Annotated in this window: 103 protein-coding genes, 2 tRNA genes, 1 other RNA gene and 2 pseudogenes (1 of these 108 only partly in view); 48 read left to right on the forward strand and 60 right to left on the reverse strand. The window is 39.6% G+C overall.

All coding sequences use genetic code 11. The features are described 5' to 3' along the window. Positions 1–28: 28 nt before the first annotated feature. Both H6G28_RS12760 and H6G28_RS12765 read right to left on the reverse strand, forming a co-directional pair. Positions 29–1,705 (reverse strand): NAD(P)H-quinone oxidoreductase subunit 4, encoded by a 1,677-nt coding sequence (locus H6G28_RS12760; RefSeq protein WP_190671322.1) that lies wholly within the window; start codon positions 1,703–1,705, stop codon positions 29–31. A gap of 195 nt (positions 1,706–1,900) precedes the next feature. Beyond that, positions 1,901–2,410, reverse strand: a complete 510-nt coding sequence (locus H6G28_RS12765) for a GNAT family N-acetyltransferase (protein WP_190671146.1) — start codon at positions 2,408–2,410, stop codon at positions 1,901–1,903. A gap of 221 nt (positions 2,411–2,631) precedes the next feature. Between H6G28_RS12765 and H6G28_RS12770 the strand changes: the two genes are divergently transcribed. Further along, on the forward strand, positions 2,632–3,540 hold the full coding sequence (locus H6G28_RS12770; RefSeq protein WP_190671148.1) for an isopenicillin N synthase family dioxygenase: 909 nt from the start codon (positions 2,632–2,634) through the stop codon (positions 3,538–3,540). Beyond that, entirely contained in the window at positions 3,541–4,686 is a 1,146-nt protein-coding gene (locus H6G28_RS12775; RefSeq protein ID WP_190671150.1) for an NAD(P)/FAD-dependent oxidoreductase, read from the forward strand. Between the two features lies 1 nt (position 4,687). Here the strand turns inward: H6G28_RS12775 and H6G28_RS12780 are convergent, their stop codons facing one another. The 3 genes from H6G28_RS12780 to H6G28_RS12790 all read right to left on the reverse strand — a co-directional run bounded on the left by H6G28_RS12780 (position 4,688) and on the right by H6G28_RS12790 (position 8,430). Further along, positions 4,688–5,296, reverse strand: coding sequence for a hypothetical protein (locus tag H6G28_RS12780; protein WP_190671152.1), 609 nt, complete (start codon positions 5,294–5,296; stop codon positions 4,688–4,690). A gap of 48 nt (positions 5,297–5,344) precedes the next feature. Next, positions 5,345–7,681 (reverse strand): tetratricopeptide repeat protein, encoded by a 2,337-nt coding sequence (locus H6G28_RS12785; RefSeq protein ID WP_242054555.1) that lies wholly within the window; start codon positions 7,679–7,681, stop codon positions 5,345–5,347. 368 nt (positions 7,682–8,049) lie between these two features. Further along, positions 8,050–8,430, reverse strand: coding sequence for a hypothetical protein (locus H6G28_RS12790; RefSeq protein ID WP_190591319.1), 381 nt, complete (start codon positions 8,428–8,430; stop codon positions 8,050–8,052). Positions 8,431–8,558: 128 nt separating this feature from the next. On the opposite strand from H6G28_RS12790, the gene H6G28_RS12795 reads away from it, so the two are divergent. From H6G28_RS12795 to H6G28_RS12815, 5 genes are all read left to right on the forward strand, one after another. Further along, positions 8,559–8,762: a hypothetical protein gene (locus H6G28_RS12795; protein ID WP_190671154.1), complete on the forward strand. Its 204-nt coding sequence runs from the start codon at positions 8,559–8,561 to the stop codon at positions 8,760–8,762. Between the two features lie 267 nt (positions 8,763–9,029). Beyond that, complete coding sequence (locus H6G28_RS12800) at positions 9,030–9,473, forward strand: DUF29 domain-containing protein (protein WP_190671156.1); 444 nt, start codon at positions 9,030–9,032, stop codon at positions 9,471–9,473. A 155-nt stretch (positions 9,474–9,628) separates the two neighbouring features. Further along, positions 9,629–9,961, forward strand: a complete 333-nt coding sequence (locus tag H6G28_RS12805) for a DUF433 domain-containing protein (protein ID WP_190671158.1) — start codon at positions 9,629–9,631, stop codon at positions 9,959–9,961. Further along, a complete protein-coding gene (locus tag H6G28_RS12810) occupies positions 9,958–10,281 on the forward strand; it encodes a type II toxin-antitoxin system RelE family toxin (protein ID WP_190595288.1) in 324 nt (107 codons plus the stop codon). Before H6G28_RS12805 ends, H6G28_RS12810 begins: the two co-directional genes overlap by 4 nt. A gap of 235 nt (positions 10,282–10,516) precedes the next feature. Next, positions 10,517–11,053, forward strand: a complete 537-nt coding sequence (locus H6G28_RS12815) for a Shedu immune nuclease family protein (protein WP_199332839.1) — start codon at positions 10,517–10,519, stop codon at positions 11,051–11,053. A 59-nt stretch (positions 11,054–11,112) separates the two neighbouring features. Here the strand turns inward: H6G28_RS12815 and H6G28_RS12820 are convergent, their stop codons facing one another. The 7 genes from H6G28_RS12820 to H6G28_RS12850 form a co-directional block, all read right to left on the reverse strand. Beyond that, a complete protein-coding gene (locus H6G28_RS12820) occupies positions 11,113–11,334 on the reverse strand; it encodes a hypothetical protein (RefSeq protein ID WP_190595286.1) in 222 nt (73 codons plus the stop codon). An 85-nt stretch (positions 11,335–11,419) separates the two neighbouring features. Next, the gene (locus tag H6G28_RS12825; RefSeq protein WP_190595285.1) at positions 11,420–11,704 is read right to left on the reverse strand and encodes a hypothetical protein; all 285 of its coding nucleotides are present in this window, start codon (positions 11,702–11,704) and stop codon (positions 11,420–11,422) included. Further along, a complete protein-coding gene (locus H6G28_RS12830) occupies positions 11,694–11,990 on the reverse strand; it encodes a BrnT family toxin (RefSeq protein WP_190595284.1) in 297 nt (98 codons plus the stop codon). Before H6G28_RS12830 ends, H6G28_RS12825 begins: the two co-directional genes overlap by 11 nt. A 198-nt stretch (positions 11,991–12,188) precedes the next feature. Then, positions 12,189–13,205: an HNH endonuclease family protein gene (locus H6G28_RS37640; protein ID WP_190671160.1), complete on the reverse strand. Its 1,017-nt coding sequence runs from the start codon at positions 13,203–13,205 to the stop codon at positions 12,189–12,191. Positions 13,206–13,268: 63 nt separating this feature from the next. Beyond that, entirely contained in the window at positions 13,269–15,059 is a 1,791-nt protein-coding gene (gene typA, locus H6G28_RS12840) for a translational GTPase TypA (protein WP_190671162.1), read from the reverse strand. Positions 15,060–15,649: 590 nt separating this feature from the next. Further along, positions 15,650–16,801: an acyltransferase family protein gene (locus tag H6G28_RS12845; protein WP_190671164.1), complete on the reverse strand. Its 1,152-nt coding sequence runs from the start codon at positions 16,799–16,801 to the stop codon at positions 15,650–15,652. A gap of 176 nt (positions 16,802–16,977) precedes the next feature. Then, the gene (locus H6G28_RS12850; protein WP_190671166.1) at positions 16,978–17,460 is read right to left on the reverse strand and encodes a hypothetical protein; all 483 of its coding nucleotides are present in this window, start codon (positions 17,458–17,460) and stop codon (positions 16,978–16,980) included. On the opposite strand from H6G28_RS12850, the gene H6G28_RS12855 reads away from it, so the two are divergent. After that, a complete protein-coding gene (locus tag H6G28_RS12855) occupies positions 17,459–17,656 on the forward strand; it encodes a hypothetical protein (RefSeq protein ID WP_190588608.1) in 198 nt (65 codons plus the stop codon). The two genes, H6G28_RS12850 and H6G28_RS12855, sit on opposite strands and share 2 nt — an antisense overlap. A 521-nt stretch (positions 17,657–18,177) precedes the next feature. After that, positions 18,178–18,726, forward strand: a pseudogene (lepB, locus tag H6G28_RS36830) (signal peptidase I); the annotation flags it as partial. Between the two features lie 16 nt (positions 18,727–18,742). Here lepB and H6G28_RS12865 read toward each other — a convergent pair. The 3 genes from H6G28_RS12865 to H6G28_RS12875 all read right to left on the reverse strand — a co-directional run bounded on the left by H6G28_RS12865 (position 18,743) and on the right by H6G28_RS12875 (position 21,339). Next, on the reverse strand, positions 18,743–19,315 hold the full coding sequence (locus tag H6G28_RS12865; RefSeq protein ID WP_190671168.1) for a Uma2 family endonuclease: 573 nt from the start codon (positions 19,313–19,315) through the stop codon (positions 18,743–18,745). 38 nt (positions 19,316–19,353) lie between these two features. Further along, entirely contained in the window at positions 19,354–19,929 is a 576-nt protein-coding gene (locus tag H6G28_RS12870) for a Uma2 family endonuclease (RefSeq protein ID WP_190671170.1), read from the reverse strand. A 393-nt stretch (positions 19,930–20,322) separates the two neighbouring features. After that, complete coding sequence (locus H6G28_RS12875; protein WP_190588612.1) at positions 20,323–21,339, reverse strand: ribose-phosphate pyrophosphokinase; 1,017 nt, start codon at positions 21,337–21,339, stop codon at positions 20,323–20,325. Positions 21,340–22,181: 842 nt separating this feature from the next. On the opposite strand from H6G28_RS12875, the gene H6G28_RS12880 reads away from it, so the two are divergent. The 4 genes from H6G28_RS12880 to H6G28_RS12895 all read left to right on the forward strand — a co-directional run bounded on the left by H6G28_RS12880 (position 22,182) and on the right by H6G28_RS12895 (position 27,463). Next, entirely contained in the window at positions 22,182–23,870 is a 1,689-nt protein-coding gene (locus H6G28_RS12880; RefSeq protein WP_190671172.1) for a serine/threonine-protein kinase, read from the forward strand. A 247-nt stretch (positions 23,871–24,117) separates the two neighbouring features. Beyond that, a complete protein-coding gene (bioD, locus tag H6G28_RS12885; RefSeq protein ID WP_190671328.1) occupies positions 24,118–24,795 on the forward strand; it encodes a dethiobiotin synthase in 678 nt (225 codons plus the stop codon). Between the two features lie 61 nt (positions 24,796–24,856). Next, on the forward strand, positions 24,857–26,143 hold the full coding sequence (locus tag H6G28_RS12890) for a M20 family metallopeptidase (RefSeq protein ID WP_190671174.1): 1,287 nt from the start codon (positions 24,857–24,859) through the stop codon (positions 26,141–26,143). Positions 26,144–26,347: 204 nt separating this feature from the next. Then, entirely contained in the window at positions 26,348–27,463 is a 1,116-nt protein-coding gene (locus tag H6G28_RS12895) for a pentapeptide repeat-containing protein (RefSeq protein WP_190671177.1), read from the forward strand. A gap of 75 nt (positions 27,464–27,538) precedes the next feature. On the opposite strand, the gene H6G28_RS12900 is transcribed toward H6G28_RS12895, so the two are convergent. Then, entirely contained in the window at positions 27,539–28,726 is a 1,188-nt protein-coding gene (locus H6G28_RS12900; RefSeq protein WP_190671179.1) for a patatin-like phospholipase family protein, read from the reverse strand. Positions 28,727–28,904: 178 nt separating this feature from the next. On the opposite strand from H6G28_RS12900, the gene H6G28_RS12905 reads away from it, so the two are divergent. Then, positions 28,905–29,471 (forward strand): sugar O-acetyltransferase, encoded by a 567-nt coding sequence (locus tag H6G28_RS12905; protein ID WP_190593203.1) that lies wholly within the window; start codon positions 28,905–28,907, stop codon positions 29,469–29,471. A 19-nt stretch (positions 29,472–29,490) separates the two neighbouring features. Here H6G28_RS12905 and H6G28_RS12910 read toward each other — a convergent pair whose 3' ends face one another. The 10 genes from H6G28_RS12910 to H6G28_RS12955 form a co-directional block, all read right to left on the reverse strand. After that, complete coding sequence (locus H6G28_RS12910) at positions 29,491–29,871, reverse strand: calcium-binding protein (RefSeq protein ID WP_190671181.1); 381 nt, start codon at positions 29,869–29,871, stop codon at positions 29,491–29,493. Between the two features lie 61 nt (positions 29,872–29,932). Beyond that, positions 29,933–30,571: a Uma2 family endonuclease gene (locus H6G28_RS12915; protein ID WP_190593201.1), complete on the reverse strand. Its 639-nt coding sequence runs from the start codon at positions 30,569–30,571 to the stop codon at positions 29,933–29,935. Positions 30,572–30,855: 284 nt separating this feature from the next. Beyond that, positions 30,856–32,742, reverse strand: coding sequence for an ATP-dependent zinc metalloprotease FtsH2 (gene ftsH2 / locus H6G28_RS12920; RefSeq protein WP_190593200.1), 1,887 nt, complete (start codon positions 32,740–32,742; stop codon positions 30,856–30,858). A gap of 707 nt (positions 32,743–33,449) precedes the next feature. Next, positions 33,450–33,944 (reverse strand): hypothetical protein, encoded by a 495-nt coding sequence (locus H6G28_RS12925; RefSeq protein ID WP_190593199.1) that lies wholly within the window; start codon positions 33,942–33,944, stop codon positions 33,450–33,452. A gap of 386 nt (positions 33,945–34,330) precedes the next feature. Beyond that, positions 34,331–35,767, reverse strand: a complete 1,437-nt coding sequence (gltX, locus tag H6G28_RS12930; RefSeq protein ID WP_190671183.1) for a glutamate--tRNA ligase — start codon at positions 35,765–35,767, stop codon at positions 34,331–34,333. Between the two features lie 268 nt (positions 35,768–36,035). Further along, positions 36,036–36,109, reverse strand: a tRNA-Asp gene (locus H6G28_RS12935). Between the two features lie 150 nt (positions 36,110–36,259). Beyond that, entirely contained in the window at positions 36,260–37,783 is a 1,524-nt protein-coding gene (locus H6G28_RS12940; protein WP_190671185.1) for a serine/threonine protein kinase, read from the reverse strand. Positions 37,784–37,839: 56 nt separating this feature from the next. Further along, positions 37,840–39,435 (reverse strand): serine/threonine protein kinase, encoded by a 1,596-nt coding sequence (locus H6G28_RS12945; RefSeq protein ID WP_190593235.1) that lies wholly within the window; start codon positions 39,433–39,435, stop codon positions 37,840–37,842. A 330-nt stretch (positions 39,436–39,765) separates the two neighbouring features. Further along, entirely contained in the window at positions 39,766–40,947 is a 1,182-nt protein-coding gene (locus H6G28_RS12950; protein ID WP_190671188.1) for an esterase-like activity of phytase family protein, read from the reverse strand. Between the two features lie 115 nt (positions 40,948–41,062). After that, positions 41,063–41,431, reverse strand: coding sequence for a response regulator (locus H6G28_RS12955; protein WP_190671190.1), 369 nt, complete (start codon positions 41,429–41,431; stop codon positions 41,063–41,065). 269 nt (positions 41,432–41,700) lie between these two features. On the opposite strand from H6G28_RS12955, the gene H6G28_RS12960 reads away from it, so the two are divergent. Next, on the forward strand, positions 41,701–42,357 hold the full coding sequence (locus tag H6G28_RS12960) for a response regulator (RefSeq protein ID WP_190671192.1): 657 nt from the start codon (positions 41,701–41,703) through the stop codon (positions 42,355–42,357). Between the two features lie 38 nt (positions 42,358–42,395). Here the strand turns inward: H6G28_RS12960 and H6G28_RS12965 are convergent. The 3 genes and pseudogenes from H6G28_RS12965 to H6G28_RS12975 form a co-directional block, all read right to left on the reverse strand. After that, positions 42,396–42,524, reverse strand: a pseudogene (locus tag H6G28_RS12965) (hypothetical protein); the annotation flags it as partial. A gap of 45 nt (positions 42,525–42,569) precedes the next feature. After that, entirely contained in the window at positions 42,570–43,121 is a 552-nt protein-coding gene (locus tag H6G28_RS12970) for a hypothetical protein (protein WP_190671193.1), read from the reverse strand. Positions 43,122–43,246: 125 nt separating this feature from the next. Beyond that, a complete protein-coding gene (locus H6G28_RS12975; RefSeq protein ID WP_190671195.1) occupies positions 43,247–44,743 on the reverse strand; it encodes a TM0106 family RecB-like putative nuclease in 1,497 nt (498 codons plus the stop codon). A 137-nt stretch (positions 44,744–44,880) separates the two neighbouring features. Here H6G28_RS12975 and H6G28_RS12980 point away from each other — a divergent pair, with 137 nt between their 5' ends. Together H6G28_RS12980 and H6G28_RS12985 are read left to right on the forward strand one after the other, a co-directional pair. Beyond that, positions 44,881–46,068 carry an aminotransferase class V-fold PLP-dependent enzyme gene (locus tag H6G28_RS12980; protein WP_190671197.1) on the forward strand — a complete coding sequence of 396 codons (1,188 nt, stop codon included), beginning with the start codon at positions 44,881–44,883 and terminating at the stop codon, positions 46,066–46,068. 57 nt (positions 46,069–46,125) lie between these two features. Beyond that, positions 46,126–47,202 carry a glycosyltransferase family protein gene (locus H6G28_RS12985; protein WP_190671199.1) on the forward strand — a complete coding sequence of 359 codons (1,077 nt, stop codon included), beginning with the start codon at positions 46,126–46,128 and terminating at the stop codon, positions 47,200–47,202. A gap of 90 nt (positions 47,203–47,292) precedes the next feature. Here H6G28_RS12985 and H6G28_RS12990 read toward each other — a convergent pair whose 3' ends face one another. The 3 genes from H6G28_RS12990 to purS form a co-directional block, all read right to left on the reverse strand. After that, a complete protein-coding gene (locus H6G28_RS12990; protein WP_190671201.1) occupies positions 47,293–49,248 on the reverse strand; it encodes a type I restriction enzyme HsdR N-terminal domain-containing protein in 1,956 nt (651 codons plus the stop codon). A 425-nt stretch (positions 49,249–49,673) separates the two neighbouring features. Beyond that, positions 49,674–50,351 (reverse strand): phosphoribosylformylglycinamidine synthase subunit PurQ, encoded by a 678-nt coding sequence (purQ, locus tag H6G28_RS12995; RefSeq protein ID WP_190671203.1) that lies wholly within the window; start codon positions 50,349–50,351, stop codon positions 49,674–49,676. Between the two features lie 110 nt (positions 50,352–50,461). Continuing rightward, positions 50,462–50,740: a phosphoribosylformylglycinamidine synthase subunit PurS gene (gene purS / locus H6G28_RS13000; RefSeq protein WP_062297125.1), complete on the reverse strand. Its 279-nt coding sequence runs from the start codon at positions 50,738–50,740 to the stop codon at positions 50,462–50,464. A 145-nt stretch (positions 50,741–50,885) separates the two neighbouring features. On the opposite strand from purS, the gene H6G28_RS13005 reads away from it, so the two are divergent. After that, complete coding sequence (locus tag H6G28_RS13005) at positions 50,886–51,272, forward strand: Fur family transcriptional regulator (RefSeq protein WP_190671205.1); 387 nt, start codon at positions 50,886–50,888, stop codon at positions 51,270–51,272. Between the two features lie 84 nt (positions 51,273–51,356). Here the strand turns inward: H6G28_RS13005 and H6G28_RS13010 are convergent, their stop codons facing one another. Both H6G28_RS13010 and H6G28_RS13015 read right to left on the reverse strand, forming a co-directional pair. Beyond that, positions 51,357–52,355: an SPFH domain-containing protein gene (locus H6G28_RS13010; protein WP_190588638.1), complete on the reverse strand. Its 999-nt coding sequence runs from the start codon at positions 52,353–52,355 to the stop codon at positions 51,357–51,359. 59 nt (positions 52,356–52,414) lie between these two features. Then, on the reverse strand, positions 52,415–52,846 hold the full coding sequence (locus H6G28_RS13015) for an NfeD family protein (protein WP_190588637.1): 432 nt from the start codon (positions 52,844–52,846) through the stop codon (positions 52,415–52,417). A gap of 348 nt (positions 52,847–53,194) precedes the next feature. Here H6G28_RS13015 and H6G28_RS13020 point away from each other — a divergent pair, with 348 nt between their 5' ends. Then, positions 53,195–54,238 carry a zinc-dependent alcohol dehydrogenase gene (locus H6G28_RS13020; RefSeq protein WP_190671206.1) on the forward strand — a complete coding sequence of 348 codons (1,044 nt, stop codon included), beginning with the start codon at positions 53,195–53,197 and terminating at the stop codon, positions 54,236–54,238. Positions 54,239–54,338: 100 nt separating this feature from the next. On the opposite strand, the gene trpB is transcribed toward H6G28_RS13020, so the two are convergent. Further along, the gene (gene trpB / locus H6G28_RS13025; RefSeq protein ID WP_190671208.1) at positions 54,339–55,580 is read right to left on the reverse strand and encodes a tryptophan synthase subunit beta; all 1,242 of its coding nucleotides are present in this window, start codon (positions 55,578–55,580) and stop codon (positions 54,339–54,341) included. 366 nt (positions 55,581–55,946) lie between these two features. Here trpB and H6G28_RS13030 point away from each other — a divergent pair, with 366 nt between their 5' ends. Beyond that, positions 55,947–56,291 carry a translation initiation factor gene (locus H6G28_RS13030; RefSeq protein ID WP_062287816.1) on the forward strand — a complete coding sequence of 115 codons (345 nt, stop codon included), beginning with the start codon at positions 55,947–55,949 and terminating at the stop codon, positions 56,289–56,291. A 339-nt stretch (positions 56,292–56,630) separates the two neighbouring features. On the opposite strand, the gene H6G28_RS13035 is transcribed toward H6G28_RS13030, so the two are convergent. After that, the gene (locus tag H6G28_RS13035) at positions 56,631–56,807 is read right to left on the reverse strand and encodes a hypothetical protein (protein WP_190671210.1); all 177 of its coding nucleotides are present in this window, start codon (positions 56,805–56,807) and stop codon (positions 56,631–56,633) included. Between the two features lie 128 nt (positions 56,808–56,935). Between H6G28_RS13035 and H6G28_RS13040 the strand changes: the two genes are divergently transcribed. From H6G28_RS13040 to clpB, 4 genes are all read left to right on the forward strand, one after another. After that, positions 56,936–57,316: a hypothetical protein gene (locus tag H6G28_RS13040; protein ID WP_190588632.1), complete on the forward strand. Its 381-nt coding sequence runs from the start codon at positions 56,936–56,938 to the stop codon at positions 57,314–57,316. A gap of 155 nt (positions 57,317–57,471) precedes the next feature. After that, positions 57,472–57,873, forward strand: a complete 402-nt coding sequence (locus H6G28_RS13045) for an STAS/SEC14 domain-containing protein (protein WP_190671212.1) — start codon at positions 57,472–57,474, stop codon at positions 57,871–57,873. A gap of 225 nt (positions 57,874–58,098) precedes the next feature. Further along, positions 58,099–58,257, forward strand: coding sequence for a YqaE/Pmp3 family membrane protein (locus H6G28_RS13050; RefSeq protein ID WP_190588629.1), 159 nt, complete (start codon positions 58,099–58,101; stop codon positions 58,255–58,257). 255 nt (positions 58,258–58,512) lie between these two features. After that, positions 58,513–61,131: an ATP-dependent chaperone ClpB gene (gene clpB / locus H6G28_RS13055; RefSeq protein ID WP_190588628.1), complete on the forward strand. Its 2,619-nt coding sequence runs from the start codon at positions 58,513–58,515 to the stop codon at positions 61,129–61,131. 339 nt (positions 61,132–61,470) lie between these two features. Here the strand turns inward: clpB and H6G28_RS13060 are convergent, their stop codons facing one another. Together H6G28_RS13060 and tnpA are read right to left on the reverse strand one after the other, a co-directional pair. Beyond that, complete coding sequence (locus H6G28_RS13060; protein ID WP_190671214.1) at positions 61,471–61,893, reverse strand: hypothetical protein; 423 nt, start codon at positions 61,891–61,893, stop codon at positions 61,471–61,473. A gap of 1 nt (position 61,894) precedes the next feature. After that, positions 61,895–62,317: an IS200/IS605 family transposase gene (tnpA, locus tag H6G28_RS13065; protein ID WP_190671217.1), complete on the reverse strand. Its 423-nt coding sequence runs from the start codon at positions 62,315–62,317 to the stop codon at positions 61,895–61,897. 604 nt (positions 62,318–62,921) lie between these two features. Here tnpA and H6G28_RS13070 point away from each other — a divergent pair. The 3 genes from H6G28_RS13070 (at position 62,922) to H6G28_RS13080 (ending at position 63,730) form a co-directional block, all read left to right on the forward strand. Beyond that, a complete protein-coding gene (locus H6G28_RS13070) occupies positions 62,922–63,065 on the forward strand; it encodes a hypothetical protein (RefSeq protein ID WP_190671219.1) in 144 nt (47 codons plus the stop codon). Between the two features lie 204 nt (positions 63,066–63,269). Continuing rightward, a complete protein-coding gene (locus H6G28_RS13075) occupies positions 63,270–63,512 on the forward strand; it encodes a type II toxin-antitoxin system HicB family antitoxin (RefSeq protein ID WP_190588624.1) in 243 nt (80 codons plus the stop codon). Positions 63,513–63,544: 32 nt separating this feature from the next. Next, complete coding sequence (locus tag H6G28_RS13080) at positions 63,545–63,730, forward strand: type II toxin-antitoxin system HicA family toxin (protein WP_199332840.1); 186 nt, start codon at positions 63,545–63,547, stop codon at positions 63,728–63,730. A gap of 131 nt (positions 63,731–63,861) precedes the next feature. On the opposite strand, the gene H6G28_RS13085 is transcribed toward H6G28_RS13080, so the two are convergent. The 6 genes from H6G28_RS13085 to H6G28_RS13110 form a co-directional block, all read right to left on the reverse strand. After that, positions 63,862–67,578 (reverse strand): tetratricopeptide repeat protein, encoded by a 3,717-nt coding sequence (locus tag H6G28_RS13085; RefSeq protein WP_190671221.1) that lies wholly within the window; start codon positions 67,576–67,578, stop codon positions 63,862–63,864. Positions 67,579–67,752: 174 nt separating this feature from the next. After that, positions 67,753–67,965, reverse strand: a complete 213-nt coding sequence (locus H6G28_RS13090) for an acetyltransferase (RefSeq protein WP_190588622.1) — start codon at positions 67,963–67,965, stop codon at positions 67,753–67,755. Between the two features lie 538 nt (positions 67,966–68,503). Then, entirely contained in the window at positions 68,504–68,812 is a 309-nt protein-coding gene (locus H6G28_RS13095; RefSeq protein ID WP_190588621.1) for a DUF3181 family protein, read from the reverse strand. A 120-nt stretch (positions 68,813–68,932) separates the two neighbouring features. Next, positions 68,933–69,190: a hypothetical protein gene (locus H6G28_RS13100; protein WP_190588620.1), complete on the reverse strand. Its 258-nt coding sequence runs from the start codon at positions 69,188–69,190 to the stop codon at positions 68,933–68,935. 91 nt (positions 69,191–69,281) lie between these two features. Then, positions 69,282–69,665, reverse strand: a complete 384-nt coding sequence (locus tag H6G28_RS13105; protein WP_190671223.1) for a response regulator — start codon at positions 69,663–69,665, stop codon at positions 69,282–69,284. After that, positions 69,655–70,860, reverse strand: coding sequence for a GAF domain-containing protein (locus H6G28_RS13110; RefSeq protein ID WP_190671226.1), 1,206 nt, complete (start codon positions 70,858–70,860; stop codon positions 69,655–69,657). Before H6G28_RS13110 ends, H6G28_RS13105 begins: the two co-directional genes overlap by 11 nt. A 416-nt stretch (positions 70,861–71,276) precedes the next feature. Between H6G28_RS13110 and H6G28_RS13115 the strand changes: the two genes are divergently transcribed. Further along, on the forward strand, positions 71,277–71,474 hold the full coding sequence (locus H6G28_RS13115; RefSeq protein WP_190671227.1) for a DUF2795 domain-containing protein: 198 nt from the start codon (positions 71,277–71,279) through the stop codon (positions 71,472–71,474). Positions 71,475–71,725: 251 nt separating this feature from the next. Here the strand turns inward: H6G28_RS13115 and moaC are convergent, their stop codons facing one another. Beyond that, complete coding sequence (gene moaC / locus H6G28_RS13120) at positions 71,726–72,235, reverse strand: cyclic pyranopterin monophosphate synthase MoaC (protein ID WP_190588616.1); 510 nt, start codon at positions 72,233–72,235, stop codon at positions 71,726–71,728. 37 nt (positions 72,236–72,272) lie between these two features. On the opposite strand from moaC, the gene H6G28_RS13125 reads away from it, so the two are divergent. Both H6G28_RS13125 and H6G28_RS13130 read left to right on the forward strand, forming a co-directional pair. Beyond that, positions 72,273–72,346: transfer RNA gene (locus tag H6G28_RS13125), tRNA-Arg, on the forward strand. A 439-nt stretch (positions 72,347–72,785) separates the two neighbouring features. Next, a complete protein-coding gene (locus H6G28_RS13130; RefSeq protein ID WP_190671229.1) occupies positions 72,786–73,535 on the forward strand; it encodes a sucrose-phosphate phosphatase in 750 nt (249 codons plus the stop codon). Positions 73,536–73,786: 251 nt separating this feature from the next. On the opposite strand, the gene H6G28_RS13135 is transcribed toward H6G28_RS13130, so the two are convergent. Further along, a complete protein-coding gene (locus tag H6G28_RS13135; RefSeq protein WP_190671232.1) occupies positions 73,787–75,028 on the reverse strand; it encodes an MFS transporter in 1,242 nt (413 codons plus the stop codon). 175 nt (positions 75,029–75,203) lie between these two features. Here H6G28_RS13135 and H6G28_RS13140 point away from each other — a divergent pair, with 175 nt between their 5' ends. Further along, positions 75,204–75,986: a 2-phosphosulfolactate phosphatase gene (locus H6G28_RS13140; protein WP_242054559.1), complete on the forward strand. Its 783-nt coding sequence runs from the start codon at positions 75,204–75,206 to the stop codon at positions 75,984–75,986. A 316-nt stretch (positions 75,987–76,302) separates the two neighbouring features. Here H6G28_RS13140 and H6G28_RS13145 read toward each other — a convergent pair whose 3' ends face one another. From H6G28_RS13145 to H6G28_RS13155, 3 genes are all read right to left on the reverse strand, one after another. Continuing rightward, complete coding sequence (locus H6G28_RS13145) at positions 76,303–76,833, reverse strand: hypothetical protein (protein WP_190671234.1); 531 nt, start codon at positions 76,831–76,833, stop codon at positions 76,303–76,305. Between the two features lie 210 nt (positions 76,834–77,043). Next, on the reverse strand, positions 77,044–78,150 hold the full coding sequence (locus H6G28_RS13150; RefSeq protein WP_242054560.1) for an aromatic ring-hydroxylating oxygenase subunit alpha: 1,107 nt from the start codon (positions 78,148–78,150) through the stop codon (positions 77,044–77,046). Positions 78,151–78,167: 17 nt separating this feature from the next. Further along, positions 78,168–78,914: a DUF3865 domain-containing protein gene (locus H6G28_RS13155; protein WP_190671236.1), complete on the reverse strand. Its 747-nt coding sequence runs from the start codon at positions 78,912–78,914 to the stop codon at positions 78,168–78,170. A gap of 377 nt (positions 78,915–79,291) precedes the next feature. Here H6G28_RS13155 and H6G28_RS13160 point away from each other — a divergent pair, with 377 nt between their 5' ends. The 8 genes from H6G28_RS13160 (at position 79,292) to H6G28_RS13195 (ending at position 91,613) form a co-directional block, all read left to right on the forward strand. Then, entirely contained in the window at positions 79,292–81,520 is a 2,229-nt protein-coding gene (locus H6G28_RS13160) for a sensor histidine kinase (RefSeq protein ID WP_190671238.1), read from the forward strand. A 347-nt stretch (positions 81,521–81,867) separates the two neighbouring features. Next, a complete protein-coding gene (locus H6G28_RS13165) occupies positions 81,868–85,275 on the forward strand; it encodes a phycobilisome rod-core linker polypeptide (RefSeq protein WP_190593210.1) in 3,408 nt (1,135 codons plus the stop codon). Positions 85,276–85,660: 385 nt separating this feature from the next. Next, positions 85,661–86,146 (forward strand): allophycocyanin subunit alpha, encoded by a 486-nt coding sequence (gene apcA / locus H6G28_RS13170; RefSeq protein WP_190593211.1) that lies wholly within the window; start codon positions 85,661–85,663, stop codon positions 86,144–86,146. 64 nt (positions 86,147–86,210) lie between these two features. Further along, the gene (gene apcB / locus H6G28_RS13175; protein ID WP_190593212.1) at positions 86,211–86,699 is read left to right on the forward strand and encodes an allophycocyanin subunit beta; all 489 of its coding nucleotides are present in this window, start codon (positions 86,211–86,213) and stop codon (positions 86,697–86,699) included. Between the two features lie 240 nt (positions 86,700–86,939). Continuing rightward, the gene (locus tag H6G28_RS13180) at positions 86,940–87,146 is read left to right on the forward strand and encodes a phycobilisome linker polypeptide (protein ID WP_015114200.1); all 207 of its coding nucleotides are present in this window, start codon (positions 86,940–86,942) and stop codon (positions 87,144–87,146) included. 707 nt (positions 87,147–87,853) lie between these two features. Beyond that, positions 87,854–88,816: a malate dehydrogenase gene (gene mdh, locus H6G28_RS13185; protein WP_190671239.1), complete on the forward strand. Its 963-nt coding sequence runs from the start codon at positions 87,854–87,856 to the stop codon at positions 88,814–88,816. Positions 88,817–89,086: 270 nt separating this feature from the next. Further along, positions 89,087–90,286, forward strand: a complete 1,200-nt coding sequence (locus H6G28_RS13190) for a coiled-coil domain-containing protein (protein WP_190671241.1) — start codon at positions 89,087–89,089, stop codon at positions 90,284–90,286. Between the two features lie 34 nt (positions 90,287–90,320). Then, positions 90,321–91,613 carry a hypothetical protein gene (locus H6G28_RS13195; RefSeq protein WP_190671243.1) on the forward strand — a complete coding sequence of 431 codons (1,293 nt, stop codon included), beginning with the start codon at positions 90,321–90,323 and terminating at the stop codon, positions 91,611–91,613. Between the two features lie 22 nt (positions 91,614–91,635). On the opposite strand, the gene H6G28_RS13200 is transcribed toward H6G28_RS13195, so the two are convergent. Further along, positions 91,636–91,953 carry a hypothetical protein gene (locus H6G28_RS13200; protein ID WP_190671245.1) on the reverse strand — a complete coding sequence of 106 codons (318 nt, stop codon included), beginning with the start codon at positions 91,951–91,953 and terminating at the stop codon, positions 91,636–91,638. A gap of 191 nt (positions 91,954–92,144) precedes the next feature. Beyond that, positions 92,145–92,402, reverse strand: coding sequence for a translation initiation factor (locus H6G28_RS13205; RefSeq protein WP_190671246.1), 258 nt, complete (start codon positions 92,400–92,402; stop codon positions 92,145–92,147). A gap of 732 nt (positions 92,403–93,134) precedes the next feature. On the opposite strand from H6G28_RS13205, the gene H6G28_RS13210 reads away from it, so the two are divergent. Further along, positions 93,135–93,791, forward strand: coding sequence for a Nif11-like leader peptide family natural product precursor (locus H6G28_RS13210; RefSeq protein WP_190593220.1), 657 nt, complete (start codon positions 93,135–93,137; stop codon positions 93,789–93,791). Between the two features lie 221 nt (positions 93,792–94,012). On the opposite strand, the gene H6G28_RS13215 is transcribed toward H6G28_RS13210, so the two are convergent. The 3 genes from H6G28_RS13215 to H6G28_RS13225 form a co-directional block, all read right to left on the reverse strand. After that, complete coding sequence (locus H6G28_RS13215) at positions 94,013–95,599, reverse strand: glucose-6-phosphate isomerase (RefSeq protein WP_190593221.1); 1,587 nt, start codon at positions 95,597–95,599, stop codon at positions 94,013–94,015. A 105-nt stretch (positions 95,600–95,704) separates the two neighbouring features. Further along, on the reverse strand, positions 95,705–95,962 hold the full coding sequence (locus H6G28_RS13220; RefSeq protein ID WP_062296559.1) for a hypothetical protein: 258 nt from the start codon (positions 95,960–95,962) through the stop codon (positions 95,705–95,707). 111 nt (positions 95,963–96,073) lie between these two features. Next, complete coding sequence (locus H6G28_RS13225; RefSeq protein WP_190593222.1) at positions 96,074–96,271, reverse strand: hypothetical protein; 198 nt, start codon at positions 96,269–96,271, stop codon at positions 96,074–96,076. Positions 96,272–96,461: 190 nt separating this feature from the next. Here H6G28_RS13225 and H6G28_RS13230 point away from each other — a divergent pair, with 190 nt between their 5' ends. Both H6G28_RS13230 and H6G28_RS13235 read left to right on the forward strand, forming a co-directional pair. Further along, the gene (locus tag H6G28_RS13230; protein WP_190671247.1) at positions 96,462–97,595 is read left to right on the forward strand and encodes a branched-chain amino acid ABC transporter permease; all 1,134 of its coding nucleotides are present in this window, start codon (positions 96,462–96,464) and stop codon (positions 97,593–97,595) included. Continuing rightward, positions 97,585–98,367, forward strand: a complete 783-nt coding sequence (locus tag H6G28_RS13235) for an ABC transporter ATP-binding protein (protein ID WP_190671249.1) — start codon at positions 97,585–97,587, stop codon at positions 98,365–98,367. The genes H6G28_RS13230 and H6G28_RS13235 overlap by 11 nt, the downstream gene beginning before the upstream one ends. A gap of 197 nt (positions 98,368–98,564) precedes the next feature. On the opposite strand, the gene H6G28_RS37360 is transcribed toward H6G28_RS13235, so the two are convergent. Then, complete coding sequence (locus H6G28_RS37360) at positions 98,565–98,690, reverse strand: hypothetical protein (protein ID WP_277880578.1); 126 nt, start codon at positions 98,688–98,690, stop codon at positions 98,565–98,567. A gap of 170 nt (positions 98,691–98,860) precedes the next feature. On the opposite strand from H6G28_RS37360, the gene H6G28_RS13240 reads away from it, so the two are divergent. Beyond that, positions 98,861–105,043, forward strand: a complete 6,183-nt coding sequence (locus H6G28_RS13240; RefSeq protein ID WP_190671251.1) for an AAA family ATPase — start codon at positions 98,861–98,863, stop codon at positions 105,041–105,043. Here the strand turns inward: H6G28_RS13240 and H6G28_RS13245 are convergent. Both H6G28_RS13245 and H6G28_RS13250 read right to left on the reverse strand, forming a co-directional pair. Continuing rightward, the gene (locus H6G28_RS13245) at positions 105,036–106,931 is read right to left on the reverse strand and encodes an MAC/perforin domain-containing protein (RefSeq protein ID WP_190671253.1); all 1,896 of its coding nucleotides are present in this window, start codon (positions 106,929–106,931) and stop codon (positions 105,036–105,038) included. The two genes, H6G28_RS13240 and H6G28_RS13245, sit on opposite strands and share 8 nt — an antisense overlap. Positions 106,932–107,031: 100 nt before the next feature. After that, positions 107,032–107,421, reverse strand: coding sequence for an aegerolysin family protein (locus H6G28_RS13250; protein ID WP_190671254.1), 390 nt, complete (start codon positions 107,419–107,421; stop codon positions 107,032–107,034). Between the two features lie 620 nt (positions 107,422–108,041). On the opposite strand from H6G28_RS13250, the gene H6G28_RS13255 reads away from it, so the two are divergent. After that, entirely contained in the window at positions 108,042–108,989 is a 948-nt protein-coding gene (locus H6G28_RS13255; protein WP_190593228.1) for a DMT family transporter, read from the forward strand. Positions 108,990–109,029: 40 nt separating this feature from the next. Beyond that, positions 109,030–109,707 carry an HAD family hydrolase gene (locus H6G28_RS13260; RefSeq protein WP_190593229.1) on the forward strand — a complete coding sequence of 226 codons (678 nt, stop codon included), beginning with the start codon at positions 109,030–109,032 and terminating at the stop codon, positions 109,705–109,707. Positions 109,708–110,013: 306 nt separating this feature from the next. On the opposite strand, the gene H6G28_RS13265 is transcribed toward H6G28_RS13260, so the two are convergent. Further along, a complete protein-coding gene (locus H6G28_RS13265; protein ID WP_190593230.1) occupies positions 110,014–110,385 on the reverse strand; it encodes a zinc ribbon domain-containing protein in 372 nt (123 codons plus the stop codon). A gap of 124 nt (positions 110,386–110,509) precedes the next feature. Beyond that, positions 110,510–112,021, reverse strand: coding sequence for a threonine ammonia-lyase, biosynthetic (gene ilvA, locus H6G28_RS13270; protein ID WP_190671256.1), 1,512 nt, complete (start codon positions 112,019–112,021; stop codon positions 110,510–110,512). A 146-nt stretch (positions 112,022–112,167) separates the two neighbouring features. Between ilvA and H6G28_RS13275 the strand changes: the two genes are divergently transcribed. Beyond that, positions 112,168–112,995 carry a M90 family metallopeptidase gene (locus H6G28_RS13275; RefSeq protein WP_190671336.1) on the forward strand — a complete coding sequence of 276 codons (828 nt, stop codon included), beginning with the start codon at positions 112,168–112,170 and terminating at the stop codon, positions 112,993–112,995. A gap of 223 nt (positions 112,996–113,218) precedes the next feature. Here H6G28_RS13275 and H6G28_RS13280 read toward each other — a convergent pair whose 3' ends face one another. Continuing rightward, positions 113,219–113,674 (reverse strand): EVE domain-containing protein, encoded by a 456-nt coding sequence (locus H6G28_RS13280; RefSeq protein ID WP_190593232.1) that lies wholly within the window; start codon positions 113,672–113,674, stop codon positions 113,219–113,221. A gap of 218 nt (positions 113,675–113,892) precedes the next feature. Here H6G28_RS13280 and ssrS point away from each other — a divergent pair. Both ssrS and H6G28_RS13290 read left to right on the forward strand, forming a co-directional pair. Then, a non-coding RNA gene (ssrS, locus tag H6G28_RS13285) (6S RNA) lies at positions 113,893–114,076 on the forward strand. Between the two features lie 426 nt (positions 114,077–114,502). Then, a protein-coding gene (locus tag H6G28_RS13290; RefSeq protein ID WP_190671338.1) for a sensor histidine kinase crosses the window boundary here: on the forward strand, positions 114,503–115,343 show its 5' portion. The gene runs 476 nt beyond the window's last position; the window shows 841 of its 1,317 coding nt (coding positions 1–841); its start codon is at positions 114,503–114,505; its stop codon lies beyond the right edge, outside the window.

Consider the following 115,343-nt stretch of genomic DNA (forward strand, 5'->3'; position numbering starts at 1 on the left):
CGGCTAATTAATTTTTTGGCGGAAGAATTTATTTAATGATTCCTAAAACTTCCGGCTGGGTAACTTGGGGTGCAAATAATCCCTTGGCATAGATTTCGGGCTTGGCTTCGGCAAATTGAATATATGATTGACGTACTTGGCTATTCACCGCCACGGTTTTGACATCATACATTTGTGTAGCCAATTTGGGATAAATACCAACACCAATAATCAGCACCAAGAAACAAGCGGCGATAAAGATTTCACGGGGTTGGGCATCTCGGTAAACTGCTTCGCTGGGTAGGAGACAGTCTGTACCGAAGCAAACTGTACCTTCATCTTCTTGATTTTCAAAAGCAGAGTTACCAATATCACAGGTGAGTTCTGAGCCAGTACCGTAAAATACTTGTCGCAACATCGACAGCAGATAAATCGGGGTGAGGATCACGCCGACTGCGGCTAAGAACACCATCACGGTGCAGAATGTAGGACTATAAATGTCACTGGTAGTAATGCCAACAAATACTTGCAGTTCACTCACAAAGCCACTCATACCGGGAAGTGCGAGTGATGCCATTGCACCAGCAGTAAACAGGGCAAATACCTTTGGCATAAGCTGGCCAATACCGCCCATACTTTCCATTGCCATTGTATGGGTGCGATCGTAGGTAACACCAGCTAAGAAGAATAGAACTGCGGCAATTAAACCGTGGGAAAGCATTTGCAGCATTGCACCACTGACACCGACATCGGTGAAGGAGGCAATTCCCAGCAGTACAAAACCCATGTGAGAAATAGACGAATAAGCGAGGCGGCGCTTCATGTTCGTCTGAGCGAAGGAGTTTAATGCACCATAGATAATATTGATGACACCAAGAGTTGCGAGAACTGGTGCAAAGTAAACATGGGCATCGGAGAGCATTTCTAAATTGATGCGAATTAATCCATATCCACCCATTTTCAGCAGTACACCTGCTAATAGCATGGATACAGGAGCAGATGCTTCACCGTGGGCATCAGGCAACCATGTATGCAAGGGAAATACTGCTAATTTGACACCAAAGGCAATTAATAACCCAGCATATAACCACAGTTCTAAAGCTAAGGGATAATTCTTGGCACTAAGTTCGACTATATCGAAGGTTGTATTATCGCCGTAGAGTGCCATTGCTAGGCCTGCTACGAGAATAAAAATAGAAGCGGCGGCGGTGTAAAGTAAGAATTTAGTGGCAGCGTAACGGCGTTTTTGACCACCCCAAATGGAGACTAGTAGGTAAACAGGAACTAATTCTAGTTCCCACATAATAAAGAACAACAATAAGTCTTGGGCGACAAATACGCCGATTTGTGCGCTATATAGCAGCAACATTAAGAAGTAAAACAGGCGTGGCTTGAGGTTAACTTGCCATGCAGCAAACATTGAAAGAGTTGTGACTAGTCCTGCCAGTAGCACAAGTGGCGCGGATATTCCATCGACTGAAACTGCCCAACTGAACCCCAACTGAGGCACCCAGGCATATTTCTCCGCGAGTTGAAACGTTGCACTGCTGGCATCGTAATGCTTCCAAAAAGCGTAGCACATCAAGATAAAATCCGCGATCGCCACACCTAGGGCATACCAGCGCACAAGTTTGCCGTCTTTATCAGGCAGCACGGGAATGAGCATGGAAGCAACGAGTGGGAGCAGAATAATCGCGGTTAGCCAAGGAAATCCATCCGCTATCATGGCAGTAAGCAAAAATACTTATAGTTGAATAACTTCATTATATGCAATTATGTTAAATTTTCTTCATAAATCTTTATCGCAGATTGCTATAGAAGGAATTGATTATGCCAATGTTGCGATACTAGTAAAGTTGTTTAAATATAAGTAATAATGGTGTTTATTTGCCTAAAAACTGAATAATTACACACTTTAGATTCAATAAAGTCTCAATTCCAGAAAAATCCAGTTATCTCGATATTCTGGAGGGACTTCTGTTTTTTCAAAATATGGTGCGATATCTTGAAAACCGAGTGAATGATACAGTGCCTGCGCGGCTTTCGTAAAAGGAGCCGTATCTAAGCGCAGTTTTGAGTAACCTAAATTGGCAGCTTCATAGATAATATTTTCTAATAACTCTCGGCCTATGCCTTGGGCGCGAAACTTTGGCTGGACGTACAGCCTTTTTATTTCTCCAATTTCCTGCTCAATGCGGCGTAAGCCAACACAACCAACAATTTTGCCTTTATATCTTGCTAAAAGTAAGCATCCGGCTGGCGGCATAAATTCATCAAGTTGAGCAAGACATTCTTCTAAGGAGGAATTAACATCAAAACTCATGTTAAATTCCTGGTTCCACATAGAATTTATCCAGCTAAAATATTCCAAGAGCAAATCTTTGATATGGGCTTTGTCTTTGTCAGTTTCGCATTGAGTAATTTTTAGCAAAATAATTTCCTTACTATGTATATTTTAGATCAGTCGTGAAAAAGAAATTATGAAAACGAACCGCAAAGCACGCAAAGTACACAAAGGAAGAGAAGAAAGAAGTTGTTACCGCATGATTTAAGATTTATGTTTCTCATCTCAATGAGGTGCATTTCTCTAGTTCCTAGCCTCTAGCCTCTTGTACTGCACTAAACTGACAAACGCTATATATAATTTCTCCAATGTGCAGAATACCAATTATTGATTTACCAGCTTTGATAAATAGTGATTCACCAGATCAAGATGCTGTGGTGAAACAAATTTATCAAGCTTGCCATGAAGTTGGCTTTATGTATTTGCAAAATCATGGCATTTCAAAAGAATTGATTGCAGAAGTATTTAGCTATAGTCAACATATTTTTAATTTACCGCTAGAAGTTAAACAACAAATAGCTTGGCAAGATGAATTTAGTAATACTGGTTATGTTGGCAGAGAAAGAGAGCGACTCAATCCAAGTCAACCAGGAGACTTAAAAGAAGCTTTTAATTTTAGCAAGGTAGAAGTTGCGTTTTCTATTGATGGTGTGAGTTTAGCAAACAACTCTTGTATTATTGCATTTTATAAAGCTTGTACAGAACTAGCTAACAAAGTATTAACAACATTTGCGTTGGCGTTGGGATTACCAAAAGATTTTTTGACAATTAGACACAATCAGCAAAATCATACTCTGCGACTGCTGCATTATCCGCCAATCCAAGAACTTCCGAAACCTGGACAAGTGCGTGCGGGTGAGCATTCTGATTATGGCAGTATTACTTTGATATTCCAAGATGATGTGGGTGGTTTGGAAGTGCAAACAACAACTGGAGAGTGGATGACTGCGCCGACAATTCCTGATACGGTGATTGTGAATACAGGAGATTTGATGCAGCGTTGGACAAATGATGTGTTTTGTTCAACTAAGCATCGGGTAATGATTCCCAATGATTATAGGGTAAAGCGATCGCGCTATTCAATAGCATTTTTCTGTCATCCTAATGATGATACAGAAATTGTTTGTTTGGAAACTTGCCAAAAGGAACGTGCGCCTATTTATCCTCCCATCCTTGCGGGAGAATATCTTTTGAGTCGTCTACAAGCAACATATTAAATGAAAACCTACGATTGGATTGTGGTTGGTGGCGGAATTACAGGTGCGACGCTTGCTTATGAATTAGTCAAAGTCGGCTTGCGTGTGCTGTTGTTGGAACAACACGCCACACCAGACAATGCAACTCGATATAGTTATGGTGGACTAGCTTATTGGTCAGGAACAACACCACTCACTCGTCAATTATGCCAAGAAGCGAGCGATCGTTACCAAATCTTGCCTCAAGAGTTAGATGCTGATATTGAATTGCGAGAATTAGATTTATTACTGACGATTTCAGCCGATACTCACCCAGAAACCGCCGCCAGCGTCTATGCTAATTGTGCTGTACCGCCAAGTTTACTCAGTGTACAAGACGCTTATGAGTTAGAACCACTAATAAATCGGGAAGTTATTTCCGGCGCTTTAACTGTGAAACACGGACATATTCATCCAGATAAAACCACACAAGCTTACATTCAAGCTTTTTTACGCGCTGGTGGGGAAATGCAAATTAGTCAAGTTCTGCAAATATTGAAAGGTGGTGTCCAAACAAATACCGGAACTTATCACAGTGCAAATGTTGTAATTTGCGCTGGTGGACTCAGCCGCAAATTACTCAAATCAGCAGGTATTTCCATCAAAGTGTATTTTACCCACGCCGAAATGATTGAAATTCCACCCGTAGATTTAAATTTGCAAACTTTAGTAATGCCGGCGAATCTGCAAAGATTTGAATTAGAATCCGTATCTATACAAGTTGATGAATTGTGGAATCAACCTGAAAAAGAATTAGCATCACCAATATTAGATGTAGGTGCAGTTCAATTTCTAGATGGTAGCTTGCGCTTGGGACAAATTAGTCGCGTACTGACAAATCCTCATGCACAAATTAATGCAGAAGAAAGTGAACAATGGCTGAGAAAAAGTATCACGCAAGTCTTACCAGCTTTAGGCAGCTTCTCAGGAACTTGGCATAAGTGTTTAGTAGCGTTTAGTAACAAACGTTTTATAATTGGTGCTGTTCCAGAGATTGATGGTGTGCATATTTTTTCAGGATTTAGCAATCCTCTGGTTTTTGTTCCACCTTTAGCACAACGTTTTGCTAACTTTGTCACTGGGAAGGAAGATGAAATTATTAACCAAATAATTTCAAGTATGAAGTAAGCTAAACTGTAGAATTGCTCAGGCTCATAGATAAAATGCCGAGAATTTTGTCTACTTCCTTGATGAAATAATCTTTCTTGTCTATAAAAACATTACTGTTGCAAAGTTTTAAAAATTTCCAATCAGTTCCTGTTGTCACTACACCATAAATTTCATTAGTAACATTACCCTGTTGTTGATTAAATAAATTAGCAGCAATCATTGTGGCAATACATTGTCCTAAACCTGATTTAATACTTTCGTTTTTAGCTTCAACAATTGTCACTACAGGGCTGGTGATATCATACTGTTCTGGTGATTTACACAAGATAAAATCACAACGTCCTTCTAATCCTTGGGCTGCATCAACATTAAACTCAGAACCAGAGAAGACGCTCACTTGATATTGTAAATAACGCCTCACTTCTATTAAAACTGGCATGATTACCAATTCTGAACGAGCTTTTTCTGTATTGATTGCCGTTACTAAAGGTAAATGTTCTGCCAGAATCATATTTAGGTAATCTGTAGGTGTAACAACTGCTGTATCGGAGAATAAATCCTGATTTTCAACAACTGTTAGTTGAAAGTCTTTTTTGACTTTATTAAAAGTAAACGCACTGTAAGGCATTTTAATACTATATCTCTTGACTCCTAAATTCTTACATAGAATATCAAATTAATCAGCGATTAACTGTTGAAACCGTTCATTTTTAGCGATTTCATCAAAATCGATATCATTGGCCGCATCTTCTTTATATCTGGGATTAATTTCTATTGCTTGTTGGAGACATTCAATTGCTAATTGAGCTTGTTTTTGGAGAGCATAACAAGCTGCTTTATTATAATAAGAAATTGCGTAATCTGGCTTAAGTTCTATGGCTTTATTAAATGCAGCGATCGCATCGTCATCCATACCTAATCTTACCAGCGTGTAACCGCGTTTATCCCAGATTTTGGGCGAGTTGGGTTGTAATTTAATCGCTTGCTCAAATGAAGCTAATGCTTCTTCATATTCTTCCAATTCTATGAGAGATAAACCCCGGTTTAACCAAGCCGTGACATCATCGGGTTTGATTTTTGTGGCTTTATTGAAACAAGCAAAAGCCTGCTTATGCTGACGCAGATTACCAAAAGCCACGCCGCGATCGCACCACGCTTGATGATAATCTGGTTGCAGTTTGATAGCCTGGTCATAAGAAGCGATCGCATCTTGATAACGCTTCAGTCTTGCTAACGTCAGACCATGTTTTAACCAAGCGGTGGCATTCTCCGGCTGGATTTTTATTGCTTGATTGTAACAGGTGATCGCTGCTTCATATTGCTTTTGGGCAAATAAATCGTCACCTTGTTTGATATCAGCCTCTACTGATACTGGAGGTGCTTGAGGTTGGGTCGTTTTTGACTCTGTAATTTCTTGGAGAATTAACTCTTTACGTTGTTGAGCATCTAATTGTAATTCTGACAGTTGAGACACAAATTCAGTTTCTAATTTTTCCAGCTTTTCAAGAAGGAATAACTTTTGTTTTTGAGCATTTACTTGCAGTTCCGAAAATTGTTCCGCAAACTCTAAACCAGATTTTTCCAAATTTTCGATAATTGAATCTTTATGTTTGCTAATATCTAACTGTGCGGCTGTTTGGATTTTTTCTAGATTTTCTAATAAAACCTGCTTTTGTTGCTCATACTCCAATGGTAAGCCAGAGAGTTGAGCAGTTAAACTATTGACTATTTCTCTAATATTATCCAGTGTTTTATCTTTTTGCTGTTCAGCATTTACTCTAATTCCCGCCAACTCTGAGATAAATTCTTGTTGCGTTTTAACTAATTCTGCCAGTAAGTCATCTGTTCGCTGCTGAGTTGCCGAGTTTAAGCTAGATATATAAAAATTAAAGCTATTTTCTAATTCTGCAATATTATTTTTAGTTCTATCTTTTTGTTGTTCAGCATCGACTCTAATTCCTGCCAATTCTGAGATAAATTCTTGTTGGTTTTTGACTAATTCTGCCAGTAAGTCATCTTTTTGCTGCTGAGTTGCCGAGTTTAAGCTAGATATATGCAAATTAAAGCTATTTTCTAATTCTGCAATATTATTTTTAGTTCTATCTTTTTGTTGTTCAGTATCGACTCTAATTCCCGCCAATTCTGAGATAAATTCTTGTTGCGTTTTGAGCAATTCCGCAATTAAATTATCTTTTTGTTGTTGAAAATCTGCGTGTAAATTGGCAAACTGAGATATAAATTCATTTTGGGATTTTTCCAAATATTCCCAAGTTATCTGCTTATGTTTTTCAGTGCCTATTTTGATTTCAGCAATCTGTGAAGCAAAATCAGATTCTAAATTACCAATATTTTCCAAACTGGTATCGCGTTTTTGTTGGGTGGTTAGCTGCAATTGTTGTAATTGCTGACTAAATTCAGCTTCTAAATTATCTAGATGATTTTGTAGATTCTTGATTTCTACTTCTAACCCCGATAAAATATTGTTCTTGGATTGCAATATCTCAGATTGAAAATTAGATAAATTCTCTTTTTCTTGCTGTATATTCTGCTTGAGGGCTTCCGATTCATTTTCTAACTCTCGATTGATTTTTTTGACTTCTTGAATCAAATTTTCCGCTTCTTGCTTAACAATCACTATTTGATTTTGCAAATTTTCGATGCCTTGTAGCTGTCCCATTGCTTTATCAACAATTTCTCTAATGGCTACCCGCCGTAGTAACCAAAATAAAGCAATCACAGCTACAGGAAATAAACTTAATATAACTAACCAAAGATTGAGTAAGATAGTTGTCGAAATGCCATTAGATGGTGCTTGCTTTCGCAGTTGGTTTAATTCTGCGCGTTCTTGATTAGAGAGAACTTGCGCGATAGTTTGTTCTTGGGTGATGGGTGGTGTAGTTTGTCCACTCGCCACACCAGTAGACAGCAGCAAGGGTGAAAATGCGATCGCACTTTTCAAGACTAATGCTAAAACAAATTGATTCTTGCTGTTCAGGGTAACTGAAAGTTTCATAGATTCTAAGACCCTTCATGAAAAATGAAGGGTTAAACATTAGATCAGGTTAATGTCATTTTACATAATTCAGCAAATAGTAAGTTTGTCGTCATCCTCATTAACTTACCTGGGATATGTTTACCGCCTAGCAACTTTTTACCTTGCTTACTAAAGTTAGCGTTGAATTTTTCACGCTAATTAACTCTTTGGTGATGTTTTTCTGTAGAACCCTGCTAACTTTTACACCAGTAAGTATGTACTGCCAATAGTTAAATTCTAACACTCTATATTTGACTCCAGCGAGAACCGCTATGTGGCAAATGCGATCGCAGAAATAACAAATGTGTATGCAAAAGCTATTTCTGCGACTGGCGACGGAATAGATATTACTTGATTTCCAGCAAAGCGATCGCTTGTTCTAGGTAATTTTTGGCATGATAGCGATTGAGTAATTGTTCCTGGTCATATCTCGCCGGATATTCCATACGCCTACCTTCCATTGAAATCCTGATTAATGCTATCTGTTCTAAGGTTGGTTGATTCATTTCATCCAACGCAACGCTGAGATGTTGATAACTCTCGAATGATGGTATTCTCAAACCTCGGTTATCCTTCATCTGACTTATCGCCAATACAGGGAACGCCATCAGTGTCGTGATGTAGCTGACTTTGTATCCTGGGTTCCCTGTTGGACGTAAACCATAGCGGTTACACAAAATTTTCAGTTGAGCCAGCGTCAACAGTTCAAGTTCTGTTCTTGTGAACATAGAATAGTAGTGTTCATTTTGTCAGTGGACATTTAGTGGTTGTCTGAACTTTGGCGAGTGAAACAACCACTAACTAATGATTATTCAATGTGTATATCAATTAGTCCAGCTTTATTAAGTTACATAAAGTGCCTAAAGATAATCGTGGTAATCCAGAAATTAAAAATCATGGTTTTAAAACAGATAGGGACAAACCCTTAACTGAGTACGTACACTTACGTGTCACGAAAGAAATGAAGGAGGCGATACAACAACAAGATGATCCGCCGGAATTTTGTCGTGAAGCAATTCAAGAGAAACTGGATAAACAGAAACAGCAAGGTACAGGATAATGGCGGTACCGTAAAACAAGTTACAAAATTAGCGATCGCCTATTCCACCAGGATGAAAACATCTTTCAGCTACTGTTTACTTTTTAGTATATGCTGACGCTCGAAGTAGTTATGAGCGATCGCTTTCTGTAATAATTTTTTTCTAAAGAGATATCATTCTTAGCTTGTGTGTAAATAACTTAACAATTTATTTCTATTTTAATGGTACCTCTATAAATTTTTGATTCTGTAAGATTAAATTATGAATAGTTAGTAGAAGGTGAAAGTATGACAATTACTACCAACTTAAAACAACTTTATGAAACAGATGATAGTGTATGGCTAGAAGAAACTATTAAATTATTAAAACAAAAACAGTTTGACCAGCTAGATGTAGAAAATTTAATTGAGGAATTAAGTAGTTTGGGCAAAAGAGATTTAGCTAAAGTCAAAAGTCTGTTACGGCAAATAATTATTCACATATTATTACTGCAATATTGGCAAACTGAATATGAGAGAAACCATCGTCACTGGCTTGGAGAAATTAAAACATTTAGATATGACTTAAATAATCATCTAACAACTAATTTAAGTAATAAATTACAGGATGATTTAGAAAATATTTATCAAAGCGCAGTTGATTTTGTCCAAGTTAAAACTAGTTTAACGATTTTTCCCGAAAAATGCCCTTACACCCTTGCACAATTATTGGATGATAATTATTTGCCTTGATGTGTGCCATTTATAGTGAGCGAATACTCCACACCAATTACCGTGCAACACCAACTTGAAACCTACTGTATTACTAATAAGGATGAAAGCGATCGCTCATAGTTATGATTAGATAACGCCGATCACTTTTCAAGAGGTTCATAACTAAGAAAAACATGGTAGCAATAGTTGATATTGGCAGCTTAATTGTAAACAAACCTGGAGTTGCTGGCGATCGCCCTTGCATTGCTGGTACACGCATGACAGTGCAGAACATTATCATGGATTTTCAAGCTGGCTTATCTCCTCAAGATATTGTGACAGAGTATCCATACTTATCCTTGGCGCAAGTTTATGCCGCGCTTGCCTATTATTACGCTAATCAGGAAGCTATGGAACAAGAAATTGCTCAATATCAAGCAGAATGTCAAGTCTTAGAAACACAGTGGATATCAGGTAATAAGACGTATAATATAAATATCATCCATAAAATTACGCCATTTTTATGAGTTCAGGTATTGAATTTAATAATCAACAGTTAAACATAAATAAAGTTTTTTTACTAGATAAAGCACAAATATCACTTGATAGCCTACCAAATCAAGAACAAGAAAAAATTATTCGTGCTATCGATAGCCTGGCGTTATTTCCTGATTATTCATCAATGTCAATTAATAAACTAAACTATATACCTAATTGTTTTATTGGGCGAGCAGGCGCATATAGAATTATTTTTGATTTTAAGCCAGGAAAAGTAACTGTTATTGATATAGTTAATCATGAGCGCCTGGAGATATTATATGGCTCATCAAAAGAGGCTGAAAAATGAAAGGTCTGGATTCTTTTACTTTAGACCTTAAACAGTGTCTATATGAACTTGAAGAACTTGAGAATTTACTTAATATAGCATTCCCAAATCATTAGTGAACCCAAAGATCCCCGACTTCTTGAAGAAGTCGGGGATCTGAGCCTCTCGATTCTCATCAATCAAATAAGATTGCTATAGTAATAGTGTATTAAAAGAGAATCAGGATATACTTCCTTTCTTTAAGCAAAGACTACATTTGTCTGCGTTTATTGGTTCTTACGTTCCTCTGATTGTAAGATTTAACCAAATTAAACATGAGTTCACCTTATATGGTGATTTTCGTGCTGACTTGGTAATCGGCGATTCTGTAAATAATACTTACTGTTTTATTGAATTTGAAGATGCTGCTCAAGATAGTATTTTTATAGATAAAGGCAGAAGCACATCAGATTGGTCGCCTAAATTTGAACATGGATTTAGTCAAATCATTGATTGGTTTTGGAAAATCGATGATTTTAAAAATACCTCTCTAGCACGTTCTATTTTCGGCAGTGAGAATATAGAATTTTATGGCATTCTTGTTATCGGTAGAGATGCTTTTATTTCTCCTATTGATAAAGCTAGATTGACATGGCGTTTAAATAAGGTTTTAGTAGACTCACGGAAGATAATTTGTATCACATTTGATCAATTAGCTAGAGACATTAGAGATAGGCTTTCACTATATCCCTTGATTTATGAAGCAGAATCTCAGGCTGAAAATTTTATTGTAAAAGATGAGAGCGATCGCTAATCGTCATAACTTTGATATTGCTATAATTCACAGCCAAAAAACTTCACTAAAAACAACTTTTATTCAGTTTGCTGTACATCAGTCTTAGATTGCTGACGTTGGGTAATCTGAATTAGTAATCTTAATGCGTTATTCACCGCTTCATCGTTGGGAAAAGCTTCGGTAACATCGGGATCTAAACGCACTAAGTTTGTTTGTGTACGATATCTCTCAACATATTTACCCTTAACGCCTACCTGCATTTGAGCGAAATCGTACTCAGGACGTAATTCATCTTCCATTTCGTTTTCAACTTCCTTAGAGAATGGATAGGCGATCGCTTCCCACTAATAACCTTTCATGTGAGTTGTGGCGATCGCCATCAAACTACCTTTGAGTAACTTCACTAAGGGCTTCATGGATAACTTCATCACTCACACCATGACGTTTCAAGCTGCTAATCAGTGCTGAGACTGTATCATCCTCTAGTCTTTCCAAATCAACTCTTAGCCCTTGCCCAATGTAAGCACGAACTAGTGGCTGATAGCCAGAAAATCCCAGCAATGGTGCTATGCGCTTCAAATCTTCAATGACATCTTCGGGAATGCGAATTGTGATTGTCGTCATTGGACGATTTTTATCTAGTCGCTTTTTAAGTGCTTCAGCTTTCATAATATTCTCGCTCCTTGCGTGTCGCTTTACGAGCAGAAATGATCCGAATTATGTCGTTTTCACGTTCAATGTAGACGACATATAGAAGATTCCAACGTCTGTCTAAGCCAATTACAGCATCCCTTTCCTCATTATTGCGACTTGCATCAACAATCACTAAAAACGGATCGAAAAATGCCTCTGTGGCTTGTTGAAATGTCACGCCATCATGATTGCTGGGATTTATCCAAGCTTTTTCTTCATTCCAGACGAAGGTGACACCATTAAGCACGAAATACACATCCATACCTTAATATGGTAGACAAAGTGTATTTACATTGTCAATACGTTTTGTTTATCTAGCATGAGCCTCATGGAGCGTATTCCTCAAAGTCTGCCAATGGCTCATCAAAATCATCTGACATTTTCACTAAACTGAAGTGAATTTAATATGGATTGAAAAAGGTATAAAAAAGACTGAGAATGTGGTTGATTTAGGAATTGTCTAAACCATCCAAATATTTTTTGCTATGTTTACTAAAACTTGATGCCTGCTAGTAAGCGAAACAAGATTCCATTCTGAATATTCACAAACATCCTTTGTTATATCAAATGAAACTTTTTTATTATTCTTAGCATAAATTTCTTTCTTTTTATCAAATGAACTATTTTGTGCTTCAGAGTTTTTTGTACCACTAATCAATGTTAAATTTCCAAGTTTGTGTAACCATTCACCATGCTCTTTATCTGTAAATCTTTCTCTCCAATACTCATTGAGATTACGTTGAGGTAAAATATGTTCAATTGTAATTCTTCCGTTATATATTTTATATACACTATCATCTTGCACTTCCTGGTCAATTCGTAAAAGAACAGCTTTTATAAAATTTATTCTATTTGGAGATGGCTCATAAATATCATCATCTAGAGATAATAAGAACCCTTCATTATCAGCATTATTTTTTATAATATTAAGTATGTCTGAAAGACTTTGACCTGTGTTAATAGCTACTAAAGCTGAGTAGCAAACCATTTCCCGCTTACTTCTCACCTGCTTTTTAAACCACCCGTGCATATAGCACTTTTCAAAAATATGAACAAACTCTTTAAAATGTTTTTTATTAAAATTTTTATCTTTATCCATGCGATTAATAAATGCCAAAATAGGAGGTAGCCATTCATCTGAAAGACGAGATAATGAAGAAAATATTTTGAATAATGCCATATCCTCAAATTCTAAGTCTCTAATTTTTTGATAGTTCCCTGCTGATTTCAGTAGATCAACAGTAAAATTTATTGCTTTATTTGAATAGCTATTTTTTAGAAGTTCAGTGTATTCATCTACTAAATTTTTAACTGCTCTATCTCTGTCTTTTTTCTGAGACAATTTATTGATCATCAAAAATTTATCAAGGTTTTCAGTACCAATGGTATTTTCAATCTTTTCCCAGTACTCTTCCACTTTTTTATAATTTTCACCAGAGTTATCTGCAAGTTCTTTACTAAGTGCATAACATAACACACTTGAAATAACAAATTAAAAAGCCCGCTTGTGCGGGCTTTATCAATTAATTTATAGCTTTACTTAGCGTTTAGCTAATTTCTTCGACATCTTCCGTAGGCGAATAGATTGGGGTGTAACTTCCACCAACTCATCAGGGCCGATGTACTCCAATGCACGCTCTAAACTCATATCGATTGGTGCTTGCAATTGAACTAGTTCATCGCCACCGGCTGCGCGGTGGTTAGTTAACTGCTTGGTTTTGCAGACATTCAATTCTAAGTCTTGAGGACGGTTGTGTTCACCGACAATCATGCCTCGGTAAACTTTAGTACCGGGAGTAATGAAGAATGAGCCTCTATCTTCAGCGTTCTTCATGGCGTAGAAAGTAGAAACGCCTTCTTCAAAGGAGATGAGAACGCCTTTATTACGGGCTTCAATATCACCACTGAGTTGACGGTAATCTAGGAAGCTGTGGTTCATGATGCCTTCACCACGGGTCATCCGCATGAATTCACCACGGAAACCAATCAAACCACGGGCGGGAATGACAAACTCTAGCTGGGTGCGATCGCCACTTCCGGGCTGCATATCTTGCATTTCGCCTTTGCGTTGTCCCAAACGTTCGATACAGCTACCAACAGCATCAGCAGGAACGTCTAAAACCAAGAGTTCATAAGGTTCGCAAGGTTGACCGTTGATTTCACGGTAAATTACTTGTGGCTGAGATACTTGGAACTCAAAACCTTCCCGGCGCATGGTTTCGATTAAGATACCCAGGTGCAGTTCTCCACGACCGGAAACTAGGAATTTGTCGGGGGAGTCGGTTTCTTCAACGCGTAAAGCCACGTTGGTTTCTAGTTCGCGGAATAGGCGATCGCGTACTTGTCTGGAGGTTACTAATTTACCTTCTTGACCAGCAAAGGGTGAATCGTTTACCCAGAAGGTCATCTGTAAGGTAGGCTCATCCACTTTAATTAGTGGTAAGGCTTGGGGTTCGGTTGGGTCAGTGATTGTTTCACCAATGTAAGCATCAGCGAAACCAGCTACCGCAACAATATAACCTGCGGTTGCTTCTTCCATCTCTACCCGCTTCAGCCCTTCAAACCCCATCAGCTTGGTGATTTTGCCTTTGACAATAGAACCACTTTCTGTAACTAGAGCCGCTTGTTGTCCAGCGCGGATAGTACCGTTGTGAATTCTGCCAATGACAATCCGTCCCAAGTATTCAGAATAATCTAGGGTGGTGACTTGCAATTGCAGGGGCTTGTTGATGTCGCCTACTGGTGGTGGAACGTGTTGGAGAATCGCATTAAACAGAGGCTGCATATCAACCGCCTCTGCTTCCATGCTTTCTTTAGCATAACCAGCCATACCGGAAGCGAACAGATAGGTAAAATCGCACTGGTCTTCGTCTGCACCTAATTCTAAGAACAGATCCAACACCTTATCCACAGCAACGTGTGGGTCAGCTTTAGCGCGGTCAATCTTATTGATAACAACGATGGGGCGCAAGCCTTTTTCCAACGCTTTTTTCAACACAAATCGTGTTTGAGGCATGGGGCCTTCATTGGCATCGACAATTAGAAGACAGCCATCAACCATGCCAAGTACGCGTTCAACTTCACCACCGAAGTCGGCGTGTCCAGGAGTATCTACAATATTGATCAGCGTTTCTTTGTAGCGAACTGCTGTATTTTTAGACAGAATAGTAATTCCGCGCTCACGTTCGAGGGCGTTAGAGTCCATGACGCAATCCGGAACGTCTTCGCCTTCGCGGAAAATGCCGGATTGTTTGAGGAGTGCATCAACCAAGGTGGTTTTGCCGTGGTCTACGTGGGCGATAATGGCGACGTTGCGAATTGGGAGCGTCATAGAGGCTTAGTTTAAACTCTAGAGGGGTTTTTAGATTTACATTTTAAGTGTGCTAGGCTGTTTTAACAGAATTGGGGGTGTTCTGCAAACTCTGTAAAGAACCTTTAACAATTCTAGCGTAATTGACACAATTGCAAGGCATTTTTATAGATACTGCTGAAGAAAAATTCAGCAAGTTTAAAATATAAGTGAAAAGTTTATAAATAATTTACAATTGTTTAAGCATAACCTCTGAGACGAGGTTACTGAGAGCCTTGCAATTGTGTAGTCCAAAAATATGATTTTTGTAGCTATCTATACCAGTAATTAGTGTAATGGGAAATCGATCCCTTGCTGATAATCACAACTAGTTGCAAGTAATTCTTCATAGTCTTGCTGAATCACTGACCAGTCTCCATAACCTTGCTGCACATAGTCAAGATCCAGGAGGCAGTGGTTCGACTTCGCTCACCAACCAGGCAGGAGGAAAAGTCTTACTATTGCTGGCATTCAAGCTTTCAAATTATCCTAATATATCTGACTACTGCTATAAATAGCTCCTCTTAGTTTGTCACAAGAGCTATGATCAAGAATTAAGTGATAGAGTAGTTCTAGCTGCTAATACCCAGAAAATACCTGCTTAAAATTTTAAACCTAAGTACTACTTTGTAACCGATATAAGAGACTATTAAAGCAGTAATTATTCTTAATAAGACATTAGATAAAATTGGAATTTCTCGCATAGTCAATTGGACTGGCTGATGCACATACATAATCATCATTGAACTTGCCCCTAATACACTCATTAAACTGAATAAGTGTTTGTTTTTGCTCAAAATATTTGCTAGATTCTGAGTCAGAATAATACCTGCTAGGGCAACTAATGGACTATAAAATACAATGCCATAATACCCTCCTTTCATAGCAAAAGAGTTTGGTTGAATACCTAATTGATGAAGAGCTATGGCAGTACCAAATATAATTCCTGATAAAAGGACTAGCCATCGCTTGTTTTCTAATCTGTGTTGAGCATACAGGTGTCCTAGCCAGTAAAAAGGTAGAGCCATACAAACAACATTGATATTCCAAAAATATCCTGTATTTGTTAAAAACCAAAAATCAGCCATTGCTAGTCCATAGGAAACAAGCATTATAGATATCATCAGTATGTTGTAATGACCAAATTTTTTATAAATTAGGTTGTAAATCTGCTGAGTGAGAAATAAGCATGTGACAAACCAAAAAACTCCAAACCAATTATCTAGTAAAGCTCCACCATAAATTTGATTATATATATAAGCAACTATAAATGAAAATTGCTCATTCCAAGGTAATATATTACCAGACCTGATAGCTTTTACCACATAACTAAAAACTTGTAATCCACTGTAAAGCAGCAGAAACGAAAAATAAGGTACTAGCAGACTAGAGACTTTATTATGCAGATATGTTTTATAATCATACTTATCTTTATACAAAAAACCACTTATGAAAAAGAATAGTGGCATGTGAAACCAATATAGATATTCGGATAACCCTCCTTCTATCACATGTCCAACCACAACTGAAGCAATACCTATGCCTTTCCAACAGTCAATCCAATTGATTCTTTGATACATTGGTTTAGCAATCATAAATATATTTAAAGTGATTGTTTTTCTGTTTACTTGTGGCTGATTAGGCTGACAAGTATGAATAATACTATTTTGGATTTTAGATTTGGGATTAGGTAAAGGTTGATTGGTAAGCTTTTCACCAATCAACCTTTACCTAATCATTTTTCAATTCGGTATTAAGATTAAAAATAAATTGTAAATTTTATAGCTGATATCCTTTCTCTTCATCAAAATTTTAAATTTCTAGTTCTGTTTTAAGCATTTATACTGTTTCTCTGTGAAGCTAGGTTAACTTTTCTGAAGTGCTGTAAGGTAGCCTACTATTACTGATAATCATAACTAGTTGCAAGTAATTCCTCATAGTCTTGCTGAATCACTGACCAATCTCCATAACCTTGCTCTACATAATCAAGATCCATGTCAATCTGATAAATAGCGCCTCTTAGTTTGTCACAAGAGCTATGATCAAGAATTAAGTGATAGAGCGATCGCAATAATTTACTGTGTTCAGGTATGGCAAAACGACCATTATCAGGCAAAAGTCTGGGATAAATTTGACCCAATTTAGCAATTAATAATTTCAAGGATATGTCTAAATCTGGTTCGCCTGGAATCAAATACAGCAGGTGAATAACATCTAATGGATGTTTATCTGCACTGGTTGATAACTCAATCATCCAATTTTCAGGATGGTCATATTCTGTAATTAGTTTATCTGCCCAGTCAATTATTTCAACAAGGGAACAAAGATTTAACTCAAAAGCCATCCGCAAGTAATCAGCGTAGTGTTTTAAACTCGGTTGCATGTGGAACTATTATGGGCATTTGGTAAATCAGCATAGATGCGATCGCTTCCAGCTTAAAATCAAATTATGGCAGCACAACCGCGATCAGTTTCAGAACTCTGCAATTTGGGATAGAGTCGGCGATCGCTTCTCTGGGACAAAATTACGCAATTTTACTGTTGGTTGTTGTATTATATCTAAATTAGCAGTGGGGTAATTCTCGTGTCTAATAGAGAACCTTGGTTGGCTGTAAATTTCTCACAAATACTTCCAGGTTTAGGACAAATCTATTCTGGCGATCGCAACAGAGGCTACATTATTATAGCTCTGTATTTTTTGTTATTTATTATTAGTTTTTGGCTAATTTTAGGAATTCCCGGCAATATTGTCCTGGGGTTAATTTTATTATTATCTCAGTTTGTTTTAGCTATCTGGAATCTTTTCGATGCTTATCGTTGTGCGAAAAGCAAAAATTCTCCAGAATTTGAACTTATACGTAAAGAAAGTAAAGATCCGTGGTTAGCCACTTTTTTATCTCATCTATTTTTAGGCATTGGTTATTTCTATATCGGCAAATGGTTACTGGGCATATTAGCGATTATTTTAATTCTTCTCTGTGCCGGTGTTTCGTTATTTTTATTGCCAATAGTTTATGCAGTGATTTCCTATTTCACGTATGTATTTTCGCCTGTTCATCGAGAAAATTCCAAGAATATGGCATTAATACTGGCCATATTCATCGCCATATCTGGTTTTTTAGATATTGGTTGGATAATCAGAACATACGGAGTAGAAGCCCGTTGGACTCCTTCAGGTGCGATGGAACCTACTCTACATGGTACTCCAAATCAATGGGAGGCTGATAAAATTCTGGTTGATAAGTTTAGTTATCGTTTTCAAACACCGCAACGTGGCGATATTATTGTCTTTTGGCCTACAGATGAACTACTAAAAGAACAATATCAAGATGCTTTTATTAAGCGGATAGTTGGGCTACCTGGGGAAAAAGTAGAACTTAAGAATGGACAAGTTTATATTAATAATAAAGTCTTAGTAGAAGACAGATATCTTCCGGCTAATCAACGTACTTTAATGGATGTTTGTACAGTAGGGAAACAATATTTAGCAAAGCCAGTTACTATTCCACCTGAATCATATTTAGTACTGGGTGATAACCGTAATTATAGTTACGATAGTCGTTGTTGGGGTGTAGTATCTCGCCATTTAATTATCGGGAAAGCTTATAAAAGATTTTACCCTCTGAATCGAGTGGGGGCTATTAAGTAAATCGGAAGTTTTTTATCTATGAATTAACTTTTAACCAACTAAAAATATCTACTGCTTTTATCTGCCAATCACTTAACATATCAAGAACTAGTAAAATATCCGCATCATATTTCACTTCTGGCAATTTGTTCGGTTGAAATACCATGATTGATTTATCATTAGGGTCAATAAACCAACCTAATTTAGTCCCGTGGTTAATACAGAAAATAATTTTATTAATTACTCTGTTGGGTGATTGATCAGGTGATAAAATTTCAATAGTCCAATCTGGGTAGCTTTCAAATTTATTGGCAATTTCTCCGTTTTCATCGGTTGGGATACGTGACCATTCAAATACAGCAATGTCTGGAACTAAGGAACGTCCCTCAAAAGTGCAGCGTAACTCGGTTAAGGCTAAAGCTTTTTGTTGAGGTTCACCAACCTGATTAATATTAGTTGATAACCGAGTTTGCAGAATACTATGTTTTCCTTGGGGCATTGATTTTTGGTAGATGCGTCCGTCAATATATTCACTCGCTGGTTTAGTTTCTGGTAAGTTGAGAAATTCTTCTAGGGAAAGGTTGGAAGATATTTGAGTTGATAGCGACATCAGCAATTACTCCCTGTCTAATTCCAAACCATGATTAATCACAATAATTTTGCCAAAGCTAGGGTAAATCCTGGGACAACATCTTCACCATTTAAAATTGCTGTTGCTGGGTACTGGGTAATGGAACCATCACGACGATAAACGAAAGCTTGCTGATTTTGTCGGTCAATTAACCAGCCTAACTGCACACCATTGGCAATGTATTCTGCCATCTTCGCTTTGAGTTTTGGCAAGCTGTCATTTTTAGAACGAATTTCGATTACAAAGTCTGGTGCTAGGTTAATAAAGGCATCTTCTTGCTGATCCCAATTTTCTGGTAAGCGTCCTTTCGCAACGAAAGCAGCATCAGGTGATTTCACGGCTGTATTTGCTAATTTAAAACCTGTGCTTGGCCCAAACACTTCGCCTAAATCTTGACTTTCTACCCAAGCCAGCAAATAAGCAACCGCTTTCGCCTCTCTATTTCCCGAAATTCCCCCAGTTGGTGGCATAGTTTCTATTGTTCCATCAGCGTTACGTTCAAACCGCAGTTCTGGGTTTTGCGAACTCATCAGTATTAGTTCTTCATCAGTGACAGTGTACCAAGGCTGCACGGTTACTTTTTCGCTGTTCATTAAAGATGCTATGCCAAGCTGGGTGAACACTTCAATTTTAAGCTTTTCCTCTGTGAACTATTCGCCTGGAGCGGTTTGTAAAATAGGACTTACGCATCAAAACGAAAAATCAAGGGTTTTGGCAAGGGTGTAGGGGTTCAGGGGTATAGGGGACTGGCGTGGGCGGGTTTCCCGACTTGAGCCAAGTGGCGTGTGTACTGATTCAAAATCCTTACACCCCAAACCCTTTCACCCTTACACCCAATCTCCACAGATAATCTTTGTGCGTAAGCCCTGTAAAATGCCATAAAAATAAAAATTGAAGCACGAAGGAGAATTATTTCTCGACTTCATACTTCAAAATTTAATGTTTATTTACGCCAGACTGTAACTTGAATAACAGTCTTTTTTTGGCTAACGGAACATACTACTTACAGAGGTGTCTTCGTGAATCCGCCAGATGGTTTCTCCTAAAAGATTTGCCACGGAAAGCACTACTAATTGCGGAAAGCGTTTGTCTTCTGGAAGGGGTATCGTGTTTGTGACGATGACTTCTTCAAACAAGCCGCTTGATAACCGTTCAATTGCTGGGGGGGAGAAAACTGCATGAGTAGCACAGGCATATACCTGACGCGCTCCTTCTTCACGCAGCAATCTAGCGCCTTCGGCAATGGTGCCGCCTGTGTCGATCATGTCGTCTACCAACACGGCTGTTTTGCCTTTGACATCGCCGATGACGTTCAAGACTTCCGCTACATTATGGGCTTGACGGCGTTTATCAATAATGGCAAGAGGAGCATCATTGAGTTTTTTAGCAAATGCTCTCGCCCGTGCTACACCACCGACATCAGGAGAAACAACTACCAGGTCATGCAGTTGTTTGCTGGTCAGATAATCGAGTATGACTGGCGAACCGTAAACATGATCAAAGGGTATATCGAAGTAACCTTGAATTTGGGCGGCGTGTAAATCCATTGCCAGAACGCGGTCAGCACCTGCTTCGGTAATCAGGTTAGCAACCAGTTTGGCTGTGATTGACTCTCGTCCTGCGGTTTTGCGATCGGCGCGAGCGTAACCATAATATGGAAGAACTGCTGTTACCTGTCTGGCTGAAGCCCGACGACAGGCATCAATCATAATCAGTAATTCCATTAAGTGATCGTTAACTGGTTGACAAGATGGCTGGATTAAATAGACATCACAACCTCGGATTGATTCTTGGATTTGAACATAAAGTTCTCCATCCGCGAATCGTTTGCGAATCATCGGCCCCAAGTCCATCCCCAGGTAACGAGCGACTTCTTGAGACAGTTGTATATTGGCAGAGCCAGAAAATAGCCGCAGGCGATGGTTGTCGGTTAGTCCTGTTGCAGCTGGCTGCACCTTAAAAGCGGCAGAACTGAGCACAGCAGATCCTCGAAGTGCATTCATGGCGAGATTATCATTTAGGTAATTACCAGATTTAACCGGAATAGGCTAAATAAACATCTGTGAGCTTTATTTAAGCTTTCATACAAACTTTAAACATTTCTCAATAGAGCTACCATCAATCCATTTTTCAGTTTTTAGTGGTAAACAAACCATCGAATCCGTAACTGACATATAGTGTGTTAGTTAGCCCCTTAGTTGAGCTGTTCTCAACAACTCAAATTTCCTCTAGATTAGTCTGGCAGAGTAATAATTCTACCAACTGTATTGATTACTGAGACCAACTCTTTTCAGCTTAAGTGAAGTAGAACAGGAACTCAGACAGTAGAAATACCCAAAATTAAATTCTTCTGGGGTAGAAGAATATTTTATGATACCAGCTACAAAATTATAAACTGACAAACTCTATTTTTGGATTATAAATTGGACAAAAATTTTCAAATCTGGAAAATTAGCCGGGAAACTAAAAAAAACATGATTTTGCTTTTGGGGTGTTAGTCCGCAGCAGCATCAACTCCCATTGATGATTTCTCTGTTGCTATTTGGGCAATTTTTTCTGTGGTTTTGCTAATCTGAATGGGATTATTGCTTTTCTTAGGGTAGAATATCGCCGCAGGTATTTGTCGTGTAACTGACGTATGAAAATGAAAAATCCAAGGTGGGAGTGATGGGTTCGCAATTTGATGTGTATGAGGGTAAAAAATTTAGGGGTGGAAGGTGCAAAATCCTCAAACTCTGACACTATCCCTCAAAGCGAAATTTTGAGTCAATTTTATGTATTGTGTCCTCCAGACTCAGCTTTGTGAGGGCGGTCTTATTGGTTATGATTAAATTTGAATTTATTTATGCAACCCCCAATTTCAATTGGTACTGTCTTACAAAACCGTTATCGGATCATTCAAATCCTTGGACAAGGAGGATTTGGTAGAACTTATTTAGCCGAAGATCAGCGACGCTTTAATGAATTGTGTGCGATTAAAGAATTAATTCCGATCGCATCTGGGGCTGGTGCTTGGGAAAAAGCCCAAGAACTTTTTCAACGGGAAGCCACGATTTTATATCAGATTGAACACCCGCAAGTCCCGAAATTCCGGGAAAGATTTGAGCAAGACCACCGTTTATTTTTGGTGGAAGATTATGTGGCGGGGAAAACTTATCGCGCTTTATTAGCTGAGAAACAATCTGTAGGTCAAACTTTCAGCGAAGCAGATGTATTACAGTTGTTGCGATCGCTCTTGCCTGTATTAGACCACATTCATAGTCGTGGTATTATTCACCGTGATATTTCTCCTGAAAATATTATTTTCCGAGATAGCGATCGCTTGCCAGTACTAATTGATTTTGGTGTCGTCAAAGAAATTGCCACGCGCTTGCAAACTCCTGATACTAATATCAATGTTACGAGTGTGGGTAAATTGGGTTACTCGCCCAGCGAACAAATGCAAACCGGACGCGCCTATCCCAGCAGTGATTTATATGCGTTAGCGGTGACAGCGATAGTTTTATTAACTGGTAAAGAACCATCTGAGTTGTTTGATGAAACACAACTTAGTTGGACTTGGCAAAGATTTGTCAGGGTAAGTCCGCAGTTGGCTCAGGTGATTAATCGGATGTTACACCCTTTGCCTAGCGATCGCTATCAAAGTGCGGCTGAGGTAATTCAAGCATTACAATTTGTTGAACAATCAGGTGTAGCTACATCACCACAAGTAACAAATGTGCAAACAATTGCAGTTGGTCGTCGTCCCGATGCAATTCCACCACAGCCATCTAACCGACCAGACCCAGCAATTCCCCCTAGCCGTGCTAACTCGGTGTTAGATAACCCTTTAGCTTTGGGTGCAATTGGGAGTGCGGTAGTTATTTTAGCTGGTGTGGGTTCTTGGGCGCTGGTGAGTTCGATTCGTAGTCAGTCTAATGGACAACCAGAAACAACACCACCTGCACCCCAGACTTTTCCTTCACCTGTGATTTCTGGCGGTACACCATTCGGAACTGCTACACCCACTGATACGGAACCAAGCATTACTAGTAAGCGCCTGAGATTGGACGCATCAAACACCGCGACAGTTGAAAACTCGCTGAAAGCTGGTCAAGTTATGGAATATACCTTTTTTGGGCAAGCTGGGGCGAAGTTAACTACGGTACTAGAACAAGGCACAGGCATTACTTTGACTGTTTTAGCTCCGAATCGCCAAGTGCTTGATAGTAGCGCCCAACAAGTAAACTCTTATACAGGAATATTGCCAAAAAGCGGTAGATATGCTGTCCAGTTAACATTAGAGTCTGGAGTTAGTGAAAGTGATTATAATCTCAGGGTGGCGTTAGAAAATCCACTCCAACCAACACCAACAGCAAAACCAACACCAACCATAACGCCAACGTTTACACCAACACCAACAGCAACACCAACGCTAACACCAACATTTCCGCCAGCGTTTACACCAACACCCACCACTCCCACAGACAGTAACAATAACCCGCCTGTGGATGGTACACCTCAACCAACGCCTGAAGTACAAAATACTCCTTGAGAAAAGCAGGCAGAAGGCAGTGGTTCGGCTCCTTTCGACTGCGCTCAAGGCAAGTCGCTCACCAACCAGAGGCAGGAGGCAGGGGTGAAAAGTAGATATCTTTAACTCATTACTCATTACTCAGCACTCAGCACTCAGCACTCAGCACTTTTAAACTAGAAAGGAAGTTTCTCTGGTTGAGATTCCCTTGCAAAATTTCCTCATTTATAATGCTCTTGACTAGATTAGATATTTTGAAAGCAGATTGTTGAACACACTATTAATTACTGGAACTGACACTGAAGCTGGCAAAACTGTTTTAACGACAGCATTAGCCGCTTATTGGCAAAAATATTATCCGCAGCGTCACTGGGGAATTATGAAGCCAATACAATCGGGAATTGGCGATCGCGAGTGGTATCAAAATCTGTTTAAGCTAGAACAATCGCCAGAAGAAATTACGCCTTTGTATTTTCAAGCGCCTCTAGCACCACCCATCGCCGCCGCGAAAGAAAATCGCCCAGTTGATTTAGCTGTGGTGTGGAAAACATTATCTGAGTTGCGATCGCGCTATGAATTTTTGTTGGTAGAATCTGCTGGTGGGTTGGGTTCACCAGTCACTAACGAGTTGACGGTGGCTGATATTGCTGGCGAATGGCGTTTACCCACAGTCTTAGTCGTCCCTGTTAGATTAGGCGCAATATCTCAAGCAGTGGCGAATGTGGCTTTAGCTAGACAGTCACGGGTGAATCTCATAGGTATTGTACTGAACTGCATTCAACCGCGTACTGATGCAGAGATTACCGACTGGACACCAAAAGAAGTCATCGAATCATTTACGCACATTCCGGTTTTGGGTTGCTTACCTTATTTTGAGAACCCAACAGATTTAGATCAACTTGCCCAAGCGGCATCTAATTTAGATTTAGAAGCACTAAATCTTTAAGGAACTATTAAACTGAGAACATAGCCCAATCTCAGCCCTCTTCTAGCAGTTTGTTGTCAAAATGGTTTCCACATTCCCCAGTTCTTATTCTGTTGATTTATCCCGTGTGCGACTTTCTATTCGCACATTGCAACCACAATTAGTAGAGTGGCGGCGGCGACTACATCAACAACCAGAATTAGGCTTTCAAGAAAAACTGACGGCTGAGTTTGTCGCTAGTAAGTTGCAAGCCTGGGGAATTGAACATCAAACTGGTATTGCAAAAACTGGTATTGTCGCCACTATTAAAGGGACTAAACTCAGCACTCACACTTCGACTACTTCGGCTGCGCTCAGTACAAGTCCGCTCAGTGTAAAGCACTCAGCACTCAGCACTGAGAAAGTACTAGCAATTCGGGCAGATATGGATGCTTTGCCCATTCAAGAATTGAACGAAGTACCGTATAAATCGCAGCATGATGGCATTATGCACGCTTGTGGACATGATGGACATACAGCGATCGCATTAGGTACAGCATACTATCTCCAGCAGCATCGAGAAGACTTTGCAGGGACTGTAAAAATTATCTTCCAGCCAGCCGAAGAAGGGCCGGGAGGTGCAGAACCAATGATTGCGGCTGGGGTGCTGAAAAACCCTGATGTCGATGCCATTATTGGTTTACACCTGTGGAATAATCTACCCTTGGGGACTGTCGGCGTTCGTGCTGGTGCGTTGATGGCGGCGGTGGAATTATTCAACTGCACAATTTTAGGCAAAGGTGGACATGGTGCAATTCCCCATCAAACCGTTGATTCGATTGTCGTTGCAGCGCAGATTGTCAACGCCCTACAAACCATTGTCGCCCGGAATGTTAACCCCATCGATTCCGCAGTGGTGACTGTTGGCGCACTGCACGCAGGTACAGCACATAATGTCATTGCTGATACTGCAAATATGAAAGGCACAGTGCGCTATTTTAACCCCGCATTTGCAGGCTTTTTTAAACAACGCATCGAGCAAATCATAGCTGGAGTTTGTCAGAGTCATGGCGCAAACTATGACTTAGAATATTGGAGTTTGTATCCCCCAGTAATTAACGATGCGGGGATTGCAGAATTAGTGCGATCAATTGCCGAAGAAGTGGTAGAAACGCCTGTAGGAATTGTGCCAGAATGCCAAACAATGGGCGGCGAAGATATGTCTTTCTTCTTACAAGAAGTTCCCGGCTGTTACTTCTTCCTTGGTTCTGCTAACCCAGAAAAAGATTTAGCGTATCCCCATCATCATCCACGATTTGATTTTGATGAAACCGTCTTACCAATGGGTGTGGAAATATTCATCCGTTGCGTGGAGAAGTTTTTTAGTTGAAAATTTTTCTGTTGAAACCATATCCCGCCTAGAACTAAAGTTCCAGGCTAATAGCCAAAGTCCACTCAAGTGGACTAGATTTTTCATCGAGTCCTCTTTAGAGGACTTGCGCTATGAGACTCGGAATTGATTCCGAGGCTTTGTTTTGCATCTTTGTGTGAGCTTTTGATATTATCATCAGCAGCACAAAAATATTGATTATCTATGTCTGAAAACAATACAGACACTCTTAAAAACTGGTTGATAATTCTAGCATTTATATTCATCCTGACTTTAATGGGTGTTGTTTGGTTATTTTTATTTTCTGACTTTGCATTTTTTTATGATAAGGGTTTGGACACCTCTAATAGAATAGATTATGGAGCTAAAGTTCTAAAAACTATTGGAACGATATTCGGTGGATTGGCAATATTAATAAATGCTTACTATGCAGCCAAACGTTGGGAAGCTATGGACAAAAGTGCTATGGCTGCAAATGAAAGTGCCAAAGCTGCTTTAAAAAATGCCGAAGCTGCACAAGATAAACAAATTACAGAACGCTTTGCCAAAGCAATTGAACAGCTTGGAAGCGAAAAGATTGAAGTGCGGTTAGGTGCAATTTATACGTTAGAAAGAATTGCTAAAGATTCCGCAAAAGACCACTGGACAATAATGGAAGTTCTGACGGCTTTTGTAAGAGAGAATGCACCTAGAAAGCTAGAAGAGGAGAATACAGAGAATGCAAAGCAGTTAGTCAATTATTGGATGAATAATCAAAACACTGAAAATACACGACAAATACAAAAAATTCGCACGGATATTCAAGCTGCACTGACTATTATTGGAAAGCTTAACTGTGATAATGAGCAAGAAAATCAATGGCTTGATTTACGTAGTATTAATATCCGAGGAGCATACTTCCCCAAAGAGACTAAACTGCAAAGAGCATACCTTGAAGATGCTAACTTGCAAGAAATACTCCTTGAAGAAGCTTACCTGCAAGAGACAATTTTCATTGGAGCTAATCTGACAGGAGCAAAACTCAGTATGGCTGAACTAGAAAAGGCAAAACTCCATAAAGCTAACCTGCAAGGAGCAGACCTAATTCAAGCCAACTTGCAAGGAGCAGACCTGAATGGCGCTAATCTGCAAAAAGCAAACCTCATTAACGCCAAGCTGCAAGGAGCAGATTTAACAGGAGCAGATTTAAGAGGAGTTCAAAATCTAGAACAACGACAGATTGACTCAGCTTGGGGCGATCACACCACCAAATTACCAGATCATCTCAACTATCCCAAACATTGGCCAGAGAGCGGATTTCAGATCAATGGAATACAGTAGCAGCAGTGGGTAAAATAACTACGAATATCATTAAAAATGAAGAGATTTTATGTGTAACGTCTCTTCATTTTTCTACTAATTACCGTTGAGTTGTAAAAACTTCTGTAAAGCATTGCGTATTGATGGCTGCTGAAGATAGGCATTTGCAGCGTTCACCAAATTCTCCAGATTTTCAGTACTCACATCATCAATATCATCACTCAATGGCTTACCAGTTAGTTCTCGGTCTAGCTTAAATTGCAAGCGTAAAATTTGGTGATCTGGTACTACCTGTTCTGTAATGTACTGGTGAACACCGGATGACGCATCAAATAATATACCGATGATTGGTTGCGCCCATTGTAACAAACCCCAACCCTCGGCTTTTTCAAATGGGATGATGCGTGTGCGATCGCCTGTACCGATGGAAAGAATGGTAATATCTTCTAGTCTGTTGCCTAATCTTAAAGCTTCAGCTACAGCACAGGCTGATGGATTATTAGCCGCAACTCCACCATCAACCGCAGAGTAGATACATTTAATAGAATACTTTGCCGTATTATCTGGTACGGTTTCCCAAGGCGAATCTAACAAAGCTTCTCTTTTACCACCTTTATATTGTGTGATGGTGCGAGTTTGACCTTTGCCTAAACCATCCGTAATGGTAATTTGGGTATTGTTATAAATATTTTCTGTATAGGAAGCAGTACCATCTAGAAAAACACTACTTGGTTTAGCGTCTACCACTGGCCCTTTGATGATTCTATCTAATTTATGGGCAGGAAAATAAGTAGGAGCAGAAGCAGAAGAAACGCATATTTCCCATAAAGGAAAATTATCATAATCCTTATCTGGTCGCCAACTTTTAAATATTATTGGCTCTCTAGAAATGGTGTCATAAGACGTAATTAATAACTTTGGTTCGTTAACATCAAATAATCTTGTATCACCTAAGTTTTCTTTGAGGACTTGAATTAAACCACTATCAGAAAACTTAGGTGCAGATAAACCATATTTCAAGATGAGGGGAATCCTCTGGGAAGAAAAACGACTTGTATAAGGGAAAATTCTTGAGCTTTTTTGTTGATATAAATCAATGATAGTTTGACTTTTTTTACCTGTGGCGATCGCTGCTGCTAAAATTGACCCTGTAGAAGTGCCTGCAATTAAGTTAAAATACTCGTGTAAAGGTTTATTAATTTGCTGCTCGATAGCCTTCAACATCGTTGCAGACATAATTCCCCTAATACCGCCACCATCCAAGCTTAAAATCCGAAAAGGCATATTCCTCCGAATCTTTATTAGTATTGTTGGTCAGTTCAGTAAATCTAAACAAATTTGATATTAAAAATATAAATGATAAATGTTTGAAAAGTTATTTGCTTAACATTTAAAATCAAAAATTATTTTAGTTTAATTCTGTAAATCTCAATTCTTAATTTATTTCATCAAATAAAAATAGATGGCAAAAACTGAAAAACAAAAAATGTTAGCTGGTGAGTTATACATAGCAGAAGATCCAGAATTAGTCGCGGAGAATCGACGAGCCAGCCAGCTTTTACAAAGGTATAACAGTAGCATTCCTGAACAGCAGGAGCAAAGACAACAAATACTACAAGAACTATTCGCCAAGGTAGGAGAAAAAACTACCATTGTGCCACCATTTCACTGTGACTATGGCAGTAATATTTATGCTGGGGATAAATTATATATGAATTACGGCTGCGTAATTTTAGACTGCAATATAGTTGAAATTGGTAATAATGTTTTGTGTGCGCCCTACGTGCAGATTTATACTGCGTATCATCCCGTAGAACCAGAAATTCGGCTGACTGGTCAAGAACTAGCTGCACCAGTGAAAATCGGTAACAATGTCTGGATAGGTGGAAATGCGATTATTTGTCCAGGGGTCACAATTGGCGACAACACAACAATTGGTGCTGGTAGTGTAGTGGTGAAAGATATACCAGCAAATGTTGTTGCGGCTGGAAACCCCTGTCGAATTATTCGCTATTTATCGGATAATTAAGGAGGTGAAGAGCGATATTCTAGAATTTGTAGCCTCTCGCCAGCCAATAATGCCAATCTGCGATCGCTTGTTCAGTGCTATCATCTGCATCAATAGGCTTAATGTCTGATAATTTTGCCGAATAGACATCATCATCCTTACCCTTAAGGTCAGCTACTTCCACATACATATCTTTTAAACACTCATCATCAGGAGCCATTCCCAGCACCTCAACAGTTTTTTCCTCTATTGTCGAGGTTTTGCGGGATTTTTTCGCCCATCTAGCCATAAACGGACAATTCAAGGCTTCTTCTAAGTAATAATACCAACCCATTGCCCGATCTTCTTTGTCTTCCGCATCTACAATAATTTCTGTGGCGATGCGATGTTCTCTGGTTTCGTCGCGTTCAACACTAGACATAACAATAAAAAACTTACGTATATTGCACCTTGATATGGTATAACGTTTTAGTTATTGACTGTCAATTTTTTTGCTGCTGTCTCACCCAAGCACGAAATGAGCGAATCATAGGAATTTCTCCATTGTTCAAGCTTTCTTGCAAGAAACGGGGAATCTCTGTAGTTAAAGGAAGATTGAAAAAACTTGGTGATACATCACAAGGAATGTACGTACCTTCCTGTAAGCAATAAATTTGCATTACAGGTTCGTCATAACGCCAAACTTCTGGAACACCCAACGCTAAATAAATTGATAATCGATCAACAGAAGCACTGGTGTAGTCTACTTCAATTACTAAATCAGGTGGTGGGTCTTGAGTCAAGTCGAGATTTTGCTTTTGCCGCATCAATGGTTCATTTTGAATGTAAAATGCAGAATCTGGTTCTACGCCACGCAGTAAGTCTGGACGTTTACAAGTTGTAGAACCAATACTTTTGATATTCAGGTTGAGTTCTTCCGCTAAGGTAAAAACTAAGTGTTCTAGTAGCCTATTGTTATATTCATGAGGCATCAACGGTGTCATAATTTCTAGGGTTCCTTGATCATAGGTCAGTCGTGTGGTGCGATTATTACCCATTTCTGCCAACATAATTTCAAAAGTATGCCAACTAATATTTGGGAGAATCCCTCTTTGAGTACTGCTGACTTGTGTAGTTACCATAAAATTTATCCTCCGGTTTTCTCTAACGATATCAAGAAATTTCCTGAATAAAACAGGAGTCATATTAACAGGACTTACGCACCATAATTGTCTGTGGGGATTGGGTGTGGGGGTGTAAGGGATATCTTGTTTGATTAATTTGTTCTACTAATTGTGGAAAGTTTTTTTAAATTCATCAACAGCATTTGGGTCTTTTTTGGATGAGTTGGTCTTGGGACAATAAATACAAATAAAAATGGGCAAGGTTTTACACCCTACCCATTTCTAGAAATATCGTTTAGTAATTACAGTTGCGGTACATACTGTTGTTTTTCAGGAACATCAGTGTATTCAGCAACAATTTGGCGGAATTCTTCACCATCGATGGTTTCTTTTTCAATGAGTAAATCAACGATGCGGTCTGTTACAGTGCGATGTTCACGCATAATTTTCTTGGCGTGTTCATAGCATTGTTCAACGATCACCCGTACTTGAGCATCAATGCGAGAAGCGATCGCTTCGGAATATTCAGATCGGGTTGTCCAGTCACGACCGAGGAATACTTCGCCTTGTTGGCTTTCTAAGGAAAGTGGCCCTAAGTCAGACATCCCGAACCGAGTCACCATTTGACGCGCCATTCCGGTTACTTGCTGCAAGTCGCCACCAGCACCAGTTGTCACTTCCGCCGAACCAAAAATGACTTCTTCAGCCGCACGTCCACCCAAAGCACCAGTAATTCTGGCTTTGAGTTGAGAACGAGAAATTAAACCTTGTTCTTCATTGGGAGTAAACCAAGTTAAACCCTGTGCTTGTCCCCGTGGAATCAAAGTTACTTTTTGTACTGGGTCATGGTCTTTGAGTAAAGTACCCACCAAAGCATGACCAATTTCGTGGTAAGCAATTAAACGCTTACTCTTGCTGTCTACTAAGGGTGTACCTTCCATCCCTGCAACTACGCGGTCAACTGCATCGTCGATTTCGCGCAGGGTGATGGCTTCTTTACGTCTTCTGGCGGTGAGAATTGCGGCCTCGTTGAGTAAGTTAGCTAAATCTGCACCAGTAAAACCAGGAGTCCGGCGAGAGATTGCTTCTAGTGAAACGCTAGTGTCTAATTTCTTGTTACGTGCATGAACTTGTAGAATTTCCAAACGTCCTTTGATATCTGGCGCATCGACAGTTACTTGTCTGTCAAAACGTCCGGGACGTAACAAGGCTGCGTCTAATACGTCGGGACGGTTGGTAGCAGCGATAATAATAATCCCTGTGTTACCTTCAAAACCGTCCATTTCGGTCAGCAACTGGTTGAGGGTTTGTTCTCGTTCATCGTTACCGCCACCGATACCTGCACCCCGTTGTCTACCAACAGCGTCAATTTCATCGATGAAGATGATACAGGGAGCGTTATCTTTGGCTTTTTTAAACAAGTCGCGGACGCGAGAAGCACCGACACCGACGAACATTTCCACAAATTCCGAACCGGAAATGCTGAAGAATGGTACACCAGCTTCACCAGCGATCGCTTTTGCTAGTAATGTTTTACCTGTACCTGGAGGGCCGACTAACAACACACCTTTAGGAATGCGTGCGCCAACAGCAGTAAATCTTTCTGGTTGTTTGAGGAAGGTGACAACTTCTTGTAATTCTTCTTTGGCTTCTTCGATACCAGCCACATCGTCAAATTTCACACCTGTTTTGGCTTCCATTTGAAAACGCGCTCTAGATTTACCAAAGTTCATTGCTTGTCCAGGGCCACCAGGAAGATTGCTGGAGCGGCGGAACAAAAAGAACAAACCAGTAATCAATAAAATTGGGAAAACAAGATTGCCTAATAATCCCCAAATTGCGCCATCATTACGCATGGGGTGAGCATCAAAACTAATTTGTTTTTCTTTAAGCTTGCTAATTAACTCAGGGGCGCTAATTGGCAGGTCTACCCGCCATCTTTGAATGCGATTTTCGATATCTGGATCAATAGCTTCGACAATTGCCGTTCTACCGCCTTCATACAAATCTACGCTAGTGACGCGATCGGCATCCAAGTATTCTAGAAAACGGCCATAAGTCATGCGGGTATTGGCAGCATTCTTACCCATATCCGCAGGAGCATTCGCAAATGCTCCTTGCCAGAAGAAAAAGCCAATTACCAAAGCAGGCAATGTCCAGAGTACTAGGACTCTCCAAGAAAATTTCATCTTAATTTGCCTCTACCAATACGATTAATCATTTTTAGTTACTTTCTAGCTTGGCACTCATCGAGGGAATCATCTTCCGCAAGATATTGCCGCACTTGGTAACTAGATTTTGCAACGGATGTCTATAAATCCATTTTGTTTAATTTGATGTCTAGTCACACGTCACCATGAATATGTGACGCTGAAAAGATTCTTAATTAAATTTAACTTAATTTTAATACAGCTTGGATGATGACAGCAAAATTTAAGATGTAGATATTTGGAGTCTCGTGCTGCGATCGCACAGTTTTGACAGAATTCAGCCCAAGTGGCAGTAAAAGTTGTAGAGACGTTGTATACAACGTCTCTACAAGAGTTTTATCGAATGCAGTTTCTATATGACTTACGGCAAAGCCCCTACAGCCATTCTTCACAGACAGCCTTTGTAACTAAATGCTGTTCTCATAGAATTGGGATGATTTCTGAGAAAAACACTAATCCCTAGCCTCTAACCCCTAGTACAGTTCGGCATAAATAAACAGACTATCTAGAATTGCTAAAAGGCTTGTGTTATCACTATTCTTTCTTTTTCCTTTTGCCCTTCGGGTCGCCATTTGACGACAGTTGCCTCAAGTCGGGAGACCCGCCCACGGCACTGTCTCCTTTATGCCGGGAAACCCGTCCACCGCAATGGCTCACTTTTTACTTTTGCCTTGTTGTACTAGTGACTACTTCACTTCAGTAATGGTCAATGTATAAGGATAATACTGACCTTGGTTGTATGAACCTACCCAAACTTGATAATTTCCCGGTAGCCATTCACCACTCATCCCAGCATTTTTCCCTTCAAAATCGTCATTACACCAAGTACCACCAGGGCCTTTCACAATCAGGGTGACATCTTGAGGGCTTTGCACTTGGAGTCTGAGATAATCGAATCTGGTTTTGAGTTCTAAGGTATGGTCTGGTGCTGCATCAACAAATCCATCACAAGGCCCAGTAATTGTTTCTCTTCTCCCAGCAACTTTATTTCCCGAAATTGACCCGCCACTCATTCCCCGCACGGTAATAGGGTCTGGGGAAAAGGGATGGTTAAGGGTCACATCTCCAAATATTGTTGGTGCTTCTTGAGCATGAGTGATGGTATTAGTTGTGGATGCGACACAAAATGCCAACATTGCCAAAGATAATTGTATCCCTCTATTTAAAGATGTTTGCGACATTGCGATTACACAGGTTTCTCAGTGCTTAGAAAGACATGAATTTTACATCCTAAGTTCCCAAAGTGAGAGGAATTGACTAAGGGACTTGCAATTAAAAAAATATCCCATTATTTCAGAAGGGGGACAAGGAGGACAAGGGGGATAGAGGTTTTGTTGAGTAAACAAATGAGATTAATTTACTTTTTGGAATACTCTCAACTAATTCGTAATTCGTAAAGACTTAATTACGAATTACGAATTATGAATTAACGCCGTGTGCGACTTTCTCTCAAACCTAACCCCCAACCCCTTCCCTACCAGGGAAGGGGAGCAAGATTCAAAGCCTCTCTCCGTTTCGGGGAGAGGTTTGGAGAGGGGTTTCAAGAATAAGTCGCACATCGCGTGAATTACGAACTAATTGCTTGATTCAATCTTGCCTTGTCTAAACCAAGATGATTCAGCAGTAACCAAGATTGGATGAGGTCTGGGCCATGAACATCGCCGGTTAAAGCGACACGGAGCGATCGCATCACTAAGCCTTTCTTGACGTTTTGTTGTTTCACCACCTGTTTAATAATTTCTTGAGCAGTGGGTTCTGTGAATTCGGGTTGGTTTTCTAAGGCTGCAAGTATGGCACTCAAAACAGCAGAAGCACCTTCTTGTTGCAGTTGTTTACTGCCCTCTTCGGTCAATTCTACGGTGTCGCTGAAAAAGAGTTTGCTCATCTCTACAGCTTCTACCAAACGAGTCAGGCTAGGGCCGATTAAACCAACTAACTGCTCTAACCAAGGACGTTCTCGCCCCTCTAGGTTATATCCAGCCTCTTGCCAAACGGGTATGAGCAAATCTGTCAGCTTATCCACTGGTAGATTGTGGATATATTGACTGTTGAGCCAATCTAGTTTCGCCCAGTCAAATTTAGCCCCGGCTTTATTCACCCGTTCAAAGCTAAATTCTTTAGCAGCACCCTCTAGGGTGAAGATTTCTTGAGTAGAATCTGGTGGCGACCAACCCAGTAAAGTCATGTAATTGACCAAGGCCTCGGCGGTGAAACCCAATTTCTGAAAGTCGGAAATCGAAGTCACACCATCCCGCTTAGATAGCTTGCGCCCATCCATATTTAAAATTAGGGGTGAGTGGGCAAATACTGGGGCTGCTGCACCCAAAGCTTCATATAACAGAATTTGCTTGGCGGTGTTGGCTATGTGGTCTTCGCCGCGAATGACATGGGTAATTTGCATATCAATGTCATCAACTACGACCACAAAGTTGTACAGTGGTTGACCAATGCCATCTGCGGAAGCACGGGCGATTACCATATCACCACCAAGGTCACTCCCGCGCCACACCATTTTGTCTCGTACCAAGTCATTCCAGACAATTTCGCGGTCATCATCGATTTTGAACCGGATGACAAAGCTACGTCCCTCGGCTTGGAATGCGGCTTCTTGTTCTGGGGTGAGGTTACGATGACGGTTGTCGTAGCGGGGTGCTTCACCTTTGGCTTTTTGGGCTTCGCGCAACGCCTCTAATTCTTCTGGGGTGGTGTAGCAGCGATAAGCTAATCCTTGATCTAACAGTTTTTTGACTGCTGTTTTGTACAAATCTAGGCGCTGGGATTGGAAAAACGGGCCTTCGTCCCAGTTGAGTCCCAGCCAGCGTAATCCCGCTAAGATATTGTCTGTGTATTCGGGACGCGATCGCTCTAGGTCTGTGTCTTCAATACGTAAAATAAACTTACCCCCGTGGTGGTGGGCAAATAACCAGTTAAATACAGCAGTTCTGGCTGTACCAATATGTAAGTTGCCAGTTGGGCTTGGTGCAATACGGACTCTAACAGTCACAGTTAATTCTCTCTTTCACAAAGCATGATTAATTTAAAGCAAAATTCAGCATCAATATATAGTGGCGGAAAAAGACCCGCAACTAATTTTAGACTGCTTTATTGATTGCTAAATTTTCAATTTAGCGTGGTGTTTCACCACTGATAACACGCTGAGACTGAGCAAGTTTCGCTCTAGCGGTATAGGTTTATAGAATTATGACTTCATTTTGCCAAGAATCTAATGATGAGTTATCCTTTACATCAGTATTTAGAACTTTGGTTTTGAACGGGACTGACGGGGCTCGAACCCGCAACTTCCGCCGTGACAGGGCGGTGCTCTAACCAATTGAACTACAGTCCCTTAATTTGCAACTTTATTAGTATCGCTCTTTTTTCGAGCTTTGTCAAGTTACTTTTTTGCTTTGGCTTTTGGGGCGGCTGCATTTTCACTCAACGATTTCCTATTATAACGTTTAAAATAATTTTGGCAAGGGGTTGCTCGTTTAAGTTTTTAAGTTGAGGAAGCCGCCACCTGTAGTTGAGAAGATAGATGTTCTAGTATCTGAGATTGGATTTGCTTGTACTGCTGCTTGAGCAAATTCTTGCTTGTCTGGGCTTGATCAGAGTGTGGCAAGATTTTACTTTGTTCGAGCCACTGTGTTAATCTTTGGCGCTGGGTATTAGTGATGTGGGTGTTCAGCACTGTAACACAGCTATGGGGTAGTTCCAAGGTAAAGCAAATCAAGGAATAGCGCCTATATTCGATCAAAGCCGAAACCAGTTCTTGGTTTTGGGTATTCTGCATATCTAAATAGCAAGGTAGCCATTTCGGGCCGAGTTCGGAATCGTAAAGCAGCGTGATCCACAGCAGCATCGGGTAAGGCGTTGTGATGAATACAAAATGGTTGTAACGCTGACACAGAACTCGTTTTTTGATTTCTTGTTTAGGTAACATCAGCCACAAAGCTGCAAAATTCCCTTGGGGTGTGGGGAAAATTTGGGGAAAGACAATTTCTTGAATGGGTTTATTGGATGGCCAGACAAGTTTAGCCAAATTGGTTTTCAGGGTTGGAGGTAAATCAGCAGCAACATTTAAATGAGGATTGTATGTGGAAGTTAAAGGTGTGGGTAAATTCTGACAGCTTGATTTTTCTAGACTGTCTAAGACTTGTAGAATTTCTGCCATGTTTTGCGGGCGATCGCCTGGTTTTTTCGCCAAGCAAGCCATGATTAAATTGTTGAGTTGTGGGGGTAATTTGAGGTCGGGGCTGACAGAGGCGATCGCTCGTGGTGGTTCAAAGTTATGGGCTTTATACCAAGCACCAAATAAATCTGTTTCCGGCTGCCAAGGTTTAGCCCCTGTCAGCATTTCATACATTATCACACCCAAGCTATAAATATCGGAACGACTATCAATATCTACACCTTCTAATTGTTCAGGAGAACAATAGGGTAAAGTACCGTTAAAGCCTCTGTTAGTATTAACTGTATTTGTATAATTAATAAATTTAGCAATACCAAAATCGAGGATTTTGACTAATTTTCCTAAAATTGGGTCTGGCAGGACTAATATATTAGCTGGTTTAACATCTCGATGCACTAAGGCATAAACTTTGCCATCAATATTAATTCCTTGGTGGGCGCATTGTAAGCCTAAACAAATCTGACGTATCAAAATTAAAAACTTAGGTAATGGTATCGGTATTAAATCTTTTAAACTTTTACCATTGAGATATTCCATAACATAAAATGGCTTACCTTCCGCACTCACTCCATAATCATAAGCCCGCACAATATGAAGACTTTTTTGACTTAAAGCAGCACTCAACATTGCTTCTCGTGCAAAGTCTTGCTGCATTTTTTCACTACAAAATTTTTGAGTTAAAAACTTGACGGCAACAGGTGTTCCACCTAATAAAATATCATCGGCTAAAAAAACTTCACCCATACCACCACTGCCAATCAACTGTTTTAGCTGATAGCGATTGGCCAGCAATCCTGTAACCTGTGGAGAGATGAATGCACTGTGATTCACTTTTACAACCTCTAATATTGCCGCAATTAAATAATTAAAAATTTATTTCATATTTTTTAAGGCCTTGATAAAATTTGGCGAATTTTATCAAAGATTTGAGACAGCCAAGCTCTAAAACCTAGCTTGGCAATTTGTTGTCTTTCTACTAATTTTTGTAAAATTTCGGACTTTAACTTTTGGTATTCTGCTTTTAAAACTGTTTTAGCTTGTTCCGAGGCGATCGCTTCATTATATTTCTGCTCTAGTTCTAACCAATCTGTCAGTTGCTGTCTTTGTTTTGCTGTCAGAGTTAGTGTCATGACATTAGCACATTGAGTTGGTTCTTCCAGTGCAAAAAAAAGTAAGTGATAATAGCCTCTGTCAGCTAAAAGTTGAGCAATTTTTTGGCCTCTGTTATCTTTTAAATCTAAAAAATAAGATAGCCATTTTGTCAGGGAAGATTGAGCATTATATAACACTGTTACCCACAACAGCATCGGGTATAAGTTCATTTTGTCGATAAACTCTGTACTGTGATATTTATCACAAAAATTAACAATTTCTTGCTTGGGTAACATTGCCCAAAAAGTAGGAATTACCCCTTGGGTAGTATGTAGTAAATGGGGAAACCCGATTGAGGAAATTGGTTTATTTTTCGGCCATGTTTTTTGTAAACACTCTTTCTCTGAGATTGAAGTGACTGGAACTAAGTTTACGGGAGATTCCAATTTATCGCTATCAATTTCTAGGGCTATATCTCTCGCCACCTGTCGCTTAATTTTTTCTAGAACCACTAAAATTTGACTAATAGTTTGCGGACGTTCAGTTACTTCTTTAGCAAGACAAGTTAATAATAATTTTTTTAATGCTTTGGGAATTTTGACATCAGGGTTAATTTGTTCTGGTGTTGGTGGCGCTTGGAAACGATGAGCTTGATACCAACTGCCAAAAGTATTACTATCTGTTTTAAATGGGTGTTTTCCTGTTAACATTTCAAACATTAAGACACCCAAACTGTAAATATCAGAGCGAACATCTAATAGTTTGCGCCCTTCCATGTGTTCTGGAGAACAATAAGGTAAACTCCCAATAAAAGAATCAGTCAGCGTCATACCGCTACGTTCTGTTAAAAATTTAGCAATGCCAAAATCAAGGATTTTCACTACCTCACCTTGTTGAGCATCATCAATAATGAAGATATTTTCTGGCTTAATATCTCGATGCACAATTGGATAAATTTCACCTTTTAGACTAATGCCTTGATGGGCGCACTGTAAGCCTAAGCAAATTTGCTGACAAATATCAATAAATTTTCCCAGGGTTAATGGTTGTACCTTCAAAATCTGCTTGAGATTTTTACCTTGAAGATATTCCATGACATAAAACGGCGTTTTATCATCCGTCATGCCATAGCTTAAGACTTGAACGATATTTTTACTTTTACGACCCAACTGAGCGCCAATAAAAATTTCTCTGGCAAAGCGTTGCGATATTTGCTGGTTTCCTAAACTTAGCATTAAAATTTTGACAGCGACTAAAAGACCACCTTTCGCTGCATCTTCTGCTAAATAAACTCTACCCATCCCGCCTTTGCCAATCAAATCCTTTATTAAATAGCGATTATTTAAAAACTTTCCAATATAAATATCGATGTCGGTTTTAGGCACTACCATATTTGGAAATGTCACGCTATAAAATTTGAAAATCAATATTGCTCAAGCTTTTATTGTAACCATTAATAAGTTTACTTACTTTAGAGAATCAATTATAAGTTATAAAACTCACTTTAAGAGGAAATAAAGGTTTAATAAAACACTAATTGATTGTTCTGCAAAATCGCTTAAACATTATGTAACATATTCATTAAGAAAATAAATGAGAAAATCCACTGAACCCAAGGATACTTGGAAGATATCTGGGTTCTAATAACAGTAAATCCACGGTTAAAAATAATCATCACTCCAAGTAGTTCCCAGGGAGTCTGAAGGCACATTTCCAGATAATCACCAACGGAAAAAACTTAGCATCCGACGGAACCATCTGAGAATAGGTGGTTCGATTTTAAGTTGAAAAGCTAAAAACTGAGTACGCTGTAGAGAATTAAAATTATTATCGCTGACTAGAATTAATGAACGTTGTCCATTAGGTAGCCAAGGGCCGAGTGTTAACCCTTCCAGATTGTCTAGAGCTACGTCTAGGGTTCGCAAATCGAACAAAAGTTTTTTCTTTACTGGATGAATATTTCTGGAGGTGCTAAGAAGGCTGTCAATATTGTGAATATCATCAGCATCAGCTAGAGAAACTTGAAATAAAAAAATCGCAAATCCTAACCCTGTAAAAGACCTTTCTAAACTTACAAAGTGTCCTTGATTATCTAAGGCGAGTAAATCTGGTAAGCCACTAGCAAACTTACCAGTTATATCTAGCAACGGTGCGACTGGCTCAGTTTGGTACAAAAATTCACTTTCTGGCTGCTGGGTGAAGAGATTATATTGCAAAATTCGGCAAGGTGTACCAATATTTGGTTTAGCCACTGAACCATCTTGAATTAAGGCATTTTCAGTTGCGGTGAATAAATACTGATGATTGGGGGTAATAGTCAGACTTTCAAAAGCTAAATTATTGCGAATACCTATTTTAGCTTTTTGATCTGGTAAGAATTTTTTGGGTATTTTGAGTGTTGTCATACTTCTACCAGAAGCTAAGGAAAACTCTTGTATAAAAGGGTTAATTGATTTTTCCCTATCTCCTTCAGAGGAGATAAAAACAGTATCTTGATTAGTTAAAGCAATTCCTTCGGTATCGGTGGTTCCAGGGAGAAAGTTTTTTCCATCTTGATTTAATAGCATTGTTACGCCGACAGGCACAACATCATCATTTTCTAGCAAACCTTTGCTCAAATCGATTTTAAAAGTATAGAAACGTGTGGGGGCTTTTTGCCCTCTATCGTCGGAAATAGCATAATAAAGGTCATTTTTGACATCGTAGGTAATGCCTGATAAACCACCGACTTCAGTTTTTTGAAAAGATAAATTTTTGGTTAATGTTGCTTCTCCAATAAAATCTACACTGCTGATTTCAACAGTATTGGAGGTGGAATTAATCATTAAAATTGTGACAATTAAAATCCCAATTCCTAAATAAATAATTTTGGGTAATTGCCAAATTTTTTTAACTATTTTCATGTTGATGACCTTACAAGAGCAGGCGATCGCAGATAGCCACTTAATTCACCCATAGTAAACGAGCAGGTGATTTTACTAACATAACAAGTGGGACTGAGTGAAAACTTTGGTGAGACTAATTAGGATTGAGTACCTGGTTGATGGTTTGGATCAGTTCCTGGGGTTGAAACGGTTTGCTGATGTAGGCGATCGCACCCATCTTTAGCCCCCAGTAGTGATCAGACATACCGGCATTGGAGGAACAGAAGATGACAGGCACTGCCTGAGTTTCAGGATTACGTTTGATTTTGCGGCAGACTTCATAACCATTCAACCGGGGCATAACTATATCAAGAATGATAATGTCTGGGCAATCAAATTGAATTTGCTCCAGAGCTTCTATGCCATCGCAGGCAGTCTTAACATCAAAGGCGTTTGCTTTCAGTAATTCTTCTAAGAGATGACGTTGAGTGTAGCTATCTTCGACAACCAGGACGGTACTCATTTGATTTACTCCATTCAATGAGTTCATCCTAAAAAAACTAGATGCAGAAAACATGAGACATCCGTCCCCATTTTAGCTAGGTCTAAAGTCCTAGTAACAAATAGGACAGCAGAATCTTGCGACTGAAAGAAGAAAAGGTTAGGGTTGAGGGAATCATCCGAATTGAAATTGGTAAGCTATTAAGCGTGCAGTTTAAATGACGATTAGCTAATAGCTTTCAAATCCAGGTATATTGTCCGGTTTATTTTTTCAGTCATTTTTCTTAACCCATGCCGCCCATTCGTGTGCTGATTGTTGATGACCAAACCCTAATCCGTCGGGCGTTGTCCTTATTGCTGGTCGAAGATCCCCGACTGGAATTGGTGGGGGAAGCGGAAAGCGCAGAAGTGGCGATCGCTCAGATGGAAATTCTGAAACCAGACGTAATTCTCATGGATATTGTCATGCCAGGAATGGGAGGCGTTGAAGCTACCAGAGTGATTTACCAACAATTTCCAGAGACAAAAATTTTAGTACTTAGCATTGATGATGATGATGAGAATATTGCTCAGGCAATGCGGTATGGAGCAGCAGGTTATCTGTTAAAAAACACCCCTGTAGAAGAATTGTCTCTGGCAATTCAGGCAGTTCACAAAGGCTATACCCAATTAGGGCCGGGTGTAGGACGAAAGTTAATTCAGCGTATACCCGATCCTGGGATTAATCTGGATGTCGAGTGGAAAAAACTCACCCGCCGCGAACAGGAAATTGTGCGCTTGATTGCTCAAGGGGCGAATAATCGTGAAATTGCAGAGGTGCTGTTTATTTCTGAAAAAACAGTCAAAAATCACATTACCAATATCTTGAGTCATTTGAATTTGCGCGATCGCCTCCAGATTGCTTTATTTGCCACATCAAATCCCACCTATATCACCAGCAAAGCCTGATATTAACATTCGACCAAAAGCAGACAAAACCACAACCATTAAAGGATGAGTGGGTTCACAACTATTTCATTTTGAAAAAAATTTACTAGCCAGTCTTTGACGCTGCGAGTTGCGTGACAGTCGTCTTCGTTGTAGCGTTGGATAATTTCTACGAAAGAGCGATCGCCTGCGAGATAATTTACCAATCAGTACTTGTACTACAACAGGATGGTTTATAGAACTGTAGCTGTTTGTTGTACAGATTGAAGAAAATGAATCACTTCTTTAATTACTGAAGTCTGGCGTAAAATTTCCAGATCATCATTTGTCAATTGCTGGGTAATCGAAGATTGGCTATAGTCTCTTTGAGACTGAGATAGAAGTTGTTTTAGAGCTTTATTGGGTTTAGAAGTTGCCAAACTTAGCATTTCTGGAGATGGTTCATGTCCTAGCAAGCGAGACAATAGACTTCTATCTTGGAAAAAGATAATTTCTATTGAGGGAACAGCCAGAATAACTTTAACTTGCGTATCAATAGCTACACTTTTCACTATCTCTTCAATACTGCTGAGACGTTCCTGAACCACCTCTGGAGCTACTGAATCCGCATCAGCGACAATAGCGATTGGTACTTGTCGGCGAACAACTAAAGAACGCGCCAGTGATTTAATCGCAGATAATCCACCAGCAGCAACAATTTCAATGTTATTCAGTAGTTCTTTTGGCAGAACACGTTGAAGTAATTCAACGTCGGAAGCTCCTTCGCAAACAATGTAAGCGATCATGGAATATCTCTCTCCCTAACGTCATAATCAAAAAAAATATCTTATTATTCAGAATGGTAACAAGGAGGATAAGTAAGACAAGGGGGATAGAGGTTTTGTTGAGTAAACAAATTTTTGGAATAGATTTACAAACTGACTTCTGATTCTTGAATTATGCTGCATTCATTCTGAAAAAAATTTACTAGCCAATCTTTGACGCTGCGAGTTGCGTGACAGTCGTCTTCGTTGTAGCGTTGGATAATTTCTAAGAAAGAGCGATCGCCTGTTTCTAACCATTGATCATACCAGTAGATACATTTAGCGCCACTGGCTTCTTTATCGCGCCATTCAAAGCCTAACCATCGCGCAATTACTTTCAGGGCATAACTTTCTACAGGTAAGGCCACACTTTGAATTAATTGTTCGTAGACATCTACAAATCTATTTAAAACAGGATTAACTAAAGATTTTGGTGTGTGATATAGCTTGGCGAATCTTTTAACTGTGTCAAATTCGTAAACACAAAAATGATAAATTGGGGCATCGGGATATTGCCAAACCAAGTTAATAAATTGTCGCCAAACTAATTCTTCATCTTCTGGATTTTCCGCTAAAAAAGAATGAAATTGTTGTGTATTATTTTGTCTATCAACAACTAAAACACCTAACAGGTAATCTAAATCTAAGTCGGGCTGGGCTTCAATATCAAAATACAGTTCTATAGGAGCAGTAAAGGTCAGTTCTGCTGGCGGTAAGGAACTTGGTAAAATTAACGGACGTTGTTCAATAACAGCTTGGGCTTGAATAGTTAACTTAGTTGCTACTACGCTATCAAACCCTGGTAAGTCTTCTAAGATAGCGGGATTTGTATTGGCTAAAGATTCTAGGGTGGTGAGGGAAAGGGCTTGGAGTTGGGCGTAACGTACGGGTGTGACTCCTGGTAATAAAGAAAGATGTTTTTGTGCTTGGGCGATCGCATAACATTGACTATGCCAGTGGCAAAGATTACACTTTTGCCGTGAAATAAACATCTCTGGCGGTTCTGGTGATTTGATTGCTGCAATGAACTCCTCTAGAATTTGCAACATCTGGGGTGTCCATTTCGCCAAATCTACGGGATAGCTAATGTCTTTGGTACGTAAGATTAACCAAGCTTTATCAGGGGTGACTCCCTGAATTGTGGCTAAGGCTTGGGCGTGAAATGCTGACACAACTTGATATTCTTGTTTGGGACGTTTACCGAGTTCCATATTTGCAGGAACATACATCCAATCACCAAAGCAAGACTCTCCTGACTGTTTTACCAGTAAATCTGGACGGCTGAGGAGTGTATAGTTTTCGCTGGCGGTTTCTACCCAGTCTTGATAATTGCTTAACAGTACTCCCTGATAAATATACTCAACACCACGCTGCATTAATTCTAATGTGGCGGCTTGGGCTGCTTCCCGATTTCCTTGTGGATATTGCGGTTTTTCATAGTCAAACCCTGCCAAAATCCCTTGATGATAGATAACTTTGTCTTGTTGCAATTTAGACAACAAGTCATTCGGTGCATCTCTCAGGCTTTTGTCAGCATTAATATCTAAAATTGGTCGGCGTTTACAGCGTTGGTATTGTAGTAAATGTTCAGCATTAATCAACATTAATTTAAGCTAACAATAATTGTGGCTTTTTGGGGTTGAGATCAAGGTTACAGGTTACAGTTTACAGAAATTATTCTGTTCACTTGTCGCTGTCCCCTACCCCAAGGGTTGAGAGTAAAAATATTGAGATTCGACACATGACTAGTGTTTCTGCTATCCAAACTGACTTGCATCACCATCGAGATCAATTTCCCGCTTTAGCTAATAAGCTTTATTTTAACTACGGTGGACAAGGGCCGTTACCCAAACAGGCAATTGCAGCCATAATTCAAACTGAAACTCATATTCAGCAGTTAGGCCCCTTTGGTAATGAAGTTGGACGCTGGATAGGTTCTTATATTCAAACTATCAAACAAGCGATCGCCACGGAACTCAACGCCCCCCCTGAAACTATCACTCTGACAGAAAATGTGACTGTGGGCTGTAATATTCCTTTGTGGGGACTTGATTGGCATCCAGGCGACCATCTGTTATTGTCAGACTGTGAACATCAAGGGGTAATTGCCGCAGCTAAAGAAATTGGGCGACGGTTTCATGTAGAAGTTACCACCTGTCCGTTAATGGCAACTTTAAATGCAGGTGATCCGGTGGCGGTTGTTGCCCAAAATTTACGCCCCAATACCCGCTTAGTAATTCTCAGCCACGTCCTTTGGAATACTGGCCAAGTTCTGCCCCTTGACAAGATTATAGAAGTATGCAGAGATAACCATTCTTTAATATTAGTAGATGCTGCTCAATCTGTGGGTTTATTGCCGTTAAATTTAACGCAATTGGGGGCAGATTTTTATGCGTTTACTGGGCATAAATGGTGGTGTGGCCCGGCGGGTGTGGGTGGGTTATATGTCAAACCAGAAGCCTTAGAAAAACTTGCGCCGACATTTATTGGTTGGCGTGGTGTGATTAAAGATAATCAAGGACAGCCGATAGATTTGTTTCATGATGGACGGAGATATGAAGTCGGGACATCGGCTTATTCATTTTATGCGGGATTGGTGGAGGCGATCGCCCTGCATCAAAAATGGGGTACAGCCGAGGAACGTTATCAACAAATTTGTCGTAACAGTGAATATCTCTGGCGTAAATTATCCGTCTTACCGCAAATTAAATGTCTGCGAACTTCCCCACCGGAAAGCGGTTTAGTTTCCTTTCAATTTGTCCAGCATGATTCTCAAACTAGTTTCAAACTAGTGCAGTTTTTGGAAAATAACAAGATATTTACCCGTACAATTGCTAAACCTGATTGTGTTCGCGCCACCGTTCACTACTTTACTTTAGAGTCAGAGATGGATGAGTTAGTCGAACAAATAGAGAAATTTAGTCAATAGTCAAACGACTAAATAATTAAGATTTCATACTTCATACTTCACACTTCATACTTTTCCATGAAACGCCCCATCTTATACGTAGCTATAACTAATCACGGTTTTGGTCATGCTACTCGCACAGCATCGGTAGCGGCAACTATTCAAAAGTTGTGTCCTGATGTACTTTTAATTATGGTGACGACCGCACCGCGTTGGTTGCTGGAGTCATATATCGAAGGTGATTTTATCCATCGTCCCCGCGCTTTTGATTTGGGTGTTATACAAGCTGATAGTTTGACAATGGATAAAGACGCAACTTTAGCAAAATTATTAGAAATTAAAAAGCAGCAAAATTCTTTAATTGCATCGGAAGTTAATTTTATCAGACAGAATCGGGTTGATTTAATTTTGGCTGATATTCCGTTTCTTGCGCCTTTGTTTGCCAAATCTGCAAGTATTCCTTGTTGGATGATGAGTAACTTTGGTTGGGATTTGATCTACAGAGATTGGGGTGGTGAGTTTGTGGCGATCGCAGATTGGATTAGTGAGTGTTATTCTAAGTGCGATCGCTTGTTTCGTTTACCCTTTCATGAATCAATGTCGGCTTTTGAAAATATCATCGATGTGGGTTTAACAGGTGGTTCACCACGTTATTCTGCCGATGAATTACGCGCTAATTGGGGCATAACTGCACCACAAGATAAAACTATTTTACTCACATTTGGCGGCTTAGGTTTACAACAAATACCTTACGCAAATTTGCAAAATTTCCCAGATTGGCAATTTATCACCTTTGATAAATCTGCACCAGATTCAACAAATTTAGTCAAAATTCATGATAATAAATATCGCCCTGTAGATTTTATGCCAATTTGTGGACGGATAGTTTCTAAACCGGGTTATGGTACTTTTTCTGAGGCGACAGGTTTAGAAGTTCCTTTAGTGACAATTCCCCGCGATGATTTTGCCGAAGCCAGTTATCTTTTAGAGGGAATTACTAATTACAACCATCATCAAATTGTCACCCCCGCAGAATTTTTTACAGGTGATTGGAATTTCCTCCATGAATTACCCCAACTACCACAGCAAAGCCAAAAAATTGCCAAGGATGGAAATGAAGCGATCGCTCAGGCTATTATCGAGCGAATAAGGTAGGTTTTTGATGGGACGAGGGGGACAAGGGGGAATTTTGACTGGTTTAGGTTCACAACCCTTACACCCATAAACCCTTACACCCTTAAATCTCTATACTGATTTACCCCCGGAATTAATGCTTGTGCGATAAGGATAGATATGGCGCATTTCAAAGCGACATTGTTCCCATAATGGTAATAATGCTTGTTTGGCTACATTTAATTGACCTTGCGAGTGATTAATTTTGCCATTTTCGATAATCCAAATAAATATTCGTGTAATTAAATCTGCTTCCCAACTAGGGATATATTTACAATTATTTATCTTAGCAACTTGGTTATCTAAACAATAAATAACATCTTTAAAATTCCAAATTTCTTGTCTGGATATCTCGGCTGAGGGATGTTTCCAGATTATTTTTTGTAAGTTCATTGTGATATAATCCAAGCCTGCGATCGCCGTATCGGTATTCCTCACTAAATCTGTGAATACTTGATAATATTGCTGTAAACAACCAGTGGCAATATTTACAATATATGCTTTTAACCATGCTTGGATATCCCGCAGATAAGGCAGAAAATCTTTCACATCATTTATTTCTTTAAATGCTGTATGTTGACTAGGGTAATTTAAGATATTTTTCTCTAAATCAAATTCTAAAATTTGAAATTTTTGCGAGTGATAACTCATCACTTGCGGAATATATTTTTCGATTAACCAAGTTTTTGTATACTTAGCTGTCCATGTGCCTCTTATTCCGATATCTTCTTGCCAAGAATTAAGGTTACTGTTTTCTAATGTGGCGATGTGACTATCGTTGATTTCGTACAATATATCAACTTGATTATTAGATAACGCCGAGTAAGCATTACTGAAACGCGGCACAATAAAAGCATGATCCCTAATTCCGCGACTGACGCGAATAGAGGTACTATCTTGGTCAAATACATGCCATTCTGATTTACCTTGAGCGTAATTAAATTTTTTAATAAAATTGTGCATAATTTTCCAGAGTTTTACATCTACAGAAAATAGATGAAAGCCTCTAATATCTGGAAATTCAACAAATTTAAAATCCCAGGTTTCTAAATAATTCTCAAATTCAATAATTTTATTTTGATACGCCTGAGAAACAGCATCCACACATAAACATAAATCTGCCGCTTCTAACTCAGATACAATGACTGTTGTTTGTCCTAGATGAGCCTCAAAAGTATCTGTATCTATTTGTTTTAAAAAATGACGACAACCCCATTCAGGCTTAGTGTAGAGTCCCGTCATTAATTGACCTAAAATTTGCTGATGGTTGAGGGAAATTTTCAACCCTCTCAGCATCACGCTACTAAATTGAATTACACAATCACCTTTGCCAAAAGCTTGTGGTAAATTGCACTCCATCAGCACTTTTGGTTTAACAACAGTTAAGTGATTACCTTTTTTTAGTAAACAAGGTTCAAACTCAGCCTTTTCTAAAATATGGCTAAATTCTTGATGTCGTCTTAAATATTTTTCTATGCTGCTAAATTCAGGAGATTTAAAATTATTGACTGTAGTTTTAGGAATTTTTCTAACTAAATCAAAATTAAGCTGATAATAAAGATTTTCAGCAACTTGACTATTTCTCAATGTATCAATTATCCCATCAAATATCAATTCTTCTCGATGGTAAGGAAAATATTTGAATATTTTGAGACTATATCCATTAGTAATGATGAAAAATATAGGTTTGAGATAAGTGCTGTAAAATTTAGCTTGGGTAATAGCTTCAGAAAAATATTGTGTATTTGGTGCTAAATAAATAATAATTATCAATGATGTGTCAGAATTTTGCTGAACTACATCATCGGTAGCAAAATAAATTTGAGAATTTTTGAGTTGTTTGGCTGGGTTTTCTGAATTATTACTGGTTAAGTTATACTTAGTCTGCCGATATGAATCTGGATAACCCAAATATTGAAACATCGGCAAAATAAACTTTTTTTCAACATCTCCTTCAGTTTGTAAAACACGAATATCAAATACTTGTATCCACCTAATAAATAATTGCAGCGAGTCAGGAATATACATTAGAGAATCCTGCGAATACTCTGTCAGTTGCCACAGAGATTTTAGATTTTGCCAAAAATATTAGATAAATTCTATGTGCGTTGATACAAAAAGGAAGTGGGGAGTGGGGAATAGGGAGTAGGAAAGAACTTAGCCCCGACGAATGGAATTTGTGGCCATAAAAACAAAGTCCGCACTTCGACCCTTCTCCTGCCGGAGACGCTACGCGAACGACAAGCTCAGTGAACACCTACGCGGACTTTCTAAAAACCCGCGCAGGCGAGTTTCGTTTGTATAGCCCCAGACTTCAGTCTGAGGGCTATGTGCCGATACCAATTCTATAAATGAGAAGTAGAGACATTGTATACAACGTCTCTACAACAAAATCAACTAGCATCTTCATTGAGAAGCGGGATTATTTGCTATGGTTTCCAAAAAAGTCAACCCTAAACTACAGCAGCGACTTTTTCTAACAATCCTTGAAATAAACTTAATCCATCACTATCACCAAGCATCTTATCAGATGCCCTTTCTGGGTGTGGCATCATCCCCAAAACATTGCCTTGGCGATTGCAAATCCCGGCAATCTTGTTGAGTGAACCATTGGGGTTCTCGCCTGCATAGCGGAATACCACCTGGCCATTGTCTTCTATTGCCGATAAAGTGGCTCTATCAGCATAAAAGCGCCCTTCTCCGTGGGCAATGGGTAGGGTGATGGTTTGTTTACTGGTGTAAGCTTGTGTCCAAGGAATATTTGTATTTTCGACTTTTAACGGGACGCGATCGCAAATAAAATGCAAATCCCGATTTCTCGTTAATGCCCCAGGTAACAGCTTGGCTTCAGTTAATACCTGAAACCCGTTACAAATACCGAGGACAAACTTACCCTTTTGCGCGTGTTCAATCACCTGCTGCATCACAGGCGAAAATCGAGCGATCGCACCACAGCGCAGATAATCACCATAACTAAAGCCTCCTGGGATGATAATTACATCCAAATCAGCTATGTCGGTGTCTTGATGCCAAACCATGCGCGTTGGTTGACCTAACAAGTCTCTGGTGACATAAGCCACATCGCGATCGCAATTAGACCCTGGAAAAACAATAACGCCGAATTTTGTCATTTGTTATGTGTCATTGGTCATTTGGATATGGACAAGTAAAAATTAAAAAGGCAAAAGTAAAAAGGCAGAAGATTTAGTCCTTTTTACTTTTACCTTTTACCTTTTACCTTCTAAAACACTCCCGTCTGCGTTTCGACCTCAATTAAGTCAAATCGATAGTTCTCAATTACAGGATTGGCTAACATTTGGTCACAAATGTTATCTAAGTCTCTCCGTGCTTTAGTCTCATCCTGAGAGATGATGGTAAGTTCTATGTACTTACCAATCCGCACGTTTTCAACTGTTTCGTATCCCATCTGCTTGAGACCAGATTGTACAGCCACACCAGCAGGGTCTAGGACTGAAGGACGAAGCGTTACATGAATTTTGGCTAAATACTTCCGTTGCACAGTTTTTTTGCTGAATGCTGCGATCGCTATACTATAACTTTCTGTTCCAACTGAGTGAAAATAAGATTGTGAAACAGTTAAAGTTAATTTATTAGATAGCCAGTATAACAGCTTCCACTACAGTGGCGAATATCCACAACTACTTATGAGAGCCATACGCACCCGCAGTCAAGAGCGGATTTTAAACCTACTGAAAAACGTCAAACAAGGCATTTCCGCCCAAGATATTTATATTGAATTGCGGAATCGCAATCAAAATATGGGTTTAGCCACAGTTTACCGTTCCTTGGAAGCTTTAAAACTTGAAGGTTTGGTGCAAGTGCGAACTTTAGCTAATGGTGAAGCCCTCTATAGCTTAGTACAGCAGGACAAACACCACCTCACCTGTCTGCAATGTGGTATGTCAATTCCTATTAATCAATGTCCAGTCCACGACCTGGAAGACCAATTACAAGTAAGCCACAAATTTAAAATTTTCTACCACACCTTAGAATTTTTCGGTTTGTGTGATCAGTGTCAGGTTAGTCAATAGTCATTTGTCCTTTGTCATTTGTTACTAATCTCTGACACTGTTCTCAGTTAACATAATAGCTGATGGGAAAAGTAACACCAATGACTATTGACCATTCACATCAGGTATTTCCTTACCCAGCCAAGCGTTAGAATCTACATTAGTGTCAGACACTATTGAGCGAATACCCTCAAAAGCCGCCGGAATTGTGCGGGGATCGATAAACATGACTTTGCTGCTATCGCTTTTACCAATAGTCGCGCCCATATCGAGATAACCCAACGCAAACAGAACTTCTAAAGCTTTACTCGCACTGGGTTGAGAATTAATTTTTTGGGCGATGATTTCGGCTGATTCCGCAATGGCTTGGGCTTTGAGAACTTGTTGTTGACGTTCGGCTTGGGCTTTCAGAACAATGGCTTTCTGTTCCGCCTCAGCCTGCAAAATTAATGATTTTTGCCGCGCTTCTGCATCGAGAATTTGGGCTTCTGCTTTACCTCTAGCACTATTAACTGCGGCTTCCCGTTCACCTTCAGAATTTAAAATTGCAGCCCGTCTGCGGCGTTCGGCGGACATTTGCAATTCCATTGATTCGCGTACTGCTTGGGAAGGAATAATATCTCGCAGTTCTACCCGTGTGACTTTCACTCCCCAAGGGTCGGTAGCAATATCTAAATCTCTCAATAAAATTTCATTAATTTGGGAACGGGCAGTAAAGGTTTCATCTAACTCTAGTTGTCCCATTTCTGAGCGAATTTGAGTTAGTACTAAGTTGGTCATTGCTGACTGAAGATTTTCAACTTTGTACCAAGCTTTTTCCATATCAACTATTCGCCAGTACACCACCGCATCTACTTCAATACCCACGTTGTCACGGGTAATACATTTTTGTGGCGGAATATCTAAAACCTTCTCGCGGATGGTTTGTTGGTAAACGATTTTATCTAAAAAAGGCACAACAAAATTCAGTCCTGGTTCGAGCTTTTTGTTATAGCTACCCAATCTTTCTACCAAAGCTTCATTACCTTGATTGACCACTTTTACAGAACCAGCCAAAGTAGAACCACCAAGGGCTAAAAAAATTAATAACAAAAACTGTTCCACTGTAAATCTCCTGGTTATTAAATCTCTTAGTTGTTAACCTTTATACTTCACACTTCATATTATGAATGCAACAAATTTTCTGGCATGACAATTAACGTAGTACCTTCTCTTCTGACTACGTAAACACGTTGATGGGGAGCGATATCAAGTTTGTCATCATCACATTTAGCCCGCCAAGAATTGCCTTCATATAGCACTCGTCCAGTTTTGCCTGCCGGAATTTCTGTTAAAGTTTCCGCTACAATGGCATCCTGAATTTTTGATTTGCGTCGTTGCGGTTGTAAATATCGCCGAGATAGTACTATTAAAATTGTGGACAGCAATAGCCAAATTGCTACTTGTAGCCATAAACTCAAACCAAATTGGGAAAGTAGCGCCACCGCAAAGGCACTAATACCCATCATGAAGGCGACAAAAGCCGACGGTAAAAACAGTTCTAATAAACACAAACCTGAGCCAGCTAGGAGCCAAATTAAAGTAGAACTTGGCATAGCGCCATCCTAGAAACTACATTTACGAAAAAGATTTCTAAGATTAGATTCACTGAGAAATCGGTGTTTTACAGAAAACTAAATTTGTCTTGTGAAAATTAATTGTGATTAACATCGATGACAAGATGTAGCCAGAGGTACACAAAACCAGTCTATTCTAGGCAGCAAGGCTTTGACATCTAAATGTAATCGAAGTTCACTAAAAAAGTGCTGAGTTGAAAGTGCTGAGTGCTGAGTTAAATCAGAGTAGCATTACTGAAGAGTTGAGTGGTGGAGCGATCGCACCTTATAAATTCTGAATATTTACCTGATAAAATCAGGTGGAGCTTTTGAATTAGGTCACAAGCCTTGTTAGCAGCATTACTTTATGGCCAGGAAGATTTACGGTTAGAGCAAGTAGCTGACCCCACACCAGCAGCCGGTGAAGTCGTGATTCAAGTGGGTGCAGCGACAACTTGCGGTACAGATTTGAAAGTTTGGCGGCGTGGTGGTCATGCCAAGATGTTGAAACCACCAACGCTATTTGGTCATGAAGCCGCAGGGACAATTGTTGCGGTGGGCGCAGGTGTGGGTAATTGGCGAGTGGGCGATCGCGTTGTGGCCAATAACTCTGCACCTTGCATGGAATGTTTTTTTTGTCAACGCCAAGAGTATTCTTTATGCCCGAATTTAACTTGGAATAATGGCACATTTGCCGAATACTTAAAAATTCCTGCACCCATTGTCCAGCATAATTTATTGCACCTGCCCGATGAATTACCTTTTGCATTGGCGGCGATGACTGAACCATTAGCTTGTGTATTGCATGGTGTCGCTCGTTCCCATATCAAACCCAAAGATAAAGTAGTGATTTTGGGAGATGGAGCGATTGGCTTGATGTTTGTCGCGGCATTAGCTGAGACTGTTGAAGTATTACTCTGGGGAGGAAGTGACCAAAGGCTAGAAATCGGTCAAAAGCTTGGTGCAGCACAAACATTTAACTATCATCAAATTTCTGATATTCCGGGTGTGGTGAAAGAACTTACCCAAGGCTGGGGCGCAGATGTAGTGATTGAAGCTACTGGTGTACCTAGTGTATGGGAAACTGCGATCGCCTGCGCTCGTCCTGGCGCAACAGTCAACTTATTCGGTGGCTGTCCACGAGATACAACAATTACAGTCAATACAGAACAATTACATTACAGCGAACTTACATTAAAAGGCGTATTTCACAACACACCGAAATATGTGCGATCGGCACTTGCAATGATAGCCAGTCAAAAACTACCTTTAGAATTACTCATCAGTGAAAGCCGACCTTTAAAAGATTTAGAACAAGTCTTTCACGACATGAAAGCGCGTCAAGTAATTAAAGTTGCAATGGTTTGTAACCAGAATAGAATTTTTCTATGATTGACCATAAAAATGAGTAGGGAAGCCACCTAAAGCAATGGCTCCCCTACACTCAGTATTACAAAAGTTTTACCGCGTCCAAGGTGTTATTCTGACAGTTTTACTGTGGAATTAAAAACTTAGCGACGGTTTGCACATCTTTGTCACCGCGTCCAGAACAGTTAATGATAATTCTGGGACTGCCGTTAAGTTGGGGACAGAGAGTGTCGAGATAGGCGATCGCATGAGAAGTTTCCAAAGCTGGGATAATCCCTTCTAAGCGGGACAGTTTTTGAAATGCTGCCAAAGCTTCTGCATCTGTCACACTGTAATATTCTGCCCGATTCGTATCTTTTAAATAACTGTGTTCTGGCCCTACACCGGGATAATCTAACCCCGCGCTAATTGAGTGCGCCTCGGTGACTTGTCCATCTTCATCTTGCAGTAGATAGCTCATCGCTCCGTGTAGTACACCAACTCGACCTTTTGTCAAGGTGGCGGCGTGTTTTTCTGTATTCACACCTTCACCAGCAGCTTCTACCCCAATTAACCGCACAGATGGTTCATTGACAAACTCATAAAACAGCCCCATTGCATTGGAACCACCACCCACACAAGCCAAGAGAATATCCGGTAAACCGCCCCACTTTTCTAAAGCTTGGGCGCGAGTTTCTTGACCAATCACCGCGTGAAAATCTCGCACCATCATCGGGTAAGGATGCGGCCCAGCTACGGAACCAAGAATGTAGTGAGTTGTTTCAACGTTTGTCACCCAATCCCGAATCGCTTCCGAAGTCGCATCCTTGAGCGTACCTGTACCAGCTTCCACCGGACGGACTTCTGCTCCCATCAACCGCATTCTAAACACGTTCAAAGCTTGGCGTTCCATATCATGAACACCCATGTAAATCACGCATTCCAAGCCAAATCGGGCGCAAACTGTGGCTGTTGCAACACCATGTTGTCCAGCACCAGTTTCAGCAATAATTCGCTGCTTACCCATACGCTGGGCTAATAATACTTGACCCAAAGCGTTATTAATTTTGTGTGCGCCAGTGTGATTTAAATCTTCCCGCTTTAAATAAATCTGCGCCCCTGTACCATCAGGTCGGGCATAATGAGCAGTCAGCCGTTCGGCAAAATACAATGGTGTAGCGCGTCCCACATAATCCCGCAGCAGTTGTTGGAGTTCTGCTTGAAACTCTGGGTCATGACGATATTGCTGATAAGCTGTTTCCAATTCAGCTAAAGCAGGCATCAGGGTTTCCGGGACGTACTTACCGCCAAAGCGTCCAAAGCGTCCTTGTGTATCGGGAACCTGAGTAGTTGTGGAAGAATTTGGAGAGAGGGGAGTAATAGTCACGGAATTATCTTGATGACAAGTAAAGACTTCATTAATTATAAGGAGTCTGGGGTGGATAAGTAGCTCAGTGTTAAAAGATTATCGCTATGGCACAGCAGAAGGCAGTGGTTCGGCTTCGCGGTAATCGAGCGAAGTCGAGATTCACCGACCAGGCAGGAGGCAGGAGGGTTATAGCTTTGTTTACCTTTTTTAACTCAGTTTTGTTTTTTCCAACCGATAATACTAATTTGTAATTCGTAATTCAAAACCAATTCTCTATTCAAGATACCTTTGCTTTGAAAACGCTAAATTGCGAACCACTGTTAAACTCGCCTTACCTGACACCATAATGGATGTAGTAGAACTGAATCACTACCGCAATTTTGTATGTCTGCTTCAAAATCAAACTCTGATAAAAAGATTGTCTATCAAGAATTCGGGAACGATAACTCCGCCGCCACCGAACGACCAATTCAGGAACTCCCCCCGCAACAACAAAACTTGAGAATCCAAGCCACACGCACCGGACGCAAGGGTAAAACGGTAACGGTGATTACTGGGTTTCAAGCCAAACCGGAAACTTTAGCAGATTTAGTTAAGCAGTTAAAAACCCAATGCGGTACAGGTGGGACAGTCAAAGATAACACCATCGAAATTCAAGGCGAACACAAGCAGAAAATTTTAGAGATTGTTACCAAATTAGGTTACAAAGCCAAACTCAGTGGCGGCTAAGGATTCAAGTACTAGTAGGTTGGGTGAAGGCGCACGACATATATTGACAAAAATACGGTAAGGGAATTGCATGAAAATAAAGTACCAGTAAACCGAGTTTCGACTCCGCTCAACTCTCGATCTTTGAGGGTTGAGCGAAGTCGAAACCCGGCTGGTTGGGACACTATTAACCCGCAGATCCCTAAGTCTATATTGCACCGTAACCCAACATCAAATTAGAATACTTTGCCAACATAATTCAGTCGATAAAATAAACGCAGTATTCTGATTTTTATATCATTTGTTGGGTTCCACTTTTACTGCTGCGATCGCTTTTAATGAAAAGAACGCATTAAAATATTAACTCTCATCCTCTTCTAGCGCCTTTTGTATGGCTTTCCTGCAAAATTCTGGCGGATCATCTTTGGCTTTTACTGCTTCCTTCATCTCCTTAGTGACACGAAAGCTGATTTGTTCAGATAAATCTCTACTCTCTGGATTATCGAAATTTTCTGGTTTACCTTTTGACTTAGGCATTTATGTAGAAATATAAATAAGGCTTGAAGTCGATGGTTTCATCGGTTTAGGATTTTTAATCGGTAGTGTTACCAAGCTGGAAACTAGTTCACTACCGAACCACTTTTGTAAATGGCAATTTCTATTTTATGTTTACGCGAACAGAATTAGAACTGTTGACGCTGGCTCAACTGAAAATTTTGTGTAACCGATACGGTTTACGTTCCACTGGTAGCGGTGCTTATAAAGATAACTACATTACTACCCTGATGGCGTTTCCGCTATTGGCTATCCAACAAATGGAAAATAATAAAGGCTTGAGGATACCATCATTTGCAAACTACGAAAATCTGAGTGCAACGCTAGATGAGATGAATGAACCCACAACAGAGCAGATAGCTCTTATTAGAATCTCAATGGAAGGTAGAAGGATGCAAATACCGCAGAGATATCAGCAGGAAAAACTGCTGCATCGCTATCATGCTAAAAATCATCTAGAACAAGTCATCACTCTTCTGGGAATGCAATAATCAAGCAAGTAGGTTGGGGAACTACCTTTAGTGTCTAAGTTCTACCTAACCTACGAGAAATGACTATCAATGAAGACTTGTTGATAGCGATCGCACTGATGTTCACCGAACTGTAGGATAAGATTACTAATAAATTAACAGGCAAGAGGCAGATAATGTCAGTCGTGAAAGTTGAAGTACAATTATCTTCCGAAGAGTTGCTCAAAGCAGTTGAGCAATTAAACTTGTCTGAGTTAGAACAATTTGTAGCGCAAGTGATTGTTTTACAGGCACAACGTAAAGCTACTAAACTGCCACAAGCAGAAGCGGAATTATTACTCAAAATTAATCAAGGCATTCCTGTAAACCTTCACAGAGATTACCAAGAATTGATTGCTAAACGAGATGATGAAATTCTCTCTGAAGATGAGTATCAAAAATTATTGCAGTTAACTGAGGAAATCGAAAAAATCCAAGCACAGCGTCTAGAAAATTTAGCAGAATTAGCAAGTTTGCGTGGCATTTCTCTAAATACTTTAATGGAAAATTTAGGCATTCACGCAACAAACCATGTCTGAAAATCGAGAAGGAGTTGTGAATTTACGTCGAGTATTATACGCAATGGGCGAACATCCTCCAGAATGTTAATGATTGATAACGATTTTGAGTATATGTTCAGTCTCTTGTGCGTCTCCACAGCACTTGCTAGAACGCAGAAACAGCCCCGTGGGTAGCATCAGATGGACAATATTCTGGCAATGCTATCTTTGAGGAGTATAAATATAGTCTGACAGGAGGCTTATATGGACTTAATTAGGCTTGTAGCGGCGGTTTTTCTACCCCCTTTGGGAGTATTTTTACAAGTAGGTTTGGGCAAAGATTTTTGGATTAATATCCTTTTGACGTTTCTGGGGTATATTCCGGGGATTGTACATGCGGTTTGGATAATCGCCAAGAAATAATCGCGATCGCTTGATGATCACCCATTATCGATAGTACGTAAGCAATAGTGGTTTTCATCAAGCATTGTGACAATTTTGGCAAAACCTGAACTTTGTGCCTCAGTGTATTGAGAAAATATTCATTGTTCAGGTAATAATACTACTTCCCCAAGACGTGAAGACCGATCTAGTTAGTTGCGCTCTGCTTCCTACAATAACCATATAAGAATTTGTTTTCTCTGCGCCTCATCTTTGGAGTGGTTATTCAAAAAGCCTATGCAACCTACTAACCCTAACCAATTTACCGAAAAAGCCTGGGAAGCGATCGCCCACACGCCAGATATTGCTAAACAATATCACCAACAACAAATCGAAAGCGAACACCTGCTCAAAGCACTGCTAGAACAAGAAGGTTTAGCCAGCAGTATTTTAACCAAAGCGGGTGCGAATTTGCAAAAAGTCCGCGATCGCACCGATCAATTTCTCCAGCGTCAGCCAAGGGTGTCTGGTACAAGTAGTTCTGTGTTCTTGGGACGCAGTTTAGACACCTTGTTAGACCGGGCGGAGAACTATCGCAAAGATTTTAAAGACGAATATATTTCTATTGAACACTTATTGCTTGGTTATGCCAAAGATGACCGCTTTGGCAAAAGTCTACTCCAAGAATTCGGGTTAGACGAAGGCAAGCTGAAAAATATTATTAAACAAATTCGTGGGAGCCAGAAAGTGACCGACCAAAATCCAGAAGGTAAATACGAAGCACTGGAAAAATATGGACGTGACCTCACCGAAGCCGCCCGCAAAGGTCAACTCGATCCGGTGATTGGTCGGGATGACGAGATTCGCCGTACCGTCCAGATTCTCTCCCGCCGTACCAAAAATAACCCGGTGTTGATTGGGGAACCTGGGGTTGGTAAAACTGCGATCGCGGAAGGACTCGCCCAACGCATCGTGGCTGGTGATGTTCCCCAATCCCTCAAAGACCGCAAACTCATCGCTTTAGATATGGGTGCTTTGATTGCGGGGGCAAAATTCCGGGGCGAATTTGAAGAACGCCTGAAAGCAGTTTTAAAAGAAGTTACCGAATCTGGCGGAAATATAGTTCTATTTATTGATGAAATTCATACTGTTGTCGGTGCTGGTGCTACCCAAGGGGCGATGGATGCGGGTAACTTGTTAAAACCGATGTTGGCGCGGGGCGAATTGCGTTGTATTGGGGCGACAACTTTAGATGAGTATCGCAAATATATCGAAAAAGATGCCGCTTTAGAAAGACGCTTCCAACAAGTTTATGTTGATCAGCCCAGCGTTGAAGATACGATTTCGATTTTGCGCGGCTTGCGGGAACGCTATGAAAACCACCACGGGGTGAAGATTTCTGATAGTGCTTTAGTTGCTGCGTCTACATTATCGAGTCGGTATATTAGCGATCGCTTTTTACCAGATAAAGCCATTGACTTAGTAGACGAAGCCGCCGCCCGGTTGAAAATGGAAATTACTTCCAAACCGGAAGAACTTGACGAAATCGATCGCAAAATTCTTCAATTAGAAATGGAGAAACTATCTCTGCAAAAAGAAAGCGATGCGGCTTCCCGTGAACGGTTGGGAAGACTCGAAAAAGAAATTGCTGATTTCAAAGAAGAACAAAGAACCCTCAGCACTCAATGGCAGTCTGAAAAAGATATTATCAACAAAATTCAGTCTGTTAAAAAAGACATTGAACGGGTAAACTTAGAAATTCAGCAAGCGGAAAGAGACTACGACCTCAACCGCGCGGCAGAATTAAAATATGGGCAATTAACTGATTTACACCGCAAACTTGAACTAGCTGAAAGTGAATTAGCCAACGCCCAAAGAAGTGGTAAATCTCTGCTGCGGGAAGAAGTTACCGAATCTGATATTGCGGAAGTTATTTCTAAATGGACAGGAATCCCAATTAGTAAATTGGTGGAATCCGAGAAAGAAAAACTGCTGCATTTAGAAGATGAATTACATCATCGAGTCGTGGGACAAGCGGAAGCCGTGACAGCAGTCGCCGATGCAATTCAGCGATCGCGTGCTGGACTTGCTGACCCCAATCGCCCCATCGCCAGCTTTGTTTTCCTCGGCCCCACAGGTGTGGGTAAAACTGAGTTAGCCAAAGCCTTAGCGGCGTATATGTTCGACACCGAAGATGCACTGGTGCGAATTGATATGTCTGAGTACATGGAAAAACACGCCGTGTCTCGGTTAATTGGTGCGCCTCCGGGATATGTAGGTTATGAAGAAGGCGGACAACTCACCGAAGCAATTCGCCGTCGTCCTTACGCCGTGATTTTGTTTGACGAAATTGAAAAAGCCCACCCCGATGTATTTAATATTTTCCTGCAAATTTTAGATGATGGGCGCGTCACCGATGCTCAAGGTCATACTGTGGACTTCAAGAACTCAATTATCATTATGACCAGTAACATTGGTTCACAATTCATTCTTGATATTGCTGGAGATAACTCCCGTTACGACGAAATGCGTCATCGGGTAATGGAAGCAATGCGGAACAGCTTCCGTCCAGAATTTCTCAACCGGATTGATGAGTTGATTATCTTCCACAGTTTAGATAAGAAAGAACTGCGCCATATTGTCCAATTGCAAGTGGGAAGATTAAGAGACAGGTTGAGCGATCGCAAAATATCTCTCAAACTCTCCGATCATGCGCTGGATTTCTTAGCAGAAGTCGGTTACGATCCTGTATTTGGCGCACGTCCACTCAAACGGGCGATTCAGCGCGAGTTAGAAACCCAAATCGCCAAAGCCTTACTTCGCAGCGAATTCCACGACGGCGACACCATATTTGTCGATGTGCAGAATGAACGCTTGGCGTTTAGTCGCTTACCTGTGGAAGTATTTAGCAGCTAATTTGTAAATATTTCGCGCAAAGGCGCAAAGGCATAAAGGGGTGTCTTTGCGTTTTTTTATGGGTTGTTATCAGTTGACAATTGTCAATTATTTCATTCAGGCTACAGTGTACACACAAATCTGGGTTGAGTGCATCGTCCCGCCTCGGAATTAATTCCGAGTCTCACAGCGCAAGTCCTCTAAAGAGGACTCAACAAGAAACTCATTCCAGTCCACTTGAGTGGACTTTGGCTATCAGCCTGGAACTTTAGTTCTAGGCGGGATGCGTTTCATACTGCCTATTTTCGACTTGTGTGTACACGGTAGCACTTCTGGGGAGAGGTAACTGTCAACTGTTCATTATTGAACTGGTTCTGTATATTTGCAGAAAACGTTGATGCCGATTTTGAGGATATATAAGACTACAATTGTGGCGATCGCGGCATCAATCGGAATACCATGAACAGCCGCCACAGTGACTAACGAGCCAATAATACTATTAAGTAAAGCAGCACTACCAGGGTTTTTCGTATATTCTTTAATTTTGCCTTGTAAACCTTCATCGCCGCATATTTCCGCGCGGATTTCATTCAGGGTTAATTGTAAGAGAGATTTATTTTTACCGAAAGCTGTTTTACCAAATTGCTCTTGCCAAAGTTCATCAAAACTAGCTTCTAAATCACCGTTATTTTGTTGTAGAGTCGTGAGTGCTTTTTGTGCTTGCTCGTCTGCGATAATTTGTTGCAATTCTTGAAGTTCGGTAGGAGATAATTGTGTAGTCATATCATGCCTCATCGTCATGCTTTTCTAAAGATGCGATCGCTGTTCCTTGAGAATGATGATTTTTTTGGTTTCTCACATAAGAAACAGCCTTTTCTAACTGCTTACTACCTAATGACAATACACCATATCCGCGCTGCCAACTGAAAAGTACTGAATTATTTGATATATGATGATTTTGATTTAAAAAATGAGTGCTACTACCTTTAATATTTTTGACGAAATCAGCTATAGATACACTAGGCGGTATTGAAGCTATTAAATGGATATGGTCTTCTATGCCGCCAATCGCATGAATAATACTATTAAGAAAATCTGCTTTTCCAATAATGTAATTATAAAGTTCAGTTTCTTTATCAGGCGTAATCAGAGGTTGGCGTTCTTTTGTTGCCCAGACGAGATGATAATAAAGCCGCCAGAAAGCCATGATATTTTTGAATATAAAAAGGAATTTATTGATTATATTTTTTTATTAGTAAATCTGCCAAGTCCGCCTGGGAATAAATTCCCAGGCTCATAGCAAAAGTCCGTTGAAACGGACTGATAATTTATATAATTTTGATTGACATCTTCATCAGTTGTCTTCAGACAACTTACGCTATAAGCCTAGGGTTTATAACCCTAGGCGGGTATGGTCGATAGTGTATTCTGTATTTGTTATGAGTAAATTTGCCAAGCCAGCCGAGGAATTAATTCCCCGGCTCATAGCAAAAGTCCGTTGAAACGGACTGATAATTTATATAAATTTTGATTGACATCTTCATCAGTTGTCTTCAGACAACTTACGCTATGAGCCTGGGGTTTATAACCCTAGGCGGGTATGGTCGATAGTGTATTCTGTATTTGTTATTGGTAAATTTGCCAAGCCAGCCGAGGAATTAATTCCCCGGCTCATAGTAAAAGTCCGTTGAAACGGACTGATAATTTATATAAATTAATTTTACTGACATATTCATCAGTTGTTTTCAGACAACTTACCCTATGAGCCTGGGGTTTATAACCCTAGGCGGGTATGGTTTGTACACAGCGTAATGTCTACGACAAACCGCACAGCGTCTACCCACTTACCAATCACTGCTGTTTGTTATCAAAGTCACGATGTTGATTCAAAACATTACAACGTTGGTGCAAAACATTACAACATTCATTCAAAACGTTACAACGTTGGTGCATAACATTACAATATTCATTCAAAATGTTACAACGTTGATTCAGAACATTACAACATTCATTCAAAACATAACAACGTTGATTCAAAACATTACAACATTTGTGGCAAATGCTTATATCTTCGTCACTAATACTTAAACAAAACTTATGAGTAAATCACCCTAAATTTTATAAAATGTTAACAACGCAAAAACCAACCCAGATAGCAAATGTTAACCAACTATATTCAAGCAGCTTTGCACCAGGCTACTTATGAACTTTTAGAAGATGGCACTTTTTATGCAGAAATACCAGGCCTGCAAGGATTGTATGCCAATGCTACCACACTTGAAACTTGCCGAGACGAGTTAAAAGAAGCTTTGGAAGAATGGATTGTCTTAGGTTTACAGTTAGGGCATAGTTTACCCGTGATAGATGGAATTTCTCTTTCTATTAATAAGGATGTGGCTTAATACCTACTCTTGGTGCAATTAGTCGGCGGGATTTGATTTATTACCTGAAACAACTTGGTTTTGAAGGGCCATATTCAGGTAAAAAACATCAATTTATGATTAAGGACGAACTGAAATTAATCATTCCTAATCCCCATGAAGGAGACATCAGTAAAAGTTTAGTGGCAAAAATATTAAAACAGGCACAAATTAGTAAAGATGAATGGGAAGCACTCTAAAAAATATCGAGCTTGTTACCATCTACATCGATTTTATCTTTGAGTTTGTCAGCTTGTATAGTGTTTTTCAGTTTCCATACTCAGCAAGAAAAAGAGGTTACTGATAACTGATAACTGATAACTGATAACTGTTACAGCCTATCTCGCGCTTGCCAAATTGCCTCACGCACCTCACCCGCGCACTTTTCACCCGTCGCCTCGCGCCAAATAGCTTGAAACTGACTTTCGCCTAATTGCTGTAGCATACGGGCTAAATCATTGATACAATAACCAATCCAATCTTTATTATGCTCTAAGTCAATGGCTAAAGCATGAATGTAAATTTGCAAAGCCTGAGAGTAATTTTCTTGAGCTTCTAAAACCCTTCCCCACTTACCCAATGTTGCTGAAGCCCAATACCAATCGCGGAACTGTTCAAAAACTTTATAGGCTTTTTGATAATAGTTAATTGCCAGATCAAACTGCCGTTGCTCTTGGGCTACTATGCCCAGGTGGTGATATTCTCTAGCAGCACTGTACAAATCTCCAGCATTTTCTTTTATCTTCAGCACCTTGTTGTAGTAATCAACAGCCACCTCAAACTGCCGTTGCTCTTGGGCTACCATGCCCAGTTGGTGATAGTCACTAGCAGCACTGTACAAATCTCCAGCATCTTCTTTTATCTTCAGCGCCTTGATGTAGTAATTAACAGCCACATCAAACTGCCGTTGCTCTTGGGCTACTATGCCCAGGTGGTGATAGTTACTAGCAGCACTGTACAAATCCCCAGCATCTTTATGTATCTTTAGTGCCTTGTTATAGTAATCAACAGCCACCTCAAACTGCCGTTGCTCTTCGGCTACTACGCCCAGGTTGTGATATTCTCTAGCAGCACTGTACAAATCCCCTGCATCTTCATGTATCTTCAGCGCCTTGTTGTAGTAATCAACAGCCAGATCAAACTGCCGTTGCTCTTGGGCTACTATGCCCAGGTGGTGATATTCTCTAGCAGCACTGTACAAATCTCCAGTATATTCATGTATCTTTAGTGCCTTGTTGTAGTAATCAACAGCCAGATCAAACTGCCGTTGGTGTTGGGCTACTATCCCCAGTTGGTGATAAACAACAGCAATCTTGGCATTCACTGAAAAGTCATTTATAGCTATCAATTCATCTAAAATTTCTTGATAAACTTTTCTAGCTTCTCCCAAACTAGCACTTTGCAGTGCTTCGTTAGCTTCATTAACCCGCAGATACATCCAGAAATCAAAAGCATCTTTACCCTTTGCTTTTGCATCTGCCAAGTGAATGCCAATTTGCTTCAGCGCCCTTTGTCCTAGTGACCTAAGTTCGGGTTTGCGCCCTAAACGCTGATACACTTCTCCCAAGGCTTGCAGAATCCATTGTGCATAAGCCCATTTCTGTTGTTGTTCGGCAAGGCGTAAGTTTTGCAAGAGATTTGGTTCTTCGACTCGCAGCACAAAAGTTGCTACTTCTGCCTTGCTAATGAGTTTATTATGGTAGTAATTTGCCAAATCAGCATAGAAAATCAGCAACTTTTTTTCCAGTTCGTTAATCACCTCCTGCGAAGCTATTTTGTTTAACTGCTGGCGCAAATACCAAGGTAATGCAGGGTGAATTTTGTAGAGAGTCTCACAGAACATATATTCCACAATACCTGCGGCGGCTGCTTCATTAAGCAGCTTCAACCAATCAGCTTTTTGCAAGTTCTCTCCAAACACCGCCCGATAAATTTGTCCATAATAACTATCAGGACTTTCTGAAAAATCATGCAGCCAATCAGCATCAGCCCGATCGCAAAACAACGCCAAAAATGGTAAATGTTGGCGTGTACTTTCCGACAGCTTGGCAAAAGAATAATCCAACGACACAGTAAGAGATTTTTCTCTCCCTTCTTCCTCTTGTCCCCTAAAAGTATCTAACCCCAGCCGCAACGCCTCAATTAACTGAGTTGGTGTCTGCGTCTTTAAATGCGGTAACACCACCCGCAAAGATAAGGGATGTCCACCCAGCAATTTCAATAACTCTAAATACTCGGCTGGTAAGTCCTTTCTCCCCACACCTACCGTTTGCAAAATCTTGGCGGCTAACTCTTGGGCATCGGCTTGAGATAACCCCTGCAAATTGATTAAACTATACCCACAATCAAGCCAAGGTTCTGCGCGGCGACTGGTAATTAATACCCAAGATTTACCGCCTTGTAATTCCTTGAGAAATTGTTTGAGATTGTTTCTTTCTTCTGCACTCAGTAAAGGTTCATTCCCTGTCGGGAAACCATTCACAGGTTCAAAGTTATCCCAAATCAACAAACAAGGCTGAGATTGCAAATATTTTAATACTGCTCGTTGTTGTTGCGCTGCGTCATACTGGGAAAACTTATCACCCCAAACGACTCTTCCGACTTCGTTTATCACCCGACTCAGTGACGCGCCAGACTCGAAGGATGTAAAAAATATCTGCTTACGCCCTTGAGTTTCATCTAACCATTGGGAAAACCCTGTGGTTAGCTCAGTTTTACCTACACCTCCCATACCTTGCAACAGCACGATATTATTTTGGCGAAATGCTCGCTCTAACCGTAAAATGTCGTAGTCTCGCCCAATAAAACCGTAGCGTCCCTGTTCTGGAAACCCGAATAAATTGCTGATGGGTTCTGCCAAAAAGTCATCAATATCAGTAAAGTCTTCTGTTTGATGATTGACTTTTGTAAACGGTGTGTAGGTTTCCTGCTGGTACAACACCGGAACCATCCAGTCAGCCAAGGGTAAATCACCTTTAGGACTGGGACGCAGACGTTGATTTATGACTTGTCGCCGTGCTGCGGCTACGGCATTGGATACATCGGTTCCCGTGACTAGTTGCTGATAAAATCTGCCGATGAAATGTTTGGCTGCTTCGGCTTGCACGTTATAAGCCATTGCAACTACGCCCTTTGTCCCCAAAGATACCAAGCGCGTCGCCACAGAAGAAAAACTACCATCTCCTTCCTGTGCTGATTTACAAGCATTCAACACAAAAATCGGCACACGACAATCATTTAAACTTTGGGCAATTTGGGCAGCAGTAATAATTTGGGGTGAACCATCGGTATTTTCAAACACCAATACTCCCTGCCCCTTGCTACCATAGGAATGTTGAAATCCGGTGCTGTTTTCGTCAAAGTCCCCATGTCCATCAAAATGGACGATATGGTAAAAACCTTTATGAGCATTTAGTTCTTGCTCGAATGTCTCAAAGCTTGGTGGACGCAGCACTTTCAGGTTGACATATTTTTGAATTGGTTTTAGGGCTTCAAGTAGAGGACGGGCGATAGTTTTTAAAGCGACATCTTTTTCGCCATAAGGACGAGAAACTAGCAGTAAAATATTTAACTTATCTTGGGGTAATTCTTGGAGAGGCGATCGCACTGCATAACCGTTGAGACTGCGATACATTCCCCTTAAAGAGGGTGCAAGAAATTGATAATCAGGGGTATACAGCAACTCCCAAGGCAAATTTAGCACTTTGGGGTCATCAGAAGAAATATTAATTTCGCATTTATCTAGACCTTCCCTTGTAGCTTCTTGAAAAAAATCCCAAGCTTTAGTGGTGCGGGGAAACACTAACTCAAATAACTGCTGTCCCCACGCTTGAAACTTTTGCTCGATTTTCTGGGCTTGCTCAGGGAAAATACCGTAAGGAAAAGGTAAATACTCTTCTAAATACCAACGTAATTCGGTTAACGTCTGTTCATTAAATGGATGCTCAAAGGTAACTGGAGATGCTGAACGTGGCGCAGATTGTTCTCGTTGCCAAGAAAGTTGGATTTTGTCCTCTTGATGAGTAATCCGCAACCAATTCTGCGCCATAACTACCTCTACCACTGGTTAGTTAATCTGATGGTAACTTAACTCAGTAATTCACGTAGAGTTCGGTTGATTACGTAAAATCCATACTATATTTGATAGTCTGTTGCCAAGCTTTCCTGGCATCTTGGAATTTTATGATACTGCGCTGCGATCGCCTCTCAATCACCTGCTACTTCATTTCGCTGCACGATAGTTAGCATCTAACCAACAGCGAGGTAAGCTTTCCCCAGAAGGAAAAACGAGACTTTCTTTGGTAAAAGTATCAATATCTTGTTCTTCTTGACCTTCTTGGTCTTTTCCATGCACGATATTAACATTCGGGTCAATTAATTCTTGAATATCAGTAATTTTGACTAAATCGCTCGTATCTTTGATTTGTAGCAACATATAATTTATCTCCAAAAATATTTATCGAAAATAGGCAGTATGAAACACATCTCGCCTTGAACTAAAGTTCCAGGCTGATAGCTAAAGTCCACACTTTGTGGACTGGAAGTTATTTTTAGTTGAGTCATCTGAAGATGACTCGATGCTCTGAGACTCGGAATTTATTCCGAGGCGGGACAGATGCACTACACGAATATTTGTGTTTACACCGTAGCATTTCTATGAATCAGAACTCATTGTTTCATTCAATGTTTAAGTCCTCTCCTTTTAAGGCTACGGTGTACACACAAGTCGAAAATAGGCAGTATGAAACGCATCCCGCCTTGAACTAAAGTTCCAGGCTAATAGCCAAAGTCCACTCAAGTGGACTATAAGATATTTTTAGGTGAGTCATCTTCAGATGACTTGCGCTATGAGACTCGGAATTTATTCCGAGGCGGGACAGATTCACTACACGATTTATAGGCATTCATATCTCTCACCTCCTAAGAATAGGGGTGTTAAAAGAGTAATTTATGGAATAATTAAAATCCCAAAATTAGAATTCTCGTTGATATTTTTCTAAAATATCCACCAGATTGACCTGACATTGCAGGGGTAGCAAATCAATTAGTGCTAGTTCTCTTCTCCCACCGCCTATCTTGACTGATATGGATTCTAATACTTTAGTTACGCGGTCTTCGTTGACATTATTAGAAGTGATTAAAGGATATAACTGTTCAGCGACAACGGTGTGCAGTTTGGCATCTGATAAATAAAGATGCCATTTGGCAATATCTATATAGACATTTTCGCCAATTTCCGATGCTAGGGCTTCTAGTAATTCTGCGGTGTTAGTCTTAGCCATAAAAATCACCCTATATTAAGAAAGAGCTAACGCTCTCAACCTATATATTATTATCGCTCAATTAATCAAGCTAACTCTACCCCCACAGGTTACATAAACCCTAACATTACCTGTACATCTTCAGGTGGATTTAGGCGGTGTGGAAGAATAGTTGGCGATCGCCGCGATATAAACTAAGTGTACCAACAACACTACTGCCCAACCTGCGGTTAAAAACGGCAACCACTCCCATTTAGCGGCTTTCAGGTTATGGAAGAACCAAAGACCAGAATTAATTGTCGCAGCTACAGCAACATGGACAGCAAAATTCATCCGGTCATCTATTCTACGAAATTCAGGATCACTGCGATCGGGTTTGCGAGGCCAACGAGGAGGCATAAATATTTATTACAACTTTGAATACACTTGATTATTTTAATGTGTCAGGATGCAAAGCTGTTAAATCTTTGTGACCTCAACTACAGCGACTTTAACTGAAAGAACTTGTGTAAGCAGACTCTATAGTTTTTAACAACTCTGGAATGTCATAAGGTTTAGCAATAAAATGAGCAATTCCCAAAGAAGAGGCTAATTCGTCGAGATAACCATGTGCTGTGGCTAAAACAACCGCTATTTTTATCTCTTGCGCCTGAATTTGCTGATATACTTCAATCCCGGAGAGCTTTGGCATTCTGTTATCTAAAATTAATAAATCTGGTTGCTCCTTAATCACTGTTTCTAAGGCTTCTTCACCATTTCTCGCTTCTTTTACCTCCCAACCTTCCTCTTCTAACAAAAAACTCAGCATCGCTCGACTATCATCATCATCATCGGCAATGAGGATTTTGCGCTTATCTGTATTGTTACTGTTCATCTTTGATTTTTGTGATTGGTAGATAAAAAATCTGGGAGGTTGGTGTTGATGGAGAGAGATTCAAGCCTGAATTAACAATGAAACTGACTTGAGCTATTTCAGTGTGAGGAATTACTTTAACTACTACTTTTACTATTCCACCTTTACCAGCACAATCAAAAGCTTGCCAAAAATAACGTAGCAATTGGCGTAAAAGGCTTCTAGGATCAGCCACTACGGTGATTGGTTCATACCAGTCAGTAATTATTTGCACCTGACGAATTACAGCTTCCGTTGAGAGAAGATCCACTAAATCAGATATATTAGCAGTCAAGCACACAGGTTGGAATGTGCCAATCTCAAAGGATGCTAAATTGCGCCAGATTTCTGCACGACGGCGAAATATTTGAATTGATTGTTCAGCTTGACGCAGTAATTGTATCGCGTAGTCTAACCGATTAACTGCTACCATCCGCGAAATAACTTCCATTTTTAAGCGTGCAGCCTGATGTGCTTGGATGATATCTTGACGTAATTCTTCGAGTGGTTGATATTCGTTGGGGTTAGACTCTAGAACTCGCCGCACATCTTTTTCTAAGTGAGCAATTAATAATTCTGCTTCAATACCATGAGAAGCACATAGCAATATTTCTTTTAAGCGTTGTCTAGCATCTGCACGCCGGAGAGAGATACTCAAAACTCCGATAATTTCTTGTTTGTCATCCCGTAGCGGAATTCCCTGACAAGTGAACGGATGAAACCCCTCAATAAAATGTTCAGCACTAATAATTTCTATATAATCTGCTTCTGCTAATGGCGTACCAATACCATTAGCACCAGCTACAGCTTCCGATAGCAAAGAACCAGGCCCCGGAAAAGGTTCTGGCCCTTGTACAGTTTGTTTATCACCTACAACATCCAACACGATCGCTTCACTGTTGCCTAACATCACTGCATGACGATCAGTCCCCGCCGCCTGTGAAAGCATCCGAATATAAGGTGCAGCAACTTGAATTAAAGTTTGCTTTTGTTCTATTAAACGCTCTGTATCCAGGATTGAGAGTTTTTCAGCTTGGAGAGCCTGAGAGTTTGCGCCTTGGAGGTGCGATCGCTCCCAAGCACGATAAATATTCGAGCGCAACATCCGAGCCGGAATCGCACCCGTCGATTTGTATAAGCGTCGAGCTTCTAATACATCAACTTCTGAAGGGGACATAAAATCAACATCCCTTAGCTGATTAATTTCAGCTTGATACTTTCATCTTAAGTTGTTATAGCAACTTTTTTTGGATAACTCGCAAATTCTCCTGCTAACCTCAAAATAGAAGTAAACTTATGTAACGCAAAACCTTAATTTTTTATTTATCATTGAGCTTTTCTGATTGTGGTTTCTTCTCAAAAATAATCAACTTCGTAGCCAATAAAATTTATATCAAAATTGCCATATTACAACGTTAATTACAAATACGATAAATATCTTATCCTCTCAATATCAAATCCCATCAGCAATACATCAACCATTTGAGTGACATCTAAATTTATCTGTGTCAGCAATGATTATCCTATTTGATAGAGGAAGCCAATATCGTCAGTGGTAAATATGGTAATAACCATAAAAGGTAGGTGGCAAAAATGGCTAAAGCAAACCCAGTAGAAATTCAAAAACACTTAAAAGGAATAGATTATCCTGCTAGTAAGCAAGAATTAGTTCAACACGCTCAAAAGCAAGGCGCAGATCGTAAAGTTCTATCATTATTAGAGCAATTGCCAGATAATAAAGAGTTTGAAAATCCCACCGATGTCAATAAAGCCATAGGTGAGATTGAATAAACTAGTCTAAAATTATTTGTGCGAGATTTTATTTTGGCTGTCATTAGTGATTTATTTTTTGTAATTACAAATGACCAAAGATAATAGGACTTACGCAACTGGCATATTTTTTCTGTAGGGTGTGTGACGCAACGAGAAGATTTGAACGTAGTCATAATATTTATAGCGTCACGCACCAACCACAAATTGTGACACTTACGTAAGTCCTGGATAAATAACTAATGACAGCCACAACGCAAAACTTCTCTAATTTACAGTTCTGATGCAGAATAATCTCCCGATTTCCCACCCGTTTTACTAACTAAATAAATTGATTCAATTTGAATCGACTTTTCCAAAGCTTTCGCCATATCGTATAAAGTCAACGCCGCAACAGACACAGCCGTTAAAGCCTCCATCTCCACACCAGTTTCCGCTTTGGTTTTAACCGTAGCTTGGATGTGATAACCGGGTAACTGAGAATCGGGGGTAATTTCCACAGTCACCTTCTGTAATGGCAGGGGATGGCACAAGGGAATTAAATTTGATGTTTGTTTGGCAGCCATAATCCCAGCTATCCGCGCCGTGGCTAACACATCACCTTTAGGCGTATTACCCTCTTGAATAGCATTGAACGTTTCCGTCTGCATCCGCACCCTCCCAGCAGCAACAGCTTGGCGTACTGTAGACGCTTTGCCAGAAACATCTACCATCTGCGCTTGTCCTTGGGAATCCAGATGACTTAACTCGGCAGAAAAATTTTTTTCAGAATTGTCTTGCATAGTTGGGGAATATGGTGCTACTATATTTTTCTGGTAGGGGCGTGTAGCTCAGTGGACTAGAGCACGTGGCTACGGACCACGGTGTCGGGGGTTCGAATCCCTCCTCGCCCGTTAAATAAAGCAAAAGTAAAAAAGCAAAAGGCAAAAAGATTATATTCTATTGCCTTTTGCTTTTTCAATTCATAATCTCTGTCATCTGAGAGATATAGTGTATCCGCACAATCATGGAATAATATCAATACTAAAGATTGATGTTTTCAATGGTGTATTAAATGTAAATTACTCTTGCCCAATTTTAAAAATTATTGTGTGAATAAATCTAAAGTTGTGATATGATTTGCCGTGTTTAGCCAATTTTACAATTTTTTTGATTACAAAAAAAACTTAAACTCTATGCAGGGTAAACAAAATACTTTGAATACTCAATATCCTACTAACCAAACCTATCAATGATATCAACCAAAGATGTCAAGATTAGATTACGTGGTAGTTTGATTTATTTATATATGTATTTTTGAAATTATATAGTTACTATTTTAAGAGGCATAGTGTGAAACAGTTTCTTTTGATCACGGATCTGGACTATACACTTGTAGGCGATGACGAGGCAATGGCACAACTAAATCAGCAGCTAGATTTCCATCGTCAGCAATATGGTACTAAAGTTGTTTATTCCACTGGTCGCTCACCTTTTCTTTATCAACAACTAGCATCAGAAAAGAAACTATTAGAGCCAGATATACTTGTTTGTTCTGTGGGGACAGAAATTTATATAAATGGTAGTCAAGACCCTGATTCTACATGGGCTGACAAACTTTCTCAAGCTTGGGATAGAAATTTAGTAAAAACAATATCTGCAACTTTTACTGAATTACAACCTCAAGCAGAAAGTGAACAAAGAGATTTTAAAGTTAGCTATTTCTTAGATGAAAAAATAGCTGGACAAGTCTTACCAGAGTTAGAACGTGCTTTGTTAGAACAGGGATTAGATATTCAAGTTATTTATAGCGGTGGACAAGATGTAGATATTTTGCCACGTCATGCAAATAAAGGTATGGCAATGACATTTGTACGGCAACATTTAGAAATAGATGTAACCAAAACTGTTGCATGTGGAGATTCTGGTAACGATATTGCTTTGTTTGCTCACAGGGAGGAGAAAGGTATCATTGTCGGTAATGCAAGACCAGAATTGCTAGATTGGCACAATGCTAACCCAAACCCAAATCGTTATTTAGCAACAGCAAAGTTTGCTAATGCTATTACGGAAGGATTGCAGCATTTTGGGTTTTTGGAATGATTAACTGAGTAAGATACAGAAAAAATATAATTAACCGCAGATGGACGCAGCGAAAAGTTTGCGCGTCCGGGTTTCCCGGCGCAAAACTTTTCAAGACAGATAAACGCGGAAAAATCTGTGTTATCTTCATGTCGAAAGAACTATAAATTTGGTTGAATAAACATTGATATATGAATTTTAGTTTTTTACATATTTATAGAGAGGCAAAATTTCACCTCTCTACAAATTCAATCTTGCCAACGACTGAATATTTAACTCACGTCAACATTATTCAAAGAAAAGGCATCTTCACCATTTCCGATCGCAAAGCGTAAGGAACCAGTAAGACTTTTATTAGATAAGGTGAGAAAAATTAGTAGTGCTAAAAAAGTGAGTACTGCACTATAAGCAAACATATTACGGTAGCCGAAAAACTCACTGAGATAGCCAAATATAGGCGCAGCGATCGCAATACCTAAGTCAAATCCAGCCATACAAATCGCAAAAACTTGACCTCGTTCTTGGGGTAGTGAACGGTCTGCCATCATCGTGACAATCATTGAAATCATCGTACCACCACCGCAACCTTCAGCGATCGCAGAGATTAAAAAAGCATTGGTACTATTAGCTTGCCATAGTAATGCACAAGCCAAGGTATAAGCCGCAATCCCAAAGGTAATGAACAAACCTCGACCGAAGCGATCGCTGGCTTTACCGGCAAACACCCTGATTGTAAAACTAGAAATGGCAGCAACTGTGAAAAACCAGCCGCCATTAAAATTTACCTCAGTAGATTTAATAAATAACGACACAAAGACATGCACCGCACCAACAGAACTACCCACCAGTAACATCACCAACGCCGGAATTCTCACCCTGGGACTCACCAAGATTTGCCAAAAATTACTATTTTGGCGTTCTGATTGTGGTTGTGTGTTGACGGGTGGATTGATGACTTGTGATGCACACAATAGTCCAATTACAGCAACTACGGCGGTAAACAAAAATAAAGGTGAGTAGCCAAAACTCGCTTGTAAATATCCTCCCAGTGCTGGCCCAATGGCTAAACCAACGGGTGCTGTTAAACTCATATAACCAATAATTTCACCACGAATAGCCACAGGTGCTAAATCAGCCACCAAAGCACTGAAACCAGTGGTAAATGCGGCAATGCTAATTCCATGAAAAACCCGCAGGAAGAATAATATAGGAATGGACGTAAATACTAAATAACCAAAAGGTGCGATCGCAGCTACGGTGAGTCCAATCAATAAAACCAGTTTACGCCCACGCTGGTCGGCGAGTTTTCCCAGCATTGGACGAAACAGCAACAACCCAATGGCAAAGCCACCCATAACTATGCCAATTTCTTGCTTACTACCACCCACATCTTGAATATATAAGGGTAGCGTCGGTAAAAAAGCAGCAGTGCTTGACCAGAATAACAAACCTGCCGCAAACAAAATCAGCAGGTTTCGCCGGAGTTCGGCATTAAATGTATTAAAAGCTTTCAAGGGAGATGCAAAGAACACTAACTATCATTGTTCTAATATTTTTACGTGAGTTAAAATTTTTTGCCACTATCTCCCACACCCCATCATCATGCTTGAAAATTACCAACCGCCTTCATCAACGGTTTATGGGTGATAACTAATACTGATACCATTTAACTTTAAAAATGATACAGATATGCAAGCAGCGCCTCGACTTCGCTCGGCGAACAGAAATAGAGGTGAACAACCGATGATTTATAATCAATCAGAGTTTGATTTGCGTTGTGAGTGGGGCGCACAAGGAATTGCTCAACTTGCTCCTATTAGTGATGTCGTTGTTATAGTTGATGTGCTTTCTTTTTCTACCTGTGTAGAGATTGCTACTCACAACGGAGCGATAATTTTTCCATATATATTTGGTGATGAATCAGCTCAAGATTATGCAAATTCGATACAGGCTGAATTAGCAACTCACAGACAACAAGAGTCTAGAAATAAATATTCTCTCTCGCCAGTATCATTGATGAACATCCCATCTGGTACTCGGCTAGTTTTGCCTTCACTTAATGGTTCGACTCTGACTTTGCTAACTGGAAGTACACCTACTTTGGCGGGTTGTTTGCGAAATTGCGAAGCTGTAGCGCGGTTTGCCCAAAAATATGGAAGTAAAATTGCTGTGATTCCATCTGGTGAGCGATGGCAGGAAGATGGTAGCCTCAGACCAGCTGTTGAAGATTTGATTGGTGCTGGGGCTATTTTGAGCTATTTAGATGGCAGTTTATCACCAGAAGCGGCGATCGCTCTCCAGTCATTTCAAGCTGTTCGCCAAGATTTACTGAGTTACCTACAAAAATGTAGTTCTGGTAAGGAGTTAATTGCTAAAGATTTCGCCTCTGATGTTGAATTAGCCGCAGCTTTTAACATCAGCAGTTGCGTACCTTTATTTACTGATAAAGTCTATAGAAAACAGTTAATTTAGGCAATTAAATGCAAAATAGCACCATTCTCAACCGTAGGGTGGGCAATGCTTACAACTTAAAAATCAAGGTTTGAGCAAGTTTTTAGCATTGCCTACCTTACCTTAATCGCAATAACCCAACTGCTACAAGATGTGGATAAAAACGCTTATCTTAAAAGTTTTCCTCCTGACTTGAAAGTGCTGAGTGCTGAGTAAAAATGCTATTTCCACTTTCATGCTTGGCTATGAAACTTGTTTCATCGGGACTACCTTCTGCCTCCGGTTGGTGAATCTCGACTTCGCTCGATTACCGCGAAGCCGAACCACTGCCTCCTATTTACAAGTCACATTGATGAGTTTGGCAATATTTTGCACTATCAATCTCGTTTTGCAATTGATTTAATTTAATAATTTGAAAAGCTGAACCGCCTTGCACCTCAGCCAGAATATAAGCATATTTTTGACCTCTATAATAATGGTCTCGACCAACTTTAGTAACACGGCGAGATTGGCTAAAGTCATTAGCAATATTCGCGTTATAAATGCTTTGAATTAACTTCACTGCCTTGGGATTTTTGCTGGTGAATTTAATACTAGAGTCGCCGCTAATGGTGATTCCTTCTTTGGTGACTATGCCATTCTCTGCCGGAACATCAACATAGAAATATAAATTACCTTTATTACCTGAATAACCATGTGCTTCGCTACTATAGGTAAGTCTTGGTAATTGAGTTTTAGTTTTTGCCCATTTAATTACAGTGTTAATGTTTTGTCCTGGCAGTGCATTAGCAGGTGTAGTCGCCAATATAACCGCTAAAGATGACAAGGCTGCTAAGGTGATGAAGTTAAATTTATTACTGTTTTTCATAGTTCTTCCCTGTAGTAATGCTGGTTGCTACAGCATAGCCGATGATCATTTCGGGGTCATCTTGCAGGAAGAAACTGAGAGAGTGTTAATTTTTGTGGACAAAAGCCAAAATCAAGCGATCGCACTTGTCAACCAACACTCAAAATTGTTTTAGCTCTATACGATTCAGAAACCCCTGTTGCGAGGGCTAATTCATCTTCCATATCGAAATTATGGTTGGTAATACCCTGACAAAACTTGATGGAAGTGAGAAATGCCATATTCAATGTCTGCAAGCTGAAGCACACCATAAGCTTGGGAATGAACACTTGCTTGGAGCGATCGCACTACCCTAAAGTCTTCATTTAACACCCGTTCAAATTCAGTCCGAAATTTCTCAATCTGGTAAGGAAATTCTTCAATCTGTGCTTTTGTTTGATAAATAAAAACCTCAAACTTAGTTCTTGTGGGAGATAAAGGAGTCAGTTTAAAAACTGAAACTTTGTCTTTTGCCGTATTGACCATCATATTAGGAAAGATAAAGCCCTGATATGATTGTCCTTTTGGCTCTCCTGAAAAAGCAGGGTGATTTTTGACAAATTCATCATCTGTGAAAGGAACAAATATTTGATAGTGTCTGCCAGTTGGAGTATAAATAATATTCTTGGGGTCAAAACACTTTAAACTTTGGGCATGAACAACAGACAAATGATAGCATTCTAAATAATTCTCAATGGGAAATTTCCAGTTAGCTGGCTCTTCATAAAACCAGTGATCAACCTGTTGAAGTTCCTCCCAAGAATGCTTATACTGATTTAAATAATCTGAAAATCCAGCCAAATAACTGACTAACGATTCCCCTTGTGATTCTGGGTGAACAAAGATAAAGCCGCCCCATATCTCGACGCGTCCTTTGGCTAGATAGACAGCTGACGGATCTAAATTGGGAAAACATTCAGCACGAGGCAAACCTTTGAGATTCCCTTCATAATTGAAGTTCCAACCATGATAAGGGCAACGCACCCGTTGACAATTACCTTGTCCTTCCAACATCCGCGCTCCTCGATGCGGACAAACATTGTGCATCGTTCGCAATTTGCCATGATTATCTCTAATTACGAACATAGGCTGATCTCCAACTTGGCAAGTGAGATAATCCCCAGGATTTGCTAAATCAGATTCACGTCCTACAAACTGCCAAGTTTTACGCCAGATAGTTTGCTGCTCATAAGCAAAAATTTGCTCACTAAAGTAGTAATTACCAGGTAGTCCAACTTTTGCTTGATGACTACTAGTAGTTTCATCAACCAATGAAGGATGGGAGAAGATATTCATCATGTTCAGTTATATTTAAATTAATATTTTTGAGCGATCGCAGGGCTGAAATCAACCTCAAATACAATTGCCTCTTGTGCTAACTCCTGCCACCAAACCTCCATTGCATCTATCATTTGCCGAAACCCTGTTGTAAACTCTTCAAATTGTTCGGGTCGTATATATTCTGCTACGGATGTTCGTAAACCAGCTTCATGTTCAAGTTCCCATTCGTTTAAATGCTTGCTAAAGAAATAGTGCAAATTTGTGGGCATAGGATCTTCCAACAAGCATTCTACCAGTTGCATAATCAAAGTTAATTCAGGAATTGCAGTTGCTTCGATCGCATAAGTTGCCCCAAGTACGTAGAGTAGTTGTTGCTCAAATATCAATTGCACAGTTGTCAGTAGTTTGGATGTAGCGATTGAGGGCATAGTGTTTTTCACAGGAACACCCAGCCCTTCTTCTAGTCCTTCTGCTAAAAGCCTGTAATGAGAAACTCCTTGGGTAGTGCTACCCATTTCCTCAGCTATATTTTCTGTGAGTTCCTCAACTACACTATTCCACCCTGCTGTAAGTGCTTTCTGTCTTGCTAACTCTGTGAAACTCACCAATTCTTTTGGAAAAATAGAATATTGCTGTATCACATAAACAATTTGAGCAAAGCTCCTCTCATTCACTATTCGGAAAACAGGATTTTCCGTAATGCTAAATGCTAAATAATCCTGAGAAATAAGTTGATTAAGATGCTTCGTTAAGTGATGAAAATCTATCAAATGGTTAGTCATTACTACAGATTTTTTAAATAACATTTAAGCCTTAATTTTGCCAATATTTGACGTGTATCTAACATTATTGTCTGACTATAATAGCTTTTTGAAAATTATGTTTCCTGAGTGAATGCGCTGAGGTTTTATAAAATATCAAATAGATTTAAACTAGTGTTTTTATCAAACAAATATAAAGAATTAATATTTTATTTATTTTGATTATATTTTTTATTAAAAAATAGATTGTATAGCAATATATTGAAAATATGTAAATAGAGATATTTCCTATTAATTAATAAAGTTTTTATAAAATAACATTTTATTTTGATAGTCTGAAGTTGCTCATGGGTAATCTAGGTTAAGCAAATAACTTCTCTTACCAAGATTTACAACTCATGAAAATACATCGATCTAGCAAAGTCCGCGCATTTTCGTTACAGCTTGTTCTGATCGTTCCTTTCGTGTTGCAAGTTTTTGGTATTGTGGGGTTAGTTGGATATCTGTCATATAAAAACGGCGAAAAAGCGGTCAACAATCTAGCCGATAAATTGATGGAGCGAACTAGTAGTGAGGTAAATCAACATTTAGATGCTTACCTGTCAATCCCCCATAGAGTTATTCAATTAAATGCAGAAGCAATTCGTATGGGATTGCTTGATGTGCGCGATCGCCTTAAAGTTGGCAAGTATTTCTGGCATGAAATGCAAGCCTATGACCTAACCTTTATCAGCTTAAACCTAGCCACTGGCGAAGGGGCTGGTGCTGGTCGTTACGATGGTAAGACTGTGACAATCGATGATAATGCCATCAAAACACCAGACCGACCAAAAAATACGAAAACTTACTTAACGGACAAAGATGGTAATCCCACCCAAGTGATGACGACCAGTACATGGGATACCCTCAATGAACCTGCGTATACTGAACCGGTAAAAGCGGGAAAACCTATCTGGGTTCGCATTTATACTTACTATGACCCCGCATATCCTCCATATATTGTGGCATCAGCAGGCCGTCCGGTTTATGATGCTGGTAAAAAACTGATTGGTGTTGTGGGGGCTGAAATCCACCTGTTGAAACTCAGCGAATTTTTGCAAAAACTGGATATTAGTCGTTTTGGAGAAGTTTTTATTATTGAGCGTGATGGTATGTTAGTCGCCAATTCTGCTCAAGAAAAACCTTTTACCGTAGAGAATAACCAAATTAAGCGCCTCAAAGCAATCGACAGCCCTAATCCTATGGTCAAGGGCATCGCCAAGCAACTTCAGCAGCAGATTCCCGATTTCCACTCGATTACCAATACCCAAAAACTGACAGTCAATGTTCAAGGAGAATATTTGAATCTCCATATTGTGCCTTGGCATGATGAATATGGTTTGGACTGGTTGGTGGTAGTTGGTATTCCCGAAAAAACTTACATGGCACAAATCAATGCCAACACCCAATCTAGCATTCTGCTGTGTTTTGGGGCCTTAATATTAACAACGACGATTGGCATATTTACTTCGCGCTGGATTGCCAGTCCAATTTTGCGTTTGAATCAAACTACCCAAGCAATAGCATTCGGTGATTTACAACAGAAACTCCAACAGGGCAATATCCATGAACTCAATATCCTTGCTGACTCGTTTAATTATATGGCAGGGCAACTGCGCGAATCCTTTATTGCTTTAGAAAATAGTAATGCCGAACTAGAAGAGCGAGTGGAAGCACGGACTTTTGAACTTCAAACAGCCTTGAGTGAATTGCAGCGTACCCAAGCACAAATAGTTCAAAGTGAAAAAATGTCTAGCCTGGGCCAATTGGTAGCAGGCATCGCCCATGAAATCAATAACCCGGTCAACTTTATTCACGCTAATCTCGCTCACCTAGATGAATATACTCAAAACTTGTTGCAGATGATTTATCTTTGCCAAGAACGCCATTCTAGCAATGACCCAGAAATTCAAGCATTAGCAAAGGAAATGGATCTAGAATTTCTCATCGAAGATTTACACAAAATTTTGTCTTCGATGAAAGTTGGGACTGAGAGGATTCGGAGCATTGTACTGTCTCTGCGGAATTTTTCGCGGATGGATGAGGCGGAATTTAAAACAGTTGATATTCATGAAGGCATCGAAAGTACGCTATTAATTTTGCAACACCGCCTCAAAGACAAACCAGACCGCCCAGGAATTGAAGTTATTCGAGATTATGGCAACTTGCCCCAGGTAGAATGCTATCCTGGTCAACTCAATCAAGTATTGATGAATATTCTGGTAAATGCAGTGGATGCCCTTGATGAGGTAGATATCAAGCGCACTTATCAACAGATACAAGAAAATCCTAGCCAAATTAATATCCGCACTTCAGTCGTTGACTCCAAATTGCTAGAAATTGCGATCGCTGATAATGCCCAAGGAATGCCAGAATCTATTCAAAAGAGGATATTCGATCCATTTTTCACCACCAAACCTGTAGGCAAAGGAACAGGTATGGGTATGGCAATCAGCTACCAAATCATTACAGAAAAGCATAGTGGGAAATTACAATGTTTTTCCACCTTTGGGGAAGGCAGTAAATTTGTAATTCAATTGCCTATCCGGCAACTAGTTCCTCAAACGAAGCTGACTGAATTAAGCTAAAAGCAAACATTTGTATATTTTTGTCGGAGCTAAAGAAAATCTCAGTTGCGACTCCAGTAAAATGTTTTTGTAAAGTTTTTAACTTTCAGATACAAAACTTAGATTTTGTCTCATGTCGCAGGAAGTATTTATTCTTAGTTTTGCTTAAACAAGGCTACAGAATCTACATACTTCTTAATAAATTACCAGGAAAAACGCAAAACGTTCTAATCTAAAAGCTGACTGGGTTAATTTTACTGGCAGTTTTGAAGGCGGTACTCTGAAGGCATAAACACATCAATGTGTCAAGCCTCAAAGCGACCCAGACTTAACACATAAACGATTATGATGGGAGTTTTACAAATCCGATGAGTGTTAAGGCGAGTGGTGGAAGCTCAGTTGCGCGTCCGCAACTATATCAAACCCTAGCTGTAGCAACCATTTCTCAAGCGGAACAGCAAGACCGCTTTTTAGGAACTGGTGAATTAAATGAACTGGCAAGCTATTTTGCATCTGGTGCAAAACGTTTAGAAATTGCCCAGATTCTCACAGAAAATTCCGAGATTATCGTATCTCGTGCAGCTAACCGGATATTTGTCGGTGGTTCGCCAATGGCTTTCTTAGAAAAGCCCCAAGAACCAGAATTAGTGACTGCTGGCGCTGCTGTTGGCGCTGGTGATATCACAGAAGGCATGAAACTGGGAACAGTCACCTACGTTGAAAGCCGTGGTGGGTTCTTAGAAAACTTGCGTTCTATCTTCAATACTTCTCCTGGTGGCCCAACACCTCCAGGGTTCAGACCAATAAACGTTTCTCGTTACGGCCCAAGCAACATGGCCAAGAGCTTGCGGGACTTGTCCTGGTTCTTGCGCTATGCTACTTATGCGATCGTAGCTGGCGACCCCAACATTATTGCTGTAAACACCAGGGGTCTGCGGGAAATTATTGAAAATGCTTGTTCTGGTGAAGCAACTATTGTGGCTTTGCAGGAAATTAAGTCAGCATCCCTGTCTTACTTCCGCAAAGATGCTGAGGCTACAGAAATTGTGTCTCAGTACATGGATGTGTTGCTGACAGAATTTAAAGCACCCACACCTTCGACCAAAGTACGTCAACGTCCTTCTGGCGACCAACAAGGTTTACAACTGCCGCAAATTTATTTTAATGCCGCAGAACGCCGTCCCAAGTATGTGATGAAGCCTGGGTTATCAGCTACCGAAAAAAATGAGGTAGTCAAAGCAGCATATCGGCAAATTTTTGAGCGCGATATTACCCGTGCTTACAGCTTGTCGATTTCTGATTTGGAATCCAAGGTGAAAAATGGCGACATCTCCATGAAAGAGTTTGTCCGCCGTTTGGCAAAATCTCCGCTTTACCAAAAACAGTTTTATCAGCCTTTTATTAACAGCCGCGTCATTGAACTTGCTTTCCGTCACATTTTGGGACGGGGGCCAAGTAGCCGGGAAGAAGTCCAAAAATACTTCTCTATCATTTCTAATGGTGGTCTGGCTAAATTAGTGGATGCGCTGGTAGATTCTGACGAATACGCTGATTACTTTGGTGAAGAGACAGTACCCTACATTCGCGGTTTGGGTCAAGAAGCCCAAGAATGTCGGAACTGGGGGCCGCAGCAAGACCTGTTTAACTACAGTGCGCCTTTCCGCAAAGTACCACAGTTCATTACCACATTCGCAGCTTACGAACAACCATTACCAGATCAACACCCTTATGGTTCTGGTAACGACCCATTAGAAATTCAATTTGGGGCGATTTTCCCGAAAGAAACTCGCAACCCCAGCACCCGTCCAGCGCCATTTGGTAAAGATACAAGACGGATCTTGATTCACCAAGGGCCGGGAATTAATAACCAACTGAGTAACCCAAGAGCGCGAGGTGTAGCGCCTGGTAGCCTGGGGCCAAAAGTATTCAAGCTGGATCAACTTCCTGGCACTATTGGTAAGAAAGCCGCCAAGGGTGCAAGTGTTAAGTTCTCTGAAAGCTCCACCCAGGCAGTAATTAGAGCAATTTACTTGCAAGTTATCGGTCGTGATGTTTACGAAGGTCAACGGCTGAAAGTCCAAGAAATTAAGCTGGAAAACGGCGATATTTCTGTACGGGAATTTGTCAGAGCTTTGGCTAAGTCTGACTTGTTCCGTGGTTTGTACTGGACACCGTTGTATGTTTGTAAAGCGATCGAATACATCCACCGTCGCTTGTTAGGTCGTCCGACCTACGGTCGCCAAGAAAATAATAAATACTTTGACCTTGCTTCTAAGAAAGGTTTTTACGCTGTTGTTGATGCCATCTTAGATAGCGTGGAGTACAGCGAAGCCTTTGGAGAAGATACAGTTCCTTACGAACGCTATCTAACTCCGGCTGGTGTGTCATTGCGACAACTGCGTGTTGGTACTATCCGCGAGGATGTGGTCGCCACCAAAGTTGATAAGCAAGAAACACCCCGCTTTGTGGAATTGGGTGCTGTGAGCCAAAATCGCACAGAACCAGATATTCAGTTCCGGATTAATCAAGGTGTTAGCAAGCAACGGGAACAAACAAAAGTCTTCAAGCTGGTAGCAAATACATCTGATAAAGTTGCAGTGCAAACTTTAATTAGTGCTGCTTACCGCCAGATTTTTGAGCGCGACATTGCACCTTACATCGCTAAAAACGAATTCACCAGCCTAGAAAGTAAGCTGGGTAACGGTGAAATCACCGTGAAAGAATTTATTGAAGGTTTGGGTTACTCTAACCTCTACCTGAAGGAGTTCTACACACCTTATCCCAACACTAAAGTAATTGAGTTGGGAACCAAGCACTTCTTAGGACGTGCGCCTGTTGACCAAGCAGAAATCCGCAAGTATAACCAGATTTTGGCTACCCAAGGTCTGAAGGCGTTTATTGCTGCGTTGTTAAATAGTGCCGAGTATCGCCAAGTATTTGGAGAAGATACAGTTCCTTACCGTCGCTTCCCGACTTTACCTGCGGCTAACTTCCCCAACACCGAGAAGCTTTACAACCAACTCACTAAACAAAACGATGATGTGGTTGTGCCTAGCTTTAAGCCAGTCAAAGCAAGGATGGAGTCTGCCAAGACACCAATTTTGGCAAAAGCGATCGCAGATTTGGCAGCCCAAGCACGGCAAATCGACAAGACCAAGCCGTTGTTTATCGAGTTGGGTCGTTCTTACAACGATGGTCGCGGTCAATCTGTCGAAGTGGGTGTGGGTACCAGCCGCCGTAAGCCTGCACGGATTTTCCGCTTAACAGATGGTAGTAGCCAAACCGAAAGACAGCTAGTAATTAACGCTGCTTACTGTCAGGTATTGGATGTGTTTAGCGGTCAAGTTCCTGATTATTACCGTCGTAGCGAACTCGACAGCAGACTGCGGAATGGTGAAATCTCAGTGCGCGAGTTTGTCCGCGAACTCGCCAGCTCCGAAATCTATCGCAAACGCTTCTATACCCCTTATCCCAACACCAAGGTGATTGAATACCTATTCCGTCATCTGTTGGGTCGCGCACCAGCTACTCAAGGCGAAATCCGTCAATATAACAAACTATTGGCTGATAGCGGTTTGAGAGCAGCTGTAGAAGCAATTATAGATAGCCCAGAATACGCCCGCTACTTTGGTGAAGATGTGGTTCCATACCCACGCTTCCCATCTCTACCTGCTGGTAACTACCTCGGTAGTGTTCAGGCTGCTGCTGACCTGGTGAAACAATCTTGGTCTAGCTTGTCTCCGGCTGTATTAACTGGTCGTCCAAGCGATCGCTAATACTTAGTCAATAGTCCAGGTTCAATAGTCAAGAGGTTAACACTCTTGACTATTGACTCATGGCTATAAACTATTGACACTTTACCTTTAGCAACACTCCTCTCAGATTGTGTGTTCAGGTGTAAATCTGAAAAGGAATATTACAAAATATTAAGAGCAGTCATAAATGCTCAACAGAATGCCGGAGAATATTTTGCGGAAGGTAGCTGAGTTTTACAGCTCGTGTAGTTGAAATTAACACCAGCAAACTCGTAAAGTATTAGCTACAGCAGCGACTCAACTGTTGTATCTAAAAAACAACGAGAGAACGTAGCTACCATTCAACCGAAATTAAAATCGCACCAGTTTCATATCCTGGTTTCATTAGTACTGGAGGAATCCATTAATGAGTATCGTCACGAAGTCCATCGTGAATGCTGATGCAGAAGCTCGCTACCTCAGCCCTGGCGAATTAGATCGCATCAAGGCTTTTGTTTCTGGTGGCGCACAACGCCTCCGCATCGCTCAAGTTTTAACCGACAACCGTGAGCGTCTAGTTAAGCAAGCTGGCGACAGCTTGTTCCAAAAGCGTCCTGATGTTGTATCTCCTGGTGGTAACGCTTACGGTCAAGAATTGACAGCTACCTGCTTACGCGACCTAGACTACTACCTACGCCTCATCACCTACGGAATCGTTGCTGGTGACGTTACACCCATCGAAGAAATCGGTATCATCGGCGTTCGTGAAATGTACAAGTCTTTAGGTACTCCTATTGATGCTGTTTCCGCAGGTGTTGCTGCACTGAAAAATGCTGCTTCTACCCTGTTGTCTGCTGAAGACGCTTCTGAAGCTGGCTCTTACTTTGACTACGTAGTAGGTTCATTGGCGTAGGGTAAAGCTTTTTCCCTGCTGACACAAACTGTTGCAATACGGTTGAAAATAAGGAATTAACAAAATGGCTCAAGACGCAATTACCGCTGTCATTAACTCTGCGGACGTTCAAGGTAAATACCTCGATACAGGTGCTTTAGAAAAGTTAAAAGCCTACTTTGCAACTGGTGAACTGCGCGTTCGTGCAGCTACCACCATCAGCGCAAACGCAGCTGCGATCGTTAAAGAAGCTGTTGCTAAATCTCTGTTGTACTCTGATATCACCCGTCCCGGTGGTAACATGTACACCACCCGTCGTTACGCTGCTTGTATCCGTGACTTGGATTACTACCTCCGCTACGCTACCTACGCTATGTTAGCTGGCGATCCTTCCATCCTGGATGAGCGTGTATTAAACGGCTTGAAAGAAACCTACAACTCCTTGGGTGTACCCGTAGGCGCTACTGTACAAGCTATCCAAGCAATCAAAGAAGTAACCGCCAGCTTAGTCGGCCCCGACGCTGGTAAAGAAATGGGCGTTTACTTAGACTACATCTCCTCTGGCTTGAGCTAAGAGCTAGTTGGCATCTAAGTCATTAGGTGCAGCTTTATTAAGGTCTGGAAATCAACTGTGAGTGCTAGAACGTCTTGTCGCTTATTGCAATTGCATAGATTATGATGAGTGTTAGTGGTCTAGTATTGATGTTTGATTTCCAGCCTTGGAAAGATTAATTAAAGATTTGTCTAAAAAATATACTCCCGCTTCATTTTGAGATAAAAAAAGTTTTCACACTCACCACAGGAGATTCATAACATGGCGCGGTTGTTTAAAATTACTGCTTGCGTTCCAAGCCAAACCCGGATTCGTACTCAACGCGAACTACAAAATACCTATTTCACCAAATTGGTTCCTTACGAAAATTGGTTCCGCGAACAGCAACGGATTCAAAAAATGGGTGGCAAAATCGTTAAAGTGGAACTGGCAACTGGCAAGCAAGGTACCAACGCTGGGCTGTCCTAATTCATCTATACAAATAGAACTTTATTGTAGGGAGTTCCCAAGAGGTCAAAAAAGACCTCTTTTTTTATCGATATTTTGGGTCTAAAACCCAGTTCCAGCTTCTGGAACTGGAACTAATACCATTTCACTTTAAAAATGATACAGACATGAAAGCAGCGCCTCGACTTCGCTCGGCGACCGGAATCAGAGTTGCAGAGGAAGTGATTTGTATCAGTAATTTCGTGAATTGGTATAATACCATTTTGGATTTTAGATTTTAGATTTTGGATTGGGTAGGGGTTGATTGGTAAGCTTTTGAGCCATCCATTTGTCGCAATCATTTTTTAATTTGGTGTAATCTATCTAAAAAAACAAAAAAATAAGGTTTTAGTAAAGGGTGCAGGGGTGAAAGGGTATAAGGGTGTAAGTATTCAAAACCCTTACACCCAATCCCCACAGACAATTGTGGTGTGTAAGTCCTGTTTAGGCAGACACTCTGCTCGTGCAGAAATTGGTCAAGATGTTGATAAATCATTGAAGATTACTACATATCATCCAGAAGTCAGAATTGAGAATCATCAGTTCTGACTTTTGAATTTTTACAGAACTTCTGCGCTAAAATATTGCCAAAATACTGGGTGTGACAAACTGGCGATCGCAGTTTATCCAGGAGTGAGGGATAGAAAGGTATTTTTGGATTACCTAAAACCTAAAATTACAAATTAATTATGTTTTCTCCGATTCCTTGCCATTTACCTCGTGTCACCATTGTTGGTGCTGGTAGAGTTGGTAGTACTCTCGCCCAACGTATTGCTGAGAAGAATTTAGCAGATGTGGTGTTACTCGATATTATTGAGGGTATGCCACAAGGTTTGGCACTGGATTTAATGGAAGCTAGAGGAATAGAACTGCATAACCGTCAGATTATCGGGACGAATAATTATGCTGATACGGCTAATTCTGAAATTGTGGTGATTACGGCTGGGTTACCGCGCAAACCGGGAATGAGTCGGGATGATTTACTGAGAACTAATGCCAAGATTGTCGTAGAAGCGGCAAAAAATGCGATCGCACATTCGCCCAATGCAATTTTTATTATCGTCACCAACCCTTTAGACGTGATGACTTATTTAGCTTGGCAAGCCACAGGTTTACCACGCGATCGCATTATGGGTATGGCTGGCGTGTTAGACTCAGCCCGCTTTGAAACTTTCATCGCTTTAGAATTGGGTGTTTTACCTGCGGATGTGAAGGCGATGGTATTAGGTAGCCACGGCGATTTAATGGTTCCATTGTCTCGTTATGCCACCGTTAACGGCATTCCCATTACAGAATTATTAGACGCAGCTACCATTGAAAGTTTAATAGCAAGAACCCGCAATGGTGGTGCAGAAATTGTTGAATTAATTCAAACAGGTGGCGCATTTTTCGCCCCTGCATCGGCGACAAGTATGATGGTTGAGTCAATCTTATTAAATCAATCGCGGCTATTGCCAATTGCGGTTTATTTAGAAGGCGAATATGGTTTAAAAGATGTAGTAATTGGTGTGCCTTGTCGCTTAGGCTGCGGTGGAATTGAAAGTATTTTAGAATTAAGTTTAAGTGAAAGTGAAATAGCAGCGTTGCATAATTCTGCTAAATCTGTGCGGAAAAATATCGAGCGATCGCAAGAAATTTTAGCAGTGAAGTGATAATTGAGTTTCTTCCATGATTACAGTTTAATAAATGTAATTTGATTGACATATATCCACCCGTCTCTATATTCATAGTGGCGTTTTTTATATTAGCTATTTTTCTGGAATATTCAGCAATTACGCGGTTATTTTTAACTGCTTAAATACATTAAAAATATAAAAGCATCAAATTTTAACAAGAACAAATCCACCTGATGAGCCTAGACTTCATACAATCTTGAACTTAGTTGATATTACTTTTTTATTTTTGAATTAGGAGATGAACCTATGCAGGAATTTGGTTTAACGCTCGAACAAACAAGGATTATGTTTAGTTATCAATATCACTTGGTATTAGCAGATATTGAATATGAGACGGATTATAATATCAAGTCATTAAAACGGCAATGGTTATCTCAGTGGAAGGAGTCTACAGAGCTTTTTTTGAAAAGTCAAATTAATGGAGAAAAGGATTTTGATTTTCATTTGATTACAAATTTTGACTTACTTACAACAAGTGCCAAAAATAATTTTAGTAACAAACAAAATTTATATGTGATGTTGTTAGAAGTCATTCTCTTTAAACCATATTATCCACTTGGCAATAGTAATGATGAAAAATTTAAGAATTTAAAAATAGCTGATGAAGATAAGCTTACGAATAAGTTAAAGTATTTTGCGAGAACATTAGATGTAGACTCATCCTTAGTTACACGTTTTAAATCTAACTATAACGAAGCGATTAAAGAAATTAAGGGTGGTTGGAATCCTTGGTTTATAGGTGTAATTGGGGCTGTTGCTCTAGCAATATTAGCAGCATTTTTTACACCAGCAATAGCAGCTTTACTAGCACCTATACTAGTGCCTGGTCTATCTGGTGCAGCAGCAGTATCAGCAGTTTTAGCTGCACTTGGAGGTGGTGCAATAGCAGCAGGTGGCTTAGGAATGGCTGGAGGTTTTGCAGTTATTGTAGGTGGTGGTGCAATTCTTGGTGCTAGTGCTGGTGTGGGTGTTGGTGCCTTATTTTCTCAATCTCCAGATGCTGCTCTGACACAAGCTGCAAAACTAGAAGTAGTCATGAAAGAGATTTTGCATACCCAACAAGATATTCGTAAAGCCCAAGAAATTATCAAAGAGCAAAGGCAAGCAATTCGTTCTCTTGAGGATCAACTTGACAAGCTGCTTTTGGATAAAGAAAAAAATAGTAAAAAGATAGACAATTTAAAACAAGCTATTGATTATTTGAAAAAGGCTTTAGAAAGAAATCAAGATTTATTAGTATCATATACTAAACTTACCAATGAGTATGTTATTAGCCCAATTTGCTCTAAATGTTTTCATTTAAATAAGAATTTTGAAGTAGGTAAACCAAGAAGTTGTAAAGCATTCACAAGAATACCAGATGAAATTTGGAAAGGTGATAATGACCATCAAAGACCTTATCCGAGTGATAAAGGAATTATATTTAAGAGTATCGATGAGCAATGATTTTTAATGTCATCCTATTTAGGAATTGAATTATATGTCATCTGTATTTGATTTTAATGATGAGCTAAAAACATCTGCTCAAGAATTGACAGATGCTCATTTGAAGATTAAAAAAATTCATCACATTTATGATAAAGAGTCAGATGAATTGATGCACCTGAAGGATGAAATTATTCAGATTGCAGAAAGCACAGGCATTAATTTAAAAGGAATAATTGAAACTACCGCAGAGGAATTGACTACTACATCCAGGTTCCAATGGGATGATGATTTTTTCTTAAGCTATAATCCTCTGCTTGTTGACGCTAGGGTAAAAGAAGAGATTTATAGAAACCCAGAGATTCTCCCTCCATTATCCAATTTGGATTATGCAATAGTTGGTATAGCTGGTTTAGTTGCTACTCTTCTTGATTTTTTAGTTGTAAAAATACCCAATGATATCAACTATTTAGGAAGATATCAGCAAGACGGAAGCAGTTTTACAAAATGGTTAAAAACATTAGGAATTAATCAGGAAGGAAGACTAAATCAATTTCTTCAGTGGTGTGAAGATAATTGCAAAGTGTCTTATGACCAGAGTATTAATCCTAATATTCGAGGATTTAACCCCAGAAGTCATAGGTTATTGAGTCTTGGTCATGATCCATTATTTGGGCTTATATTTGGAACATTAGATATTCTTAATGGTAGTATGACTGCCTTTGATATCAACGGTAAACTACACATTGTAAAGACATTTGATCTACCTTTACAAGATAAAGTATTTGCTCCTTTAATTTGGTTGGGTCATATCATTTCTGATATGTGTACTAAGATGGGAGTTCCTATTCCTGGATGGGCATTTCTTCAAATCATGCAATTTGGTTCTTATAGTTCAAATACAAAAAATATTGCAGATATATCAAGGTGGATGTATTTAAATGGTTATGACTTAAGACACTTTCTTACAATGTCTAGTCCTGTAGCTGTTATTGAAATAATCATTAGAGGTTATTACTATCTTTCTTCTTTATATAGGCCAGAGCAAATACAACATCATTTACATAGCTCAATTGCAAATAAAGAGATTTATCAAATAAAATCTAACCTGAAACTGAATAAAATGCTGTTTTTAGCACATGCAATTTCATCTAGCGGAAACGCACTAAAGCTATTCACATATTCTGGTAATCCTCTAGCAATTAATTTACCTCAATGGATATTTCTTGTAAAAGAGAGCGTAAGTATTTTACAAGTAGCTAATAGAGATACAACTGTAGAAAAAATCATTCGTAATCGAGATAGTATTAATGCCTGCTGGAACGAAATTAAAAACATTAATATTTAATTTTGTCCAAAACTACCCTGAATCATATTCTGCCAGTAGTTCCAGTTTCATTTAGGCAAAACATAAAGTGTATAGCTTGGGGATGCTGCTGACGTGATTTTTGACTAGCCATTTCTTTATCAATATCAATGAAGTAATCACCACTATTTGGTTCAATTGCAATGTACCAACCGTAATGTTCTTTAATCAACTCAGGACGGACTCGCTCAAAAATTGCTCGACAATGCTGATAAAATGCTTCATCTTCTGCTTTGCGTCTAGCTAATTCTTCAGGTGATAAAGTTCGTTCGGGAAATATTCGGCCTCGGCGTGCAGGTTGTTTTGCGGTTGATTCAGCCATATTAATACGATGATGTATTCATTTTCTATTATAAAAAAGTAAGGGCGATCGCCTCTACTTTCTTCTCAACCCCAAGTAATATTAAAACTCTGCGTTCTCTGCGCCTCTGTGGTGCAAAAAAATAGGCAGTGATAATCAATACCACCGCCTAAAATCAACACCAGTTTAATCTATCGTCACGACATTAGTTATTACTTGCGTCCATATTCATCAGCCGGATCGCCAAAAGGGTCTGCACTAGTTGGACTAATATTGCTGTACTCATCAGGCGTGTCGCTAGAGGGTTCTTGATTAGCTGGACTTAAGCCTTCATAAATTTGGTCTTCTGGCTCAATATAATCATCTTCGCTATCTGGACGCACATTACTTTTATCTGTCTCTTGGTCAAACTCATTATTATTTGAGCCTGTGAAAAACTCTTTCGCTCTTTGAAAAAAGCCGTTTACCATAATAATGACTCTCCTATATTTTTTACTAAATAGATTTGTTAACTTGCTTATTAAAAGCTCATAGTAAAAATTATCAAGGAATCTTTGCAGTATTTACTCCTGCCTTTGAGAGAAATAGCACTCACTCTCTAGAAATATGTTCATGATTTACGCACAAAGATTATCTGTGGAGATTGGGTGGGGTTTGGGGTGTAAGGATTTTGAATCAGTACACCCCTATACCCCTGTACCTCTACACCCTCACCAAAACCCTTGATTTTTCGTTTTGATGCGTAAGTCCTAATGTTTTTATGGCAGATGACAGAGTTATAGTATACCTGTATATGAATTTACCTTAAAATAATTAATTATCTCTGCGTATTTAAGTTCTGTTCATAGGCTAAAAAATTACATTGCTTGCTATTAATCGGATTTACCCGCCTAGAGGGTCTTTTAAGAAATAGTGTAGGGATATCAGGGTTTGACACGTCTATATTCTTCGATAAAGACGGAATTTTGGGTTTTTTTAGGTTATTAGGGATGGAGGGGAGAGCGATCGCCTGTCCCCAAAAAATTGTAGTATCCGTAAATATGAAGTTAACTTGTTCTAAAATTTACAAAAAATTTATACTTAGCTACTGTGTAACTTCATTTACAAAAATTAGTTTGGTTAGTACTGTCGATAAACTCAACTTATACTTATTACACTGGTAATTATCCCTAACAATTATTAAAACTAAAACCAATAACATTATGTATTATCAACTCTGGAATTTATTCTTGAGCGAGGATAAGTATTTCTATTGGAAGGAGAAGGTCAAATTACTGCCAAGATTTGACCATTTTACATGGCAGAAAATTATTGATTTTTTATCACTAGTAGAGCAGAATTTTTTTCTCAGTACTCAACTAGAAAAAATCGATAGTATTGAAGAGTTTCTGATATTGGCTAAAGAAAATGGGTACAAATTGACTCAAGAAGCAGTTGCATGGTTTGTAATTACCAGAAAACAAATTTGGGATTTGTTGGATACTGCACAGAAAATCCCATCTTTAAAAGAACAATTACTAGCTGCTAAAAATCCACAACAGTTTATTAAAATAGCTACCGAGCATCGGTTTCATTTTTCTATTGAAGAATTAGCATGGCTATTAACTGAAGTGAAATGTTCGCCAGAATTAGTATCTCTCAATAATAGTGTGGGAGAAATTTTCACAGCTTCAAATTACGGCAGAATTGAAATCGGATATTGGATTTGGTTAGCCGAAGATTGGGGAATAGTACCACCATTCTGTCATGTGCATAAATCTGATAATCTTGTCAGTGAAAATATCCTCAATCCATTTTTCCTAGATCGCTGCTTTTTACCTAAGAGCTACTTTACTCAAAGGTTGATGAGTGTGGTGTGAGGAAAGGGGCGAGGGAGTAGAGGCTAGAGGTTAGGAATTTGTACTTTTTGATTCAGCACTTTTGAAGTAAGTAATGAGTAATAAGTAGTGAGTAATAAGTAAATTTCCGACTCATCACTCATTACTCATTATTTGCTATACAATTAAGCATCCTGATCGTTGAAGGTATGACTTCAAATCAGGATGCTTGATTGTTGTTGAGTGAGAAATTTTACAACAAATTAGCTAATAGAAGCTTTTAAACTGTTTGGTTGAGCAAAATCGCCTTGCAACACTACGCCCCGTTGATTGGCGTGTAAGTGACGCAGAATTTTGTAAATTGCTTCTACTTCTTCTTTAGCACCCACTTTTTCGGCAATTTCTGACAAGGAAAGGGGTGTTTTTTCACTTTGTAAAACAGTAACTACTTTAGTTTGCAAATCCAGAATAGCGGCGGCGGCTTTTTTACCTGCTTCTACTCCTGGTTGGTGATAAGCGTTAATGTTTACTAAGTTGCCATAAAAACCAACGGCACGGTCATACAAGGCAATTAAAGCGCCGACTGTGCGGGCATTAACTTGAGGAATCGTTATAGTAATAGAATCGCGCTGATTTTCATAAAGGGCTTTGCGTGTTCCTTGGAGGAAACCAGCCAGATAATCGCCAGATGTCACGCCAGGATCGATTTCTGGGGATTGACCTTGACGGTCTTCTAAAACTTCAATCAAAGTAGCAAAGAAGTTTGGTACACCATCACGCAATTGTTGGACGTAAGCATGTTGGTCTGTGGAACCTTTGTTACCGTAAACGGCAATACCTTGATGGACAATATTACCGTCTAAGTCTTTTTCTTTACCCAAAGATTCCATTACTAGCTGCTGTAAATAGCGGCTGAACAGTGCCAAGCTGTCTTTGTAAGGCAGAACAACCATGTCTTTTTCGCCTTTACCATTGCCAGCGTAGTACCAAGACAATGCTAATAACGCGGCTGGATTCTTTTTGATATCAGCAACGCGGGTAGCATCATCCATTTCTTTAGCACCGTCAAGGATGGCACGTATATCGATGCCTTGCAGTGCGGCTGGGACTAAACCCACTGTAGACATTTCGGAGGTACGACCGCCTACCCAGTCATACATGGGGAATGTGGCTAACCAACCTTCAGACTGGGCAACTTTATCTAAGTTACTGCCAGGACTGGTAATGGCTACAGCATATTGAGCAAAATCGAGATTGTGGCCAGCGTAGGCTTTTTTAACTTCAATCATGCCGTTGCGGGGTTCTGGTGTACCGCCTGATTTGGAGATGACCAAAACTAAGGTGCTGGCAAGGTTGTTGCGTAATTGGTTAAGAACGCGGTCAATACCTGCGGGGTCGGTATTGTCAATAAAGTGAATTTTGAGGGGAGGAAAGTCGGCGGCGAGGGCTTCGGCGACAAATTCGGGGCCGAGGGCAGAACCACCAATACCAATGGAGATGATATCAGTGAAACGATTAGCTTTGGGCGGATGAATTGCGCCGGTTTGGATTTTTTCGGCGAAGGCTTCAATTTGTTCGAGTGTTTGGACAATTTCTTGGGTGAGTTCTGGCGTGGGTGCTAAATCAGGGTTTCGCAGCCAGTAATGTCCAACCATACGGTTTTCATCGGGATTGGCGATCGCACCCTTTTCTAATTCCGCCATATCAGCAAATGCTTTGTCAAATTTCGGACGCAATGACTCCACGAAGGCATCATCAAAACCCATCCGGCTTACATCTACATATAGTCCCAATCCCTCGTGGAAATATAACCAATCTTGGTATCTTTGCCAAAGTGCTATCGCATCCATAGGGAAATCTCAGGTAAGTTGTTTTTCCATGACAAGTTTAATGTAAGCTCAGGTGCATCCCTGCCTAGCCTTATACAGTTTTAAGTGTTGAGCCAATGCTCTGCCCTAAACATCTGGCATAGGTATGACTCGCAGAAACTTGACAATTTCTCCCCGAATCTCAATCCCAATTAAATAATCATCCAAGGTAAAACGGTGAAAAATGCCTTCATGGTCTAGCTGTCGCAGTTCAGGAAGACCATGCAACTGCCACTTTTCTCCAAATTCAAAAAACACAAAATCGTACACTCGCTGATAAGCAGCAGGTTCTAAACTCTTCAGATCCATTAAAAAAGACCTGGCATAGCGCATTTCCACACTCACTAGGCATCACCTCTTTTGAGGGTATAAGGGGATAGGGGTGTAGGGGTTTAGGGGAATAAGATGTTAGCTAGGGACTAATCTCTGGCCTCTAATCCCTTTTTTATCACTGCATCAGTAAAACATTAAAATTTGTATCGCTTCTTCCTGAGTCAAAATATCCCAAGGTTGCTGCGATCGCTTGACTTTTTGTATGGCTTTGAGCATATAAAAGTCACAATGTAAAGCGTGAACACTCTCCCAGACGCTTTGGAGTTCTTCGTCACTCAATTGTTCGATTAAATGATGGATTCTTATACGCAGCAAGTTCATATATCAATAAACTATGTTCCAAAAGTCAAGGCTATTGTTCCCAAAAATTGGCAATGGTGAACGGGAAGAGGTAGTATCTTGAGACAGTAATCAGTAGACAGTGATCAGTAATCAGTGGAAAAGTGTTTACCTTTCCCTGTCTACTGTTCAGCGTTTACTGTTAACTGTTAACTGTTAACTGTTAACTGTTATGGTTGATTATTTAATTTTTTTGGCGATTTCGACGGCAATTTTTGCCCTGTTTGGTTTGGGGCTGAATTTACAGTGGGGCTTTACGGGGTTGATTAACTTTGGTCATATTGCTTTTATGACCTTGGGAGCTTACACAACAGTATTGTTAAGTTTAAAAGGCGTTCCTTTAATCATATCGGCTGTGATTGGTGCGATCGTAGCGGCTTTGTTGGGCTTAATTATTGGTTTTGCGACTCTGCGCCTGCGGGAAGATTATCTGTCGATTGTCACTATTGGTACAGGGGAACTGATTCGCTTGGTGGTGAATAACCAAGAGTTACCTGTGGGTGATACTTGGGTATCTGGGGCGTTTGGGGTGCAGAGTTATGTTATCCCATTCTCGACAGCACCTAATTTAGTAGTTCGTTTGATGATGATTGGGTTGCTGACTTTATTGGCGGCTATAACTTTTTTCACATTGTGGCGATGGATTCGCACAGCCCAAAGATTATTGGTGGCGGATACTGCTAAAAAAACCAGCAGTAAGCAGGAATTAGCATCGCGTTTAGGTGTGGGGATTGTTTTGGGTTTGTTGACAGCCGCAATTTATATTTCTGGTGTGATTGGTTTGTATAACTACAACCCCAAAGCAGGTTTGATGTTGTTGTCGCTGTTGGTGTTGGCGTTTGTTTTTTGGCGGTTAGAAATTTTATTGCGATCGCCTTGGGGTCGAGTTTTAAAAGCAATCCGCGAAGATGAAGAAATCCCCAAGGCTTTGGGTAAAAATGTTTTTTGGTATAAAATTCAATCTTTGATGTTAGGTGGTGCGATCGCAGGTGTGGCGGGCGCGTTCTTTGCTTGGCAGTTAAGCGCCATTTATCCTGATAACTTCCAGCCCCAACTCACTTTCGACGCTTGGATTATGGTAATTTTAGGCGGTTCTGGGAATAACATCGGCACAATCTTAGGTGCAGTTATTTACTTTGCCTACGATTCCATTACCAGAGAAGTTCTACCCAGAATCATTCCCTTAGATGAAGCGCGGCTGGGTGCATTTCGGATTATGGTCATTGGTTTAATTTTAATGGTGCTAATGATTTGGCGACCTCAAGGTATTTTAGGGAAAAAGGAGGAACTCACCCTTGGTCAATAACCAATCACCGCCACTTCCCCTATTAGCAGCCTCTGGACTTTGCAAAAGCTTTGGCGGTATCAAAGCAGTGAATGAGGCACAAATTGAAGTTCTCAAAGGTAGCATTACTGGGTTGATTGGCCCCAATGGTGCGGGTAAAACTACTTTATTCAATTTACTTTCTAACTTTATCCGCCCAGATAAAGGAAGAGTAATTTTTGATGGTGAACAAATTCAGCAGTTGCAACCATACCAAATCGCCCAGCAAGGACTAGTGCGGACTTTCCAAGTAGCGCGGACTCTCTCGCGGCTGTCGGTGTTAGAAAATATGCTACTGGCAGCGCAAAAACAAACAGGCGAAAGTTTTTGGCAAGTGCAACTCCAACCCCACGTAGTCGCTAAAGAAGAAAAGGAATGGCAAGAGAGGGCAATGGTTTTGTTAGAGTCTGTGGGGTTGGCGCATAAAGCCCAAGACTATGCGGGGGGTTTGTCTGGTGGACAACGCAAGCTATTAGAAATGGGGAGGGCGTTGATGACGAATCCCAAGTTAATTTTGTTGGATGAACCAGCCGCCGGGGTGAATCCCAGGTTAATTGATGATATATGCGATCGCATTGTTAACTGGAACCGCCAAGAAGGTTTGACATTTTTAATTATTGAACACAATATGGACGTGATTATGTCCTTGTGCGATCGGGTTTGGGTATTGGCTGAAGGGCAGAATTTAGCGGATGGAACTCCCACCGAAATTCAATCCAACCCCCAAGTTTTAGAAGCTTATTTGGGTAAATAGTTTTTAGTTCAGTTAAGAGAATAGTAGGTTGGGTGGAGCGATAGCGGAACCCAACAAAGTATGTGTGAATGTTGGGTTCCGTTCCTCCACCCAACCTACACAAGTCTAAGTTTTTGCCTTAACTGAACTGTATTGTTTTATAGCCGCGAATTCCATTCGTCGGGGCTAGATGCAAGATATGTATAGATATAGCAGTCCTAAATCATTTGTAAATTTTCTATATCTTTTTCTTCTTTCTTACCTTTGCGTCCTTTGCACGGCAGTCGCTTCAAGCCGGGAAACCCGTCCAACGCGCTGCCTCGTTCTTTGCGGTTCGTTTCCATATCTATTAGGACTTACGCAAGAACCCTCTCGAACTCTTATAACTTCGTGTCCTTTGCGCCCTTTGCGGTTCGTTTTTTCATAATTTTGCGTAAGTCCTGTCTATGTTTTTCACGACTTATTTAGGATTGCTATATATACTTGTATTATATTTTTATTTTAACTCAAAATCATGATTCAAATAGCAGGATATGACATTTTAGACAAAATCCATGAAGGTACAGCTACAGTTGTTTATCGAGGTAGAAAAAAACGACAACAGCAGCCAGTAATTATTAAACTGTTCAAGTCTGAATATCCTACATTAGAAGAAATTACGCGCTTACGCCATGAATATAGAATCCTCAAAGATTTTGTAAGTGAGCGAGTTGTGAAAGCTTACAAATTAGAAAAATATCAAAATGCTTTTGCGCTGATTTTAGAAGATTTTGGTGGTCAATCTTTAAGTCAAATTCTGATATCTAAACAATTAACAGTTACAGAGTGTTTACAAATAGCGATCGCTTTAGCAGAAACATTAATTGATTTAGAGAAAGCGGCAATTATTCATAAAGATATTAAGCCCAGTAATATTATTATCAATGTAGCAAGTGAACAGGTAAAATTAACTGACTTTGGTTTATCTTCCCGACTATTTTTAGAAAAGCCGACTATCGGCAACCCTAACTTATTAGAAGGTACTTTAGCCTATATCGCACCGGAACAAACAGGGAGAATGAATCGCTCGATTGACTATCGTAGCGATTTTTATTCTTTGGGTGTGACTTTATATGAAATGCTGACAGGTAAATTACCATTTACCTGTCATGATCCACTAGAGTTAGTTCATTGTCACATTGCCAAAAAACCCATCCCACCCAAGCAATATCAGCACATTCCGCAGGCTGTGTCGGATATTGTGATGAAACTGTTAGCGAAAAACGCTGAGGATAGATATCAAAGTCCAGAGGGGTTGAAATTTGATTTAGAAACTTGTCTTAGACAGTTGCAAGCAGGTGGAGACATTAAAGATTTTACACCTGGTCAGCGCGATCGCGGTAATCAACTGTTAATTCCGCAAAAGCTTTATGGTAGAGAAACAGAAGTTAGCACATTGATGGATGCTTTCGAGCGAGTTAGCCAAGGCGCAACAGAAATGATGCTAGTTTCTGGTTATTCGGGTATTGGGAAAACATCGATTGTCAATGAAGTTCACAAACCAATTGTTGCAGCCAGAGGGTATTTTATTGCAGGTAAATTTGACCAGTTTAAACAAGATATTCCTTATGCAGCTTTCATTCAAGCTTTTCAAGAATTAATTCGTCAACTCTTAACAGAAAATGAACGGCAAATAGAGATTTGGCAACAGAAGTTATTAGCGGCTTTTGGTGCTAATGGTAAAGTGCTGATTGATGTGATTCCCGAAGTCGCATTAATTGTTGGTTCACAACCAGATGTCCCTAAATTGGGTACCATTGAATCTCAAAATCGATTTAACCGCGTTTTTCAACAATTTGTCAATGTTTTCTGTCAACCAGAACATCCATTAGTCATTTTTTTAGATGATTTACAATGGGCAGATTCTGCATCATTAAAATTACTTAAGCTGTTGATGACAGATGACAGTAGCCGATATTTATTCTTAATCGGCGCGTACCGCGATAACGAAGTTAGCCCGACTCATAAATTTATTCAAACGCTACAAAAAATCCGGCAAAAAAATACTGTGGTGCATACTATCACGGTAAAACCTCTGTTGCTGACTCATATCCAACAACTGATAGAAGATACATTAAATCAAGGGAGCATAACTAACAAAATTGAGTTATTAGCCGAATTAGTTTTTCATAAAACTCAAGGTAATCCATTTTTCTTAACTCAATTACTCAAAAGTTTATATAGTGAAAATCTCTTGGTATATCATGTAGCTACAGACAGTTGGCATTGGGATATTCAGGAAATTCAAACAGTAGGCATTACTGACTATAATATTGTCGAATTAATTGCCAGAAATATTCGTAAATTACCATTAGAAACACAGAAACTGTTGCAGTTGGCAGCTTGTATTGGTAATCAATTTAATTTAAAAGTTTTATCAGCAGTCCATGACAATTCAGAGATTATCACCGCTAATCATTTATGGAGTGCTTTGCAAGCAGGTTTGATTCTGCCCTTATCTTCCAATTATAAAATTCCTTTGGTCTTTGAAGAGAAAGAATCAAATCTCCTGAAATTGAGCAATACGAAAATTAATTATAAATTCTTACATGACCGAGTGCAACAGGCTGCTTATTCTCTAATTCCTGAAACCAAAAGAAAAACTACTCATTTAAGAATTGGGAAACTACTCCTTAAAAATACTTCACCAGAAACCCAAAAAGATAATATATTTGCCCTAGTCAATCAATTGAATTTTGGCATTGATTTACTACAAACACAAATCGAAAAAGATGAATTAGCGCAACTAAATCTCCTAGCTGGACAAAAAGCAAAAGCCGCTACAGCCTATGAAGCGGCTGTGAAATACTTAAATATTGGTCTACAACTGCTAAGTCCTGATAGTTGGACAAGTCAATATACCTTAACTTGGAATTTTTATCTAGAAACAGCAGAGGCAGAATACATCAATATTAATTTAGAGCAAGCCTTATTTTTATGCAATCAAGCCATCAAAAAAATTAGTCATCTTCTTGATGGGGTGAAATTTTATCAACTAAAAATTAAAATTTATTTAGCTAAAAATCAAGTAGATATTGTTTTAGATATTGGTCAGCAACTTTTAGAAATGCTGGGTGTTACTTTAGTAAAATCATCACCAGCAATTGATATTGAGCAGTTATCTCACCTGTCACTGATGACTGATAAATATAAATTAGCAGCAATGGAAATTTTAATGTTGCTTTGGCCTCCTGCTTGTTTTGCCGAAAGCAGCATCACAATTCCCATTCTGCACACAATGATTGAGCTTTCGATACAATACGGCAATTCTCCACCATGTATATTTGCTTATGCCGCCTATGGTCAATTGATGGCTTGGTCAGTGCCGGATATTAATTTAGGCTATCAGATGGGACAGTTAGCTCTGCAACTCTTAGATCAATTAAACGCTAAAAAATATAAATCTCAATCTTTGTTAACAGTTGCAATTAGTTTGACTCATCATAAAGAGCATATTCAAGCAACTATCAATCCGATATATGAAGCAATTGAAAGTGGTTTAGAAGTGGGAGATATTGAATATGCTTGCCATGCGGCTAACTTTTATTGTTGTCATATCTTTTTTGCTGCACAACATTTAGATACTGTTGCCCAAACTCAAAATGAATATATAGAGTTTGTCAGTAAATTTGAACAAAAACATCAACTAGGACTCATTAAAACCTGCGCTCAGACAGTAGACAATTTACGCAATTCATCTGTGGACAAAACGCAATTAACTGGTGAAATTTTAGATGAAGAGGAATTTATTAATTCTGTTAAATCTACTAAAAATACTTTGCCATTATTTGATGTTTATGCTTATAAAGTATGGCTATGTTATTTATTTGAAAAATATGACGAGTGTTTAGAGTTTGTAGAATTGACATTCCAATATAGTCTATTCATGCAAACAAGTGTGTTATTTAGATATCATAACTGGTTTTATTCTTTAGCATTATTAGCCAAATATCCTCATAATTTATTGGATAAAACACATGAAAAAGAAACATACATTAATCAAGTAGATAAAAATCAGGGAATCATGAAATATTGGGCGGAACATGCCCCGATGAATCATCTACATAAATATCAATTAGTCGAGGCAGAAAAAGCTAGGGTATTGGGAAAAACATTGTCGGCAATGGAACTTTATGATTTAGCTATTGCAGGTGCTACACATAATGGATATCTTCAAGATGAAGCTCTGGCTTATGAATTAGCCGCTAAGTTTTATTTAGGGTTAGGCAGACAAGAAATTGCCCGGACTTATATGACAAAAGCCCACTATAGTTATATCTGCTGGGGTGCAATTGCTAAGGTTAAAGATTTAGAAGCAAAATATTCACAGATACTCTTTGTTTCCCAAAAAAAATTAACATCAGCTAAAAATCATATTTCTACTTCTTCTACTACTAGTAGTAGTTCACAATTATTAGATGCTACAACAATTATTAAAGCTTCTCAAACACTTGCTAGTGAAATTATTTTAGAAAATTTACTAGAAAAGTTAATGAATATTGTAATTGAGAATGCTGGCGCTCAAACTGGGTTTTTGATTTTAAAGCAGCAAGAAAAGCTATTAATTCAAGCAAAGGGTGTTGTAGATAATTCTAAGGTAGTAGTTTATGAATCTTTGCTGGCAGAAACGAGTCAACAATTACCTCATTCTTTAATTAATTATGTAGTGAGAACTCAAGAGGATGTGATTTTAACTGATGCAGTTCATGAGGGAATATTTACTACAGATACTTATATACTGCAAAACCAACCAAAATCTGTATTATGCACACCAATTCTGCATCAAGGTGAGCTTTTTGGTTTATTGTATTTGGAAAATAATTTGGCTGTTGGTGCTTTCACTGCCGAAAGATTAGAAGTATTGAAAATTTTATCTTCTCAAGCGGCAATTTCGATTCAAAATGCTCAACTTTATCAAAATCTCAAGCAAGAAATTCAAGAGCGTCAACAAGCAGAAGAAGCGTTACGGGAGAGTGAGAAAAAGTTAACCCAGATTTTGGAAGCTGTTCCAGTGGGTATATTTGTAGTTGATCCCCAAGGAGAGGCTGATTATGCAAATCAAACTGCACGAAAAATTTTAGCTGTTGATCAATCTCCAACTACAGAATTAACTGAGATATATCAAGCTTATCTCCAAGGTACAGCCAAACATTATCCGACGGAGACGCAGCCAATTATCAGAGCTTTACATGGTGAAAGTATTGTGATTGATGATCTGAAATTGGAGCAGGGGAATAAAGTTGTTCCTTTGGAGGTGTTAGCAACGCCAATTTTTGATAAGAAAGGTGAAATTATTTATGCGATCGCAGCTTTTCAAGATATCACACAACGCCAGCAGGCAGAAGCCGAGCGAGCTAAATTCACCCAAGAACTGGCTCAGAAAAATACAGCTTTGCAACAAGCCACAGAACAATTAGCAGAGTCTAACCGTAACTTAGAAGCTAAAGTGCAGGAGCGAACTAAGGAGTTAAGTCAAACTTTAGATATTCTCAAAGCTACTCAAGCTGAATTAGTCATTGAAAATGCTTTATTAAGGAGTACAGAACAAACTCTTACTTATGAATATCAAGTAGGCGGAAGTTTACCCATAGATGCGCCCACTTATGTTGTCCGCCAAGCTGATAGACATCTTTACAAAGCTTTGAAACAAGGAGAGTTTTGTTATATTTTCAATGCTCGACAGATGGGTAAATCTAGCTTGCGAGTCCAAATTATGAAAAGGCTACAAGCAGAAAATTTTGCTTGTGCGGCTATGGATATTTCCGAAATTGGAAATCAGCAGCTAACTTTAGAGCAGTGGTATGCAGGTTTTGTCTATATGTTAGCCAGTAGTTTAAATATTTTAGCTCAGGTGAATATTCGTAGTTGGTGGCGGGAACATGAATTGTTATCACCAGTGCAGCATTTGAGTAAGTTTATTGATGAAATAGTATTGGAGAATATTCAACAAAACATAGTGATTTTCATCGATGAAATTGACAGTCTGCTCAATTTGAATTTTGCGATCGATGACTTCTTTATTCTATTGCGAAGTTTTTATAATAAACGAGCTGATTTGCCAAGATATCAACGCCTGACTTTTGTGTTGCTGGGAGTAGCACATCCTTCGCAATTAATTCTGGATAAGAAGCGCACCCCCTTTAATATTGGTCAAGCTATTCAATTAAGTGGCTTTCAATTACATGAAGCGCAACCATTACTACAAGGATTAACAGAACGAGTGGGTAATGCTCAGAATGTCCTAAAGGAAGTTTTAGCTTGGACGGGTGGACAACCGTTTCTGACGCAAAAACTCTGTAAACTCATTCGTAATTCTTCAACCAGTATTCCCCAAGGTAGTGAAGCTAGTTGGATAGAAAACTTAGTCCAAACACAAGTGATTGAGAATTGGGAGGCTCAAGACGAACCTGAGCATTTAAAAACTATCCGCGATCGCCTGCTTAATATTGAATCACAAACTGTTACCCGATTAACCCTATATCGAGAAATTTGGCATCAAGGAACAATTGTTGCAGTTGATAGCCTAGAAGAAAGAGAACTGCTTTTATCAGGTTTAGTAGTCAAGCAGCAAGGAAACCTGCGAATTCATAACCGGATTTATCAATTTGTCTTTAATGCTGATTGGATAGAGCAAATGTTATGTAAATATACTATCTAACATCAGCTATTTTCAGAAGTACGTTTTCTACCAAAGCTGAACCAATAAAGCCATCACACTGAACAACAATATTTTCATGGAATGTTTCTACTTGAAATCCACTAATTTGATCCCAAAAAATCTTTATCCAGGCATTTGGGTCATTTCCCAGTTGGTAAATCACATAGCCTTCTGTACCTGACATCGCCAATACTTGAACTACTTGTTTTGCTGGGATATCTTTTGGTGGACTAGACTTATGATTTGGGTAACATTGTTCCGCATAATGATATTCTTGCAGTTTTAATGGTAAATCACAACGGTTATTAATTGTGCAGTATAACTGTAATGATTTAGTAATTCTGTGATTTTTATTTTTGTTAGATGTTGCTGCTGTATATTTGTTACAATGCCCAACTTTATTGATTTTCCAATAACAACCACTTTGATGACGACCTTTGCCAAAAGAAAATACTCTTTCTTTTTGTTCTTCATCAGTAGTGAGGCTAGTTTCTCCTTTTAAATAACCATATTCATCGTCATCATTTTTCCATTGAGTTTGTAATCTTAAATAATCTCCATCTACTACTTCTCGCCGTTCAGCTAAATTCAGCTGATCAACTTTCCATTTAGCACTAACTACTTGAGGATTATTTTGATTGGCAGAAGTTAAACCCTCACCTGGAAAGTATATTTCATCTTTGCCTGATTTAGCATCTAAATAAAGGTTCGAGGCTTGGTTTTGCAGGACAACTAAATCATTATTTTTTACTGGTTGATTAAAATCTTCTTGCTTAGTTGCAAGAATCTTCCATCTATATTTTTGTAAGTGATTACCACTGAGATATTGCAACTCAGATTCAGTCTTAGTATATTGAACTTTATCTGTATGACAGAGATAGTGAGGCTGACCTTCAGATGTAATACTCATTTCAATTTCATCACCATATCGGATGACGGATTGTGATGGATTATGACCATTATTGATGATGTATTTATCTATTTCGTTTTTGAGATATATTTGTTTTTGTTCAATATTTTTATCTTCAGGAAAATATTCTTTTGTTAATAAATTATAGATGGGTAATAATTCTAATTTAATTGGTACAGGAGCAGTTTTTACAGATTTAACCCAATCATAAAAATTTTGAGATTGCGTCCTACTACTATAATTTATTTGCTCATCTTGATTTTCAATTTGATTACGAAAAAATTGATTTAAATTTGAGGCGGTTGCAATCAAATTTCCAGCTTTTAAAATCTCAAAAGTAGATTGGGCTTCATTTTTGATATTGATATGATTCCCAACCATTGAGATGTAGTCTTCTTTTGCAAAAATTAATTTATGATATGCTTGTCCACCATAAAAAACTGTATGGGCATAGTGGGTACCAAACTCTTTAATTAGTAAAGATGATTTATGATAAATATCTGCTACTATTTTCTGAAAATAGCTGTTTAATTTTTGAGTTTTAGCGTTATCAATCTGAAGCCTATAATTATTGATACTTACTTTAGTGTAAATTAAAATATTATCGTTATATTCTGTTTCTTGAATGATATTTTCATAGGTACTACTGCGGCTATAAGCAAATAATTCTCCTATGGAATCATTAATATTAAAGTTGATATTTTGGTGTAAGAAAGATTGAATATCATAAGCAGAAAAGATTACTGTTGTTGTAGCATCTAATAAGCCACTATTTTCGGAAATATGCAAAACTTCCGAGGACTTGATTCCACTACCGTCTAGGATTGGAACAGTAGCTTCTAAATCGAATACCATTCTCAAACCTGAATTATCAACTAAATGTAATGGGTCAACTTCTAAAATATTGTAGCCTCTACTAATTACATCCCAATTATTCAGAGGACTGATATTATTTGTCGTTAGTTCTTGGAGTTGCATATTTAAGTTCTTAGCCCTCATCAATAAGAGATAGGTAATTTATGGCGACATTAGAAATTATTTTTGATATTTGCAATAACTAGTTGTTAGCTATCTTTGCTTAATCTCTTAAATCAACTACTTTTAAGAGAATATTTTCTACTGAACCAGAGCCGATAAAACCATCGGTCTGAACTATGATGTCTTCATGAGATGTTTCTACTTTAAATTTGTTGTTTGAGCCAGTCAGCCAAGGTACATCCCAATAGATTTTTATCCAGGAATTTGGGTCATTTCCCAATTGGTAAATTACATATCCTTCTGTGCCTGACGAAGAAGCTATACGACCAGATGAAGCAAATGCTTTAATAACTTGTTTTGCTGGTACATCTTTTGGTTGATTCGTTTCTTCTGGATACCATCTTCCTGAACGATGATAAGTTTCTTTCAGCTTTAAAGGTACATCACAACGACTGTTAATTATACAGTGAAACTGTAGTGAACTAGCCATGATATACATTTGTTATTTTATTGTATGTTTCTGATTAAAAGCGCAAAAAATGTAAGAATGCAGTATTCTGAATCATTGATTCTGGTTTCTGAACTCTTACAAAAAATTAATACCAGGATAAGTCAATTGAATGATTAGTAATTATTTATGCAAAAACCACTTAATCAAACTATATATTAATTACAGTACCGAGCATAATTAATGAGGTTTTTTAAATTCATGCTTGTTTCACTAAAGTAAAATTAGTTTAACAGCGTGGTTTTATGAAGACAATCGCAGTTTAGGCTCTTAAGGAAGAAGTTAATCTCTATTAATGGCTAATTTGCCAAAGCTAACACCAAACTGAGATTCAGGGTTTTGACAAGTCAACTTTGACAAGATCCAAATCTGTTAAGTGCGGATAGACTCTTATCTTCGGGAGTCCTTAGCGACTTCCTAAATTTCTGACACTGGATTATAACTTGAGATTGACAAAAAAACGAGGAGTGTATCAAGGTTAATACAAAAAATAAGCGATCGCACCCTCATCAATTCTCGGAATTATGCCTGGGAATTTGTCAGTCAAGCAAAATAGCGGCTTCAGCACTACAATCAGATTGTCATTGAGGAACCTTTTAAGCGTGCTAGGCATCCTGACAGTTATTTTATCTGCTTTTGTTTTAGCGTTTCACAACGTGACTGTGCGAGTTTTATTCTCAGAACATCTCGTACTCGGCTTATTTTTACTTGGTGGATACGTTAAACCAGACTTGCCAAATTCATTTTTGCTGATGTTTATGCGGATGCTGCTAGTGGTTCCACTGATGGCAATTGTAGCGTTCAAGTTATATCCATCGGCATTGAAAGAATTACAAGATGCCTTTAAATATCATCGTACTGATATTTTGCGCCAAGCCTTTGGCTGTGGAGTATTAATGTTTGTGTATATTGCCTTACTCTACATTGCGATTGGTTTGATTCCGACGGGAATTGCTATTACTTTGTTTTTTTCTTATCCTGTGTTTACTGCTCTTTTGGCTTGGAAATTTTTTGGCGATCGCCCGACAAGTTTTCGTTGGCTGGTGATGGGTATTATTTTAGTAGGTAGTGTTCTAACTATTCCGCCATCTTCTAATAGTTATAGTAGTTCTGCTATTACTTTAGGAATTCTCACCAGTGTGGGTGCTGGAATTGTTTACGCTTTCTATGGTGTTATCGCCCAAAAATGTTTAGAAAAATTTCATCCAGTTCCCTTCACTTGGATTAGTTTTGCTTCTACTTTAGTGCTTTCTGGTCTTAGCTTACTGTTTTGGCCTATTTCTAGTAGTCAACTTGATTGGACACCAATGTGGATTGGTAGTATTTTTTCGGGTATCGTCAGTTTTGCTGGACATACTTTGAATAATTTGGGTATTCGGATGATTAGTGCTACAAAAGCTGCGATGATTGGTGCTAGTAGTCCAGCTTTGACAGCATTAGTCGCATGGGCAACAATTAGCGAAACTTTAACTGTAATTCAGAGTTTAGGAATTGGTGTGGTGACATTAGGAATTGCGTTACTAAGTGCAGAAAAACATAGTGCATCATGAGTTTTGCACCTCTGAAATATATCCTCAATAAAGAAAAAATATGCTTGCTAATACTATTTTATTTGATTTAGACGGAACATTGACAGACCCGAAGTTAGGAATTACTAGTTGTATTCAGTTTGCCTTATCTGAACTTGGTTATCAACCACCACAAGCTGATGAATTAAATTGGTGTATTGGCCCGCCAATAAAAGATAGTTTTTCTCAGTTATTACAGACCTCAGATGAGACAATACTTACACAAGCAATTACTTTGTATCGTAGTCGGTTTTCCACAATTGGGTTATTTGAAAATACTCTGTATCCGCAGACTATAGAAACTCTGAAGGCAATTCGCTTGGCTGGTTATCAAACTTTTGTGGCGACTTCTAAACCTAATATTTATGCAACGCGCATTATTGAATATTTTGGTTTATCGACATTATTTGAGCAGGTTTATGGTAGTGAACTGGATGGAACGCGGAGTGTAAAATCTGATTTAATTCACTATATTTTGGTTCAGGAAAATCTGTTGCCTGAGAGTACAATTATGGTGGGTGATCGCAAACATGATATCATCGGAGCTAAGGTTAATAATTTAACCACCATTGGCGTTACTTATGGCTATGGAACTGAGCAAGAATTAAAAAATCATGGTGCAGACTTTATTGTTCATTCACCAGATGAAATTGCTAAATTACTGATACAGCGTTTTTCGGTTGAGTGTAGTACAAGTTGATAGGGGCTAGAGGAATCCGCTTTGATTGTTGAAATTATCTGTAAAGGCAGGGAGTAGGGAGTGGGGAGTAGGGAGTAGAAAAGAGCATTTTGTAGGTGTACTGATTTTTTTCAGAAATCAAATATGAGTCCTATAGGGGCTATAGCAATCCTAAATGATACATGAGAGTTCAATAAGCCTCAAATGCTTATAAAACAAGGATTTTTGTCTACGTATTTTCTCACAATTGGGGTAGGATTGCTATAGATTAATTTAGCTCATTGGGGTGAAAATTGTTGATAGTAAAAAAATAGTTTCATCAAACTCTTAAGATGTTGACAAAGCTATCAATAAACAAATAATTAATAAACCCAGTAATAATAGCCAAGTTTGATTGCGTTTTATCCAACTTTGAAAAGTTGTAGAAAAACCGTTGTCTTGACGCTGTTGTTCTTGCTGTAATTGGTATTCGGACAGATTTTGATAAAGGGTACAGTCTTTGGCGTAGGGACGCTGGGGAAAGTTGCAAGTGTCGTCAGCGTGATAGGTGCAGCTATCACACAAATATTCGTCCCCGGTAGCGCGATGTAAGGGAATACCGGGATGACCAAAAGCTTTAAGTGTTGTTCGGCAATAAGGACAGGTAATAGCCTGACTCTCAACGAGTTGATGGCAACGAGGACAAGATACAGTAGCCACAACTTAACCACAAATAAGTAAACACCCTGATTTTAGCGAAAGTTTAGTTTATCGGGACAAACAGACGACAGGAAAACTGCCTTGTTACTTTTGCCTTTTAACTTTTTACTTTTGCCTTGTAGTACTATCCCAAAAATAATTTATATGCTAAGTTCTGGCTTTCATCCCAATACTGATAACCAAGAGTATCGAGAAAGGCTTGCCATTCTTGCATTTCGTGGGGTGGTACTTGCATCCCGACGACAATGCGCCCATAGTCTGCGCCGTTGTTGCGATAGTGGAACATACTGATATTCCAGTTGGGACTCATAGAACCAACAAATTTCATCAATGCACCGGGACGTTCGGGAAACTCAAACCGATACAGTAATTCATTGTGGGCGAGGGGCGAATGTCCGCCTACCATGTGGCGTAAGTGTAATTTGGTGAGTTCATCATCGGTTAAATCGATGGTTTTAAAGCCACAATTTTCAAAGGTTTCGATCATTTTGGCTTTGTCGGCGCGATTTTGAATCTGCACACCGACAAAAATATGGGCTTCTTTCTCATCGGCGATGCGATAATTAAACTCAGTTAAGTTGCGTTGACCAATACATTCGCAAAACTTCCGCAGACTACCTTGTTCTTCAGGAATGGCGACTGCAAATATGGCTTCGCGGCGTTCACCTAACTCGGCGCGTTCAGCAACAAACCGCAGGCGGTCAAAATTCATATTTGCACCGCAAGCCACAGCCACTAAGGTTTGTCCATGAATTTGTTCGCGTTCGACGTAGGCTTTAGCAGCTGCGATCGCCAATGCCCCCGCAGGTTCTAAAATAGAACGGGTATCTTCAAAGACATCTTTAATTGCGGCACAGGTATCATCTGTATCCACCAAAATAATTTCATCTACATATTCTTGACACAGACGGAAGGTTTCTTCCCCAACTTCCCGCACTGCTACCCCATCAGCAAACAAACCAACTTGCGACAGCCGCACCCGTTTTCCGGCTTTTAAAGATTGGTTCATGGCATCAGCATCAACAGGTTCCACACCAATAATTTTAATTTCGGGACGCAACCGTTTAACATAAGCCCCAATTCCCGAAATCAAACCACCGCCACCAATAGCCACAAAAATTGCGTGAATGGGTTGCTGATATTGTCGTAAAATTTCCATGCCGATGGTTCCCTGACCAGCAATGACATCAGGGTCATCAAAAGGATGAATAAAAGTTAAACCTTTTTCTGCTTCTAATTGTCGCGCATAAGTGTATGCGTCATCGTAGGTATTGCCATGCAAAACAACTTGTCCACCCCTAGCTTTAACTGCATTCACTTTTACTTGGGGTGTGGTTACAGGCATCACAATAATCGCAGTTGTTCCCAAACGACTAGCAGCTAAAGCCACACCTTGGGCATGATTTCCCGCCGAAGCTGCAATGACACCCTGTGCTAACAAATCTGGCGGTAAATTTGCCATTTTGTTGTATGCGCCCCGCAGCTTGAAAGAAAACACCGACTGCATATCTTCCCGCTTTAATAACAGCTTGTTATTCAGTCTTTGGGAAAGATTCGGGGCAGACTCCAAAGGGCTTTCTTGGGCAACATCATACACACGGGCGGTCAGGATTTGTACTAGATAGTCGCAAAGCATGGGTGTCAAAGGTTAGCAGATGCCAGATAGATGTTAATTTTACGGCAGTTGTGTACTCAGATTTCCGAATTGTTGAGAAGTCGCGGATCTTTTCGCTGGTGCGATCGCTATACTAACTAACAGTGGCACAGCATCATACAAAATCAATGGGTGCAGCAATTATTATTTTTCTCATCCTGGGATTGATTGTCACCGCAATTTTTATCAGTCCCATTTTGACTAAACGGCGGCGCAATCGCATTAAAAAGCGTCCTTTTCCGCCCCTTTGGAGTGTCGTTATTGAAAATAATCTCCCGATTTACTTACGCCTAACTCCCCAAGAACGCCGACGACTTCAAGGACATATTCAAGTATTTTTAGCCGAAAAACAATTTATTGGCTGTCAAGGCTTGCAAGTCACAGCAGAAATGAAAATTACGATTGCGGCTGTTGCTTGTTTACTCCTGTTAAATGAACGCGGTGAATACTTTCCTAAACTGCGGTCAATTTTGATTTATCCCAGTACTTATTTTGTTAATCAAACTGTAGCGATAAGTGATTATGTTGTCGAAGAAAGACGTGATGCTCGGCTAGGAGAATCTTGGGTTAAAGACCAAGTAATTTTATCTTGGGAACAGGTGCAAAGAGACACCAAAAATTGGAGTGATGGACATAATGTGGTGCTACATGAATTTGCCCATCAATTAGACCAAGAAGATGGTAAAGCTGAAGGTGTGCCAATTTTGCCTAACAAATCAGATTATCTTGTTTGGTCACAAGTAATGACAGCAGAATATCAACAACTCTGCAACGATATGCAACAAGATATCAAAACTGTAATTGATAGTTATGGGGCGACTAATCCCGCCGAATTTTTTGCCGTAGCTACAGAGACTTTTTTTGAAAAGCCACAGCAATTGTTAGAGAAGCACTCACAGCTTTATGAGTTGTTGCAACGCTATTATCAAATCAACCCTATGGAATGGCTTGGATGAATCAGTTAATTTAAGATACTTTAACACTTATAGGACTTACGCAAGAACCCTATCAAATCCTCTTAACTTCGTGTCCTACCCTGCGGGAAGCCGCTATCGCGTCTATGCGCCCTTTGCGGTTCGTTTTTTCATGATTTTGCGTAAGTCCTGACTTATAGGAATTTAAAAAATAATCGCAACAAATAGATTGTCCAAAGGCTTGCCAATATAATCCAAAATCGTATTAGCCTGTTTTCATAGCCAGAATTTTTTGGGCGACAGTTTCACTCACAGGCATAACTGATAATCGATTACCTGTTCTCACCACGGTTAATTCTTCTGGGCTAAATTTCTCTTTCAAAGTTGACAGCAAAATAGGTTGCTCAAACACTTCCACAAACTCTACTACAACTGTTTGCCAACGTGGTGCTTCAGGCGTTGATTTCGGATCATAGTATTTGCTGTCTGGTTCAAACTGCGACGGGTCAGCAATACCTGTTTTGCCTACACGCATTAACCCAGCAATACCCGGAAAAGCAGTATTAGAGTGATAGAAAAACACTAAATCCCCAACCAGCATTTGACGCATATAGTTGCGTGCTTGGTAATTCCGCACACCATCCCAGACTGTTTCGCCCTGCTGTTGAAGGTCGCCAATGCCATAAACATCTGGTTCAGATTTCATCAGCCAATAATTCATCGACAAGACAAGAAGACGCAAACTTTTTATTCTAGCATTTCATATTATTAATATTGATGCAAAAAAACGAAAAATCAAGATTTTAGCGAAAGGTACAGGTGTTCAAAACCCTTACACCCCTTCTTTACAGATAATCTTTATGCGTAAGTCCTGAAGTTGTTTGTCAAAAAATCTTTATATTAAACACACAAGCCGGATGAGAAAGCTATAATGAGTTAGTTGCACTGCGACGTTGGTGACTGCCATCAAGTTTTTTGATCTATGTCTTTAAAGAAAAGGGAACTAAATAGTTCTCGTGGCAGTATACCGGGCTTGTACCCGGAAACTTTAAACGAGCAACATCAGTACCCACCTGGTTTAACCAGGTCATAAACTTAGGTAAAACGGCGTTGCGGTGAACTTAAAATTTTTAGCTCCCAAATTTTAATTAAATTTGGGAGTTTTAGTTATTGGTATAATAAAAATTATAAAAAATTATTATTTATCTCTAATATTATTCGTCTCATTGTGATAACAAGCTTTAAGAGACAATTTATAAAATAAACCTTAAATTTTAGTGGACTGACCACCTTAAAATAGGGCATAAATATAACTCAAGACAGTTCAGTTAAAATCCTGTCGCCTATGGCAACCCACTTTAAAAAGAGGGCAATAGAGGGTTATTAGCCCCATTTTTAAGAAGGGGTTATACCAACTCTATAAGAGGCTGCATATAGCTATCCTATTTGAGATATGAATAAGAGACTTCAAAGAGACAAGGTAAACAAGGGAGATAACTGAACTGTGTGGAAGTATAACTTTTGTGGTGCTTAATTTGGCATCAGGAGTATTCAAGTGGAACATTTTTTTAATTTTTTTCTATCACAGAACTTTATTCCGCATGGGCATTGTTATTTGTGGCAACCGGAATTAGTATGGCTACATATTTTGTCAGATTGTATAATTTCGATTTCTTATTATTCCATTCCCTTGATGTTGGTATATTTCATCAATAAAAGAGAAGATGTACCATTTAAAAATATTTTTGTTTTATTCAGTGCATTTATTATTTCTTGCGGTACAACTCATTTAATGGAAATATTGACGCTGTGGCATCCTTATTATTGGTTATCAGGAACAATCAAGGCGCTAACAGCAATTATTTCTTTTTATACTGCATTGACTTTAATACCTTTAGTGCCGCAAGCACTGACTTTACCAAGTCCTGCACAACTTGAACAAGCAAATCAAGCCTTACAAGTTGAAATTTCAGAACGTAAGTTAGTGGAAAATGAGTTACGTCAATATAAAGAACGCTTAGAAGAATTAGTAGAACAGCGCACGGCTGAACTAGCCACAGCCAATAAACAACTGCAAACTGAGATTGTGCAACGCCAGAAATCTCAAGAAAGAATGGGTGAGTTATTACAAGAATTAAAAAACACCAATCAAGAATTGAATGATTTTGCTTACATAGTTTCCCATGATTTAAAAGCCCCATTAAGAGGTATAGGTTTATTATCAGAATGGTTAATTAATGACTATGGCGATAAATTTGATGAAGAAGGCAAAGATTTAATCAACAAAATTATCCTGAGAGTGAAAAAATTACAAAATTTAATTGATAGCATCTTAGAATATTCCAGAATTGGGCGGATTAGGGAAGAGAAGAGAGAAGTTAATTTACAAT

The organism is Nostoc sp. FACHB-190, assembly GCF_014696905.1.
In the GTDB taxonomy this organism is placed as follows: Bacteria; Cyanobacteriota; Cyanobacteriia; order Cyanobacteriales; family Nostocaceae; genus Nostoc_B.

Coding starts and splice junctions, on each gene's coding strand:
- H6G28_RS12760 (WP_190671322.1), bottom strand. CDS start 1,705: ATGATAGCGGATGGATTTCCTTGGCTAACCGCGATTATTCTGCTCCCA.
- H6G28_RS12770 (WP_190671148.1), top strand. CDS start 2,632: ATGTGCAGAATACCAATTATTGATTTACCAGCTTTGATAAATAGTGAT.
- H6G28_RS12775 (WP_190671150.1), top strand. CDS start 3,541: ATGAAAACCTACGATTGGATTGTGGTTGGTGGCGGAATTACAGGTGCG.
- H6G28_RS12780 (WP_190671152.1), bottom strand. CDS start 5,296: ATGCCTTACAGTGCGTTTACTTTTAATAAAGTCAAAAAAGACTTTCAA.
- H6G28_RS12785 (WP_242054555.1), bottom strand. CDS start 7,681: ATGAAACTTTCAGTTACCCTGAACAGCAAGAATCAATTTGTTTTAGCA.
- H6G28_RS12790 (WP_190591319.1), bottom strand. CDS start 8,430: ATGTTCACAAGAACAGAACTTGAACTGTTGACGCTGGCTCAACTGAAA.
- H6G28_RS12800 (WP_190671156.1), top strand. CDS start 9,030: ATGACAATTACTACCAACTTAAAACAACTTTATGAAACAGATGATAGT.
- H6G28_RS12805 (WP_190671158.1), top strand. CDS start 9,629: ATGGTAGCAATAGTTGATATTGGCAGCTTAATTGTAAACAAACCTGGA.
- H6G28_RS12810 (WP_190595288.1), top strand. CDS start 9,958: ATGAGTTCAGGTATTGAATTTAATAATCAACAGTTAAACATAAATAAA.
- H6G28_RS12820 (WP_190595286.1), bottom strand. CDS start 11,334: ATGGAAGATGAATTACGTCCTGAGTACGATTTCGCTCAAATGCAGGTA.
- H6G28_RS12825 (WP_190595285.1), bottom strand. CDS start 11,704: ATGAAAGCTGAAGCACTTAAAAAGCGACTAGATAAAAATCGTCCAATG.
- H6G28_RS12830 (WP_190595284.1), bottom strand. CDS start 11,990: ATGGATGTGTATTTCGTGCTTAATGGTGTCACCTTCGTCTGGAATGAA.
- typA (WP_190671162.1), bottom strand. CDS start 15,059: ATGACGCTCCCAATTCGCAACGTCGCCATTATCGCCCACGTAGACCAC.
- H6G28_RS12855 (WP_190588608.1), top strand. CDS start 17,459: ATGTGGAACTATTATGGGCATTTGGTAAATCAGCATAGATGCGATCGC.
- H6G28_RS12850 (WP_190671166.1), bottom strand. CDS start 17,460: ATGCAACCGAGTTTAAAACACTACGCTGATTACTTGCGGATGGCTTTT.
- H6G28_RS12865 (WP_190671168.1), bottom strand. CDS start 19,315: ATGTCGCTATCAACTCAAATATCTTCCAACCTTTCCCTAGAAGAATTT.
- H6G28_RS12870 (WP_190671170.1), bottom strand. CDS start 19,929: ATGAACAGCGAAAAAGTAACCGTGCAGCCTTGGTACACTGTCACTGAT.
- H6G28_RS12875 (WP_190588612.1), bottom strand. CDS start 21,339: ATGAATGCACTTCGAGGATCTGCTGTGCTCAGTTCTGCCGCTTTTAAG.
- H6G28_RS12880 (WP_190671172.1), top strand. CDS start 22,182: ATGCAACCCCCAATTTCAATTGGTACTGTCTTACAAAACCGTTATCGG.
- H6G28_RS12890 (WP_190671174.1), top strand. CDS start 24,857: ATGGTTTCCACATTCCCCAGTTCTTATTCTGTTGATTTATCCCGTGTG.
- H6G28_RS12895 (WP_190671177.1), top strand. CDS start 26,348: ATGTCTGAAAACAATACAGACACTCTTAAAAACTGGTTGATAATTCTA.
- H6G28_RS12900 (WP_190671179.1), bottom strand. CDS start 28,726: ATGCCTTTTCGGATTTTAAGCTTGGATGGTGGCGGTATTAGGGGAATT.
- H6G28_RS12905 (WP_190593203.1), top strand. CDS start 28,905: ATGGCAAAAACTGAAAAACAAAAAATGTTAGCTGGTGAGTTATACATA.
- H6G28_RS12910 (WP_190671181.1), bottom strand. CDS start 29,871: ATGTCTAGTGTTGAACGCGACGAAACCAGAGAACATCGCATCGCCACA.
- H6G28_RS12915 (WP_190593201.1), bottom strand. CDS start 30,571: ATGGTAACTACACAAGTCAGCAGTACTCAAAGAGGGATTCTCCCAAAT.
- ftsH2 (WP_190593200.1), bottom strand. CDS start 32,742: ATGAAATTTTCTTGGAGAGTCCTAGTACTCTGGACATTGCCTGCTTTG.
- H6G28_RS12925 (WP_190593199.1), bottom strand. CDS start 33,944: ATGTCGCAAACATCTTTAAATAGAGGGATACAATTATCTTTGGCAATG.
- H6G28_RS12945 (WP_190593235.1), bottom strand. CDS start 39,435: ATGGTAGTGCCTAAAACCGACATCGATATTTATATTGGAAAGTTTTTA.
- H6G28_RS12950 (WP_190671188.1), bottom strand. CDS start 40,947: ATGAAAATAGTTAAAAAAATTTGGCAATTACCCAAAATTATTTATTTA.
- H6G28_RS12955 (WP_190671190.1), bottom strand. CDS start 41,431: ATGAGTACCGTCCTGGTTGTCGAAGATAGCTACACTCAACGTCATCTC.
- H6G28_RS12960 (WP_190671192.1), top strand. CDS start 41,701: ATGCCGCCCATTCGTGTGCTGATTGTTGATGACCAAACCCTAATCCGT.
- H6G28_RS12970 (WP_190671193.1), bottom strand. CDS start 43,121: ATGATCGCTTACATTGTTTGCGAAGGAGCTTCCGACGTTGAATTACTT.
- H6G28_RS12975 (WP_190671195.1), bottom strand. CDS start 44,743: ATGTTGATTAATGCTGAACATTTACTACAATACCAACGCTGTAAACGC.
- H6G28_RS12980 (WP_190671197.1), top strand. CDS start 44,881: ATGACTAGTGTTTCTGCTATCCAAACTGACTTGCATCACCATCGAGAT.
- H6G28_RS12985 (WP_190671199.1), top strand. CDS start 46,126: ATGAAACGCCCCATCTTATACGTAGCTATAACTAATCACGGTTTTGGT.
- H6G28_RS12990 (WP_190671201.1), bottom strand. CDS start 49,248: ATGTATATTCCTGACTCGCTGCAATTATTTATTAGGTGGATACAAGTA.
- purQ (WP_190671203.1), bottom strand. CDS start 50,351: ATGACAAAATTCGGCGTTATTGTTTTTCCAGGGTCTAATTGCGATCGC.
- H6G28_RS13005 (WP_190671205.1), top strand. CDS start 50,886: ATGAGAGCCATACGCACCCGCAGTCAAGAGCGGATTTTAAACCTACTG.
- H6G28_RS13015 (WP_190588637.1), bottom strand. CDS start 52,846: ATGCCAAGTTCTACTTTAATTTGGCTCCTAGCTGGCTCAGGTTTGTGT.
- H6G28_RS13030 (WP_062287816.1), top strand. CDS start 55,947: ATGTCTGCTTCAAAATCAAACTCTGATAAAAAGATTGTCTATCAAGAA.
- H6G28_RS13035 (WP_190671210.1), bottom strand. CDS start 56,807: ATGCCTAAGTCAAAAGGTAAACCAGAAAATTTCGATAATCCAGAGAGT.
- H6G28_RS13040 (WP_190588632.1), top strand. CDS start 56,936: ATGTTTACGCGAACAGAATTAGAACTGTTGACGCTGGCTCAACTGAAA.
- H6G28_RS13045 (WP_190671212.1), top strand. CDS start 57,472: ATGTCAGTCGTGAAAGTTGAAGTACAATTATCTTCCGAAGAGTTGCTC.
- H6G28_RS13050 (WP_190588629.1), top strand. CDS start 58,099: ATGGACTTAATTAGGCTTGTAGCGGCGGTTTTTCTACCCCCTTTGGGA.
- clpB (WP_190588628.1), top strand. CDS start 58,513: ATGCAACCTACTAACCCTAACCAATTTACCGAAAAAGCCTGGGAAGCG.
- H6G28_RS13060 (WP_190671214.1), bottom strand. CDS start 61,893: ATGACTACACAATTATCTCCTACCGAACTTCAAGAATTGCAACAAATT.
- tnpA (WP_190671217.1), bottom strand. CDS start 62,317: ATGGCTTTCTGGCGGCTTTATTATCATCTCGTCTGGGCAACAAAAGAA.
- H6G28_RS13070 (WP_190671219.1), top strand. CDS start 62,922: ATGTCTACGACAAACCGCACAGCGTCTACCCACTTACCAATCACTGCT.
- H6G28_RS13075 (WP_190588624.1), top strand. CDS start 63,270: ATGTTAACCAACTATATTCAAGCAGCTTTGCACCAGGCTACTTATGAA.
- H6G28_RS13085 (WP_190671221.1), bottom strand. CDS start 67,578: ATGGCGCAGAATTGGTTGCGGATTACTCATCAAGAGGACAAAATCCAA.
- H6G28_RS13090 (WP_190588622.1), bottom strand. CDS start 67,965: ATGTTGCTACAAATCAAAGATACGAGCGATTTAGTCAAAATTACTGAT.
- H6G28_RS13095 (WP_190588621.1), bottom strand. CDS start 68,812: ATGGCTAAGACTAACACCGCAGAATTACTAGAAGCCCTAGCATCGGAA.
- H6G28_RS13100 (WP_190588620.1), bottom strand. CDS start 69,190: ATGCCTCCTCGTTGGCCTCGCAAACCCGATCGCAGTGATCCTGAATTT.
- H6G28_RS13105 (WP_190671223.1), bottom strand. CDS start 69,665: ATGAACAGTAACAATACAGATAAGCGCAAAATCCTCATTGCCGATGAT.
- H6G28_RS13110 (WP_190671226.1), bottom strand. CDS start 70,860: ATGTCCCCTTCAGAAGTTGATGTATTAGAAGCTCGACGCTTATACAAA.
- H6G28_RS13115 (WP_190671227.1), top strand. CDS start 71,277: ATGGCTAAAGCAAACCCAGTAGAAATTCAAAAACACTTAAAAGGAATA.
- moaC (WP_190588616.1), bottom strand. CDS start 72,235: ATGCAAGACAATTCTGAAAAAAATTTTTCTGCCGAGTTAAGTCATCTG.
- H6G28_RS13140 (WP_242054559.1), top strand. CDS start 75,204: ATGCAAGCAGCGCCTCGACTTCGCTCGGCGAACAGAAATAGAGGTGAA.
- H6G28_RS13145 (WP_190671234.1), bottom strand. CDS start 76,833: ATGAAAAACAGTAATAAATTTAACTTCATCACCTTAGCAGCCTTGTCA.
- H6G28_RS13150 (WP_242054560.1), bottom strand. CDS start 78,150: ATGATGAATATCTTCTCCCATCCTTCATTGGTTGATGAAACTACTAGT.
- H6G28_RS13155 (WP_190671236.1), bottom strand. CDS start 78,914: ATGACTAACCATTTGATAGATTTTCATCACTTAACGAAGCATCTTAAT.
- H6G28_RS13160 (WP_190671238.1), top strand. CDS start 79,292: ATGAAAATACATCGATCTAGCAAAGTCCGCGCATTTTCGTTACAGCTT.
- H6G28_RS13165 (WP_190593210.1), top strand. CDS start 81,868: ATGAGTGTTAAGGCGAGTGGTGGAAGCTCAGTTGCGCGTCCGCAACTA.
- apcA (WP_190593211.1), top strand. CDS start 85,661: ATGAGTATCGTCACGAAGTCCATCGTGAATGCTGATGCAGAAGCTCGC.
- apcB (WP_190593212.1), top strand. CDS start 86,211: ATGGCTCAAGACGCAATTACCGCTGTCATTAACTCTGCGGACGTTCAA.
- H6G28_RS13180 (WP_015114200.1), top strand. CDS start 86,940: ATGGCGCGGTTGTTTAAAATTACTGCTTGCGTTCCAAGCCAAACCCGG.
- mdh (WP_190671239.1), top strand. CDS start 87,854: ATGTTTTCTCCGATTCCTTGCCATTTACCTCGTGTCACCATTGTTGGT.
- H6G28_RS13190 (WP_190671241.1), top strand. CDS start 89,087: ATGCAGGAATTTGGTTTAACGCTCGAACAAACAAGGATTATGTTTAGT.
- H6G28_RS13195 (WP_190671243.1), top strand. CDS start 90,321: ATGTCATCTGTATTTGATTTTAATGATGAGCTAAAAACATCTGCTCAA.
- H6G28_RS13200 (WP_190671245.1), bottom strand. CDS start 91,953: ATGGCTGAATCAACCGCAAAACAACCTGCACGCCGAGGCCGAATATTT.
- H6G28_RS13205 (WP_190671246.1), bottom strand. CDS start 92,402: ATGGTAAACGGCTTTTTTCAAAGAGCGAAAGAGTTTTTCACAGGCTCA.
- H6G28_RS13210 (WP_190593220.1), top strand. CDS start 93,135: ATGTATTATCAACTCTGGAATTTATTCTTGAGCGAGGATAAGTATTTC.
- H6G28_RS13215 (WP_190593221.1), bottom strand. CDS start 95,599: ATGGATGCGATAGCACTTTGGCAAAGATACCAAGATTGGTTATATTTC.
- H6G28_RS13225 (WP_190593222.1), bottom strand. CDS start 96,271: ATGAACTTGCTGCGTATAAGAATCCATCATTTAATCGAACAATTGAGT.
- H6G28_RS13230 (WP_190671247.1), top strand. CDS start 96,462: ATGGTTGATTATTTAATTTTTTTGGCGATTTCGACGGCAATTTTTGCC.
- H6G28_RS37360 (WP_277880578.1), bottom strand. CDS start 98,690: ATGGAAACGAACCGCAAAGAACGAGGCAGCGCGTTGGACGGGTTTCCC.
- H6G28_RS13240 (WP_190671251.1), top strand. CDS start 98,861: ATGATTCAAATAGCAGGATATGACATTTTAGACAAAATCCATGAAGGT.
- H6G28_RS13245 (WP_190671253.1), bottom strand. CDS start 106,931: ATGCAACTCCAAGAACTAACGACAAATAATATCAGTCCTCTGAATAAT.
- H6G28_RS13250 (WP_190671254.1), bottom strand. CDS start 107,421: ATGGCTAGTTCACTACAGTTTCACTGTATAATTAACAGTCGTTGTGAT.
- H6G28_RS13260 (WP_190593229.1), top strand. CDS start 109,030: ATGCTTGCTAATACTATTTTATTTGATTTAGACGGAACATTGACAGAC.
- ilvA (WP_190671256.1), bottom strand. CDS start 112,021: ATGCTTTGCGACTATCTAGTACAAATCCTGACCGCCCGTGTGTATGAT.
- H6G28_RS13275 (WP_190671336.1), top strand. CDS start 112,168: ATGGGTGCAGCAATTATTATTTTTCTCATCCTGGGATTGATTGTCACC.
- H6G28_RS13280 (WP_190593232.1), bottom strand. CDS start 113,674: ATGAATTATTGGCTGATGAAATCTGAACCAGATGTTTATGGCATTGGC.